Annotated in this window: 111 protein-coding genes and 1 pseudogene (1 of these 112 cut by a window edge); 62 read left to right on the forward strand and 50 right to left on the reverse strand. The window is 61.0% G+C overall.

Features of this window, described 5'->3' with window-relative positions:
* A pseudogene (locus F759_RS44110) lies at positions 1-296 on the reverse strand (hypothetical protein); the annotation flags it as partial.
* Between F759_RS44110 and F759_RS0117035 the strand changes: the two are divergent.
* The 3 genes from F759_RS0117035 to F759_RS45160 all read left to right on the forward strand — a co-directional run bounded on the left by F759_RS0117035 (position 208) and on the right by F759_RS45160 (position 3,442).
* Positions 208-1,335 carry a collagen-like triple helix repeat-containing protein gene (locus tag F759_RS0117035; RefSeq protein WP_244438852.1) on the forward strand — a complete coding sequence of 376 codons (1,128 nt, stop codon included), beginning with the start codon at positions 208-210 and terminating at the stop codon, positions 1,333-1,335. The pseudogene F759_RS44110 and the gene F759_RS0117035 overlap by 89 nt on opposite strands.
* A gap of 75 nt (positions 1,336-1,410) precedes the next feature.
* On the forward strand, positions 1,411-2,697 hold the full coding sequence (locus tag F759_RS0117040) for an isoprenylcysteine carboxylmethyltransferase family protein (protein ID WP_027800936.1): 1,287 nt from the start codon (positions 1,411-1,413) through the stop codon (positions 2,695-2,697).
* Between the two features lie 457 nt (positions 2,698-3,154).
* On the forward strand, positions 3,155-3,442 hold the full coding sequence (locus F759_RS45160) for a transposase (protein WP_152530662.1): 288 nt from the start codon (positions 3,155-3,157) through the stop codon (positions 3,440-3,442).
* A gap of 7 nt (positions 3,443-3,449) precedes the next feature.
* Here F759_RS45160 and F759_RS0117050 read toward each other — a convergent pair whose 3' ends face one another.
* Together F759_RS0117050 and F759_RS0117055 are read right to left on the reverse strand one after the other, a co-directional pair.
* Positions 3,450-4,844, reverse strand: a complete 1,395-nt coding sequence (locus F759_RS0117050) for a sensor histidine kinase (protein ID WP_027800937.1) — start codon at positions 4,842-4,844, stop codon at positions 3,450-3,452.
* Entirely contained in the window at positions 4,834-5,511 is a 678-nt protein-coding gene (locus tag F759_RS0117055) for a response regulator (RefSeq protein ID WP_027800938.1), read from the reverse strand. Before F759_RS0117055 ends, F759_RS0117050 begins: the two co-directional genes overlap by 11 nt.
* 286 nt (positions 5,512-5,797) lie before the next feature.
* On the opposite strand from F759_RS0117055, the gene F759_RS0117060 reads away from it, so the two are divergent.
* From F759_RS0117060 to F759_RS0117075, 4 genes are all read left to right on the forward strand, one after another.
* Positions 5,798-6,817, forward strand: coding sequence for an ABC transporter substrate-binding protein (locus F759_RS0117060; protein ID WP_027800939.1), 1,020 nt, complete (start codon positions 5,798-5,800; stop codon positions 6,815-6,817).
* A gap of 38 nt (positions 6,818-6,855) precedes the next feature.
* Positions 6,856-7,650 carry an ABC transporter ATP-binding protein gene (locus tag F759_RS0117065; protein ID WP_027800940.1) on the forward strand — a complete coding sequence of 265 codons (795 nt, stop codon included), beginning with the start codon at positions 6,856-6,858 and terminating at the stop codon, positions 7,648-7,650.
* Positions 7,651-7,666: 16 nt separating this feature from the next.
* Complete coding sequence (locus F759_RS0117070) at positions 7,667-8,530, forward strand: ABC transporter permease (RefSeq protein WP_027800941.1); 864 nt, start codon at positions 7,667-7,669, stop codon at positions 8,528-8,530.
* A gap of 241 nt (positions 8,531-8,771) precedes the next feature.
* Positions 8,772-9,089, forward strand: coding sequence for a DUF4148 domain-containing protein (locus F759_RS0117075; protein ID WP_027800942.1), 318 nt, complete (start codon positions 8,772-8,774; stop codon positions 9,087-9,089).
* A 351-nt stretch (positions 9,090-9,440) separates the two neighbouring features.
* Here F759_RS0117075 and F759_RS0117080 read toward each other — a convergent pair whose 3' ends face one another.
* Positions 9,441-9,689: a hypothetical protein gene (locus F759_RS0117080; protein WP_027800943.1), complete on the reverse strand. Its 249-nt coding sequence runs from the start codon at positions 9,687-9,689 to the stop codon at positions 9,441-9,443.
* Positions 9,690-9,984: 295 nt separating this feature from the next.
* Positions 9,985-11,031 (reverse strand): squalene/phytoene synthase family protein, encoded by a 1,047-nt coding sequence (locus tag F759_RS0117085; RefSeq protein WP_027800944.1) that lies wholly within the window; start codon positions 11,029-11,031, stop codon positions 9,985-9,987.
* Positions 11,032-11,126: 95 nt separating this feature from the next.
* Here F759_RS0117085 and F759_RS0117090 point away from each other — a divergent pair, with 95 nt between their 5' ends.
* The 3 genes from F759_RS0117090 (at position 11,127) to F759_RS0117100 (ending at position 13,869) form a co-directional block, all read left to right on the forward strand.
* Entirely contained in the window at positions 11,127-11,597 is a 471-nt protein-coding gene (locus tag F759_RS0117090; RefSeq protein ID WP_244438853.1) for a MarR family winged helix-turn-helix transcriptional regulator, read from the forward strand.
* A 443-nt stretch (positions 11,598-12,040) separates the two neighbouring features.
* Positions 12,041-13,513: an ATPase domain-containing protein gene (locus tag F759_RS0117095; RefSeq protein WP_027800946.1), complete on the forward strand. Its 1,473-nt coding sequence runs from the start codon at positions 12,041-12,043 to the stop codon at positions 13,511-13,513.
* Positions 13,514-13,518: 5 nt separating this feature from the next.
* Entirely contained in the window at positions 13,519-13,869 is a 351-nt protein-coding gene (locus tag F759_RS0117100) for a response regulator (RefSeq protein ID WP_027800947.1), read from the forward strand.
* Positions 13,870-13,887: 18 nt separating this feature from the next.
* On the opposite strand, the gene bla is transcribed toward F759_RS0117100, so the two are convergent.
* Positions 13,888-14,862: a class A beta-lactamase gene (gene bla, locus F759_RS0117105; RefSeq protein WP_027800948.1), complete on the reverse strand. Its 975-nt coding sequence runs from the start codon at positions 14,860-14,862 to the stop codon at positions 13,888-13,890.
* A gap of 99 nt (positions 14,863-14,961) precedes the next feature.
* Here bla and F759_RS0117110 point away from each other — a divergent pair, with 99 nt between their 5' ends.
* Complete coding sequence (locus F759_RS0117110) at positions 14,962-15,840, forward strand: LysR family transcriptional regulator (RefSeq protein ID WP_027800949.1); 879 nt, start codon at positions 14,962-14,964, stop codon at positions 15,838-15,840.
* Here the strand turns inward: F759_RS0117110 and F759_RS0117115 are convergent.
* On the reverse strand, positions 15,837-16,088 hold the full coding sequence (locus F759_RS0117115) for a hypothetical protein (protein WP_027800950.1): 252 nt from the start codon (positions 16,086-16,088) through the stop codon (positions 15,837-15,839). The genes F759_RS0117110 and F759_RS0117115 overlap by 4 nt on opposite strands.
* Positions 16,089-16,141: 53 nt before the next feature.
* Entirely contained in the window at positions 16,142-16,636 is a 495-nt protein-coding gene (locus tag F759_RS0117120) for a lecithin retinol acyltransferase family protein (protein WP_027800951.1), read from the reverse strand.
* Between the two features lie 462 nt (positions 16,637-17,098).
* Between F759_RS0117120 and F759_RS0117125 the strand changes: the two genes are divergently transcribed.
* Together F759_RS0117125 and F759_RS0117130 are read left to right on the forward strand one after the other, a co-directional pair.
* Positions 17,099-17,386, forward strand: coding sequence for a hypothetical protein (locus F759_RS0117125; RefSeq protein ID WP_013342362.1), 288 nt, complete (start codon positions 17,099-17,101; stop codon positions 17,384-17,386).
* A 5-nt stretch (positions 17,387-17,391) separates the two neighbouring features.
* Positions 17,392-18,162, forward strand: coding sequence for a PP2C family protein-serine/threonine phosphatase (locus F759_RS0117130; RefSeq protein ID WP_027800952.1), 771 nt, complete (start codon positions 17,392-17,394; stop codon positions 18,160-18,162).
* A gap of 25 nt (positions 18,163-18,187) precedes the next feature.
* Here F759_RS0117130 and F759_RS0117135 read toward each other — a convergent pair whose 3' ends face one another.
* The 9 genes from F759_RS0117135 to F759_RS0117180 form a co-directional block, all read right to left on the reverse strand.
* Positions 18,188-19,543, reverse strand: a complete 1,356-nt coding sequence (locus F759_RS0117135) for a sigma-54 interaction domain-containing protein (protein ID WP_027800953.1) — start codon at positions 19,541-19,543, stop codon at positions 18,188-18,190.
* Complete coding sequence (locus tag F759_RS0117140) at positions 19,543-22,599, reverse strand: peptidase domain-containing ABC transporter (protein WP_027800954.1); 3,057 nt, start codon at positions 22,597-22,599, stop codon at positions 19,543-19,545. The genes F759_RS0117135 and F759_RS0117140 overlap by 1 nt, the downstream gene beginning before the upstream one ends.
* 43 nt (positions 22,600-22,642) lie before the next feature.
* Positions 22,643-23,395: a peptidylprolyl isomerase gene (locus F759_RS0117145; protein ID WP_027800955.1), complete on the reverse strand. Its 753-nt coding sequence runs from the start codon at positions 23,393-23,395 to the stop codon at positions 22,643-22,645.
* A gap of 36 nt (positions 23,396-23,431) precedes the next feature.
* A complete protein-coding gene (locus tag F759_RS0117150) occupies positions 23,432-24,805 on the reverse strand; it encodes an HlyD family efflux transporter periplasmic adaptor subunit (RefSeq protein ID WP_027800956.1) in 1,374 nt (457 codons plus the stop codon).
* Positions 24,783-27,392: an FHA domain-containing protein gene (locus F759_RS0117155; RefSeq protein WP_027800957.1), complete on the reverse strand. Its 2,610-nt coding sequence runs from the start codon at positions 27,390-27,392 to the stop codon at positions 24,783-24,785. The genes F759_RS0117150 and F759_RS0117155 overlap by 23 nt, the downstream gene beginning before the upstream one ends.
* 264 nt (positions 27,393-27,656) lie before the next feature.
* Entirely contained in the window at positions 27,657-29,120 is a 1,464-nt protein-coding gene (locus F759_RS0117165; RefSeq protein ID WP_209440494.1) for an efflux transporter outer membrane subunit, read from the reverse strand.
* Between the two features lie 221 nt (positions 29,121-29,341).
* Complete coding sequence (locus tag F759_RS0117170; RefSeq protein ID WP_027800960.1) at positions 29,342-29,626, reverse strand: hypothetical protein; 285 nt, start codon at positions 29,624-29,626, stop codon at positions 29,342-29,344.
* 294 nt (positions 29,627-29,920) lie between these two features.
* Positions 29,921-30,355, reverse strand: a complete 435-nt coding sequence (locus F759_RS0117175; RefSeq protein WP_027800961.1) for a DUF4399 domain-containing protein — start codon at positions 30,353-30,355, stop codon at positions 29,921-29,923.
* Between the two features lie 47 nt (positions 30,356-30,402).
* Positions 30,403-30,906: a DUF4399 domain-containing protein gene (locus F759_RS0117180; RefSeq protein WP_027800962.1), complete on the reverse strand. Its 504-nt coding sequence runs from the start codon at positions 30,904-30,906 to the stop codon at positions 30,403-30,405.
* 381 nt (positions 30,907-31,287) lie between these two features.
* Here F759_RS0117180 and F759_RS0117190 point away from each other — a divergent pair, with 381 nt between their 5' ends.
* Positions 31,288-33,234, forward strand: coding sequence for an SUMF1/EgtB/PvdO family nonheme iron enzyme (locus tag F759_RS0117190; RefSeq protein ID WP_027800963.1), 1,947 nt, complete (start codon positions 31,288-31,290; stop codon positions 33,232-33,234).
* Between the two features lie 49 nt (positions 33,235-33,283).
* Here the strand turns inward: F759_RS0117190 and F759_RS0117195 are convergent, their stop codons facing one another.
* The gene (locus F759_RS0117195) at positions 33,284-35,500 is read right to left on the reverse strand and encodes a serine/threonine protein kinase (RefSeq protein ID WP_027800964.1); all 2,217 of its coding nucleotides are present in this window, start codon (positions 35,498-35,500) and stop codon (positions 33,284-33,286) included.
* A 415-nt stretch (positions 35,501-35,915) separates the two neighbouring features.
* On the opposite strand from F759_RS0117195, the gene F759_RS0117200 reads away from it, so the two are divergent.
* From F759_RS0117200 to F759_RS0117240, 8 genes are all read left to right on the forward strand, one after another.
* Entirely contained in the window at positions 35,916-36,188 is a 273-nt protein-coding gene (locus F759_RS0117200; protein ID WP_027800965.1) for a hypothetical protein, read from the forward strand.
* 88 nt (positions 36,189-36,276) lie between these two features.
* Entirely contained in the window at positions 36,277-36,561 is a 285-nt protein-coding gene (locus F759_RS0117205) for a hypothetical protein (protein WP_027800966.1), read from the forward strand.
* A gap of 181 nt (positions 36,562-36,742) precedes the next feature.
* A complete protein-coding gene (locus F759_RS0117210; RefSeq protein ID WP_027800967.1) occupies positions 36,743-36,961 on the forward strand; it encodes a hypothetical protein in 219 nt (72 codons plus the stop codon).
* 376 nt (positions 36,962-37,337) lie between these two features.
* Positions 37,338-37,544 carry a hypothetical protein gene (locus tag F759_RS0117220; protein WP_027800968.1) on the forward strand — a complete coding sequence of 69 codons (207 nt, stop codon included), beginning with the start codon at positions 37,338-37,340 and terminating at the stop codon, positions 37,542-37,544.
* A gap of 176 nt (positions 37,545-37,720) precedes the next feature.
* Positions 37,721-38,335 carry a TetR/AcrR family transcriptional regulator gene (locus F759_RS0117225; RefSeq protein WP_027800969.1) on the forward strand — a complete coding sequence of 205 codons (615 nt, stop codon included), beginning with the start codon at positions 37,721-37,723 and terminating at the stop codon, positions 38,333-38,335.
* Positions 38,336-38,422: 87 nt separating this feature from the next.
* Positions 38,423-39,652, forward strand: a complete 1,230-nt coding sequence (locus F759_RS0117230) for a YbfB/YjiJ family MFS transporter (protein WP_027800970.1) — start codon at positions 38,423-38,425, stop codon at positions 39,650-39,652.
* A gap of 146 nt (positions 39,653-39,798) precedes the next feature.
* Complete coding sequence (locus tag F759_RS40920; protein ID WP_036024642.1) at positions 39,799-39,954, forward strand: DUF3309 family protein; 156 nt, start codon at positions 39,799-39,801, stop codon at positions 39,952-39,954.
* A 141-nt stretch (positions 39,955-40,095) separates the two neighbouring features.
* A complete protein-coding gene (locus tag F759_RS0117240; protein WP_027800971.1) occupies positions 40,096-40,896 on the forward strand; it encodes an SDR family oxidoreductase in 801 nt (266 codons plus the stop codon).
* Here the strand turns inward: F759_RS0117240 and F759_RS0117245 are convergent.
* From F759_RS0117245 to F759_RS0117265, 5 genes are all read right to left on the reverse strand, one after another.
* The gene (locus tag F759_RS0117245) at positions 40,893-42,260 is read right to left on the reverse strand and encodes a four-carbon acid sugar kinase family protein (RefSeq protein WP_051377325.1); all 1,368 of its coding nucleotides are present in this window, start codon (positions 42,258-42,260) and stop codon (positions 40,893-40,895) included. The genes F759_RS0117240 and F759_RS0117245 overlap by 4 nt on opposite strands.
* A 68-nt stretch (positions 42,261-42,328) precedes the next feature.
* A complete protein-coding gene (locus F759_RS0117250) occupies positions 42,329-43,627 on the reverse strand; it encodes a ribulose-bisphosphate carboxylase large subunit family protein (protein WP_027800973.1) in 1,299 nt (432 codons plus the stop codon).
* Entirely contained in the window at positions 43,624-44,163 is a 540-nt protein-coding gene (locus F759_RS0117255; RefSeq protein ID WP_027800974.1) for a VOC family protein, read from the reverse strand. Before F759_RS0117255 ends, F759_RS0117250 begins: the two co-directional genes overlap by 4 nt.
* Positions 44,164-44,256: 93 nt before the next feature.
* Complete coding sequence (locus F759_RS0117260) at positions 44,257-46,143, reverse strand: TRAP transporter large permease (protein ID WP_027800975.1); 1,887 nt, start codon at positions 46,141-46,143, stop codon at positions 44,257-44,259.
* A gap of 62 nt (positions 46,144-46,205) precedes the next feature.
* Positions 46,206-47,231 (reverse strand): TRAP transporter substrate-binding protein, encoded by a 1,026-nt coding sequence (locus F759_RS0117265; RefSeq protein ID WP_027800976.1) that lies wholly within the window; start codon positions 47,229-47,231, stop codon positions 46,206-46,208.
* Positions 47,232-47,429: 198 nt separating this feature from the next.
* On the opposite strand from F759_RS0117265, the gene F759_RS0117270 reads away from it, so the two are divergent.
* A complete protein-coding gene (locus F759_RS0117270) occupies positions 47,430-48,485 on the forward strand; it encodes a LacI family DNA-binding transcriptional regulator (protein WP_027800977.1) in 1,056 nt (351 codons plus the stop codon).
* 539 nt (positions 48,486-49,024) lie between these two features.
* Positions 49,025-49,498 carry an Lrp/AsnC family transcriptional regulator gene (locus tag F759_RS0117275; protein WP_027800978.1) on the forward strand — a complete coding sequence of 158 codons (474 nt, stop codon included), beginning with the start codon at positions 49,025-49,027 and terminating at the stop codon, positions 49,496-49,498.
* A gap of 17 nt (positions 49,499-49,515) precedes the next feature.
* Here the strand turns inward: F759_RS0117275 and F759_RS0117280 are convergent, their stop codons facing one another.
* The 6 genes from F759_RS0117280 to F759_RS0117305 form a co-directional block, all read right to left on the reverse strand.
* On the reverse strand, positions 49,516-50,754 hold the full coding sequence (locus F759_RS0117280; protein ID WP_027800979.1) for a YbfB/YjiJ family MFS transporter: 1,239 nt from the start codon (positions 50,752-50,754) through the stop codon (positions 49,516-49,518).
* A 150-nt stretch (positions 50,755-50,904) separates the two neighbouring features.
* Entirely contained in the window at positions 50,905-51,627 is a 723-nt protein-coding gene (locus tag F759_RS0117285; protein WP_027800980.1) for a 4'-phosphopantetheinyl transferase family protein, read from the reverse strand.
* Between the two features lie 68 nt (positions 51,628-51,695).
* Positions 51,696-53,018, reverse strand: a complete 1,323-nt coding sequence (locus F759_RS0117290) for an MFS transporter (protein ID WP_027800981.1) — start codon at positions 53,016-53,018, stop codon at positions 51,696-51,698.
* A gap of 180 nt (positions 53,019-53,198) precedes the next feature.
* Positions 53,199-53,435: a DUF2783 domain-containing protein gene (locus F759_RS0117295; protein ID WP_027800982.1), complete on the reverse strand. Its 237-nt coding sequence runs from the start codon at positions 53,433-53,435 to the stop codon at positions 53,199-53,201.
* 47 nt (positions 53,436-53,482) lie between these two features.
* Positions 53,483-55,213: an FAD-dependent oxidoreductase gene (locus F759_RS0117300; protein WP_027800983.1), complete on the reverse strand. Its 1,731-nt coding sequence runs from the start codon at positions 55,211-55,213 to the stop codon at positions 53,483-53,485.
* Positions 55,214-55,276: 63 nt separating this feature from the next.
* On the reverse strand, positions 55,277-56,236 hold the full coding sequence (locus F759_RS0117305; RefSeq protein ID WP_027800984.1) for an MBL fold metallo-hydrolase: 960 nt from the start codon (positions 56,234-56,236) through the stop codon (positions 55,277-55,279).
* 275 nt (positions 56,237-56,511) lie between these two features.
* On the opposite strand from F759_RS0117305, the gene F759_RS0117310 reads away from it, so the two are divergent.
* Both F759_RS0117310 and F759_RS0117315 read left to right on the forward strand, forming a co-directional pair.
* On the forward strand, positions 56,512-57,369 hold the full coding sequence (locus tag F759_RS0117310) for an IclR family transcriptional regulator (protein WP_027800985.1): 858 nt from the start codon (positions 56,512-56,514) through the stop codon (positions 57,367-57,369).
* On the forward strand, positions 57,366-58,205 hold the full coding sequence (locus F759_RS0117315; protein ID WP_027800986.1) for an IclR family transcriptional regulator: 840 nt from the start codon (positions 57,366-57,368) through the stop codon (positions 58,203-58,205). Before F759_RS0117310 ends, F759_RS0117315 begins: the two co-directional genes overlap by 4 nt.
* Positions 58,206-58,216: 11 nt before the next feature.
* Here F759_RS0117315 and F759_RS0117320 read toward each other — a convergent pair whose 3' ends face one another.
* The 3 genes from F759_RS0117320 to F759_RS0117330 all read right to left on the reverse strand — a co-directional run bounded on the left by F759_RS0117320 (position 58,217) and on the right by F759_RS0117330 (position 61,024).
* The gene (locus tag F759_RS0117320; protein WP_027800987.1) at positions 58,217-59,077 is read right to left on the reverse strand and encodes a MurR/RpiR family transcriptional regulator; all 861 of its coding nucleotides are present in this window, start codon (positions 59,075-59,077) and stop codon (positions 58,217-58,219) included.
* Between the two features lie 63 nt (positions 59,078-59,140).
* Positions 59,141-60,223, reverse strand: coding sequence for an ABC transporter ATP-binding protein (locus F759_RS0117325; RefSeq protein ID WP_027800988.1), 1,083 nt, complete (start codon positions 60,221-60,223; stop codon positions 59,141-59,143).
* Positions 60,224-60,250: 27 nt separating this feature from the next.
* Positions 60,251-61,024 carry an SDR family oxidoreductase gene (locus tag F759_RS0117330; RefSeq protein WP_027800989.1) on the reverse strand — a complete coding sequence of 258 codons (774 nt, stop codon included), beginning with the start codon at positions 61,022-61,024 and terminating at the stop codon, positions 60,251-60,253.
* Between the two features lie 335 nt (positions 61,025-61,359).
* Here F759_RS0117330 and F759_RS0117335 point away from each other — a divergent pair, with 335 nt between their 5' ends.
* The 3 genes from F759_RS0117335 to F759_RS0117345 all read left to right on the forward strand — a co-directional run bounded on the left by F759_RS0117335 (position 61,360) and on the right by F759_RS0117345 (position 64,521).
* A complete protein-coding gene (locus tag F759_RS0117335; RefSeq protein WP_027800990.1) occupies positions 61,360-62,592 on the forward strand; it encodes an ABC transporter substrate-binding protein in 1,233 nt (410 codons plus the stop codon).
* Between the two features lie 190 nt (positions 62,593-62,782).
* Positions 62,783-63,673, forward strand: a complete 891-nt coding sequence (locus F759_RS0117340) for a carbohydrate ABC transporter permease (RefSeq protein ID WP_027800991.1) — start codon at positions 62,783-62,785, stop codon at positions 63,671-63,673.
* A complete protein-coding gene (locus tag F759_RS0117345) occupies positions 63,670-64,521 on the forward strand; it encodes a carbohydrate ABC transporter permease (protein WP_027800992.1) in 852 nt (283 codons plus the stop codon). Before F759_RS0117340 ends, F759_RS0117345 begins: the two co-directional genes overlap by 4 nt.
* A gap of 82 nt (positions 64,522-64,603) precedes the next feature.
* On the opposite strand, the gene F759_RS0117355 is transcribed toward F759_RS0117345, so the two are convergent.
* A complete protein-coding gene (locus tag F759_RS0117355) occupies positions 64,604-64,897 on the reverse strand; it encodes a DUF1330 domain-containing protein (protein ID WP_027800993.1) in 294 nt (97 codons plus the stop codon).
* 339 nt (positions 64,898-65,236) lie between these two features.
* On the opposite strand from F759_RS0117355, the gene F759_RS0117360 reads away from it, so the two are divergent.
* Positions 65,237-65,986, forward strand: coding sequence for a hypothetical protein (locus F759_RS0117360; RefSeq protein WP_027800994.1), 750 nt, complete (start codon positions 65,237-65,239; stop codon positions 65,984-65,986).
* 93 nt (positions 65,987-66,079) lie between these two features.
* On the opposite strand, the gene F759_RS0117365 is transcribed toward F759_RS0117360, so the two are convergent.
* Positions 66,080-67,393 carry an MFS transporter gene (locus tag F759_RS0117365; protein WP_027800995.1) on the reverse strand — a complete coding sequence of 438 codons (1,314 nt, stop codon included), beginning with the start codon at positions 67,391-67,393 and terminating at the stop codon, positions 66,080-66,082.
* Positions 67,394-67,750: 357 nt separating this feature from the next.
* Here F759_RS0117365 and F759_RS0117370 point away from each other — a divergent pair, with 357 nt between their 5' ends.
* The 3 genes from F759_RS0117370 to F759_RS0117380 all read left to right on the forward strand — a co-directional run bounded on the left by F759_RS0117370 (position 67,751) and on the right by F759_RS0117380 (position 70,697).
* Complete coding sequence (locus F759_RS0117370; protein ID WP_027800996.1) at positions 67,751-68,641, forward strand: LysR family transcriptional regulator; 891 nt, start codon at positions 67,751-67,753, stop codon at positions 68,639-68,641.
* A gap of 128 nt (positions 68,642-68,769) precedes the next feature.
* Positions 68,770-69,936 (forward strand): CaiB/BaiF CoA transferase family protein, encoded by a 1,167-nt coding sequence (locus tag F759_RS0117375; RefSeq protein WP_027800997.1) that lies wholly within the window; start codon positions 68,770-68,772, stop codon positions 69,934-69,936.
* Positions 69,933-70,697, forward strand: a complete 765-nt coding sequence (locus F759_RS0117380; RefSeq protein WP_027800998.1) for an enoyl-CoA hydratase — start codon at positions 69,933-69,935, stop codon at positions 70,695-70,697. Before F759_RS0117375 ends, F759_RS0117380 begins: the two co-directional genes overlap by 4 nt.
* 56 nt (positions 70,698-70,753) lie before the next feature.
* Here the strand turns inward: F759_RS0117380 and F759_RS0117385 are convergent, their stop codons facing one another.
* The 4 genes from F759_RS0117385 to F759_RS0117400 form a co-directional block, all read right to left on the reverse strand.
* Positions 70,754-71,194, reverse strand: coding sequence for a hypothetical protein (locus F759_RS0117385; protein WP_027800999.1), 441 nt, complete (start codon positions 71,192-71,194; stop codon positions 70,754-70,756).
* Positions 71,195-71,334: 140 nt separating this feature from the next.
* On the reverse strand, positions 71,335-73,023 hold the full coding sequence (locus F759_RS0117390) for a purple acid phosphatase family protein (RefSeq protein ID WP_027801000.1): 1,689 nt from the start codon (positions 73,021-73,023) through the stop codon (positions 71,335-71,337).
* Positions 73,024-73,112: 89 nt separating this feature from the next.
* The gene (locus F759_RS0117395) at positions 73,113-73,544 is read right to left on the reverse strand and encodes a hypothetical protein (protein ID WP_027801001.1); all 432 of its coding nucleotides are present in this window, start codon (positions 73,542-73,544) and stop codon (positions 73,113-73,115) included.
* Between the two features lie 126 nt (positions 73,545-73,670).
* Positions 73,671-75,605: a putative bifunctional diguanylate cyclase/phosphodiesterase gene (locus F759_RS0117400; RefSeq protein WP_027801002.1), complete on the reverse strand. Its 1,935-nt coding sequence runs from the start codon at positions 75,603-75,605 to the stop codon at positions 73,671-73,673.
* A 350-nt stretch (positions 75,606-75,955) separates the two neighbouring features.
* Between F759_RS0117400 and F759_RS0117405 the strand changes: the two genes are divergently transcribed.
* The 6 genes from F759_RS0117405 (at position 75,956) to F759_RS0117430 (ending at position 82,021) form a co-directional block, all read left to right on the forward strand.
* Entirely contained in the window at positions 75,956-77,050 is a 1,095-nt protein-coding gene (locus F759_RS0117405; RefSeq protein ID WP_027801003.1) for an ABC transporter ATP-binding protein, read from the forward strand.
* Positions 77,037-78,161 carry an ABC transporter ATP-binding protein gene (locus F759_RS0117410; RefSeq protein WP_027801004.1) on the forward strand — a complete coding sequence of 375 codons (1,125 nt, stop codon included), beginning with the start codon at positions 77,037-77,039 and terminating at the stop codon, positions 78,159-78,161. Before F759_RS0117405 ends, F759_RS0117410 begins: the two co-directional genes overlap by 14 nt.
* Positions 78,158-79,054, forward strand: a complete 897-nt coding sequence (locus F759_RS0117415) for a carbohydrate ABC transporter permease (protein ID WP_027801005.1) — start codon at positions 78,158-78,160, stop codon at positions 79,052-79,054. The genes F759_RS0117410 and F759_RS0117415 overlap by 4 nt, the downstream gene beginning before the upstream one ends.
* The gene (locus F759_RS0117420) at positions 79,044-79,856 is read left to right on the forward strand and encodes a carbohydrate ABC transporter permease (RefSeq protein ID WP_027801006.1); all 813 of its coding nucleotides are present in this window, start codon (positions 79,044-79,046) and stop codon (positions 79,854-79,856) included. The genes F759_RS0117415 and F759_RS0117420 overlap by 11 nt, the downstream gene beginning before the upstream one ends.
* Positions 79,856-80,137 (forward strand): DUF2160 domain-containing protein, encoded by a 282-nt coding sequence (locus F759_RS0117425; protein WP_027801007.1) that lies wholly within the window; start codon positions 79,856-79,858, stop codon positions 80,135-80,137. Before F759_RS0117420 ends, F759_RS0117425 begins: the two co-directional genes overlap by 1 nt.
* Positions 80,138-80,281: 144 nt before the next feature.
* Positions 80,282-82,021 carry an ABC transporter substrate-binding protein gene (locus F759_RS0117430; RefSeq protein WP_027801008.1) on the forward strand — a complete coding sequence of 580 codons (1,740 nt, stop codon included), beginning with the start codon at positions 80,282-80,284 and terminating at the stop codon, positions 82,019-82,021.
* 88 nt (positions 82,022-82,109) lie between these two features.
* Here F759_RS0117430 and F759_RS0117435 read toward each other — a convergent pair whose 3' ends face one another.
* Entirely contained in the window at positions 82,110-82,619 is a 510-nt protein-coding gene (locus F759_RS0117435; RefSeq protein ID WP_027801009.1) for a DUF1697 domain-containing protein, read from the reverse strand.
* A 34-nt stretch (positions 82,620-82,653) separates the two neighbouring features.
* Positions 82,654-83,244 carry a DUF2182 domain-containing protein gene (locus F759_RS0117440; RefSeq protein WP_322787092.1) on the reverse strand — a complete coding sequence of 197 codons (591 nt, stop codon included), beginning with the start codon at positions 83,242-83,244 and terminating at the stop codon, positions 82,654-82,656.
* Here F759_RS0117440 and F759_RS44995 point away from each other — a divergent pair.
* Positions 83,138-83,416, forward strand: coding sequence for a hypothetical protein (locus tag F759_RS44995; RefSeq protein ID WP_322787093.1), 279 nt, complete (start codon positions 83,138-83,140; stop codon positions 83,414-83,416). The two genes, F759_RS0117440 and F759_RS44995, sit on opposite strands and share 107 nt — an antisense overlap.
* Before the next feature lie 91 nt (positions 83,417-83,507).
* Here F759_RS44995 and F759_RS0117445 read toward each other — a convergent pair whose 3' ends face one another.
* Complete coding sequence (locus F759_RS0117445; RefSeq protein WP_027801011.1) at positions 83,508-84,275, reverse strand: DUF899 domain-containing protein; 768 nt, start codon at positions 84,273-84,275, stop codon at positions 83,508-83,510.
* Positions 84,276-84,405: 130 nt separating this feature from the next.
* Between F759_RS0117445 and F759_RS0117450 the strand changes: the two genes are divergently transcribed.
* Both F759_RS0117450 and F759_RS0117455 read left to right on the forward strand, forming a co-directional pair.
* Complete coding sequence (locus F759_RS0117450) at positions 84,406-85,626, forward strand: hypothetical protein (protein ID WP_027801012.1); 1,221 nt, start codon at positions 84,406-84,408, stop codon at positions 85,624-85,626.
* A 9-nt stretch (positions 85,627-85,635) separates the two neighbouring features.
* Positions 85,636-86,289, forward strand: a complete 654-nt coding sequence (locus F759_RS0117455) for a Vgb family protein (protein ID WP_027801013.1) — start codon at positions 85,636-85,638, stop codon at positions 86,287-86,289.
* A gap of 69 nt (positions 86,290-86,358) precedes the next feature.
* On the opposite strand, the gene F759_RS0117460 is transcribed toward F759_RS0117455, so the two are convergent.
* The 4 genes from F759_RS0117460 to F759_RS44115 all read right to left on the reverse strand — a co-directional run bounded on the left by F759_RS0117460 (position 86,359) and on the right by F759_RS44115 (position 90,076).
* Positions 86,359-87,261, reverse strand: a complete 903-nt coding sequence (locus F759_RS0117460; protein ID WP_027801014.1) for a DMT family transporter — start codon at positions 87,259-87,261, stop codon at positions 86,359-86,361.
* A 175-nt stretch (positions 87,262-87,436) separates the two neighbouring features.
* On the reverse strand, positions 87,437-88,807 hold the full coding sequence (locus tag F759_RS0117465; protein ID WP_027801015.1) for an MFS transporter: 1,371 nt from the start codon (positions 88,805-88,807) through the stop codon (positions 87,437-87,439).
* A gap of 110 nt (positions 88,808-88,917) precedes the next feature.
* Positions 88,918-89,682 (reverse strand): bestrophin-like domain, encoded by a 765-nt coding sequence (locus F759_RS0117470; protein ID WP_027801016.1) that lies wholly within the window; start codon positions 89,680-89,682, stop codon positions 88,918-88,920.
* 16 nt (positions 89,683-89,698) lie between these two features.
* Positions 89,699-90,076 (reverse strand): SPASM domain-containing protein, encoded by a 378-nt coding sequence (locus F759_RS44115; RefSeq protein ID WP_244438855.1) that lies wholly within the window; start codon positions 90,074-90,076, stop codon positions 89,699-89,701.
* A 609-nt stretch (positions 90,077-90,685) separates the two neighbouring features.
* Here F759_RS44115 and F759_RS0117480 point away from each other — a divergent pair.
* The 18 genes from F759_RS0117480 (at position 90,686) to F759_RS0117550 (ending at position 108,331) form a co-directional block, all read left to right on the forward strand.
* Positions 90,686-93,058 carry a bifunctional salicylyl-CoA 5-hydroxylase/oxidoreductase gene (locus tag F759_RS0117480; protein ID WP_027801018.1) on the forward strand — a complete coding sequence of 791 codons (2,373 nt, stop codon included), beginning with the start codon at positions 90,686-90,688 and terminating at the stop codon, positions 93,056-93,058.
* Positions 93,055-93,828 carry an SDR family NAD(P)-dependent oxidoreductase gene (locus F759_RS0117485; protein ID WP_027801019.1) on the forward strand — a complete coding sequence of 258 codons (774 nt, stop codon included), beginning with the start codon at positions 93,055-93,057 and terminating at the stop codon, positions 93,826-93,828. Before F759_RS0117480 ends, F759_RS0117485 begins: the two co-directional genes overlap by 4 nt.
* The gene (locus F759_RS0117490) at positions 93,825-94,397 is read left to right on the forward strand and encodes a MarR family winged helix-turn-helix transcriptional regulator (RefSeq protein ID WP_027801020.1); all 573 of its coding nucleotides are present in this window, start codon (positions 93,825-93,827) and stop codon (positions 94,395-94,397) included. The genes F759_RS0117485 and F759_RS0117490 overlap by 4 nt, the downstream gene beginning before the upstream one ends.
* 22 nt (positions 94,398-94,419) lie before the next feature.
* The gene (locus F759_RS0117495; protein WP_027801021.1) at positions 94,420-95,271 is read left to right on the forward strand and encodes an enoyl-CoA hydratase family protein; all 852 of its coding nucleotides are present in this window, start codon (positions 94,420-94,422) and stop codon (positions 95,269-95,271) included.
* 1 nt (position 95,272) lies between these two features.
* The gene (locus F759_RS0117500) at positions 95,273-96,481 is read left to right on the forward strand and encodes an acyl-CoA dehydrogenase family protein (protein WP_027801022.1); all 1,209 of its coding nucleotides are present in this window, start codon (positions 95,273-95,275) and stop codon (positions 96,479-96,481) included.
* A complete protein-coding gene (locus tag F759_RS0117505; protein WP_027801023.1) occupies positions 96,478-96,921 on the forward strand; it encodes an acyl-CoA thioesterase in 444 nt (147 codons plus the stop codon). Before F759_RS0117500 ends, F759_RS0117505 begins: the two co-directional genes overlap by 4 nt.
* Entirely contained in the window at positions 96,918-97,313 is a 396-nt protein-coding gene (locus F759_RS0117510; protein WP_027801024.1) for a RidA family protein, read from the forward strand. Before F759_RS0117505 ends, F759_RS0117510 begins: the two co-directional genes overlap by 4 nt.
* 61 nt (positions 97,314-97,374) lie before the next feature.
* On the forward strand, positions 97,375-99,015 hold the full coding sequence (locus F759_RS0117515; RefSeq protein ID WP_027801025.1) for an AMP-binding protein: 1,641 nt from the start codon (positions 97,375-97,377) through the stop codon (positions 99,013-99,015).
* A gap of 42 nt (positions 99,016-99,057) precedes the next feature.
* Positions 99,058-100,281: a dienelactone hydrolase family protein gene (locus tag F759_RS0117520; RefSeq protein ID WP_027801026.1), complete on the forward strand. Its 1,224-nt coding sequence runs from the start codon at positions 99,058-99,060 to the stop codon at positions 100,279-100,281.
* Between the two features lie 83 nt (positions 100,282-100,364).
* Positions 100,365-101,036, forward strand: a complete 672-nt coding sequence (locus F759_RS0117525; RefSeq protein WP_027801027.1) for a glutathione S-transferase family protein — start codon at positions 100,365-100,367, stop codon at positions 101,034-101,036.
* Positions 101,037-101,260: 224 nt separating this feature from the next.
* Positions 101,261-102,775 carry a DHA2 family efflux MFS transporter permease subunit gene (locus tag F759_RS0117530; RefSeq protein WP_027801028.1) on the forward strand — a complete coding sequence of 505 codons (1,515 nt, stop codon included), beginning with the start codon at positions 101,261-101,263 and terminating at the stop codon, positions 102,773-102,775.
* A 138-nt stretch (positions 102,776-102,913) separates the two neighbouring features.
* Positions 102,914-103,747 (forward strand): AraC family transcriptional regulator, encoded by an 834-nt coding sequence (locus F759_RS0117535; RefSeq protein WP_027801029.1) that lies wholly within the window; start codon positions 102,914-102,916, stop codon positions 103,745-103,747.
* Positions 103,748-104,381: 634 nt separating this feature from the next.
* Positions 104,382-105,536, forward strand: coding sequence for a hypothetical protein (locus F759_RS0117540; RefSeq protein WP_027801030.1), 1,155 nt, complete (start codon positions 104,382-104,384; stop codon positions 105,534-105,536).
* A gap of 605 nt (positions 105,537-106,141) precedes the next feature.
* A complete protein-coding gene (locus F759_RS44840) occupies positions 106,142-106,270 on the forward strand; it encodes a hypothetical protein (RefSeq protein WP_274533482.1) in 129 nt (42 codons plus the stop codon).
* A gap of 15 nt (positions 106,271-106,285) precedes the next feature.
* Entirely contained in the window at positions 106,286-106,786 is a 501-nt protein-coding gene (locus tag F759_RS43660) for a PAAR domain-containing protein (protein ID WP_209440495.1), read from the forward strand.
* 223 nt (positions 106,787-107,009) lie between these two features.
* Positions 107,010-107,285 (forward strand): lipoprotein N-acyltransferase Lnb domain-containing protein, encoded by a 276-nt coding sequence (locus F759_RS45165; protein ID WP_407668540.1) that lies wholly within the window; start codon positions 107,010-107,012, stop codon positions 107,283-107,285.
* Positions 107,266-107,541 carry a hypothetical protein gene (locus F759_RS40930; RefSeq protein WP_084534281.1) on the forward strand — a complete coding sequence of 92 codons (276 nt, stop codon included), beginning with the start codon at positions 107,266-107,268 and terminating at the stop codon, positions 107,539-107,541. Before F759_RS45165 ends, F759_RS40930 begins: the two co-directional genes overlap by 20 nt.
* A 262-nt stretch (positions 107,542-107,803) precedes the next feature.
* Positions 107,804-108,331 (forward strand): GNAT family N-acetyltransferase, encoded by a 528-nt coding sequence (locus F759_RS0117550; RefSeq protein ID WP_027801031.1) that lies wholly within the window; start codon positions 107,804-107,806, stop codon positions 108,329-108,331.
* Here F759_RS0117550 and F759_RS0117555 read toward each other — a convergent pair.
* The 3 genes from F759_RS0117555 to pdxR form a co-directional block, all read right to left on the reverse strand.
* Entirely contained in the window at positions 108,238-108,837 is a 600-nt protein-coding gene (locus F759_RS0117555; protein WP_027801032.1) for a flavin reductase family protein, read from the reverse strand. The genes F759_RS0117550 and F759_RS0117555 overlap by 94 nt on opposite strands.
* A 68-nt stretch (positions 108,838-108,905) precedes the next feature.
* A complete protein-coding gene (locus F759_RS0117560) occupies positions 108,906-109,295 on the reverse strand; it encodes a hypothetical protein (protein ID WP_027801033.1) in 390 nt (129 codons plus the stop codon).
* 201 nt (positions 109,296-109,496) lie between these two features.
* Positions 109,497-111,008 (reverse strand): MocR-like pyridoxine biosynthesis transcription factor PdxR, encoded by a 1,512-nt coding sequence (gene pdxR, locus F759_RS0117565; protein WP_027801034.1) that lies wholly within the window; start codon positions 111,006-111,008, stop codon positions 109,497-109,499.
* A gap of 116 nt (positions 111,009-111,124) precedes the next feature.
* Here pdxR and F759_RS0117570 point away from each other — a divergent pair, with 116 nt between their 5' ends.
* Positions 111,125-111,862 (forward strand): GNAT family N-acetyltransferase, encoded by a 738-nt coding sequence (locus F759_RS0117570; RefSeq protein ID WP_027801035.1) that lies wholly within the window; start codon positions 111,125-111,127, stop codon positions 111,860-111,862.
* A 42-nt stretch (positions 111,863-111,904) separates the two neighbouring features.
* Here the strand turns inward: F759_RS0117570 and F759_RS0117575 are convergent, their stop codons facing one another.
* Both F759_RS0117575 and F759_RS0117580 read right to left on the reverse strand, forming a co-directional pair.
* Positions 111,905-112,444, reverse strand: coding sequence for a GNAT family N-acetyltransferase (locus F759_RS0117575; RefSeq protein WP_027801036.1), 540 nt, complete (start codon positions 112,442-112,444; stop codon positions 111,905-111,907).
* A 95-nt stretch (positions 112,445-112,539) separates the two neighbouring features.
* Entirely contained in the window at positions 112,540-113,406 is an 867-nt protein-coding gene (locus F759_RS0117580; RefSeq protein WP_027801037.1) for a LysR family transcriptional regulator, read from the reverse strand.
* A 137-nt stretch (positions 113,407-113,543) separates the two neighbouring features.
* Between F759_RS0117580 and F759_RS0117585 the strand changes: the two genes are divergently transcribed.
* Positions 113,544-114,433, forward strand: partial view of an AEC family transporter gene (locus F759_RS0117585; protein ID WP_027801038.1) — the 5' portion only. Its footprint extends 55 nt past the window's final position; 890 of the gene's 945 nt are visible here — the first part of the coding sequence; it begins with the start codon at positions 113,544-113,546; its stop codon lies beyond the right edge, outside the window.

Below are 114,433 nucleotides of genomic sequence, written 5' to 3' on the forward strand. Positions count from 1 at the left end.
TCAGGCACTTCAGGCACTTCAGGCACTTCAGGCACTTCAGGCACTTCAGGCACTTCAGGCACTTCAGGCACTTCAGGCACTTCGGGCACTTCGGGTACTTCGGGTACTTCGGGTACTTCGGGTACTTCAGGCACTTCAGGCACTTCGAGCACTTCGTCCACACCAATCGGCAATGTGGTCGCCAACGCCAGCAACCTCATTACCGCCGTGGGTACGACCGTCGCCGATACCGGCAGTAAAGTCACGGGCACATCCGTCCCGGGAGTCAACAGCGCGACCACCACGAATCTGGGCAATGCCGTTGCCGATCTGAGCAACGCCGTGAAGGCTCTCGGCGGCGGCACCGCGGCTGGCCTGGGTGCATTGGGCAGTTCGGCGAATTCACTTGATCCCACACTGACCTCGACATCAGGCGTCGTGTCGAATACCGCTGCGGCTGTCACGTCGGTCGGCGGCGTGGTCAAGAGCCTCGGCAGTGGACCGCTTGCCCCGCTCTCGCCGCTAACGTCGACGCTTGGCAGTGTCGTCGGCGGCGTTGGGACTGGTTTGGACGCTGTCGGCGCGGGACTGAACAGGCCGCTCTCCAGTGCGCCGGTTCAGCAGGTCGAAACTCAACTTAGCTCCGCAATCAGTCCAATCACGCTCTTCGTTTCAAACACGACGCAGACGATCGGCAATGCAACAGGACTCGGCTCGCCTCTCAACACGCTGCTGAGCACGCTCGGTAACGGCCTCGACGCGGCGGGCGTGAAAGTGTCGGGCGCAACCGGCGACCAGGTCGGCAAAGACATCGGCGGAGTGGTGAGTCAGTTGGGCAAGACAGTCACGACCACCGGCGGACTGTTCACCGGCACAACGACAAATCCCCTCGCGCCGCTCACCGGCATTCTCGGCCCGCTCCGCGGCACGAGCGGAATCGGCGGCGTATCGATTCCGCCATTGACGGGCCTGATCGGCAATCTCGGCTCATTGGGCGGCAACGCGGGCTCGGGCAGTTCCAGCGGCAGCGGCATTGCGAGCCTGCTTACACCGGTCACTGCACTTCTCGGCAAGGCTGGCTCGTTAGGCGGCGCAGGAGGCACTGGCGGCACGAGTGGAACAAGCAGCCCGCTGGCGCCGGTCGCGACCCTTGCCGGATCGCTGACGTCCGCGCTCGGCGGTGTCGGAGGCTCGCAAAGCGGCACGCCTGGCAATCCGGTCACCGGTCTCATCACCGGCTTGACAGGCGGATCCGCCAGTGGCCCGAGCGGCGGCACATCGACCAGCAACAACCCGCTCGCACCGGTGACGAACCTTGTCGGCGGATTGCTCGGCGGGGTCACCGCTTCCAGATAAGTAGGATACCGAAGCGGCCGGGCTTCAAAAAACAAAGCGCCCGGCCGCTGTCTATGTCATGACCACGAGGATGACATGAACTCCAGCACCGATACGATAACGCGCGCCGACGATCCGGCTCCGCGTTCGGCGACGCCGTTCCCGGTCGGCTTGTTCGGCATGGTCGTTGGCCTGTTGACGTTATGGCTCGTGCGCGATAGCACCGCCCTGGATGGCGCAGCGCGCAGCAGTGCCGCCTGCCTTGCGATCATTGCGACCGTGGGCGCCTATGAACTGTTCGTCGCACGCGTCTATTTGCGCCCGAGCGCCGGTCTTGCGAGGCGCGCAGTGCGCTCGCCTGGCATTGTCCGCGTCGCCATGCGTCTCGCGGCACTTGCCGCCATCTACGCCGGCATCGGTGCGCTGTACTGGCTATTGCCTGAATATCACGGCGCGTTCTACAACCCGTTCTGGTCGCTTATCGCGACACTCGCGCCTTACGTTGCCATCGCGGCGCCGCCGTACTTCGTCTGGATGGACACGCATCAGCGCGAAATCGACGATGCCTATTTGCTGCTCGCACGCTTTCTGTTACGCGGCGAACGCCCGTCGAACTGGCGTCCCGTACGCGAAATGCTGGCCGGCTGGATGGTCAAGGCGTTCTTCCTGCCGCTGATGATCGTGTATCTCTCCACCAATGCGACTCATCTCGACGCCTCGCTTAACGCGGCACTGAACGCGCCATCCTTCCTTGCAACGTTTCGCTTCATGTATGACCTGTCGTTTGCGATGGATCTGATGTTCGGCACCGTGGGCTATCTGTGCACACTTCGCATTCTGGACAGCCATGTGCGCAGCGCGGAGCCGACCACGCTCGGCTGGCTGGTCGCACTCATCTGCTATCAGCCTTTCTGGTCACTGATTTCAAGTCAGTACATTCGCTACGAAGGTTCGATCTTCTGGGACACCTGGCTTATTTCGATGCCGCTCCTGCGTCTAATATGGGGCGCGGCGATTGTCGCGTTACTGCTGTGCTACGCGTTCGCCACCATTTCTTTCGGTTTGCGGTTTTCGAATCTGACCAATCGCGGCATCATCACATCGGGACCTTACCGCTTGACGAAACATCCGGCCTACCTCGCCAAGAACCTGTCGTACTGGATGGTGACGGTCCCGTTCATCGAACCTCTCGGTTGGCGAATCGCGCTCACGCATTGCACAGCGCTCATCGCGGTAAACCTGCTGTATTTCATTCGCGCGGGAACTGAAGAGAAGCACCTAATGAACGATCCGGACTACCGCGCATACGCCGAGTGGATCGCCCGGAACGGCATGTTCGCAAAGCTCGCTCGCGCGCTGGGATATGAACGTCATGTGGCCTGAGCCGACGCCGCCGATATCGCCTCGATATGCGTCAGTAAGACTACGCCGAAAAGTACTGCAGATATCGTCTACAACAGACGTCACTAGCAATGACCTAACAGCGTAACAACGTAACGGAAACGACGACGAGCGTGGCGATTAACATGGCTTCGATCAACGACACGGGTCTGTCCCGTATCGTCAACCAGGCGATGCTATGCACAGTTTTGGCAGGTTATGGAATCGGGCCCGGCAACACGTCAAGCAAACTGTAAAGCCGCGGGCCATAACGCGTTGCGGCCACGAAGGCACGTTGGCGGGAACGCCATCTCGTGAGTCAGGACGAACCGCCCTGCCGCTCACATCCACGAAGCGCTATCGATCCAGGATCGATTTGACCGAATAAAAAACTTTCACTAGCATCGACGGGAAGCAGTTGAAACGACTGCGCCTCCCACACAGTCATTCAAGCCGGCCGATGCTACAGATTCCCCTCTCCGATGCCGACTGGGCTCGAGTCCAGAGTTTATTTCCGGAGCCCGTTTCGACTCGCGGACGACCCCGCCGCAGCGATCGCGAGATTCTCAACGCGATACTCTGGTTGCAACAAAAGAATGAGAAGTGGCACAGACTTCCGGCAACGTTTCCGCCACAGCAGACCTGTTATCTTCGGTATATGGCATGGAAGAAGTCGGGCGTGCTCGATCAGGTGAACGAGCGCTTACCGGTGCGCAAGCCTGGGTGCGCCACCTGCTGCGATACCTAGCAAGCTGTTAGTCCGCGTTTGAATGCGCCGACGCGGCACGCGGAAAAGATACGCTGATATGCACGCCTTTGCCGCCCTCGCCTGGTTCAAGCGCGATATTGCCTTGATGCGCGTCCGCGATTTCGCGCACGATCGCGAGTCCGAGACCGGTGCCTTCAGTATCCGTCGACGCGCGAAAGAACGGCTCGAATATGCGGCTGCGAGATTCGGCTGGAATACCGGGACCGTCGTCGATCACGCTGACGGTGACCGTATGTGCATCGGCGGTCACGGCTGCTGTGACGTGCCCGCCGCAGCCGGTATAGCGAACCGCGTTCTCCACGAGATTGGCGATCAGTGCCTGGAGCAGCCCGCGGTGTCCCGCCACCGGCGCAATATCGCAAAGCTCGGCGCCGAGATCGATTTGCCGCCCTTGTGCAAGCAACGCGAGGTCTTCCACCACTTCCATCGCTAACGGCACGAGGTCCACCCTCTCGGCGATCACCTGCCGGTTGTCTGCTGCCTCGGCCTGAGCGAGCAATAACAGCTTGTTGGTGAGCCCGACCATCGAGCGGTTGCTGCGATGCATGGCGGCAAGCGCTTCATCGAGCGCGGGATTCACGCCGCCCTGCTGCCGCGCGAACTGCAATTGCGTGCCGAGCAGAGTGAGGGGCGTGCGCAGCTGATGAGCGGCATCCGCGATAAAACGGCGTTGCGCGGCGACCTGCACGCCGAGGCGTGCAATGCACTGATTGATCGCTTCGACAATCGGGCGCAATTCCGTATGCAGACGGTCCACACGAATCGGCTCCAGTTGCATCGGATCGCGATCGGCAACTTCGTCTTTCACCTTCATCAGTGGACGCAGTTCGAACGTTAAACCAATGCACACGAGCGCTACCGCGAGCGCGATCATTTCTATCTGCCGTATAAGTTGCGGTTGCCACAGTTGCTCGGCCATCGCGTCGCGCGACCGCACGGTTTTGCCGACGGTGACACGCACGCGGCGCGTTGCGCCGTTGTCGTACATGAGCCGTACCAGCCCCACGGCGCGCACGTCCTGGCCGTACAGTGCGGTGTCGTAGTGCTCGGGTGTATCGGCTGCTTGCAGCGGATGCGGCGCAAAGTCCGGGGTGCCAGCAAGCAGTTGCCGGTCATCAACATTCACGCTGTAGAAAACCTGATCGCGATAGGGCGATGCGAAGATTTCGAGCGCCGCAGGCGGTACATCCACGCGCAGAAAACCGTCTACCCATTCCACTTCGCCCGCAATCATTCGAGCAGACGAAATAAGCTGATTGTCCTGCACGAGATCGGCCGTTCGCCGCGCATTGTCGTATTCGGCTTTGCCGGTCACGAATACATACAACGCGAGCGGCACCAGCAACCACCATAACAATCGGACGCGCAAACTATTGGTCATCTTCTTTCTTACGCAACAGATAACCGAGTCCGCGCAGTGTGACGATAGCCGCCGAACTGCCGTCAAGCTTCTTGCGCAAGCGGGAGATATAGATCTCGACCGCGTCTTCGCTCGGTTCATCGGCGAGCGTGAAGATAGCGTCGACGAGCGCGGGCTTGGTCACCGTTTTGCCCAATCTCAGGATCAGCGTTTCGAGCACCGAGCGCTCGCGCGGCGTGACGTTCAGCGGCGCGCCTTTCAATGTGAACTGGCGCGTGTCGATGTCGAATGAAAGGTCGCCGCACACGACTTCGCTCGCCTTTGACGGTGACTGACGACGGATCGCCACCTTGATTCGCGCGATCAGCTCGCGCACTTCGAATGGCTTCACCAGGTAGTCGTCCGCGCCGGCGCCGAGCAATTCCACTTTCTCGTCAATCGAGCCGCTCGCCGTCAGAATCAGCACCGGCGTTGCGTCGCCGCGCTGACGCAGCCGGCGCAGCACGTTTTTCCCGGACAGCTTCGGCAAATTGAGGTCGAGCAGAATCACGTCATAGTGATTCGTGCGCAGCAAGCGGTCCGCCGCATCGCCGTCCTGCACGGCGTCGAGCGCGAACGCCTCCTGTTCCAGCATCTTCGCGAGCCAGTGAGCGAGCGTGGGATTGTCTTCTATGAGCAGCAGCTTCATGGCGCAAACGGCGAAAGTCAGGGCGTCGATTGTGCCGCAAAAAAAGGGCGTTGCGCGTATCACGTGGGGTTTGTGGCATACAGTCCCGTGTTTTTACCTAGGGCCTGCGGTGCATGCACCGCTCACGGTTTTCGGCACGATTTCGCGCGCTTCGGGGTTAACACTCATTATTTGCCGGCACCGCCGAAAGCTGCCAGAAGGTTTCCGATTTCTATAATCGCCATCATTCACTCAAAAAGCGTCGCATGCTCCATAGGGCGGCGGCCAAACTTCAGGAGACTGCCTCATGCGTACCTTGCGCCAGATTGCCGCTGTGTCCGGTGTTGCGTTTGCCCTTGCCGCAGCTTCGTCCGCCGCTCACGCGGAAAAGCTCACGATCATGGTCGGCGGCGCCACCAAGATCATCTACTTGCCGGCCAAGCTAACTGAACAGCTCGGCTACTTCAAGGACGAGGGCCTCGACGTCGAAATTCTTTCGCAACCGGCGGGCGTCGACGCCGAAAACGAACTGCTCGCGGGTGCGGTGCAAGGTGTAGTCGGTTTCTACGATCACACCATCGATTTGCAAAGCAAGGGTAAGGAAGTGCAGGCGCTGGTGATCTTCGGTCAGGTGCCGGGCGAAGTCGAAATGGTCTCGACGAAAGCGGCGGACACCTTCAAGAGCATGGCCGACGCAAAAGGCAAGACGCTCGGCGTGACCGGCTTGGGTTCCTCGACAAGCTTCCTCACGCAATACCTCGCGCAACGTGCGGGTGTGCCGTCCACGCAATACACGCTGCTGCCCGTAGGCGCCGACAACAGCTTTATCGCGGCCATCAAGCAAAGCCGCATCGACGCCGGCATGACGACCGAGCCGACCGTCTCGCAACTGCTGAAAACCGGCGACGCCAAAGTGCTGGTCGACATGCGCACGCTCGAAGGCACGCGCGCCGCGCTCGGCGGCACCTATCCGGCTTCGAGCTTCTATGTGCAACGCGCGTGGGCCGATTCGCACAAGAGCGACGCCGCGAAGCTCTCGCACGCTTTTGCAAAGACGCTGAACTTCATCGCGACGCATAGCGCTGAAGAAATCGCCGCGAAGATGCCGAAGGACTACTACGGCAATAACAAGGATCTGTACGTAGGCGCATTGAAGGCTTCGCTGCCGATGTTCACGAAGGACGGCAAGATGCCCGCCGACGGCCCGGAAACCGTGTTGAAAGTGCTGTCCGCATTCAATCCTTCGGTGAAGGGCAAGCACATCGACCTTGCCAAGACCTACACGAACGACTTCGTGGCGGCACCGGTCAAGACCGCGGCGAAGTAACGCCATTCACCATCACGAGAACTGCGAGGCACCAGCCGATGAACCAACCTATGTCACGCGAGACGCCTGCGATCGAAATGCGCAACGTATCGTGCCGTTTCATTTCTCCGGACGGCAAGGCAACGATCGCGCTGCGCGACTTCAGCATGTCGGTGGCGCGCGGCGAGTTCGTCGCGATTGTCGGGCCTACCGGCTGCGGCAAATCCACCACGCTCAGCATGATTACGGGCTTGCTGAAGCCCACCACCGGCGAAGTGCGCGTGATGGGGGCGCCGGTCGACGGTATCGATCCGCGCATCGGCTTCGTGTTTCAGGCAGACGCCGTGTTTCCGTGGCGCTCCGTAATCGATAACGTCGCGGCCGGTCCGCTGTATCGCGGCCGCTCGAAATCCGCGGCATATGACGAAGCGAACGAATGGTTGCGCCGCGTGGGTCTCGACAAGTTCGGCAAGCACTATCCGCATCAGCTGTCCGGCGGTATGCGCAAGCGCGTGGCGCTCGCGCAGACTTTCATCAACCGGCCGGAGATCCTGTTGATGGACGAACCGTTCTCCGCGCTCGACATGCAAACGCGCACGTTGATGCAAGACGAGTTGCTGCAATTGTGGGGCGGCGCCGGCTCGGTGGTGTTTGTCACGCACGATCTCGAGGAAGCGATTGCACTCGCCGACCGCGTATTCGTGCTGACCGCGCGCCCCGCTACGCTTAAGAAGGTCTACGAGATCGATCTGCCGCGTCCGCGTGTGACGTCGGAAGTTCGCTACGACCCGCGTTTCATCGAAATCTCGCGCGACATCTGGCACGACCTGCGCGAAGAAGTGCAGATCGGTTAATCAAGGAAAGCGAAACATGTCTACTACCCCTCAACACATGATGCCCTCCGGCCTCGACGCCGCGTCGCTCGCGCAAGTCGAACGGGTCGCGCAGAAACGTATCCGGCAGCGCCAGGTCCTCGTGATTGCACTGCGCATCGCGGTACTCGTGATCGTGCTCGGCGGCTGGGAACTCTCCGCGCGCCTGAAGTGGATCGACCCGTTCTTCTTCTCGATGCCGAGCGCGATTTTCGATCAGATCGTCGACTGGTTCGTGAACGGCACGTCTCAAGGCCCGCTTCTCACGCAGGTGTGGGTCACGCTGGAAGAAACCGCGCTCGGCTTCCTTATCGGCTCAATCGGGGGTGTGTTCTGCGGCATCCTGCTCGGCCGCAACAAGCTGCTGTCGGACGTGTTCAGCCTCTACATCAAGATCGCCAACTCGATTCCGCGTGTGGTGCTCGGCTCGGTGTTCGTGATTGCGCTGGGCCTCGGCATGGCTTCGAAGGTCGCACTCGCGGTGGTGATGGTGTTCTTCGTCGTGTTTGCCAATGCGTTTCAGGGCGTGCGTGAAGCCGATCGCTACATGATCGCGAACGCGCAGATTCTCGGCGCGTCGCGTCGTCAGGTGACCACGTCGGTCGTGATTCCGTCGGCATTGAGCTGGATTCTCGCGAGCTTGCATGTGAGCTTCGGCTTTGCACTCGTCGGCGCAGTGGTCGGCGAATTCCTCGGCTCAAAACAAGGTATCGGCTTGCTGATATCCACCGCACAAGGTGCGTTCAACGCCAGCGGCGTGTTTGCCGCGATGATCGTGCTGGCCGTGGTAGCACTCGCGGCAGACTATCTGTTGACCGCTGTGGAGCAGCGTCTGTTGAAATGGCGACCCGCCGCCGTTTAAGTACAAAGTTGCCGCGCCGTGGGAGACACGGCTTGAACAGAAATGCCGTTCGGTCTTCGACTGAACGGCATTTTTTCTTTTGAAGCTCAGTTCTTCACCCCGTTCTTTTATCTCAATTCCAGCAACGAAGTTTACCGAAAAGCCCCATTACTCTCTCCAGTTTGCAAACATAGAATGTAATCACTGGCTGCGAACAACGATGTTCGTAGCGCGATAAAGACCAAACTGGAGGTAGTTCATCATGAAATCACTTATTCAAGCTGTTGTTATCGCCACTGTGCTGGCCGCTCCTGTCGCTTCGTTTGCGCAGTCCAACCAGCCTGTGACTCGCGCCCAGGTGCGCGCCGAATTGATCCAACTGGAAAAGGCCGGCTATGAGCCGAGCCGCTCGGACCCTTACTACCCGGCCGACATTCAGGCTGCACAAGCTCGCGTCGCCGCGCAGAACGGCACTGCGCAGCCGGCGGCGTCGAGCTATGGCGGTGTGGCAAACGGTTCGTCGGACTCCGGCCGCACGGTGTCCACTACTGGTGCAAAGTCCATCTACTTCGGTAATTAAAGGTTGGCAGCCAGATCTGGCAGTAATGCCGTGATCTCGCAGAAAACCGGGCCGCAGGGCTCGCCGGCGTTCGCGGCAGTGCACCGCTCGCTGAGCCGATGAGGTGCAAACTGCTTCGTCCGTTGCAAATGAACTGGCCCGCGACCGGTTGTTCCGATCGCGGGCCAGTTCGCTATTCGTTACCTCCGTCATCGGCCACCGATGACTTCGCCTGGGCTCACCGGTCCAGGCGCTTTTTCTGCGCCGACCGTTGCGCGTGCAACTGGCCTGGTCGTTAGTTGCGTGGTGGCGTCGCGGGTCAGGTCATTTGGCAAGTCACTCGCCAGTTCAATCGCAAGCTAATTTGCGACCTCAATCGCGAGCGATAAGATCGCCCACCTGGCCGCGGCCAGTGACGAGACAGCTCGACAGGAAATTCTCACCCTGGCCGCTCGCGCCGGCATCTCCGAAGCCCTTCTTCAGCGCATTTGCCTTGACGAGTTCCGCGCCCTGGTGGCACGTGATCGTTCCCACTTCGCCGGCCTGCGCGCGCATCAGCGCACGATCCGCCATCAGATAGCCGAGCAGCAGCACCACCGCAATATTGAACGCCTGTCTCATGGATTGTCTCCTCTTTCGAAGAGACTAACGCGAACCATCGGCACACGGTCTTAGGGGTTTCCCGATTCGGGCCTGTCTGCTGATGCAGGTTAAATCAAGCGAATTCAGGGAATGGTGCCGACCTGGCGCAGCAGATGCAAACCGCTTGCGCCGCCAATGCCCGGATCGCGTGTAGCGTGTCGCAATGTAGTTTTCCGGGGGTCGCCATACGAGCCTGGATCGGACAAAGAGTTTGTCGACCGAACTACGGCTGCAGATGCTTTTAATCAGTACGCTCGTCCGCAAACAGTCTGGGTCAGAACCGCGCTTCGACGTCGCGGATGCGCTGCTCTACCGATCGACGCACCAGCGCATTCGAGGCCACCAGCAGCAGCGACGACGCAATGATCCGATAGACCGCGTTCCTGCGCACTTTCGAGACTTTTTGCGGGTCGAGCCACGCATCGTTGTCCACGAGCAGCAGCAGCGTTTCGAGCCCGATAAGAATCGGCCACAAACAGGCAAGCCTCAGCCGCACGGAAAACGCAGGAATGGCGAGTGTGTAATCGAGCGCCTCACGGAAATGATCGAGTGTTTTGCGCAACAACTCGATCATCAGCGGACGCGCACGCACCGAGTTAGCCGGCAACAAAAGGTCTTGCGGGCTTAAGCCATGCTGATCCAGCAACGTTTGCGGGAGATAGCAACGACCGATACGCAGATCCTTGCCGCAATCGCGCAATACGTTCGTCATTTGCAGCGCCTTGCCGAATCGCACGCCACGGTTCGCCATTATTTCGGGTCGCTCTTTCAGCGTGCTTGGCATATGCGCGTAGGTCATGGTGGTCCAGAATTCGCCGACACAGCCTGCGACCAGATACGTATAACGGTCGAGTTCCTCATATTCCAGCAGCGCCGCGATGCGGCCTGAACGTTCATCGGGAAAGGTGCGCAGGTCGAATTCCATCCCCTCGGTCAGCGTAGAAACGATCTCGCGCACGGCCTTGCGATCAGATTCGCTTAACTGGCCCAGCACGTCGAGCGCCGGGCCGAGCGATTCGAGCAACACCTTCTCGTCCGAATGGCTTTGCTGTCCAGCGACTTCAGCGGCCATGCGCTGAACCAGCGCAGCGTCGGTCGCGACACCGTTGACCTGGTCGCGCAACGAGAGAAGTAACTGAAGCCGCTGCTCCGGCGCGATCAGCGAGGTATCCGCAATCGTATCGGCGGCACGCGCGAGCAGATAGGCAAGGCCGATCGGGTCGCGCATTCCTGTCGGCAGCACGCGCAGCGTCAGGTAGAACGAGCGTGATACGCCTTTCAGGAGCGGGCCGAGAAGGAAGGCCCGGGTCGGATTCGGCATGGGTGCGATGTCAGTATTGGCGAAATTCAGGCGGTGCCGAATTGTATACGGCAAGCCGCGCTAAGATGCGGGATCGCCTGAATCTCATGCCGACAATGAGCAAAAACCAGAATTCGACTCTTGAAACCACCACTACGCGTGCCCGGCGACCCAGCCTGCGCCTGACCTATGTGATCGGCAGCCTCGACCGCATCTTGCGGCGCCGTATGAGCGAGGCGCTTGCGCCGCTCGGCTTGACGCTCGCGCAATTTACCGCGCTGTCGGTTCTCGAAGCGAAGGGGCAGGCGTCAAATGCGCAGCTTGCAGAGCGCTCGTTTATCACGCCGCAATCGGCCAATGAAGTGATGAACGTCATGGCGAGCCGCAATTGGGTGAGCCGCGAGCCGGATCCGACGCACGGCCGCATCGTGCTGCTGCAATTGACCGACGAGGGCCGGGCCGTGCTACGTCAATGCGAGCAGGCGGTGAGATCGATCGAAAAGCAGATGCTCGAAGGCATCGAGTTCGAAGCGGCCGGCACGGTGCAGCGTCACCTCGAAACTTTCGTCCGCAATCTGCGCGGATAGCGTCGGCATGCAGCCAACCGTTTGATAAGGATGGCTAACATATATGCTCACGAGTGAACGCGTGACCTGTCGAGGGTGCGCCGACCTCGCATGGCGAGCTATTGTCTCGCTCGCTGGCACAAAGCCGCGTGCGTTTGTAAGTAGCGCTGCGGGTACCTGTTTTGTACATTTGTGTACCTGCACGAACAACTTTTTCAATTTCCGGTGAACGTCGTTGCGTCGGCGTTCAAGCGCAGCCCCTTTCGCTCGAACCGTTCGCCCGCATCCCACCGCGCGATATGCCGGTATTCAAGCGGTTGCCGGCCACGTAGAATTGCGAGCGTCCAATGCTCCGTCTGCGTTATCGCCGGGCATACCCGGGAACAGGCTTTGCGCGGGAAGTTAGTTTGAGTAACGGCCGGACCTTCGAGCCGTTGCTCCTCGCACTTCAACCACACACCATAATGACTATTCACGAATCGCAGACCTCTCTTCGCGCCAACGTCGAAACGGGCGTTCCCGGTCTCGACGAGATTCTTGGCGGCGGTCTGGTACGGGGCGGCGTCTATCTTCTCGAGGGCATGGCCGGCGCGGGCAAGACGATTTTATCGAGCCAGATCGGCTTTCACCGCGTAAGCCGGGGCGAGAAGGTGCTGTACATGACCCTGATCGCCGAATCGCATGACAAGCTGCTCGCGCACCTGAAGCGCCTGACTTTCTTCGACGAAAAAGCTGTCGCACAGCAGATGCTTTTCGTCTCCGGCTATCACGAACTGATGCAGGACGGTCTGGACGGTTTCCTGAAACTGATTGCGTCGAGCATCTACGACTACCGGCCGAGCCTGATGATCATCGACGGCTTTCGCAGCGCGCGCGAGTTCAGCGAAACCGAACTGTCGTTATCCAAGTTCATTCATGAACTGAACGCCCTCGTCGCGGCAATGGACTGCACGACGCTGCTCCTCGCGCCGCTATCCGGCAACGAGCCGCATCCTGAACATACGCTCGTCGACGGTCTGATAGAACTGAACCGTTATAGCGACGGCATGCGCCGCTCGCGCGAAATCGAAGTGCACAAGATGCGCGCCCGCAATCATCTGATGGGCAAGCACTACTTTCGCATTGCCGAGAGCGGGCTTCTGATGTTCCCGCGTCTCGAATCGCAGTGCGCCCCACCGAGCGGACCGGTGGACCTTAGAACACGGATCAGTTTTGGTTTGCCGCATCTGGACATCATGTTCGGCGGCGGTCTGTCGCAAGGCTCGACCACGACGTTGATCGGACCTTCGGGCGTTGGCAAAACCATGCTTTGCCTGCAGTTTCTCGCGGCAGGCGTCGCGCGCGGCGAACGTTGCCTCTATCTTGGCTTTTACGAAGGACCGCAAAGACTGATCGGCAAAGCCGAGGCCGTCTCGATTCCGCTCAACGATGCATACGAGGACGGTCGTCTCGTGATTCAATGGCAGCCGGCCGTTGAACTTGCCGTCGACGAAATCGCCGCCAACGCGCTCGCCACGGCGAGGCAAATTGGAGCGACACGTATGGTGATCGACGGCGTCGAAGGCTTCCGCGACTCCGCGTTGCGCGTCGAGCGCTTCGGCCTGTTTCTGAACGCGTTGCTGCATCAGTTGCGCGAAGCCGGCATTACAACCCTGGTGACCGAGGAAGTGCCTCTCTATCCCGAGCACGGCAATTCAAGAAGCACGCGTGTTTCCGCACTCACCGAAAATCTCGTACTGCTGCGCTATGCCGAAACCGAAGCAGGTCTGCGGCGCGCGATCTCGATCGTCAAGCAGCGGGAAAGCGCTCATGACCCATCTGCACACGAACTCGTGATCTCCTCGCAAGGTCTCGATGTCATTGAAAGCCCGTTCAGCGCCGCAGCTTCATCGGCGTCTGGCTTGTCCGCGACGTTGCAGCCGCGGCGACCGGCGTAGCGCTCATGAAAACCATTCTGGTTGTGGATGACGAATTCGACATCCTCACGGTATGGCGGCTGCTGCTCGAACGTCACGGCTATACGGTGCTGACCGCTTCGAATGGCGCCGCCGCGCTCGAGCAGATACGCAGAACGAGGCCAGACATCATCGTGTCGGACTGCATGATGCCGGTCATGTCGGGGCTGCAACTGTGCGCGGCGCTTTACGCCGATCCGGATCTGCGCACCATTCCGGTCATTCTGTGCAGCGCGGCTGCCGACATTCCCTTGCAGCCCAATCCGTCGATTCAGTATGCGCGCAAGCCGATTTCATTCGACGCACTGCTCGTGATGCTCAAGCGGGTCTCGGTGTAGCGGCCGTTCGCGCAGCCGTCAAACGGATTCCGCTACCAGCGCGCCGACGTTCGCAATCGCCGCATTGCAGCGCGCGGCGTTGCCCGCAGTCCCGGTCAGATAGACCGCCACAAGAATAGGACCGCGTCCCGGCGGCCACAGAATCGCCACGTCGTTCGCAGTGCCGTGATCGCCTGTGCCGGTCTTATCGCCTACGCCCCAATCCTTCGGCAGTTTTGCGCGGATCCGCGCGCCGCCGGTCTCATTGGCCGCGAGCCAGGCGAGCAATTGCGCTCGCGACGACGAAGCCAAACGCTCGCCGAGCACGAGCTCACGTAGATTGCCGAGCATTGCGTTCGGCGTCGTGGTGTCGCGCGGATCGCCGGGCGTCGCCTCGTTAAGCGTGGGCTCGTTACGATCCAGACGCGTGATGCCGTCACCGAGACTGCGCGCGAATGCAGTCAATGCGGCGGGGCCGCCAAAGCTCGCCAGCAGCAGGTTGGCCGCCGTGTTGTCGCTGAGCGTGATCGCCGCCTTGCACAACTCAGCGACGCTCATTCCTGCATTGCCGGTGCGCTCGCGCGTATGCTTCGATGTCGCCGGCGAGTTCGACACAAGCTCGCTTTGCGAGTAGACGATGCGGCGCTGCAAGTCTTCCTCGCGGCGGTCCACCCGCGCCAATATCGCGGCTGCGGCGAGCACTTTGAACGTGCTGCACATCGGGAACCGTTCGTCCGCATGCAAGCCGGCGTGCAGGCCCGATGCAGTGTCGACGATCGACACGCCCAGCCGGCCGCCGCTTTCTGCTTCGATCTGCTTGAGCCGCGCGCGGATCGCATCGGCCTTTGCGAACTGTTCGCGCTGCACTGCCGCTCTCGTTCGCTTGACCGATTCGGCCTGCTTGCCCCATGCATCGCCGCTGCTGAAGGCAGCGCTAGCAACACCAGCAACACTAGCAACACCAGCTATCGAAACGCCCATCATCGCGCCCGCAAATTTTCTTCTCGTGATCATTGCCGCTCCTTGTATGAAGCCGCAACTATCGGGTTTCGAGCTTTCGCTGACAAACGATGATAAGTTAATGCGCTCACAAGAAAAACTTATGCCTCGGCTATGAGACCCTATCTTCCGCTTAATGCGCTGCGCGCCTTCGAATCGTCTGCGCGGCATCTGAGCTTCACCCGCGCTGCGCTCGAATTGAACGTCACGCAGGCCGCCGTCAGCCAGCAGGTCAGAACGCTCGAAGAACGTCTTGGCACCACGCTATTCAAGCGCTTGCCGCGCGGCCTCGCGATGACCGACGAAGGCCTTGCACTGCGCCCGGTGCTCACTGACGCATTTGATCGCATCGAGGCGGTGCTCAAACAATTCGAAGGCGGTCACTTTCATGAAGTGCTGACCGTCGGTGTGGTGGGCACGTTTGCGGTCGGCTGGCTCATGCCGCGGCTCAAGTCGTTCCGCGACGCCCATCCTTTTGTCGAATTGCGGCTGCTGACGAATAACAACCTCGTCGATCTGGCCACCGAAGGTCTCGATTTCGCGATCCGCTTCGGCGACGGCACGTGGCCCGGTTCACTCGCCACGCGCCTGCTCGACGCGCCGCTCGCGCTGCTCTGCACGCCCGAAATCGCCGCACGATTGTCGACGCCTGCAGACCTCGTCGGCGAAACGCTGTTGCGTTCCTATCGCTCCGACGACTGGATTAGCTGGTTCGCAGCTGCCGGCATTGCGCCGCGGCCGATTCGCGGCCCCGTGTTCGATTCGTCGCGGCTGATGGTAGAAGCGGCCATGCAAGGCGCGGGCATCGCGCTCGCGCCTGCGCTGATGTTCGATCATGAGATCAACACAGGCCGCCTCGTGCGACCGTTCGACGTCGAAGTGCAGGCAGGCAGTTACTGGCTGACATGGCTGAAGGGTAAAGCGATGATGCCCGCGATGCTGCTGTTCAGTCAGTGGCTCATCAAGGAAGCGGCTGGGCAGGCGCCGGACTAGCACAGACCCGTACGACGATAACCGTTCATTGCCGGCCGTTCAGCTTGCGGCGGAAACACGTTCCATGAGCCATCGTCGTGACGAAAGAAGAAGATGGACAACAAGCCGCCTGGACGCAGAGCTTCAACGCGCACGAAACGCTGATGTGAAGCGCGGTGGCAAAATTCCACCACTCGTGCGGGCATCGACGGAGTGGGCGCAAGCCATTTGTCGACGGCCCAGTGCAAGGTCTTTTCAGCGGCAGCCATGATGTTTCTCCTTGATCCCTTTAAGCTTGAATACCCGAGTTCGATTCGATAACTCACGCAAGCTGTGCGGCAAGCTGCCCGCCCTTCGCGCCGTTTTCGACGAATGCCTTCACGAGACACATCAGCACATGCATACCGGTGCGCGGATGGCGCAGGCTGCAATGCACCTGTTCGCTGCGGCTTTCGCCGAGCAGCACCCATGCACAGAAGTGTTCGCAGTTGTTCGTCAGCAGGCGATAACGGTTTTCGCCAAGACGTGAGCGCGCGCGACGCACCGCTTCATCGCCGATGTAACGTGCGCGGGGTGTCGCACGAATCGACAGCGGATGCCCCGCCGTGAAGCGGTCGAGCTCGATTTCTTCGATGGGGCCGCGATGCGCAGAACCTGCGAAGCCCGCGTAATGAACCACACGTCCGTTGCCCACGTAGATGCCGTGATGCTCATAGCCTCGGCGGGTTGAAACGAGATGCGAGCCGATCGGCAAATCGATGGTGGATGTCCGATCGCCCCCGGCATCTGTGCTCGTCTGAAGGTGGTTCGTGTTCATGGCTGGCCTCGTTTGTTTCCAACACTGTTGCGAGGTCTTTTGCATCATCTGGGCCATGCGCGGCGAGGCCTTTATTCATAGGGCTTTCAGCTAAACGCGGCGTTCCGAAGTACAGATGTGTGGGCCGGGAAGCGACAGAAAAAGCGTTGATGTGTTGGCACAGGGCGCTCTTTAATGCCGCTGCAAACGACGATTTAAAATCGCTGGCGCGAAAACTAACGTCACGCTAAAAATATGTTGGGCGCCACACCCGTTGGAGAGCGCGCATGTTGGTTGCCCGCCGACCTATCGTCTGGCGGTCCACTTCACGCGCAAAGCCCGAATGCGCGAAACTACAGGCCAGTCAACGCATTGCGGCGAAACACACCGGCGTCACGTACCAATTGGCATAGCACTTGCACCATCCTCGTCCAGATCCATTGAAACCGCGCGCATTGCGCACGCGGTCAACCGGAGAACGACATGGCTTCTATTTCTGTAAATGATCTTTCACTCAACCTCGCGCTCGACCGTAAAGCAATGGCGGCGATTCGCGGCGGCGGCGGAGCGCCCTGGGTGTATGGCTGGATTCAACCTTATGTGCGGGAAACGCCGAGCATTGGACCGGTCGTGAACCTGTACGAGGTCTCCAACAACTTCTATGCTAACCAGATGATCAACCAGTTCCAGTCGGTCGACGTGCGCAATACCGGCGCGAACTCGAACATCAGTGTCTCTCCCGACGCACGCAGCAGAAACGATATGGTGTAGCCGTTGTGACTTGTGCAAGCCAATTTCGATGGACGTCGTCCGCGCGTTCCGACGCGGGACGCGTGCGTGAAATCAACGAAGATGCCTGCCTCGACCAGTCCGAACTCGGACGCTGGGCCGTTGCCGATGGCATGGGCGGACACGCGGTCGGCGATCTCGCGAGCCGCCTTGTGATCGACGCGCTGAAGCGGCTTGCTTCGCCCGTCAGCATGAAGACGTTTATCGCCGATGCGCGTGCACATTTGCAGGTAGCGAATCGTCAGCTGAGAGAAGAGGCCGCGCGCCGCCAGGTGCAACGCATCGGCAGCACCGTCGTCGCGCTTCTCGCGTGCGATCGCTTTTGCGGCTATGTATGGGCCGGCGACAGCCGCCTCTACCTTCTTCGCGACGGACAGCTACGCCAACTCACGCGCGATCACAGTCAGGTGGAAGCGCTCAAGTCGCTCGGCGTGATTACCGACGAAGAAGCGCGGCATCATCCCGCGCAGCACATGATCACGCGCGCCGTGGGCGCGACAGATCTGCTCGAACTCGACGACGATGCGATCGAAGTCGCAGACGGCGACATCTTCCTGCTTTGTAGCGACGGCCTGAGCAACGAGATAGGCGAAGAGGACATGCTATCCGTGCTGACCACGGCCGCACACAGCAGCGCGCCCGATCAACTGGTGAGCCTCGCTTTGGAGCGCGGCGGCCGCGATAACATTACTGCGGTCGTGGTGCGCGCCGAAGACCCTTACGCCGCGGACAAAACGCTTCTAAACCCGGCGCCTTGAGTCGCATCCTTCTGACTTGCGGTTGTCATGCGTCACCGTCGTCGTCTTCGCGCTCGTCGGCGCCGTTCCTGTTCGACGGCGGAACGTTACGGTTGCGGAAGTCCTTCGAATGCAGGCCATGCTTCTTCAGAAGCATTTGCAGATGCGAGCGGTTCATGTCGATACGTCGCGCCAATTCGGCGACTGTGCCGTTCACTTCGCGCAGCCCGCGCTCGAGAAAGGCCTTTTCTGCGTCATCGCTCGCGGCGCGCTTTGCATCGCTTAGCGACATGAGATTCGCCACGCTGATCGGCTGCTGCCCTGTGCCGTTCGCGCCGCCTTGCAACGCCGCCGTTCCCGGCGCCGCGGGCCGCATGTCCGTCGGCAGGTGATCTATGTCGGCCATATCGCCGGCAAGACACGAGATGCGGTACATCACATTGCGCAACTCGCGGATGTTGCCTGGATATTCGTAATTGAGCAGAAAGTCCCGCAAACGCGGGGTTAATCTCACTGGCCTGCGTTTGAGCGTGCCCGCCGCCTCGTCACCGAACCATGCAATCAGCAGCGGAATCTCGTCGCGGCGTTCGCGCAGCGGCGGCAACGTCACGTGGATTACGCTAAGCCGGTAGAACAGATCCTCGCGAAACCTGCCCTCTTCACTGAGCTTGCGCAGATTGCGATTCGTGGCCGCGACGATGCGCGTATCGACCGCGATCGTTTCGTCTGAGCCCACCCGCTGAATCTCGTGCGCTTCCAGCACGCGCAGCAGCTTGACCTGGCCCGCGAGCGGCAATTCGCCGATCTCGTCGAGAAAGATGGTCCCTGTATGCGCGCTTTCGAATTTCCCTTTACGGTCGTTTGACGCGCCGGTAAAAGCACCCTTGCGGTGACCGAACAATTCCGATTCGAGAAGATTGTCGGGAATCGCGCCGCAGTTCACGGAAATAAACGGCTTGTCCGAACGCGAGCCGTTGGCGTGAATGACTTTTGCCATCAACTCCTTGCCGGTTCCGCTTTCACCGTCGATCAGAACGGGCAAGTCGGTCGGCGCGGCCTTCTCCGCGATTTCAAGCGATTCGAGCAGGCGCGGATTGTCGCCGAAGGTACCTTCGAAAATGAAACTGCGTTCGAGCAGCGCTTGCCTGCGTGCGCCACGCGACTGCTCGGCGCGCTGCGCGGGTTCCGCTGCCACTGCGGCTTGCACGAACCGCTCCTTGTGCGAAAGCTGCATAACCTCGTCACGCAGCGAGGTGGCCTGCCTGAGCAGTTTGTCGATATCCGTGCGTTCCAGCCGCGACGACCAGCGCAGCGTCGAGCGCAATATCTCGATTCGCTCGATCAAACCTGCATATGAAATCGACGGACTGATATCTTCAATCTGGTCGAGTATCTTCATCATCACGCACTCAGTTGTTTCTGAACCAGTTGGTAGTACATGCCACCGCGCTGGATCAGTTCCTCGTGACGGCCCTGTTCGACAATCGCCCCTTCATAAAGCACGAGGATCTTGTCGGCACGCATGATCGTACTCAGCCGATGCGCGATGATCACCGCGGTGCGGCCCTTCAGAATGTCGTGCATATTGCCGAGAATGTTGCTCTCCGACTGCGAATCGAGCGCGGACGTGGCTTCGTCGAATACGAGGAGGCGTGGATCGTGATACAGCGCCCGTGCAATGCACAGCCGCTGAATCTGGCCGCCAGACAAGCCGATTCCGCGCTCGCCGACAATCTGTTCGTAGCCGAGCGGCATCTTGCTGATGAACGCGTGTGCATCCGCCATCCTCGCGACTTCCTCGATGCGTCGGCGGTCCGGCGCGTCGTCGCCGCTTGCGATGTTCTCCGCAATCGTGCCGGAGAACAGCAAATTGCTTTGCATCACATAGCCGATCTGCGCGCGGAAGTAGGCTTTGTCGACCACGCCGAGGTCGTAACCGTCAATCGACATTTTGCCCTCGCTCGGCGCGTAAAAGCCGACCAGCAACTTCGCGAGCGTCGTTTTGCCGGAGCCGCTGCGTCCGACGATCGCCACCAGTTCGCCAGGCTTGATATCGAAACTGATGTTCTCCAGCACATAGGCGGAATCGTTGTCGCCGTAACGGAAATAGACACCGCTCAGGCTTATTTCGCCTTGCAGTTCCGGCAACATTACGCGTGACGGCAGATCCTGCGGTCTCTGTTCGGGCTCGATGTCGAGCACATCGCCAAGACGCTCCATCGCAACGCCTGCGTCATTGAGCATGCTCCACAAGCCGACGAGTCCCATCAAAGGGCCAAGCACGCTGCCCATGAATGCGTTAAACGCGATCAGTTGCCCGATTGTCATTTCGCGCGCGAGCACGAGATTTGCGCCGACCCATAGAATCGCAATGGTGGTTGCGGCGTTCAGCAATTGACTGCCGAGCCCGACGAGAATATTGAAAGCATGCGCACGATACTGCACTTCCAGTGCTTTTGCGTATTTCTTTTCCCAACGCAAACGCACGGGCCGCTCGATGCCCATGCCCTTCACCGTCTCGACGCCGGCCAGCGCTTCCATCAGGAAAGACTTCGATTCGGTCGACGCGGTGAAAACCTCGCGCGCGTAGTTCTTGATTCGCGGTGTGGCCAATGCGGTTAGCGCCATGATCGGAATGACAAAGCCGATCAGAACGAGCGTCATCTTCACGTTGTACACGAACATGATCGTGAAGTAGATGAACACCATCAGCAGATTCAGCGCGGTCGTGACGGTCGATTCGGTGAGGAACGCGCGAATGGTCTGGTTCTCCTGAAAGCGCGCGAAAATGTCGCCGGTCTTTCGCTTCGCAAAGAACGAGAACGGTAACGACAACGTGTGCTTGAAGAACTCCGACATCATTGAGAAGTCCATGTTACGCACCATGAAATTCGCGAGATACGCGCGAATTGAAGACATGAGCTGCGAGAACACATTGGCGATGATGAGCCCGCCTATCAGCAGATGCAGCAAACTCACATTCTGATGCACGATCACACCGTCAAGGATGTTCTGGATGATGAGCGGTGGGATGACGCCCAGCACCTGAATCACGAACGTGGCGAGAAACAGGTGCCCTAAAATTTTTCTGTACGGCTTCAGGTAGCCGACAAAACGTATCCACGGTGAACGCGCCGCCGACATTTGCAGCAAATGAGGACCACCCGTGAAAAGCAGACACGTACCGCTCCAGCCGCGTTCGAAATCCTCCACTGTCATTTTGCGAAAACCTAACGCCGGGTCCGCGACCCATACGTACTCACTGGAAAGCCCGTACACCACCACATAGTGATAGCCCTCCCAATGCACGATGAACGGCAGATCGAAGCCGCGCAGCGAATCGAACGTGCATTGCACCCCACGCGCTGTGAAGCCGAGCGATTCGCCGGCACGCGCGAGGCTGTCGAGCGTCGCACCCTGCGTCGTCACATTGGCGAGTTCGCGCAGTTTGCCGAGTGTCATTGGAATGCTGTAGTGACGGCAAATCATTGCGAGGCATGCCGCGCCGCAGTCCATCTCTTCTGCCTGTTCCACCAGCGCGAAGCGCTTGATTATCTTTTCGCCGTACTCCGGCTTCGTCTGCAAATCCAGCATCAGCGGCAACTTACGGCGCTGTTCGAGCCGCTTTTGCCGCTGCAATTCGCGGTCGCCGTAACGGATACGCTCGTCCAGTACCTCGCGCAGTTTTGGATTGCGTTCGAGAATGAAGTGAACCGTGCGCTCGGGAATCACCAACAGCCGCGCATCTGTCGATGCAACCGCAGACGCCATCTGTTCCTGGCGCATCAAACACGCTTTCTCGCCGAATATCTCGCCTTCGCCAAGCGTGGCGAGCGTATAGTCACGCCCCGCTTCATGCCGAACGATGCGCACTTCACCTTGACGCACGACGTACAAACGCCGGTCGTCGCGTGCTTCCTGCTTGAGAATCTCCTTGCCTGCCGCCACGCGTTTCACACCGACGCTGCGCACATATTCTTCCAACTCGGCCTTGTTCAGCTTTCCGCGCAGATCGAACAGCTGCGCGACGAAGCCGCCCGCCGAATTGATGGCCACATAGCTCGCGACAAAAGCGAGCGCAGCCTGATTGCCGGCGATTACCGGCTCGATGGCGGCACGGGGAATGAACAGCAACTCCGTTTTCGCCGATGCCCGAACCGACGCCTCATGCACATAGGTGCGCAGCATTGCGATGTCGGCGAAAATCTCTCCCGACTTACGCACGCCCATGCTTGTTTCCTTGCCGTGCTCCTCGACAAAGATGCGTACCGAGCCCGAGCGAATCACGTACAGACCGTCCGCTGTCTCGCCTGCCGAGCAGACGGTTTCGCCAAACGAATAAAAGCGCGCTTGCGCATATTCGGCTAGACGTTCGATCTCATCGCGGGAAAAAGGCGATAGGATTTCCACCGAGGCGAGAAATTCGGCGGCGGATGGCGCGGTCTGGGGTGCATCCATATGCTTGCGGTTCTCGTGTTCGGCTTCTGAGTGTCGCGCCCGGTTAGCGCGCTTCGATCACATGTTCTTGCGCGCGCGCGATCAACCAGCTTTCGCGCAGAAGGCGTCTGACTTCGGCGGCCACGTCGGCGTCGAGTGTGGCCGGATACTTCGCGGTCACCGCAAAGATTTCGAAGCACGAACGATCAGCTGACGGAAACGGCCCGAGCAGATCGCCCACCGCTGCATTGAAAATCTTCGCCTCGATGTCCGGCTTCAATGACCCGCGCAGCACCTTGCCTATTACGCCGCCCGCCTCGCGGGTATCGGCAATTGAATGCTCGCGAGCCATGTCGGCGAAACTGTCCGGATCATCGTGCAGATACGAGATCATTTCCTTCGCCTTTCCTTCGCTATCGAGCACGATGTGGCTTACTTCTATCGCGTCGAATTTCGGTGAATTCAGCGCGAAGTAATCCCTCACGGCGGCCTCGTTGCCGACCTCTTCCAGCATCTTTTCCTGATACAGACCATCGGTAATGAAGACTTCGAATTCGTCGAGGCTCACGTTGAGCACATCGAGATACTGGTTCATATCAGTTGCGCGGTGCAAGCCTCGCACCCGGCGAAACTGGTCGGCGCGCTGCTGAATTTCATCGGCGGTGACTACGATGCCCTGTTTCTTCGCAGCATGAACCGTGAGCTTGTCACGCACGATCTGCTCTATCAGGCTTTCGAACTGGCCAGTCAGTTTCAGAAGACGAATGAATTCGCCAACACCTACTACTTCATCGTCGATTCGCACTATCGCGGTCATGTTGTCCGCTCCCATGTTGATGTGTGATTCGCACAGTCAACCCGCCACCTGCCTGAACGGATCGAGACCGAGGTCGATCAGCCGCCGCTCGCGCACCACGATTTCCGCGCTCGCTGTCATGCCGTAGCGCAATGGATAACTTGTGCCGGCAATCTCGTAGTAGTTTTTATCGAGCGTGACACGGCCCTCGTAGACCGGCTGCTTGTCCTGCAACGACGGCTTGGTGGCCGGCGAGATGTAAGCGAGCGTGCCGCTGATCAATCCATAACGTTGATACGGAAACGCGTTGAATTTCAGTTTGACCGGCAAGCCCTCGTGCAAAAAAGCGCGGTCGTGTTCCGCAATCTCGATCTTCAGGACTGGCTTCGCGTCTTTCGGAGCAATGCCGCCGAGCGGCGAATTCGCCTGGATCTTGTCGCCACGCTGCGTCGACGTGACGTCGGTAATCACACCCGAAACCGGTGCGAGGATCAGCAGGAAATTGTCTTTGTCGATGTTCTCGAAACGGATTCGCGCGGCGGCCTCCGACACAAGCCGTGCGCTTTGCAGTTGCAGCCGCAACTTGTCTTCCGCATCCGTGACGTCGCGCACAGCCGCGTCGTATTGAAGCTGAAGGTCGGTGGTTTGCTGGCCGCTCGTTTCCAGTTCCGCATTCGCCTTTGCGTATTCATGACTCAAACGGAAGTCGAGTTCGGCGAGTTTCGATTGCGCGACACGGTAAGCATTGTCCGCTTCCATTGCAGCGGTTCGTTTCTGTTCCACCTGCAATTCGGCAATGCCGCCGCCGCCCGGCTGCGCGAACAACCGCGAGTAGCGGTCGAGTTCCTGGTGCGCCGCCTCGCGCACGCGGCGAGCGTTGTCGAGCCCGCTGCGGGCTTCGTCGAGCTCGGCCTTCTGCCCTTCCGCGAGCTTGGTCGTGCCTTCGGAAACGCGATTTTCATGCAGACGCGCTTCCACTTCCATTTGGGCCTTCAATGCGGCGGCTTTTCGTTCCAGAAGCGCTTTCTTCTGCGGAAACTGCTTCCAGTCGCGCTCGGCATCTTCGAGTTTCAATTGCGCTTGCAACGCATTGCTCGCAGCCTCGATAGCGCCGCGCGCGTTTAATCGGGCGAGCACGTCGCCCTTCGAAACCGGCTGTCCTTCGGCGATATAGAGGTCGGCCAGTTCGCCGTCGATCGGCGCATAAATGCGGCGCACGTCCGATTCGGGCGATAGCGTGCCCTGCGCGCTGACGATTACATCGGCGCGCCCCACGAACGACCACAAAAGTCCTGCCACCACCAACGCGACCATCGCCCAGATCAACGCACGCGCGAGCCGCACCGGTTCCGCGGTGAGTATCGCAATGCCTTCGACGCTATGATCTTCCAGCGCTTCCGAGAGCGGCCTAGGGTGACTGTCGCGTTTCACTCTGCTCGCCTCCAATCAACGCCAGCTTCGCTTTCAACAGTCCGGGGTCCAGCACCATACGTAGTTCAGTCAGTGAGCGGCGCTGCAAGCTTGTTTCGGCTTCTATGTCCGCGAGCAGACGGTCGAAGTCGGCGGGATGATCCGCTTGCAATTGCGAATAGATGCGCATGCCCTGCTGCGCTGCGGTCTGTGCATCGGAGAGCCAACGCGCCTCGTTGCGAAAGCCCGGCGAGATGCCGGCTTCGAGCCGCTGACTGCCGCCGATGGAGCCGCCCGCGCGATACTGCTTCCACAGGCTCTGCGCACGGAGCATCAGGTCTTGCGCACGCGCCAGCGCTTTATCGTGCAATGCGGCGACGTCCTTCTGGATCGACTGTGCGAACCACACGTCCGTTGACGGATCGACACTCGCATAGAAAGACAGCAGACGTTGTTCGTAATCTTTGCCGCCGCGCGTTTTTTGCAGATTGCTGTATTGGTCAAGCAGCGCTTTCTTGTGAGCCAGCGCGGCGGCCAGCACATCGGACCACGGACCGGCGGGCATCGACTGCAATCCGGTCAGCGCCTGCTGGGCGTCGCCCTTTTTCCATGCTTCAGCTACCGCGTCGAGCCGCTGGATCACATCGGACGATGGCAAACGCGTCGCGGCGAGTTGCCGATATTGCTCCTGAAACGGCGGTGTGCTGAAGCGCGCGGTTTTCATCAGCGCAACCAGCGAAGTCAATTCGCGTGTTAGCGCGGCTTCCAGCAAAGCGCTGTATTCGCGCAGATCGTCGCGCACACGGTCGAGACCCGCGAGGCGCGGATAGCGTTGCGCATAATCGTCCAGTACAGACGGCAACGCTGCTGGCTTGTCGCGCGCCAATTCGGTACGTATGGTGCCGTTCAATCGTTCGATTGCGGCGAGATAGACCGAGTCGTCGCTCTCGAGCTTGCGCAGATGGCTCATTGCCTGCGCGTACGGCTCCGCGAAAACGGGTACATATGACGCGATTCTGTCGAGCGCGCGCTGATGGCTCTTCGGGTCGTCGTCCCAGCGTTGCAGCAAGCCACCGATAGTCGCTTCATCCGCATAGATGCGGATCGGCGCTTCGACGCCGCCGCGCCCCGCGACGAAGCGCTCGAGATCGCCCACCCATTGCAATTCGCCGAGCAAGGACGCGGCATCCGCATTGTTCGTAGTCGACGACTTCATGTCGCCAAGCAGCGCATCGGCCTGCTCGAATTGCGCCTTTTGCACCGCATTGAGCCAGCCAGGAAGCTTCGCCTTGAGCAGCGCTTCGCTGGCAAGCGCGCTCACTTTCGTGTCGGCCGGATGACTCGCCAGATAGTTTTTCGCCGACAGCACCGCGCTCGTATAGTCGCCGCTCGCGAGCAGATTCTTCAGCTCGCGCTCGGACGAACCACGAAGATACAGCACCAATGCAACCGCTCCGAGCAACACGACGCCCACACCGCCCCACGCCGCAATGCGCCTCATGCTCGCACGATCGTCGCCCGCAAACGCGTTGCCGAGCTCGCTCGCGACGAGGCGCCAGCGGCGCGGCCTGCGCTTAGAAACGCTCGTACCCTGGCCGCTATTCGATCCATTCGCGCCGCTGTCCGCACCATGTACGGCGTTCGCTCCCTTCGCAACTCCCGCCGCCGCTCCGCCAACCGGCGATGCGCGTCTTGCCTGTGCGGACCCTGCGTGCGCAGCTTCGTTGACCTCGTCCTCGCGTTGCCGCGCCGGATCGACGCAGAAGATGTCGAGGAACGAATGTGCTGCACCCACGAACGTCGTTTTATCGTTGTCGGCGGCATCTTCGACGGAGGGGTTGAGGAGCAGTTGCGTCACGGTCGGCTCGACGTCAGGCGGTTTGTGCAGCGTCACCCTGTAGACGAAGTGGTCTCCGCCAAATGCAACTATGTCGCCGTCCGCCAGCGGCAACGCGGATTCGTCGAGACGTTTTCCGCCGACGAATGTGCCGTTCGTGCTACCGAGATCTTCGACGTAAAGCTGCGAGCCCTTCAGAAAGATGTGCGCGTGCCGGCGCGAGATGTAGTTGACCTGATGCGGGTAGCGGTTCTTGTAGCGCGAAAAGACTTCGTCCGCCTTGCTGACAAGAAATGGGAACGCTTGCACTTCGATTGGCTGAAGCTCGAGATCGTCGCGCTGCGGCACGAGCAGCAAGGCGGGGGCGCACGCCGTGTTGCTCGCAGCCACGATGCGGGCCCGCGGCTCGATGCTCACGCGATAACACAGTTCGCCGCCGAAACACAGTTCGTCCCCTGCCCGCACACGCGCCGGCATCTGGCGCACCGGGATGCCGTTGACCGTGGTGCCGTTCTTGCTACCGAGGTCTGCGACATACACGGCGCCGTTCTCGACGAACACACGCGCATGGCGGCGAGACAAGCGCGCGATCCGCTCAGCGGGGTAATCGGTGAACGGCGCTTCGCTGCGCCCAATCGCGAACAGGCTGTCGACAATGCGGATTGCGTCCAGCGCCGGACGCTGCCCGGACGCAAGCGGAGACAACAGCACGTCGAAAGCAGCTTCGATTGTCGCGCGCGTCTCAGCAATGGGAGTTTCGCCGTCGGCCATTTTATCCGGATCACTAATCGTTTACCCGCTGCTGCGGGAGCGCAGCGGAGTCAGCACGAAGAACGACGGCGACAAGACTTTTTTGTAGCAAGCCATTGGAAAACCGGCTCCTCAACGATTGTAAGTCACGCATCGCGAGTGTCAATTCCCAGTCGTCGGTCATGAAGCCGATGGGCGCCCCAATGCGAAGCTCTGTACGCTTCACATGCGCGGCATCGCGGCTTAGCTCAGTGCTCCTTTACTTCCACTCTTCCGCTCTTCCGCTTACTGCTGTTTTACCTGCGCCTGCACATCGACGCTCGGCCAGCCGCCGCCGAGCGCTTTATAAAGCAGTACGGTGTCGGACAGAATCAATTCATGATTGGCCAGCAACGATTGCTGCGCGTCGAGCAGCGTCCGTTCCGTTTCGAACACTTCCAGTTGCGATACGACGCCGAGCCTGAGTTGCGACTGGATCTGATCGGCCACGATTTGCAAACGATCCACCTGTTGCTGCAATTCAACGCGCTGCGCCTTATGCGCATTCAGATTGACCAATGCGTTCTCCACTTCCTCGAATGCGCCCATTACTGTTGCGCGGTATTGCTGCTCGGCAACCGTCGACTGCGCTTGCGTCACCTTCACGTGAGCCCGCACGCCGGGGTCGAGCAATGGGATGTTGATGCTTGGCATGAAGCCGTACGTGAACGACTTCAGCAAGTCAGTAAGCGCAAAGCTCGCCGTGCCGCCGTGCCCCGTCAGGCTGATGGTCGGCAATTGCGCAAGCTTGGCCTGGCCAACGAGGTCGTACGCCTCCAGTACCCTGAACTCCGCAGCCACCACATCGGGTCGCCGCGCCAGCAGTTGTGCGGGCAGGCCGTCGGGTACCCCCGGCAACTGCACGCGCTGCTGCAAATGGCCTTTGGGCAATCGGAACTCGCCCGCAGGCACGCCGATCAGCGTGCATAGCGCGTTATTCGCGAGATCCCGCGAGCGCCCCAATTCGAGTAACTGATTCGTCAGGCGATTGATTTCTGCCTGCTGGCGCAACACCTGCGTTTGCGGGATGAGACCGCTGCGGCGCTGGCCTTCGTAGATCGCGAGAATTTGCCGGTTGGTGACGAGCGTTCTCTGCTGCTGATCGATCTGGTCGTCGAACTGAAGGATCTGGAAATAGGCGCTGGATACATTCGACACCAGTTCCAGATAGCCGGCGCGCCAGTCGGCTTCGCTCGCATGAAATTCAGCTTTCTGGGCCTGCACGCCCTTTTCCACCTTGCCCCAGATATCAATGTCCCAGTTCACCTGCGACGCGACGTTGTACTGCTTTGCGAACGTCTGCCCCGTGGTCTTCTGAAAGCTGGCGCCGGCGCCCAGATCCATCGTCGGCAATGCGCCGGCTTTGGCTTCGCCAATTTGCGTGCGTGCGACGTCGATACGCGCGGCCAGTACCTTGATGTCGAAGTTGCCGCCGATGGCTTTCGCAATCAACGAATCGAGAGTCGAGTCGTGGAAGCCCTTCCACCAATCCGGTTCAATAGTGGCTGCGGCTGATACCGGCGCGCCTTTATGATCGGTCCACGATGTTTTGGCGGGCGTATCGGGCCGCTTGTAGTCAGGCATGCTGACGTCCACGCATGCGCACAGCGATGCAGCGCATACGGTTGCAGCGCACAGACCGCGCAACGCTGCCGCAGTGGAGTGATTGAACGAGCGCTGACGGATCAGTGAATCAAACAACGCTGACACGATTTTCTCCGATGACGCTGACTTCACTGCACAACGCAAGCGCACGATTCAAGTAAAGCATTTCCAACGCCGCTTCACCATCGAAGCAGTGCATGAACATGGGCTCGGGAAATATGCGGTGTGGAGGTGTCGCGTGAAAAGAACGATTGGACAAGCGAAGTTTTGAGCATCGGTGCTGGCGGACGCGAGGGCCGGCAGACCCTGGCGTCCGCTCGCGCCGCTTACGACACGAAGATGTTGTTGCTCGACGTCACATGCGGGTCGATGGTGGTCGTCACGCCGGCAACGAAGGCTGCGTTGTTGCCGTTGGCGTTCTGGATGTTCATCGTGGTGCTGATCAGTTGAGTCGCATCGACCTTCTTGCTGTTGTTCGGCGCATACACCGGCGCAAAGCTCACATACGACGACGACGGATACATGAAGCCGGTGCCGCCGCGCACGGCGCTCATCGCCTTGCTGTCGAGTTGTTCGGTGATGGACAGGTCTTTGATCATCAGCGTGTTCATGGCAAATCTCCTGAAAGGGAAGGTCACAGTCTTGCGGTGGGGTCGAGCAACTTGTCTGCTCGAGCATCACTAACGCATGGGCTGTGCCAGTTTTACTTTCCGATCCTAAGAAATTTTCCGGATGGCCGCGGGGAAAGGCTTCCGGCGAAACGCGGGGCATGTGATGCGGCGGGTGGCGAAGAGGCCCGTGCCGCGATGTGATGGATTGCACCCAACAAGCGGCTACGACTGGTTGGCTAATGCATGACACTGGGCAATTGGCAACCGGCCTCCGCACGGCACACTCGTCGAACCTCAACGCGCGATGACCGTGATCTTCTTCGAGTACACCGGCGGATTGTGCGGGATATGCATGTAGTCACCCATCAATAGCTGCAACGTATGCTTGCCCGGCGGCAACTGGATCATGGTCTCGGTCTCCCCGGCACCGAAATGCAGGTGATTGCGGTCCGAGGGTATTTCCTGGTCCGGCGGCGGCAGGTCGGTGTCGATCAGAAGATGATGGTGTCCCGTGTTCGGATACTTGACGCCCTTCGGCGCCACGCCCATGTACCGCAATCCGAACCACACGCGAAACGGCTTGTTGGCCGGAACCACCTGGCCGTCGTTTGGGTAGCCGATATACGCATATGCACCCGCAGGCGCCGCGGTTCCCGCCGCTACGGCGACATTCGCCGTGCCCCATGTCGCCGACGCCAGCAGCGCCGCGACTGCGATGAGCTTGTACATGAAGGTCTCTCCGTCCTGGGCAATCCGAAATGAACGCGCGGATCGCGCTAGTCTTTCTGCACGGTGATGGTGATCTTTTTCGAGTATACGGGCGGCGTGTGCGGCACGTGATTGTGATCGCCGAGAACCAGCTGCAACGTGTGCTTGCCTGGCGGCAGCTCGATACGCGCGTCGGTCTCGCCCGCACCGAAATGCAGGTGATTGCGGTCCGATGGGATTTCCTGATCGAGTGCGGGCAGATCCGTGTCGATCAGTAGATGGTGATGCCCTGTGTTGGGAAACGCGACGCCTTTCGGACATACGCCCATGTTGCGCAGCCCCATGCGCACCCACAGCTTGCCGCCATGAATGACTGCGCCGTCGGGTGGCCAGATGATGTACTCCTCGGCACCGGGCGGCGATGTAGCCGAGTCGGCGAATGCGGCGACCGGCAGCACTGCACCGCCGATCATCACGGCGAACACGGTCCGCGAAAACACACGCCTGGCGCGCAGCCGCGCCACGGCTTTGGCACTCCGGTCCGGAACAGCAAGGACGTTGGTTCTTCGCATAGCGCACTCCCGAATAGCGGTCGTGAACACCTCGACTGCGCAGGGCAGCGTGGGGCAATTCTGCTGCGTTCGCGGGCGCGCACCTGATGCGGCGGCCGCGTAGTTAAAACGACCATGCCGCGTTGCTTTGTGAATCAGCTTAGGACGTAACTTGCCAAAAAGATACGCCACGCTCGTTAACCGTATAGCGCACTCGGTACAAGTGTTGGTTGTGGCCCGCCAGGCGCGTGCTATGGTTGTTGATACGTTGCAATGCGGATGGTCGAAAGCGCGTCAATACATCTACATGTGCGCTGGCGGTGATACGAACGGCGACGAATAGCGGCGAACGGCGCGGTGCGCGAAGGCCTATGTTCTGTCCGGAACAAACAGGATGCGAAGATGTGGCGAATATTCCTGCTGATGTGGATGGCCGGGGCCGTTCTGGCGAATTGCGGCAGTGCATTTGCTGCGGCACCGCGTGACAGCACGAACGCGACAGACTCAGCGACTCCAGCAGACTGGGCGATCGCGCCGTTCGCACCGCAGCGCGATCATGCCGGCGTCCCGCGCATCGCACTCGTCATAGGCAACGGCGCATATGGCGGCGGTTCGCACGGCGTCATCGAGCAAAACGCGCCGCGTGACGCTCGAGCCGTGGGCAACAGCTTGCGTTCGCTCGGCTTCGACGTAATCGTGCTTTCCAACGCAACGCCGCAGATGATGCAGCGGGCAATTGCCGAATTGCGCGAGCGCTTGCACGCAGGCGGTGTGGGTCTTTTCTATTTCGCGGGTCACGGGGCGCGAGTTGGCGGACAAACGCTGCTGGTTCCCGCCGGCCTCGACATGCGCTCGCCAGCCACGCTGATTCGCGAGGCCATCGATTTGAATGACGTCTTGCAGGCAATGCCCTCGCGCGAGGGACAGCTCAACCTCGTCATTCTCGATATGTGCCTCGACGATCCGTTTAGCCCCAAGCTTGTGCGCGATGCGTCAGCGCTTCCGCCGAATACGGTCGTTGCATACGCAGCCGCGCCTGGCGGCTATGCGGCAGACGGCGTGCGCCAAGGCATCTACACGCATGCTTTGCTGCGGGCACTCGACGAAACACCCGCACGGCCGCTGATGAGCCTGCTTGCCGACGTTGCGTCCAGAGTCGCAGATACTACGGGCGGCGAGCAAAGACCGTGGACTGCGTCGTCGTTGACCGGTTCGGCGGATGCGCAACATGACGCAGCAGGCGCGCCTATCGCGTCTATCGCGAGCGACGATGCTGTCGTGACACTGCACAGCCGGGGCATTCTGCCGAAGGACAGCAGTGAACAATACGAGATCACATTCTGGAATTCGATCAAGGACAGCAACTACCCCGCTGACTACGAAGCGTATTTGAAGGCCTATCCGAATGGGCGCTTCGCCACGCTCGCGCATGCGCGCATCGATCGCCTGCGTGCCACGGCATCGACTGCGCCTGCCGCCTCTGCCGCGCAATCGCCCGCGCCATCGGTTGCACCGGCACCGCAAGCCGCGCGTCCGTCAACGCCTGCAACGCCCCCCGCCGCGCCGCAAGATCGCCAGCGCACCGGCCCCACGCAGCCGGCCGCGCAAAAGCCCGCAGCGCGCGCGCCGGCCGTGGGCGAAACGCGCGACTGCGCCGCGTGTCCGATGATGATCGCGTTGCCCGCGGGCTCCTTCTCGATGGGCAGCAGCAGCGACGATCCGTCCGAAAAGCCCGTTCATCACGTGACGATTGGTTCGCCGTTCGCTATCGGCAAATACGAGGTGACAGTCGAGCAGTGGAACGCATGCGTGGCCGCAAATGCATGCTCGAAACTCACGCCTGAAACGAATGCGAACAGGACGGCCCCCGCTCGCGACCTTAGTTGGGACGACGCACAGCAGTACGTGAAATGGCTCTCCAGAACAACAGGCAAAGCGTACCGTCTGCCCACAGAAGCCGAATGGGAATACGCCGATCGTGGCGGCACGACGACCGCTTACTGGTGGGGCGATCAGATGCGCAAGGGCAACGCCAACTGCAAGGATTGCGGCGAGCCCTGGCATAAAGAAGGCCCCGAAGCCGCAGGTTCTTTTGCACCGAACCCGTATGGCCTGCACGATATGAACGGCAGCGTCTGGGAATGGACCGCCGACTGCTGGCACAACTCGTACCAGTCGGCGCCCGCCGATGGCCGCGCATGGGAAAGCCCCAGTTGCGACATGCGCGTGATTCGCGGCGGCTCGTGGCGCGAAGGTAGCGGCTACATGCTCAGCGCGACGCGCTTCAAATACAGCGGGGGCGTGCGCCAGTCGCAAGACGGCTTCCGCGTAGTCAAAGAACTCAAGTGATGCGCGGCTCGAACCGCTTTGCGATGGTCATGCAGAAACCGCACGCGTCTCATGGCGCATGAGGCTTCGTGGTAATCATCGCGAAGTCCGCGACGATCCGCTCACGGCCGTATTTCGCGCCTATTTGCGCGAGTCGCGCGTCGAGCGCTCGCAGATAATCCGCGCGCGATTCGGCTTCGGGGCGCGGCTTGTCGAATAGCGGCGCGGGCGTGATCAGAAGCACGACCATCTCCGAACCGAACGGTTTCGAAATGACCCAGTCGCCCGCGCCGCCGACGGTCGCCGAATAGCGCGGCGGCGCCTGATTGTCCTTCGCGCGCGGGCTCGGAACCATGTGAACCACATTGCCGTCGAGCTGGTAGTAGTCGAGATTCACGTACGAGTCGTAGGCGGGCGTGCTCACGTCGACAACCAGCGGATCGCCCTCGCTCAATTGGCCGCTCGGCGGCCGCACTTTCAAGCCCGTGATGTGACCCGCTTGCCAGTTCTGCGTCCAGTAGGGCGCAAGCGCCTTGACGGCGTCGCATTTGTCATCGGCGAGCGGCTCGACGTCGAGCTTGAGTGCATCCACGCCCGGCAGCGTCGCCAGCCCGTCCTTCAGACGCGCGACACCGTAACGTTGCGAGACGTAGCCGCGTACCGTCAGCATGTGACCTTGCGCCGTGGCAGAAAACGCTGAACAGGGCACTTGCGCGAGCATTGGAGTGACGGCGGCCAGTGTCAGCGCGGGCCTGGATGCCGGGTCCGGCAACGGTCCTGCTGCTGGCGCCGATGTGTTGGCTGACGCGCCGGGCGATGTTTTCGTTGGTGTGCTCGCTGATGCATTCGCTGACGCGCTACCCGATGCATCGATTGACGGACTCGTTGATGCGACGCCCGGCATCGCCGCCGCTGCGCTTGCTTGCGACGGCATCGAAGCCCCGCGATCCACGCGCCCCTGTGACTCGCCCGCACCTAATTGCGCCTGGCTCTGACGGTTCGGCGCCGACTTCCACGCGAAGACGCCGACAGCCGCAGCGCAGATCACCGCAAAGCCCGCGAGCCCCGCCTTCGCCAATGTTCCCGACCTCTCCGCGCGCGCTTCGTTGTCGAACTCCGCGATGAAGCGCGTGACGCTCGGCATGCGCGTCGCGCGATCGAACGAAAGCGCGGCACGCAATGCACGCCACTGCCTTGCATCGAGGTTGGGCGGCCGTTGCGGCTTGAACTCGGCGTTGCGCGCCTGGGTTGCGGACAACCGGTCGAACGGATGATGTCCGGTCAACAGCTCATACGTAATGCAGCCGAGCGCATAGATATCGTCACGTGGATCCGGCTCGCGATGCTCGATCATCTCCGGGCTCGCATACGCGGGCGTCAACGCGCCAAGGCTGCCAGGATCGAAGACCGTTGCATCGCTCTCTTCCTCCGGACGCTGAAACACGCGGGCGATGCCGAAGTCGATCACCTTGACTTCCGCATTCGTCGTGAGGAAGACGTTGGCGGGTTTGAAGTCGCAGTGCACAAAGCCGCGTTCGTGCGCATATGCAAGCGCGCTGCACATGCCGCGCACGATGGGCAGCGCGGCCCGCACCGGCATGCCCTGATAGCCAGGTGTGCGCAACAACTGGCTGAGCGGCTTGCCCGACAGATACTCCATCGTCAGATAGACGATAGGGCCGTCGCGGTCGAAGTCGTACACGGTGATGATGTTGCGATGCGCGAGCACCTGCGCCTTGCGTGCCTCGCGCTGCAATGCGACGAGCGAATTCGGATTGCCGCGAAACTGGACGTTGAGAACTTTGATCGCAAGATACGGCTTTCTGTCCGATGCCTCGAGCTTGCGCAGATCGAGCGCCTTATAGACAGTGCCCATTCCGCCCACGCCGAGACACTCTTCGAGTACGAAGCGGTTGTTCAGCGTATCGCCGGTGCCTTTGATCTGGTCATGTCCCGGTGCGCCGGATGCGTGAGCGGCGCTCGACCCGTCGCTTGCAGGCATTGAGCCTGCGGAGCGCACCGACGGAACTTCGACCGTGGTCTGTATGCCGGTTTCCTCGCCGCCAGCCGCCACGTTCGACACTCGCAACTGCTCGATACGCCGCCGCACTTCGACGTAAACGTCCTCGGGCAGCGGCGCTTTACGATGCGCGGCGCCGAGCATATCCAGCAGCTGCGTCGGACCGAGCCCCTCAGTCACCAACGTGCTGTCGAGTTGAGCGACGAACTCGTCACGGGACAGCTCGCCGTTCTGGAAGTCGTGAATCACACGCGCAAGGCTAGCCATTTTGTGCGAGATGCCGCGCTGCCATAGACCCCGATCGCATACGACCGAGGGGCCTCTGGCCGATAGGAAAGCTGTCGTAACCCGTTACATGTGCCGCTTCGATACTAGCTCCCGGTCTGCGCTTTCGCAAACCAGGATTGCCCCGCGCCGAGCATGAGCAGTCCGTGTCGTGCGCGGCCCAACAGAACACCATGCGTTGTCGGGCGCATGCCGCCACTTGCCACGCGTGCCCCGCTCGCTGCGGATAGCTGCCAGTGCGGCTCGTCGGCCTGCGAGCCGTAGCCAGCAGGGCACAACGAACTTTATTAGGAACCTTGAATAAATCTGGCACAGGCTGTGCATTAGTGACACTCGAGCAGACAAGTTGCTCGAACCCAACCGCAAAACTGCACCCTTCCCTTTCAGGAGACTCACCATGAACACGCTGATGATCAAAGACCTGTCCGTCACCGAACAACTCGACAGCAAGGCGATGAGCGCCGTGCGCGGCGGCTTCGGCCCGTCCACGTCGTACTTCAACTTCAGCCCGGTCTATGCGCCGGACTACAGCAAGAAGGTCAGCGCGACGCAGTTGATCAGCAACGAGCTCAACATCCAGAACGCCAACGGCAACAACGTTGCATTCGCGGCCGGTATCACCTCGACGGTCAATCCTTCGGTCACGTCGAGCAACAACATCCACGTGTGATACGCGGCGAGGCGAAGCGGCCGCTTTTTCGGGCCGCTTCGCCTCGCGCCAATCGCTTTCATCTTCCGCGCAACTTTGGAGAAACACCATGTCATCCCTCATGATTCGCGATCTTTCCCGCGCCCGCGAGCTCGACCGCCGCACAATGTCGGCGGTATCCGGCGGCACGGGCAGCAGCGTGCCCGGCTTGCCGTCGGTAGGCGGCCTCAGCGGCATTGCCAACGTCAACGTCTCCGTGAACCAGAACCTCACGCAACTGCAATACGTGAACGTCGCCGCGCTCAACAACGTCGGCGTGATCGGCGCGGGCATGGTGCCGCTGCACCTGAACGTCAGCCCTTCGCTGTGGGCAGCCAACTACGCTGTCGTTTGACGGCGCGCAGTAGCGAAGAACCGGGGGCTTCCCTACTGCCGCCCGCCCATATCCGGCAGGCAGGCTGAAAACAGATTTCCTATACTCATAGTGCGACGAGACCTCAGCACATTTGACGACACCCGCGAGCGCAGACCGGACCATCGCACCGTCCCCGCGCAGCTTCTTCGGCGAACCCAGCATGGCCAAGCTCCTCATCAAAGACCTCACGGACAGCGTGGAACTCGACCGCGAGGCAATGGCCGCCATTGTCGGCGGCGCACGCATTGGCGCCCGGGCGACGAGCGCCACGCCGCTCGCCGCGGCTTCGGCGCGGATCGTCGAATATCCGCCTGGCTTTCCGGCAGCACACCAGACCATCGTCAAGGTGGCTGTGACGCACGACATACGGCGCGGCTAGGTTCGCGTCCACATCATCGGCAATGCGGCATGCGTCATCGACGCGTGCCGCTTTTTCTTGTGCCGCTTGTGCCGCTTGTGCCGCTTGTGCCGCTTGCGTCACTTGCGCCACACGAGGCGTAGCGAGCCGTGTATTGCGCCTGCTTGCTGGCCAACATCCTCGGCGCGATCTGTAGGCCGCGTCCGCACACTTTGCCTCGATCTTTCGTCCATCGCGATCCGCGGCTCGCCGCCGTGCCGTGCACATCGTTGCCTGGCTTCGTGTTCGCGCCGGGCTATCGCATTCGTCGTTCATCGCGCGCGGATTGGCATAGGCCTTGCAGAAATCGAAGCGAGCACCGTTCAATGCTCGCCCGCCCACTTCAAGGAGTATCGCCATGAAACCCACCGTCATCATCAACGACCTGCCCCACTGCGCCGACACCGCTCGCGACGAGGCCACGCTGAACCCGGACCAGATGAAACTCGTGCGCGGAGGCCGGTCCGTCGTCGTCACAGTCGACGGCGGCGCTTTGGGGCACGTCGACGACTTCGCAATCAACACCGCCATCTTCGAGGGGCGTATTAAAGGCTCCTATCTGTAGGACGCTCGAGATGGCTTCAATTGGAAACCGTCGCGCCGCGCCTTTGCTGTCGAGGCGCGACGGTCCGGATGCGCAGCCTTTCAACCGCCCTTGATTTCTGTATCGATCGATATATAATGCAGTTTTATATCGACCGATACAGAACCCGCCGAGGCAGGCGGTAAAGGACATTCCTCATGGCGCGACCCCGCGGATTCGACGAGCGAGAGGTGCTCGAAGCAGCAAGCGCGACTTTCTGGCTCAAGGGCTATGAGGCAACCTCCACGCGCGACCTGGTCAAATCGACCGGTCTGACTCAACCGAGCCTCTACAACGCATTCGGCGACAAGCGCGGTCTGTACCTGCGTGCGCTCGAACACTACCTCGACTGCACGCTGCGCGAGCGCATCACACGTTTCGAGAGCACGATGCCGCCCGCCCAGGCCATTACGGGCTTCTTCGATGAAACCATCGAGCGGTCCGTCTCCGATCCGCACAAACGTGGCTGCATGCTGGTTAATTCGGCGCTGGAGATTTCATCGGAAGACGAAGCATTTCGCAAACTCGTCGCGACTGAAATCGACGAGATTCGCGAGTTCTTTTATCGCTGCCTTGTCGCGGCGCAGAAGAGCGGTGCGATAGCCACTACCGTGAGCGCCGCCGACGCCGCCACTCATCTGCTCGCCACCGTGCTCGGCATGCGCGTGATAGCGCGGATCGACCCGCAGCGTACGGTGCTGACGAGCGCGGCAGCAACCGCGCTCACACTGCTCGGCCTGCCGCAACTGCCAGCGAAACACGGCGACGCCTAAACCCCGCGCCTGAACGAGGCGCACCCTCTCGCATTCTCATCGACATCCGGCACGACGTTAAGCACGTTGGCCGGTAAAGGAGCCGTCATGTCTACAGCGCCCTTGTTGACCTCTTCGGGCTCGACATCGCTTAACGCCCGAGCGCTCTATGCAACGCTTGCCGGATTGTGCGGCAGCCTGGTCGCGATCGGACTCGCGCGCTTTGCCTACACGCCGCTGATTCCGTCACTGATCCAGGCGCACTGGTTCACGTCCTCGCAAGCCGTGACACTCGGCGCCGCGAACTTCGCCGGCTATCTGATCGGCGCGTTGATCGGCCGTCCGCTTGCGTCCGCATTGTCGAACCGCACCGCGTTGCGCCTGCTGATGGCCGTGGTGACCGCAGCTTTCTTCGCCTGCGCGTATCCGCTCTCGATTAGCTGGTTTTTCGCGTGGCGCCTGCTGTCGGGCATTTCCGGCGGGGCGATCATGGTGCTCGTCGCCACTTCGATTCTTCCGCACATTCCCGCGCCGCGTCGCGGCTTTGTCAGCGGCATGATCTTTCTCGGACTCGGGCTCGGTATTGCGGCGTCCGGCACGCTTATTCCCGAACTGCTGCACTTCGGGCTGCGAACGACATGGCTCGGGCTCGGCGCAGTCGCACTCGTGTTGACCGTGGTGAGCTGGTTTGGCTGGCCGTCGACGAATCCGCCCGCAGCCGTTGCCGCAGTTGACAATCATCATGCTTCGCACCGTAGCGGTCTCGGATTGCGTGTGCTGTATGCGCAATACGCAGCAAACGCGCTCGGACTTGTGCCGGCGATGATCCTGCTCGTCGATTACGTGGCGCGCGGTCTCGGCCGAGGCGCCGCGATCGGCGCGGACTACTGGGTACTATACGGGCTCGCTGCGATCACGGGACCGGTGATCGCAGGCAACGTTGCTGATCGTATTGGCTACGGCAAGGCTTATCGGGTTGCATTGTTGCTGCAAGCAGCGGCCGTCGCCATGCTCGCGCTTTCGGGCAACGCATGGGTGCTCGCAGTGTCGACCGTGATTCTCGGCATCTTCACACCAGGTATCGTGCCGCTCGCGCTCGGCCGCATTCACGAACTCGTACCGCACGATCACGGCGAACAGCGCGCCTCATGGAGCCGCGCGACGACCGCATTTGCGCTCTTCCAGGCGCTCGGCGGTTACGGCTACTCATTTCTGTTCTCGCACTCGCATAACAACTACGCGCTGATCTTCGCTTGCGGGGCGGTCGCGCTCGCAATTGCGTTCATCGCGGACCTCGTTGTTACGCGCATCGGCAACGCGCGCATTGTCCCGATGTGAGCACCTCATCACACTTGAACGCCGGCTTCCCGCGCTAGGCACGCGCCTTGCTGCCATAAGGTCACGATGCTGCCAGCCCGTCACGCAGCGACTACGTGCGGGACGTTCGCCAAAACGCAGCTCCATCAACCAAGCGGAGGTCATACATGTTGGGAACTATTCTTCTGGTTGTGCTGATTCTTCTCCTTATTGGCGCGCTGCCGACGTGGCCGCATAGCCGTTCGTGGGGCTATGCACCAACGGGTGGTCTCGGCGTTGTGCTGATCGTCGTAATCGTGCTGCTTGTCGCCGGTGTGATATAGCCGTCGCCGTGACGCAGTCACATTGACAGGTCCTTGCTGACCAGGCCGCCGGATCGCAATGCAGCCAATTGCGCACAGATCCGGCGGCCTCGCTTTTTTTCGTGCGCAGACAAAACGCGTCGTTTAACGCCAAGGAATGCGATGGAAAAGTTACTCGCCAATCAATTCGCGCTGGTCACGGGCGCGAGTTCTGGCATCGGCTATGGCGTGGCGAAGGCGCTGGCCGATGCCGGCGCGTCCGTGGCGCTGAACTATCATTCGCATGCCGAATCGGCCGAGAAGCTTGCCGATGAAATCAACAAGTCAGGCGGCGCCGCATTCGCGGTTCGGGCGGATGTATCGAACCCCGCGGACATCGACGCGATGTTCGATGCCTGCCGCTCGCGCTTCGGCACGTTGGATATCGTCGTGGCGAATTCCGGTTTGCAGAAGGACAGCGCTTTTGCCGATATGACACTGGAAGATTGGCAAACGGTACTGGGCACCAATCTGACGGGGCAATTCCTCACCGCACAGGCAGCCGTGAAAGAGTTCCGACGACGCGGCCCGACATCGGTATCGAAAGCACTCGGCAAGATCATCTGCATGAGTTCGGTACACGAGGTGATTCCGTGGGCCGGGCACGTCAACTACGCCGCGTCGAAGGGCGGCGTTCAAATGTTTATGAAGTCACTCGCGCAGGAGGTCGCGCCGGAACGCATTCGCGTAAATTCGATTGCACCCGGCGCGATCCGTACGCGCATCAATCACGACGCGTGGGATACGAGCGCCGCGCGCGACAAGTTGCTGCAATTGATTCCATATGGCCGAGTGGGCGAAGTGGAGGACATCGGCAAGGCCGCCGTTTGGCTTGCATCCGATGAAAGCGACTATGTCGTGGGCACTACCTTGTTTGTCGACGGCGGCATGACGCTTTATCCGGGGTTCATCGACAATGGCTAAAGGTTGACGCGTTCGTCGTCGCCATAGCCTTCCAGCAGTTGTTCGAACAGATCGGCCTCCCCCATCTGGCCGCCTTTGAGCATCAACTCGATGTCATCGAGTTCCGGACTGTCGGCGTGAACACGGCATACGGTCACGCCAGCCGGCAACGGCGCAAGGTACGACAACCCCCATGCGCCGAGAGCCCGCACCGCGATACTCGACGTGTCGCCGCCCGCAATGCCGACGCGCTGCAACTTAACCTCGTCAAGCACTTGGCGCAGCAACGCCGCGCACGCGTGCGCGAGTTGTGGCAAAACGCCGTGCGATTGGCTTGCGTTCGATTCGCGCCGCGCCGTGAAGGCAAGTACATTGCGCCCGCCGCGCAGTGCGTTGGCGATTGTCGCCACTTGTGCCGTCAGATAGCTGCGTGCTGATTCGCCGGTCATTTGCAGCGGGTCCAGTTCGATCCGATGGTATGAATGTGCAGCGCGGATCTGCACCTCGGTCAACGGCGACAGGCTGCCAGCCAGCACGAAAACGGGGCCGCTCGCGCGCGCCAAACGCGGGGACAAGGGCGCTATTTCGCTTCGGGCCGACAGGTCGAGCGTGGAAGCATAGGCTTGCGCCACGCTGCTCGCGCCTACCGCGAGCAGCGGCGCTGCGCTTGACGCGTGATGCGCGAGCGCTCGTCCAATCGCGCGAAGATGCGAATCGTCGAGCACGTCGAACAATATGGCGTCGGGCCGCAAAGCGAGCCGGCGTTGCAACTCGGCTTGCAATGTGGTGTCACCTGCAGCGTAGCAACGCCAGTCGATGGACTGCACGTTATCCAGGCCCTGCCTCCGAAGATGCACGCACAGGTCCGCCTCGTTCATCGGCGTGACAGGGTGCCGGCTCATGGTCGGATGACGATCGATCCGGTAGACGGACGATTCGCCATCGTCCGCGCCGGCCGCTGCATATAGCTCGCCGAACACGCAATAGCGCCGCAGATTCGGCTGTCCGCCGATCACGGCGACGAGCGGGTTCGCGCAATACTCGCGCAACGTGCGGATCGCCACGCCGATGCTGCCCGTTTGCGGCGCGCTATCGAAAGTCGAGCACACCTTGTAGTGCATCACGCGCACGCCGAGTTTCGCGAACGCCTCGCCTACACGTGCGAGTTCAATCTGCTGCTGCTCAGGCGACATCGTGCGCGCGGCGCCGGCCACGCCAATTGCGTCGAGCGAGCCGAGCCTCGCCAGCCGCGTTGTATCCGGTGGCGCGAACAGCAGCATGGTACGCAAGCCCGCGCGTGCGAGATGCGCGAGAGTGTCGGTCGCGCCGGTGAAATCGTCGCCGTAGAAGGCGTATCGCGGGACGCCGCCAGCCTCGTCGCTCATTGCGTCGCTCATTGCGTCGCTCATTGCATCGCTTATCGCATCGCTCGTCGCATCGTTGCTGTGCGAGTTCACTTGCGGCCGCCGAAAAATTCGAGCGCGCGCCGCAGTTCCGGCATACGTTCCGCGTAAATCGGCACGGGCGTGCGCGCCTGCACCGCGGCCCATGCCTGCCGCACACTCATGACACCGGCTGCGGGACCATCGGGATGCGCGAGGATGCCGCCACCCGACATGAACAGCAAGTCGGTCGACTGCAATGCATCGAACGTCGCTTGCGCGGTGCCCGCCCACTGTCCTGAAGAAAACGCCGGCAATACGGTGTCATCGCAACCCGGCGCGAGCGGCGTCGCGCAATCGCGTGCGGACTCGATTACCTCATCATCGCTTTGCGCGAACTTGCCGGCCAGGCCGTGCACATGCATGTGATCGACGCCAGCGAGACGCCACAGCGTCTGATAAGCCTGAAACGAGATGCCGAGCGACGGATCGCGCGACATCATGCCGTAGCCGTTGCGATGCGCGTGCAGCACCAGCGGTGTTGCGCGACGCAGCGTCTGAATAGCTGAAAAGCCGCACCAGTTGATGCTCGCCATCACGCATGCGCCGCCCTCGCGCTCGACCAGTTCCGCGTGACGACGCATGGCGTCGAGATCGTCGGTGATATTGAAGGCGACCATTACAGCACGGCCGCTGCGTTCACGATAGCGGCGCACTTCCGACATGACCGCGCGCACGCGCTCGGCAAGCGGCGCATGCACGGGGTTCGCGCTTACTTCGTCATCCTTGATGAAATCGACGCCCGCTTCGCACAGCTCCCGCACCAATGCCGCGGTTTGCGCCGCGCACAGACCCACGTTCGGTTTGACGATGGTGCCGATCATCGGTCCGTCGGTTACTTGTGTCAGCGCACGCGTACCCTTCACGCCATGACGCGGAGTTTCAAAGCGCGCGCGATAAGACGCCGGCAAACGCAGCGACAACAGCCGCATGCCGGTGACTTCGCCCAGGTCGTACAAATTGCCCGCGACGGTTGCGGCAAGTGTCGGCAAGTTGGCGCCGATGTTGGCAAGCGGAAACGACAGCGTCACGCGCGCGCGCCGCCACGGTCCATACGCCCCTTGACGCGCCAGCCATGCGCTCTGAAGGCTGGGCTGGGCGGCGGGCTCGAGTTCGTCGATGCGCTCCACGCTTGCGCGGCTTCGCGCGCGTAACGCGTCGGTCTCGTTGGCCACGCGCACGAAAGTGCCGCTCGACTGCTCGCCCGCCATGATCTCGGCGACGCGCGCGGGATCGAGGGGCGTCTCGATCAGATAGTCGGCTTCGAGCGAATCGCGATCGCTGCCATGCGGCTGTTGTGCGTCGCTCATAGCGTGCCCAAATCCGGAAAGCGGCGCACCGGCTCACGACCGTCCCAATCGCGCGAGGCTGCGTAGATCATGTCGAAGAGCTTGCCCTTCGGTCCGGCGATCTCCGAGAGCTCGATCACCGTGCCCGGATGATCCTCCGTATCGAAGTACACGAAGCGGCCATTGCGGCCGACTTCGCCGCTCATCGCTACCTTAAAGCCCTGTTCCTGCAAGCGTGCGAGGTCGGCATCGAACGAAGTAGTCCAGTAAGCGTTGTGCTGGAGTCCTGTGTTGCCGGCCGCGAGAAAGTCGCGATACATCGACGGCGCTTCGTTGCGCGTCTGGATCAGTTCGACCTGCAACGGTCCGGAGTTCGCCAGCGCGACCGAGTTATGAACCTCGTACGATTGCCCGCGATACGTGTAGTTTTCAATGGGCACCCGTTCGTTGTAAAACCACGGACCGACGCCGAGCACGCGGCTCCAGTAATTCATGGCGGCCTCGATATCGCGCACCACATACCCCGCTTGACGAATCTCGCCAAAGAAACGACTCATGAAAATCTCCCCACGCAGCAGTTATTGAAAGACGAGCAAGTCCCCGGCGCGGCGAAAAACGCAGCGCCCGAAGATCGAACAGCGAGAAAGCAGTTAGAGAAACCCGGTTGAAATCCAGGGTATCGCGGCGACAAGAATCAGCCCGACGATCAGTGCCCCCATATAGCCGGCGATAGGACGAATGCCCGCATCGGGGTTGACCTTGCTGATCGCGCATGCCGAGTAGTAGCCGACGCCGAACGGCGGCGAGAAGAGGCCGACTCCCATAGACAGAATCACGACGATTGCGTAATGCACTTCGTGCACGCCCGCGAGCCGCGCGATTGGAAACAGCAACGGTCCGAACAATACAATCGCGGGAATTCCCTCGAGTACGCTGCCTAGCATCACGAACACGACAATCGACACCGCCAGAAAGCCGTAAGCGCCGCCGGGCATCGCGCTCATCCATTGCGCGAGATCCTGCGAGAAGCCGGACTGCGTGAGCGCCCACGCCATTGCAGTAGCACAGCCGATAATGAACAGGATCGCGCCCGACAAAGTCGCTGCATCGACCAGCATCCGCGGAAAGCGCTGCCACTCGAAACGGCGATAGATCAAGAGGCCGATCAGCATCGAGTAAGCAATGCCGATGGTCGACACCTCAGTTGCGGTCGCCACGCCCTCTACTACAGCAGCGCGTATCACGAACGGCAACGCGAGTGCCGGCAACGACACGATGAAAAGCCGGGCAATCTGCTGCTTGCTGGAGCGCTGCGCGCCGCTCAGGTCTTCCTTCCGATAGCGCCACCTCACGACGACGCACAGAATCAGCGCAAGCACGGCGCCTGGCAACATGCCCGCCGTGAAGAGCGCGGAGATGGAAAGCCCGGTGACGGAGCCAATCGTAATCAGCACGATGCTCGGCGGAATGGTTTCGCTTTGCGCGCCGGTGGTGGAAAGCAAGGCGACCAGGTCGCCTTCGGAAGCACCGCGCTTTTTCATCTCCGGAAACAGCACGGGCGCGATTGCCGCCATGTCCGCCACTTTCGAACCCGAAATGCCGGATACGAGGTACATCGCACCGATCAGCACGAACGACAGGCCGCCTCGCACATGCCCGACGAGGCTCGCGAGGAATTCGATCATCGCGCGCGCCATGCCTGTCATCTCGATCAGCAAGCCGAGAAAAACGAACAGCGGCACTGCGAGCAGCACGAGATGCGACATGCCTTCGTCCATGCGCCCCACGACCACCTCCAGCGGAGTAAAGGTCGAGAGGCCGAGATAGCCGAACGTGGCGAGCGCAAACGAAAAGCCGATCGGCACGCCCGAGAAGATGCCGATTGCGACCACGCCCACGAAAAAGATAATCAGGTTGGCCTTGCCGAGCGTCTCGAACCACGGCCCTGCCCACACCGCCGCTGCGCCGAGCAGCGCGGCAATCACGAGCGCGATTGCGACGTCCCGCGCGCGGCTCATTTGCGCGAGCCGGATCATGCCGACGAGCGACATCAGCGCGGCGCCAATCGGCAACGCAAGTGCGCGCCAGGCATTGCTGATTTGCAAAGCAGGCGTGACGATGGCCGCTTCGCCGGATGCGTAGTTGTACGCGGGCGCGATCAACAGCGCCAGCAATCCAATCGATGCGGCAGTCGCAAGCGTATCGACAAAGGCCCGGCGCTGCGGCGACAAGCGGCTGACGAGCGCGGTCATACGCATGTGTTCGCCGCGTCGCAATGCGAGAACGGCGCCCAACATGGCAAGCCAAAGAAACAGGATGCCGGCCAGTTCGTCCGACCACACCAGAGGCTGATGGAAAACGTAGCGCGACACTACGCCCGCCAGCATCACCACGATTTCGACAGCAAGCAGCGCAGCCGCACACACTTCGACCACCGCGATCACGCCACGATCTAGCGCGCTCAACCAGCGGCGCGGCGCGCTCGCCATCGGCAACGATACAGCCGCTTCTGCCGTGTTCAATACGTGATTCGACATGCTGCTGTCTCCTCGCGGCGGGACGCCGCGCGTCGTTTGATGCTTACCCGCATGCCGCGACATCAGGCCAGTTTGCCGACCGATTGCTCGAGCAGGTCCCACGCCTGATTACCGAACTTGTCTTTCCATTGCGCGTAGAAACCCGCTTGACGCAGCGCCGCGCGAAACGAATCAGGCGCGGGCCGGTTGATAGCGAGACCCTTGCTTTGCAGATCGGCGACAGCGGCGTCGTTCAGTTTGCGCACATCTTCGCGCTGCTTCAACGCGCACTGATTGAACGCGTCGCTCGCAATGCCTTGCAGGTCTTTCGGCAGGCGCTGCCATGCTCGCGGATTCAGCACGAACCAGTAGCCGTCCCACATGTGATTGGTCAGCGAGCAATACTTCTGCACTTCGTAGAGCTTTGCGACCTGCACGATCGGCAGCGGGTTTTCCTGTGCATCGACAATATGTGTTTGCAGCGACGAATACACTTCGCTGAATTGCAAGCTGGTCGGTGCGGCGCCGAGCCCCTTGAACATATCGATGCTGAGCGGACTTACCGGTACACGAATCTTCAGACCGCGCATGTTCTGCGCGCTCGTGATCGGCCCGTTGCTGGTGGTCGTCTGACGAAAGCCGTTGTCCCACATCTTTTCAAACGATTCGAGCCCGGCCTTCTGCATCGCCGCACGCACATAAGCGCCGAGCTTGCCGTCCATCGCAGCCCACACCTGGTTGTAGTCGTTGAACGCAAAGCCCACGGCGTTGATCGCGACCGACGGCGCGAGCGTCGATACGACGAGTGCCGAGGGCGTGAACATCTCGATGCCGCCGCTGCGCACCTGCGCGAGCATGTCTGTATCGCCGCCGAGCTGGTTGTTCGGGAATATGCGGATCTCCATGCGCCCCTTCGACGCCTCGCGAATCTGATTGGCCGCCTCCAGCGCGCGCACGTTCAGTGGATGCGTGAGCGGCAGGTTATTGCCGTACTTGAACACGAACTCCGGGCCGGACGCAGCGCGCACGATCGCCGGAAATCCCAGCGCGCCGGCCACCGGCGCGGCGGCTGCGGCGCGCAGCAATGCGCGTCTCGCGAGGTTGGTCATTTGAGCGTCTCCTTGCTTATAATTGATGTGACTGTCGAATCCATCAAAACACATCATCACTTGCTGGCAACGCGCTGACTTCCGATCAGGTGCGTTGAGTCGTCGTGTGATAGCTGCAAGACTAGGCGTGCGCGGCAATCGCTGTCAAACCGCGAACTTGATGGTTTTTGATGGACTTCTAATTTGCGAAGGACGGTTATGTCCGATCCGGTTAACCTCACCACCGCCGCGCGCGCCCGTATTCCCGACATCGCGCGCGCCGCCGGCGTTTCGACGGCCACGGTGGACCGTGTGCTGAACAGCCGCGAAGGCGTGCGCGCCGTCACCGCACAGCGAGTGTTGCAAGCGGCCGCGCAACTCGGCTATCTGCTCGCACAGGAAGCGCCTGTGGCGCCCGCCGCGAAACCCATGCGCATAGCGTTTCTTCTGCCTGCCGGCACGAATCGCTATCTGCACATGCTCGGCGACTACATCGACTTCGCGCACGATCAATGGAACGCGCTCGACATGAAGTGCCGCGTGCATTACGTCGAGAGTTTCAACCCGAAAGAACTGGCCGACCGTCTGCTGCATTATGGACAACGCGCGGATGGCGTCGTGTTCATGGCGCTCGAACATCCTGTCGTACGCGATGCAGTCAATGCGCTGGCCGATCGTGGCGTGCCGGCCATTACGCTGATCTCCGATCTGTCGAATGCGCGCCGGCTGGCTTACGTGGGCATCGACAATCGTTCAGCGGGACGCACCGCGGCGTTGTTGCTCGGACGTTTCATGGGCCCGCGGCCGAGCGGAAAGATCGCGATGCTCGCGGGCAGTCTTAACTATCGTGGACATGAAGAACGCGAGATCGGTTTTCTTCATCTGATCGAATCCACGTTTGCACAAGTGCGTGTGATCGGACTGCGCGAAGGACACGACGACAGCGAGCGCAACTATATGCAGACGCGCAAGCTGCTGGAGCAGCACCCGGACCTCGCGGGCATCTATAACAGCGGCGGCGGGTCGGACGGTGTGGCGCGCGCAATTGTCGAAGCACGCGCGGAACAGAAGATTCTGTTCGTGGGCCACGGCCTGACGCCGGACACGCGAGCGTTACTAATCGACGGAACAATGGATGCATTGATCACGNAAACGCCGCAGGCAATGGTGGGGAACTGTTTGCGCATTTTCCGCAACGTGCGCGACAAGCGCGATGCCATGAGCGATGTGAAGCCGGTACAGTTCAGCATCGTGCTGCGCGAGAATCTGCCTTGATTCAGGCGGCTTTCGCGTGTGCCGATGATCGACATACAGCGATCGCAAGCACCTCAGGCACGCAAGATGCTGAATCCCTTTCGTGTTCCAACTCCCTACGAAAGGAGATCCATCATGCCTTACCTACTTGGCTGGCTTCTCGGTGTTCCGGTAATCGTGCTGGTTATTCTGTACCTCATCTTCCACTGATCACTCGAAGCAACCTCGCTGGCGCGGCCCGTGTGCGGCCGCGCGTCTTTTCGCCCTTCTTTGCGATGCATGCGCTCGCGCCCGAGCGAGCGTTCACTGCGATACGGTAGCGTCGCAGCTTTCTCTCATGCTGCCTTCGGTAAAAGCAGCGCTACACCGGTAGCAGCTTGTGGCCGCACGTGGCCGCCGGCTTGTCGGCGAACCTGACGGTTGTCCCGGGCGCGAACGCACCCTGAAAATATACCAGGAGCCGCGCTGGATAGGCTTCCTAAAGCGACATACGACGCAACGACTCGCGGGACGTTCTTCCGATAGAATCGGATTTAAATGAACGATTTTCCGAGCTGACCATGACCACCAAAGCCCGCGCGCTGGACAATCAGGACCGCAGGATCATGCGCGCGTTGCAAAAGAACGCGCGTCTGAGCAATGCGGAATTGGCCGAACTCGTTGGCATGTCCACCACTGCATGCTGGAACCGCACACGTCAGCTGGAAAACGAGGGCTACATTCGCGGCTACGTCGCGCTGCTCGATCAGCAGAAGCTCGGCTTCGCGGATATCGTGCTGCTCGAAGTGACGCTCGATCGTCACGACGACGACGCGCTCGCGCGCTTCGGAGCGGAACTTGCAACGCTCACCGAGGTGCTCGAAGCCTATCTCGTGTCCGGCGATTACGATTATCTGGTCAAGGTGGCTGTGGACGGTACGGCGGGTTATGAGCGCTTCCTGCGCGAGAAGCTATACAAGATCGCGGGCATTCGTCATAGCCGCTCGATGTTCGCGCTACGCTGCATGAAGAGCATTCCCTCGGTGCAGGTATAACGCGCCGCCGTGCGCATTCAATTTTTGTGCAGCGGTTTCTGACACGCGGCGAGCACAGCGCCGCCCGCGAGCAGCAGCGCGGAATAGATGAGGCCGCGAGCAAGACCTGCTCCGTCGGAGACCCACCCTATCACCATCGGCCCAACGATCTGTCCGAACGCAAAAACGATGGTGAATGCACTGATGCCTTTGGCCCAGTGGTTCGTCGGCAGATTGTGGCGCACGAACGCGGTCGTCGACGCAACGGCGGACAGGAACGTTGCGCCGAATAGCGCGCCCGATACAAACGCGATCCACGGTTGCGTGAACAGCGCGGGCAACAGCGTCGCGAGCGCAAGCAGCGCATTGAGCACCGCGAGCGCCTGACCGCCGCGCATGCGGTCGAGCAACCCGGACCACAAGCGCGCGGAGAGCACCGTCGCGATGCCAAGCAGCAGATAAAAGCCGGTGACGACAGCGGCGCTCATCCCCGCGTTGCGCAACAGCGCGACGATGAACGTCATGTAGCCGATATAGCCGACGCCGAACAAACCATAGCCGCCGAGCGCGCGAGCGTAACTCGGCCAGCGCGGGGCGTCGTCCGGGTTTGCCGAATGTGCGGCTGCCGGCGCCGCAACCGCGTGCAGGCCTTCGATCCTGCGCGCCGCGCCGGCGGCGGCAACGCTGAATGCCGCGCATGCGGCCGCCAACGCAAACCACGCGAACTGCCAGCCATGCGCGCGGTTCAAAATGGTCAACGGCACCAGTACCGACGAAGCCACGATGCCCCATCCTGTGCCGCCGTAATACAAGCCGAGAACGAGGCCCGCATCGCGCGGTCTCGCCGACGCAAGCCGCGCCGCCAGCACGCCACCGCTAACGAAAATTGCCGCGCTGCTCGCGCCCGTGACCACGCGCAGCGCAAGCAGCGAATCGGTGTCGGCGAGCAGGCCGCTGCCCGCCATCAGAAACGCGGTAGCCGCGCAACCGGCCACGAACAGTGTGTCTGCCTGCCAGCGACGCGCGAGTCGCGGGAAAGCCAGCGCGCCGAGCAGATAACCGAGCGCATTCGCAGTATTCATCGCCCCGGCTTCAGCGAATGTCCAGCCGAGGTCGAGTTTCATCGACGGCAATAGCAGCGCATAGGCAAAGCGCGCGAGTCCTAACGCGATCGCGCTTCCCAATGACAACGCGGCGGCCAGCATCAACGTGGGAAAGCGTGGCACCGCGTGGTCGGTCATGGAGGAACGGGCGGCGTCGAATGGGTTAGTCGGCATGGGCTGATGTGGATGGACAAGCATCGCTGTAAAGCGGTTGTCGTCTCGGCTTTTGTCGCGCCTCGCCATCATATACGGAGGCGCGCCGCGGGGCTGACAGTTAGTTGCATCGCGGCATGAGGCAAGGCGTGCATCGCCATAGCCGGTCAGCTATCGCGCAGGCCGCGAAGACGACGATGACGACGGTGCCCACGACCACGCGACGCACGCAGCGTAGCGATGCGGCGCCGCTATCCACTGCGCGGCTATCTCACGCATGTCTTCCGGAATGGTGTTGCGCAGCGTCACGCGATTGTCTTCGCGCGGCAGCACGATGAGGTGCTGAAAGCCGCGTGTGATGCCAGCACCTGTTGTTTTGACGAGCGCTTCCTTGGCCGTCCAGGCATCGTAGAAGGCAGCCATTTGTGTGCAAGGATCGAGACGCTCGATCCACGCGGCCTCGCTGGGATCGAGTGTTAGCTTCATGATGGCGCGCCAGTCGAACCTGTCGCTGTGCTGTTCGATATCGACACCGACGCGCCGCACCGACGACATCGCGATCAAACCGTAGGCGCCCGCATGGGAAACGTTGAAGTCGGGCGCTGTCGAATCCGTGAGGCGCGGGCGCCGGTTTGCATCGAATGTGAAGCGCAACGCATGAGCTTCGACGCCCGTGCTGCGCGCGAGCAGCTTGCGCAACGCCACGCGGGTTGTGGCGAAGCGCAGCGCGTCTTCGAGGCGGCGAAAGTTGTGTGCTCTTTCGCGCTCGTCGTCGCTGAGAGGCGCGAACGCCTCAGCATCGAGCGATGTCTCGAAGCACAGATCGAGCCGCCACAACGAAACGTCGGGCGGGCCTTGATGCTGAAGAGGAACGGGTTCGACGGCGGCAGTCATGGGAAGAATCAAGGCGCGGTGGAATTACCGCGACTCTACACGATGGCTTCTGTGCGAAGGGCTGAGTCTTACACCCGCTTCTTTTCTCCCGGCACCCCGATCAACAGCGCGATACCGCTCGTGAACAGCAATGCGCTCAGCATATAAAGCGCGTTGTCCATGCTGCCGGTGTGGGTCTTGATCTGCCCGATTACCCACGGGCTGACGATGCCGCTGGTGATACCGATGCTGCTGATGAACGCAATGCCGCCCGCCGCCGCAGCGCCCGACAGATAACTAGACGGCACGGTCCAGAAAATCGGCAGCGCGGCAAAGATCAGCACGGCAGCGAGCGAGAGAATGGCGAGCATCGCCGGAAAACTGCTTAAATGCAGCGTCAAAAGTGAAAGCGCGATACCGCCGCCAATCGTGCATACCGCGAAATGCCGGCGACGCTCCGCCCGCCGGTCCGAATGACGAGCGATCAGCACGAGACCGACGGCGCCGATTGCATTCGGAACGACGCTGTAAAGACTGATCGCCAGAACATCGCGAATGCCGAAGTCGCGGATCATCAACGGCATCCAGAAACTGAGCGTCAACGACGCGCATGTCAGCGAAAAGTAGATGAAAGCAAACAGATAGATGCGCGGATTGCGCAAGGCCTGCACGAACGAGTGCGATGAATGCGAGGATGCCGCGCGGTCCTCATCGCGTTGCGCGATCAGTTGCGCTTTCTCGTCGGCGGTAAGCCATTTCGCGTGCTGCGGACCGTCGACGAGATAGAACGCGGCGACGAGCCCGAGCAGAACAGCGGGCGCGCCTTCAATGATGAACATCCACTGCCAGCCGAAGAGACCGAGCACGCCGCCCATATCGCGCATGATCCAGCCCGACACGAGACCGCCGAGCACGCCCGCGACCGCGACACCGGCGAAGAAAACCGACAGCACAGCCGCACGCCGCCGCGCCGGATACCAATAGGTCAGATACAGCACGATGCCTGGAAAGAACCCGGCTTCAAACACGCCGAGCATGAAGCGAAGCAGATAAAAATGCGTGGGCGTCGACACCATCATCATGCCGACCGACGCCATGCCCCACAGCAGCATGATCCGCGTGAATGTGCGGCGCGCGCCGAATCGCGAAAGCAGGAGGTTGCCAGGCACTTCGAACAGCACGTACCCGATGTAGAACACAGCCGCGCCAAGACCGTACATGGCGTCGCTGAAACCGAGGTCGTGCTTCATCTGCAATTGCGCGAAGCCGATGTTGATGCGGTCGAGAAACGACACGACGTAGCAGAGAAATAGAAACGGGATAATACGTAGCGATACTTTGCGATACAGCAGATCGTCATGCGCGGCAGCGATTGAAGCCGGGTCGAGCGCGGGGGCGAGGGATTGACTCATCGGTTTCTCCAAACATAAGGCGTGAAGGGTCCAACGGACCCGCGGGTCCGGCGTCTTGATGCACCGCGTTGTGGAATGCTGAAAGAACGGCGCGCGAATGCGCGGCCCCGCTCTACTGTCGTGATGATCTGCGCGCGGCCTGAGTAGCCGGGCACGCATTTGCGTTACATGTAGCGCAAATCAAGCCGCGAGCGGATGAGTCTCGCCGGCTTCCGCCGTTGCATCAGCCACGCCTTCGCGGGCGTGCCGGATCGCTTCGAGCAGCGTCGCGTGATCACCGATATGGTTGGCGAGCAACAGAATGAGTTGCGCGTTGGCCGACTGGCTGCGCGTATCGTCGAGGCCGCGATGCATGTCGATCAGCGCCTCGTAGAAATCGTCGGGACGTGCGAGATTCGGTTCGGTGTTCAATGCCATGATGTTGTGTCTCCGGGATTCTATTTATCGCTGCGCGTGCGGTCGTTTCAGGCCGTGCCTTCCACGCACAACGCGCGCTTTAACGCATGTTCCACCGCCAGCGGATCGAGTTGCCTCCAGCGCGCGCATACATGCTGGTCCGGCCGGATGAGATAGAACGTGCCGGGCTGCGCGTCGTAGCGCGCGCTTGCAAGGCCCTCTGTATCGTGCAAAAGAATCGCATCAGCGAGCGCTGCGGCCTGCGCCTGGCTTTGCGCTTCGCCGCGCGTGACTACAACGAGCTTCAACGGAATTGCGCTCGTGCCAAGCGCACTCAACGCAGTTTCGGTTTGCGCATCGACATTTTTTTCGCCGCAGAACAGCACGCCAGTGAATTGCTGGCCGATATGCTGAAGCAGCCACGCCGATTCGCGAGCCGCCTGCACCGGCGCGTCCACACAGGATGCCCCCGGAACCATTGCGCCTTCAAAGCTCTCGCTATCCGGCGTATTGAGCGGCGAGTCGCTCAATACAGCGGGCACGGACAGGCGGCCACTATTCGTCAGTTGCCGCGCAAACGGATGGCGCCGCGCGAGCTTCAGCACAGCGTCGCGGAACACGCGGCTCACGGGGCTTTTCGGCGTGATGAAATCGGTGGAACGCGTTGAGTTGCGGATGTTTTCGTCGGCGGCGAATTCGCGTTCGCTTGCATAGGTGTCGAGCAACCCGTCCGATGCCTTGCCTTGCAGCACCATCGCCAGCTTCCATGCGAGGTTTTCTGCGTCCTGCACGCCGCTATTCGCACCGCGCGCGCCAAACGGCGACACGCCATGCGCGGAATCGCCCGCGAACAGCACGTTGCCATGCCGGAAACGCTCCATGCGCAAACACGAAAACGTATAGACGCTAACCCATTCCAGTTCGAACTTTGCATCGGGTCCGAGCAACGCGCGCACACGGGGAATCACGCGCTCCGGCGATTTTTCCAGCACCGGGTCGGCGTCCCATCCAAGCTGAAAATCGATTCGCCACACGTTGTCCGGCTGGCGGTGCAGCAACACCGATTGATTCGGATGAAACGGCGGATCGAACCAGAACCAGCGCTCGGTCGGGAAATCGGCTTCCATTTTCACGTCTGCGATCAGGAAGCGATCTTTGAACGTGACGCCTTTGCTGTCGAGTCCCATCAGATTGCGAATCGGACTACGCGAGCCATCGGCGGCGACCACATAGCGGCCGCGCAACGCGTACTGACCGTCAGGCGTATCGACGGTCAAGGTCACGGCAGCGTCGCACGTACCCGGCGTTCCGTTTTGCTGCACACCGGCCACTTTGCTTTTCCAGCGGATCTCGATGTTCGGCATTTGCTGCGCGCGTTCGAGCAGAAAGCCTTCGACGTAATACTGCTGCAAGTTGATGAACGCGGGCCGATGATGGCCCGCCTCCGGCTGCAGATTGAACGTGTAGACGAGTTCATCCTTGAGGAACACCTTGCCGACATTCCAGCTGATGCCCTTGTCAACCATCCGCTGGCCGCATCCAAGCCGATCGAAAATATCCAGCGAGCGCTTCGAGAAGCAGATTGCGCGCGAACCCGTGGACAATGAACAATCGTCGTCCACAAGGACGACCGGCACGCCCTGCTGCGCAAGGTCGATCGCTGTGGCGAGGCCCACCGGGCCCGCGCCGACCACGATCACCGGATAGACCGCCTGCTCCGCGCCGCTTTGCATGCTCTGCGAGTTCTGCTCGCGGCACGGCTGGTATTCGAACGACAGCGTCTGGTAGTTGATGCTCATCTTGGTGTCTCCGTCCTTCTCCGCTTTGCTCTGCTGTGCCTCTATTCTTTTATGCCGGTCAGGCTAGGCTTGCAGCGCGTCCCACATGTCCTTGTCGCGCTGCGCGGTCCAGACGCGCGGATGCGTGATGCCGCTCGCTTCATCGAAAGCACGCGAAACGTCGAACGGCAAGCAATGTTCGTAGATGAACACATGGCCGAACTTCGGATCCATTGCCTTGCGCGTGTGGGCCATCGCGGCCTTCAGATCGAGCTTCTGCGCGACGGCTTCGCGGCCTTGCTGCAACAACGTGGTCACGAAATCCTTCGTGTAATCGAGGCCCTTGTTGACGTCTTCAGGCGTGGTCAACGCGGGGCCGCGGCCCGGCACGAGCTTGTCGGCATTCAGCGCGCGCAAGGCTTCGAGCGTGGCCGGCCATTGTTCGAGTTGGGCGTCGCCGCAATAACACGCTGCGTCATATTCGACGAGGTCGCCGGAAAACAGCACCTTCTGCGACGGCAGCCACACTACCGTGTCGCCCTTTGTATGCCCCGCGCCGAGATGCGCGATGCGCACTTCGAGCTTGCCGAGAAACAGCGTCATTTCCTTCTCGAAGACGAGCGTGGGCCAGGTCAGGCCCGGCACCGTTTCGACGCCGGCAAAGAGACGCGGGAAGCGCTCGATCTCCGACTTCATGTCCGCTTCGCCGCGCTCGACGATCATCTCGTACGTGCCGCGGCTCGCGATCACTTCCTGCGCGCCTTCCTTGAAATACGCCGACGCGCCCAGCACGCGCACTGCGTGATAGTGCGAGAGCACGACGTATTTGATCGGCTTGTCGGTGACGCTGCGAATCTTCGCGATCAGGTCCTGCGCCATTGCAGGCGTCGCGGTCGTGTCGACGATCAGCACGCCGTCGTCGCCGATGATCACGCCCGAGTTCGGATCGCCTTCCGCCGTGTACGCGTAGGCGTTCTCGGACAATTGCGTCCACGTGACTTTCTTGACTTCCAGGTCAGCCTGGGATGCGAATGCCTTTGCCATGCTTGTCTCCCTCAAAAGTTGGACGTGAGGCGAGACGGCCGGCTGCGCGCTGCGGCGCGGGCTGACGGTATTGGAGGTTGTCTCGCCCCGTTTTTGACTCTGTGACTGCGCCGGTGTGTCGGGGTGAATCCATCTTATGGCCGCGCCAGTTTATTTGTCAATAGCGAAATCTATCGCTATACACAAATTTAACGACGCCTAAGATGGAGGGAGGAACAGCAGGGTTTGCGGCTGGGCTTCGGTTAACATGGACGCTTTTTCGGACGAACACAGGCGTGGGCAAAGCAGCGAAACCAGCCACGAGCCGAGGCTCGGGCGCCACACAGACGACGGACGGCGGCAAGACGCAGCGCGGCATTCAGAGCGTGGAAGTCGGCGGACGGGTGTTGCTAGCGCTGGCGCACGCGCGCGCACCGCTCGCGCTGTCGGACCTTTCCACCGCTGCCGATCTTGCGCCGGGTCAGGCGCATGCGTATCTGGTCAGCTTGAGCCGCCTTGGCCTTATCAAGCGCGATGAGGTGTCGGGCCGGTACGAGCCGGGCCCGTTGTCATTGCGCCTGGGTCTGCTGCATCTGCAGAATCAGCCGGCGTTTCGCGCCGCCGTTCCGCGCGCGGCCGCGCTGGCCGAAGCGATCGGCTTTAGCGTCGCGGTCTGTATTGCGGGGCCGCAGGGCCCCACCATCGTCCGCTACGAACATGCGGGCTTTCCGTTGCATGTGAATCTGCATGTGGGCACGGTGATGTCGCTGCCGGCCACGTCGACGGGACGCGTGTTTTGCGCTTATCTGCCGGGCGACACGCTCGACGCGATGTGGGCCAATCAGTCGGGCGCTGCGCAAAGCAAGTTGACCACAGCGCGCGAAGACGCCGCGTTTCAGGCGGTGTTGGACAAGATTCGCGCGCGCGGCCTCGAATGCAGTGTCGATGCGCCGAGTCCGGGCATCAGCAGCCTGAGCGCGCCAGTGTTCGACCAGAACGGCCGTTTCGCGCTGGCGTTGACGGTAATCGGCTCGACTGGCGCGATCGACGTGGCCGCCGATGGTCCCATCGCGCGCGCGTTGCTCGCAGCGGCTCGCGACATCGGCGGTGAGCTCGCCGCCAGATCTTCCGTGCTTGCATCGACCGCATCGTGACCGCTTCTACCGATACCTCTGCTTCTACGCCCGCTTCCGCCGATACGAAGCCGCAGCGTGGCATCCAGTCGCTCGATAGCACCGGCGATCTGCTGGCGGCGCTCGTCGCGGCCGCCCGGCCGTTGACGCTGCGCGACCTCGCGGCCGCAGCCGGAATGCCGCCGGCGAAAGCGTTTCCGCATCTGGTGAGTCTGCTGAAGATCGGCTTGCTGAGCCGCGATGCGTCCGGCTGCTTCGAAGCCGGCCCGCTTGCGCTGGAACTCGGTTTGATCGGCCTGCAGCGTCTTTCGCCGACGCGCGAGGCCGAGCCCGAGGTGGTGGAGCTGGCGGCATCGACGGTAATGAGCGTCGCGATGGCGGTGCTCGGTCCGCTCGGGCCGACCGTCGTGCGGCTAGAGGAGTCGGCGCGGCCGTTGCATGTGAGCTTGCGGGTCGGCACTGTGATGTCGCTGGTGAATACGGCGATTGGCCGCGTGTTTGCCGCCTATGTCGCCGACGACGTGCGTGCCGGTCTGCTCGCGCAGGATCATTTGCGGCTGGCGGGCGCGAACGCGACCGAGGTTCTCGCGCAGAAGAATGCGTCGACGCTAAAGGAAGCGTACGCGCAGCGCCTCGCGCAAATTCGCGCGGGCGGCATGGACAGTGCACTGAGCCGGCCGGTGCCCGGCATCGACACGTTGGCCGCGCCGGTGTTCGACCACACCGGCAGCATTTGCCTCGTGCTCGCGTTGATGGGACCGAGCGGTAGCTTCGATAGCGCCGCGACGGGCGAGCCCGCACAGATTCTGCGCGCGGCGGCGTTGAGGTTGTCGCGGAGGTTTGGGTGGATGGGGTGAGGTAAGCGGCCCTAATCTCCCGCCCGCGGCTCATTCGACGACAGGCGCGCCTTCGCATGCCGCATCTTCTCCAGCGTCTTCGGACCCGCTTTGAGCGCGACGCCGATTGCAAGCGCGTCCATGATGCAAAGATGCACGAGCCTGGATACGCCCGGCGTATTCGGATCGATGGGACTGGGCACGCGCAATAACAGCGGAATATCGACGAGCCACGCGAGGCGCGAGCCGACATTGGTGAGCGCGATCGTCGTCGCGCCGCGTTCCTTCGCGATCTGAATGCTTTCGTTCACCTCGATGCTGCGTCCGGAATGCGAAATGGCAAAGGCGACGTCGCCCGGTTCCATCATCCCGGCGTAGAGGCGCTGCAAGTGACCGTCTGTGAACGCAGTGGATGCGATGTCCAGGCGCAAGAACCGCAACGCCGCGTCTTGCGCGACCAGTCCCGACCCCGAGCCGACGCCGAAAAAAAACACGCGCCGCGCGCTCGACAACGCTGCAATAGCACTCTCGACCACCGCCGGATCCAGCGCGCCGCGCGCGTGCGTGATGCCATCGACGGCCGCTTCGCCCACTTTGTCCATCAAGGTCTGCACGTCGTCGTCGCGAGCAATCGCCGCCGACGAATATGGCAACCCGCCCGCCACGCTCTGGGCCAGTTGCATCTTGAAGTCGCGCAGACCATGCGCACCGATTGCGCGGCAAAAGCGCGTAACCGAAGGCTCGGAGACGTCCGCGCGCTGTGCAAGTTCGGTGATGCTCGCGCGCATCGCGAAGTCGACGTCGTTCAGCACCATGTCCGCGACCTTGCGCTCGGCGGGCCGCAAATTGGCGAGTGCGCTGCGGATGTGGGGAATCAAGTTCGGTGCGGACACCCGATGTTCCTTAAGGGTTAAATGAATCCGCGTCGCTCGCAGCTTCGATTGGCAACACGCGGGTCAGCCCAGTCTGCGTCCACTCACCGTATCGAACAGATGAATGTGAGCGGCCGGCAAGCGCAGCGTGATCCGCTCACCAGGCTCGACCTTCGAGCGTTGACGCGTCGTCACGCACCACGTATTGCCGCCTATTTTCCCGTACAAATGCGTTTCGGCGCCGGTCGGCTCCACCACTTCGACTTGCATTGCGGCATCAGGCGTCTGCGTGACCGTCTCGATGTGCTCGGGCCGCACGCCTAACGTGACCTTTGCGCCGACCGTCGCCGAAGCAGGCGCGGCTTCGAGCACGATCTCGCCACCGTCCGCGAGTTTCAATGCGAGTCCCGAGCCTTGCGAGCGGTTTATCACGACGCCCTCGGCGAAATTCATCGAAGGCGAGCCGAGAAAACTCGCCACGAACAGATTCGCGGGATGATCGTAGAGCTCTAGTGGACGCCCAATCTGCTCGATCCGCCCGGCGTTCATCACGACGATGCGGTCGGCCATCGTCATCGCCTCGATCTGATCGTGCGTCACGTAAATCACCGTGTTTTTCAGGCGCTGATGCAGTGCCTTGATCTCCGTGCGCATTTGCACGCGCAGCTTTGCGTCGAGATTGGACAGTGGTTCGTCGAACAGAAACAGTGAAGGCTCGCGCACCACCGCGCGACCCATCGCGACACGCTGGCGTTGACCGCCCGACAACGCGCGCGGCAAACGGTCGAGATAACCGCCGAGATTGAGCATCTTCGCGGCGGCCTCGATTCGCGGCTTGAAATTCGCTGGCGACTCTTTGCGAATGCGCGGACCGAACGCGATATTTTCATAGACCGACAGATGCGGATACAGCGCGTAGCTTTGGAACACCATCGAGATATTGCGCTGCTGCGGCGCGAGATGATTCGCGCGTGTGCCGCCGATCATCAGATCGCCGCCGCTGATTTCCTCGAGCCCCGCGACCATCCGCATCAACGTGCTTTTGCCGCAGCCCGACGGGCCGACGAGCACGACGAATTCGCCGTCGTCGATATGAAGGTCGATGCCGTGCACGACTTGCGTGTCGCCATAGCGTTTGAAGATGCCGCTTAGTTGCACTGCTGCCATGCTGTCCTCATCGTCTTGCGGTTTCTATCAAAGCGATTCGAGCGTCAACTCTTGCGCCATCAGACGGTTGCCCGCCATCAAGCCGCCGTCGACAGGTAACGCGACGCCGGTAATCACGCGCGCCATTGGCGAAGCGAGAAACAGCACGGCGTCGGCGATATCGTCAGGCGTTGCGAAATCGCGCAATGGATACCATTTCTTCAGATCCTCGAAGACTTGCGGGTTCTTGTCGACGCGCGCCTGCCACGCCTGCGTCTTCACCGTACCCGGACAGACGATGTTCGCGCGAATGCCGTACCGGCCCAATTCCACAGCGAGCGCCCGTGTGTAACTGATCAGCCCGGCCTTCGCGGCGCTATACGCGGGATGCCCGAGTGCGGCCAAGCCGTTCACGGAGCCGATCAGCACGAGCGCTCCGCTCTCACGCTCGATCATCGACGCCCGCACGGCCTCGACCGTGTGATAAGTGCCGTTCAGATTCAGATGAATGTCGCGCTGCCAACTGGCGGCATCGGTCGTGGCCAGCGTCAAACCTTCTGCCGCGCCCGCATTGGCGACCAGCACATCCACCGGCCCGCGTTTCTCCACCGCGGAGGCGACCGCTTGCTGCACTGCGGCGGCGTCGCCGAGGTCGACCGCAATGGGGCTGACTTGCGTTTCGCCCAGTTGCCTCTGCAAGCGCTCAAGCGCCGCTGCGTCGATGTCGAGCGCCAGCACGGTATCGCCCTGTTCGACAAAACGCTTGCACAACACGCTGCCGATGCCGCCACAAGCGCCCGTCACCAACACCACACGATTCATGTTCGCCTCGCTTTTTTCTGTCGCCTGCGCTTACCGAGCGCGCTGTAAATTTATTACAGCAGGACCTCGCACTTCGGCTTCGTCGTCCCGAAGATTGGGTTATCGCAATTCGCGCGATGCGCGGAATGTCCCTGCTTTATAGGCATCTTATGCATAAAGCGATGCCGGAAGAAATATCGCAGACCCTACGTGACAACGCATTTTTAGCCGTGTAGGATTTTTTCAAACAATTCAACCCGCAGCGGCCGGCGACGGCAGCGCACCATCCCACCAATCGTTGATGGGACCTTAGTAGGCGCTAAGCGCTACCTAAGATCGACAAAGGAGAGAGAGAAATGTCGTTGCATGCCCGTGCTTCCCTCGCGCTCGGCAAAGTTGCCGTGGCGCTCGCGTTTGCAGGTATTGCCGTGGCGGCTCAGGCCGACACGGTTCGCGTCACCGTCGCGCATTACAGCGACGCCACCGCGCCGTACTTCGAAAAGATGGCTCGCAACTTCGAGAAAGCCAATCCCGGCACGACCATCAAGATCGAGGATGTGAACTGGGACACGCTGCAACAGAAACTCCAGACGGATATTTCCGGCAATGCGAACGCCGATCTCGCGATTGTGGGCACGCGCTGGCTGCTCGACTTCGTGAAGGACGACGTGGCCGAACCGCTCGACGGCTACATGGATGCGAGCTTCAAGGGCCGCTTCATTGGTCCGTTTCTCGCGCCGGGCGAGATCAACGGCAAGGTCTACGGTCTGCCGATTGCGGCTTCAGCACGAGCGCTGTACTACAACAAGGATCTGCTCGCGAAAGCCGGCTATCCCAATGGCCCCAAAACATGGAACGACGTAATCGAAGCGTCAAAGAAGCTGAAAGCGCAAGGCATTGCCGGCTTCGGCTTGCAGGGCAAGGAGATTGAAACGGACGTCTATTTTTACTATGCACTGTGGACGAACGGCGGCGAAGTAATCGGCAAAGACAATAAGGCCGCGTTCAATTCGCCGGCGGGCATCAAGGCGGCCACGCTGTACAAGTCGCTGATCGATCAGGGTCTGACGCAGCCTGGCGTGACCGGCTACAGCCGTGAAGACGTGCAGAATCTGTTCAAGCAAGGCCGCGTTGCAATGATGATCTCCGCACCGTTCCTCGCCAAACAGATCAAGAAGGAAGCGCCCAACCTGAAATACGGCATCGATCCGATTCCGATGGGAACCACGCACGCCACCTACGCGGTCACGGACTCGATCGTGATGTTCAAGAACTCGAAGGTGAAGAAGTCCGCCTGGAAGTTCCTCGACTATCTGTTCACGAAGGAACCACGTGTGGAGTTCACGACCACCGAAGGCTTCCTGCCGACCACCAAGGCGGAATCGTCCGATCCGGCATTCAACGATCCAGATACCAAAGCATTCGTCGCATTGCTGCCGACCGCTCGCTTCGCGCCGACCGTCACGGGCTGGGAAGACACCGCGAAGGCCGTGACCGATGCAATGCAGTCCATTTATCTGGGCAAAGCCAAGCCGGCCGATGCATTGAACGCGGCGGCCGCGCAAGCCAACAAGTCGCTCGGTCATTGATCGGCGCCACGCTGTGACTGTGCGGTAGTTCACTGCATAGGGGACGCGCGCCGCCGTGGTTGCGAGAGTAGCCGGGTATAAGCGCGGCGCGCATTCCGGCCGTCATGCTGGCCGTTATCGACCGTTATCGACTATCCGGCCCATTCCGTCGCGCCCGCCCTTTGCGGGCGCGTCTCACGATCGAGCACGTATGAGCCGTTCCGCTTCTTCACGCCTGCAAGCGCCCTGGTTGCTGATTGCGCCGAGTCTTGTGCTGGCGCTTTTTATCATCAGCTATCCGATTTTCAACATTGTCTGGCAATCGCTGCATGAGGTGTCGCGTTTTGGCGCGATTCGCGATTTCACCGGCTTGCAGAATTTCTACACGATCTTCGACGACCCCACGTTTCTCGCGGCGGCACGGCGCACGATAGTCTGGACCGTGTTCGTCGTAGGCGGCACAGTGCTGATTTCGGTGCCCGTTGCGCTCGTGTTGAATCAGGATTTTTATGGACGCGGCGTCGCGCGAACGATTGTCATGCTGCCGTGGTCAGTGTCGTTGACCATGACCGCGGTTGTGTGGCGCTGGGCCTTCAACGACGACTACGGCATGGTCAACGTCACACTTCAGCGCCTCGGCTTGATCGGCGGACCGATTCATTGGCTCGCGACTCCGGAACTCGCGTTTCCGGTAGAGATCGCGGTGGGCATTCTCGTATCGATTCCATTTACCGTGACGATTCTGCTCGGCGGGTTGTCGTCGGTGCCGGGCGATATTTACGAAGCGGCGCGCATTGACGGCGCCAGCGCATGGCAGCAGTTTCGCAAGCTCACGCTGCCGCTGCTGCGGCCCTTCATCAATATGACCATTCTGTTGAACGTCATTTATGTGTTCAACTCGTTTCCGATTATCTGGGTAATGACGCAAGGCGGCCCCGACAACAGCACGCATATTCTCGTCACGTATCTGTATGAACTCGGCTTCAGGCTCGGACGTCCGGGCGAGGCCGCTGCGGTGTCGCTCATCATGCTCGTCATGCTGTTCGTTTTCTCGATGGCGTATCTGCGGTTGCAGCCCGCGAAAGAAGGAGAACCGTCATGACGCTCAGCACGAAAACGAAGCGCTCGCTATGGTGCTGGCTCGCATTGTCGCCGCTGGTGGTGGTCGTGCTGTTCCCGTTTGCCGTGATGCTCTTCACCGCGCTAAAGCCTGCTTCGGAGATCTTCGTGTATCCGGCGCGCTGGCTGCCGGTGCATTGGCAATGGAGCAATTTCGTCGATATGTGGCAGGCCGCCAATTTCGGTGTCGCGCTGCGCAACAGCACGGTAATCAGTTTGCTGTCGACGCTGCTCGCACTCGCGGTGAGCTTGCCGGCGGCTTATGCATTGGCGCGCTTTCCGTTTCGTGGACGCGGAACGTATCGCCAGTTCCTGCTGGTCACGCAGATGCTATCGCCTATTCTGCTGGTCGTCGGGCTCTTCCGGCTCGCGGCCATGATCCCTTATGGCGACGGCAATCTCGTCGACTCGAAAATCGGCGTGATCGTCTCCTATGCGGCGTTTAACATCGCGTTTGCCGTATGGATGTTGTCTTCGTATTTTCAAACGGTGCCGCGCGACCTCGAGGAATCAGCGTGGCTCGAAGGATGCGGCCGCACGAAGGCCGTTTTCAAGGTCTTCCTGCCGCTTGCCGTGCCCGCGATCGTCGTCACCGCCATCTTCACGTTTATCAACGCGTGGAATGAGTTCGCCGTTGTTTACACGTTGATCCGCTCGCCGGAGAACAAGACGCTCACCGTGCAGGTGACCGATATGGTCGCCGGCAAGTATGTGGTGCAGTGGCATCTGGTGATGGCCGCCACGCTTTGCGCGACGTTGCCGGTCTCGATCGTGTTCGCGTGGTTACAGCGGTATCTCGTGAAGGGCCTGGCGTTGGGCGCCGTGAAATAGATCTCAGCGGACCGCGCTCACGTTCACCGCCTTCAGCGCGGTCACGGCGGCCGACGCGCGGCGCATCGGCCGGCCTGAATAGTTATTCAGCGCCGCGAACAATCCGCAGATCGCGCTCCACTGCATCGCCCAAAGCTGCGAGCGCTTTCTTATAGTCTTCGCGTTCATACGCGGCGACTGCATCTTCATAGGACGGGAACTCGATCACGACCGTCCGTTCCTTCAGGCCTTGCTCGTGAACTTCGTCCGCGACGCCGCGCACGAGAAACTTGCCGCCGGCAGCCGCCACTGCCGGACCCGCCAACTGACCGTACGCCGCCAGCTTTGACGGGTCGTTAATCTTGCGATACGTGGTTACCCAATACCCCTTGCTCATTTAACGCTCCTTGTTGGTTGGCCATAAGTCGAGGAGCGTAACAGAGAAATCCGGCGCACAGTCATGGCCCTATTGGCACAGGGCTCATCAGGACCACTGCCCGGTACCGACATTCGCCCCGCGATTCGCGCCACTTGTCCGAAAAAGATGGCCCAAAAAGTTGAATAGAGGCGGGTGACAAACAGCGGACTTCTATAGAAACTCTTTCGTACGATCCACGTAATCTGTCGACGCCTGGCCGCTCGCGCATGAATCGCCGCGAACGCCGTTCACGGTAAGGCAACGAGTCGTCGTTTATCATGGACCTCACTCTGCCTTGAATGAAGCTTCAGTTTAGATATGACGAATACCGGCAAGACGTTGATCATCGGCCTTGTGCTGGCGGACCTGGTGATCTGCGCTTATTTACTGTATCCGCGCGAGGACAAGAAGTCGGCGCCCCCCGCCGAGGCGGTACTGACCGCGCCCGACATGACCGATTCCCGCTCGTCCGGCGAAAGCCATGTGATTGCGGGCAGCATCGTTCGTCCGGGGTCGCCGGAAGCGGCGGCGAACGCGAAAGGTAACGCCAATAGCGGCACGAAAGTGAGCCGCGTCGACGTGCGGCCGTCGCCATCGACGGCCCCGACCGTTGCGCCGCGTCCGGCACTTCCGGCAGCACCGGCCGCACCCGCGATGCCGGCCACTGCTTTGGCGAATGTCCCCACGGTGGACATGCAACCGCAAGCGCAACTCCCGCAGCAGGTTCAGCCGCAACAACCGCAGACGCAGACGCCGGTACAACCGCAACCGCAATCCCAACGCTACAGCAGCAAGCCAAAAGCGACCCAGCGTGCAGAGGAGTCGCGCGCCCATGACGATCTGCGCCGCCGCGGTTCGAGCGACGTTGGGGCCTTGATGACGGAGTTGCTGGTCCGCGAGTCGGCGAAGCTCGACCCATCGTTGCCACCGCCGCCTCCGGCTGATCACGAGCAGATCGATCGCCGCAGTTCGAACCCTGTTGCGGCTGCGATGACCGATCAACTGGTCAAGGAGTCCGCGCGAGTGGCGCCGACGTCCGGTGCTCAGAAGCAGCCAGGCACGCAATAGACGCGGCGCTCATCTCGCCGCTCGCGAGTCGCGCACCTGTGTGAATGGCGGGCCGTTCGCCCGGTTGGCCCGCTAATTCCCGCACAATGTTGTTCAGGCAGATGCGTCGTCCCTGATCGGTTCGCGAGCCATGAACCAGTAGAACAGTGCCGCGCATCCGGCAATGGCGCCGCCCGAGATGAAGGCAAGCGCGTAAGAGCCGGTACGATCCACGATGAACCCCGCAACGACCGGCGAGAACGCACCGCCGAAATAGCCGCCGAAGTTCTGGATCGAACTAACGGAGGCAATCATCGACGATGGAGCAATGTCTGCCGCGAGCGCCCACGCCGAACCGACCACGGCCGCAATGAACGCGAGGCCGACGGTAAACAACACGAGCGTGACATTCAACGCATGCGTGAACGGCAGCGCAATCGCACACACCGCGGCGCCCGCCGCGCAGCATGCAATCAATAGCCGCTTCGCGCCAATCGGCGACGCAAGTTCACGGTCGACCATCTTCTTCGCAAGATAGCCAACCGCGATCTCGCCGAGAGCGCCGCCCGCCCACGGAATGCCCGCATACAGGCCAAGCTGCGCGAACGAGATGTGGAACCGGTCGAGCAGATAAAGCGGCAAGAACACAAGAAAGATATTCCACAGCCAGATCGTGCAGAAGTAGCCGAGAATCATGCCCCACACGCTGCGCCGCGCGAATAACGAGCGCCACCGCATGGTCGAATTGACGAGCGAGCGTTCATGACCGCCGCCACCGGCTTCGATGTACTCGCGTTCGTCCTTCGAAAGACGCTTACTGTCCACCGGATTGCGATACAGCATCAGAAACAGCAGCGCGAACGCAATGCCGAATGCGCCCGTCACATGAAAGAGCGAGCGCCAGCCGAACGCAACCATCAGCGCGACGAGCAGGGCCGGCGCGATCGCCGGCCCCCACTTTGAAGACGAGTCCCATACACCCGTCGCGAATCCGCGCTCCTTCGCGGGAAACCACGCGGCAGTGATCTTCGCCGAAGTGGGCCAGCACGGCGCCTCGCCGACCGCGAGCAACGCGCGCATCACAAGCAACCCGGAGATCGAACCGACCACACCGGTGAGCCACGTGGCGACGCTCCACCAGATCATCGCGAGCGCGTAAGCGCGTTTTGCGCCGAAGCGGTCGATTATCCAGCCCGCCGGTAATTGCATGACCGCATACGTCCACGCAAAGACGCTGCCCAGCAAGCCAATTTGCGTGCGCGTCAGGCCGAGTTCCTGAATCATGCCCGGCGCGGCAATCGAAAGACTCGCGCGATCCATATAGTTGATGATCCCGCCGATCAACAGCCAGATAAGCACATGCCAACGGAAATTGAGCCGGGCGGGCCGCACTTCGGCGGCCGTAAACGAACTGGTGGGCTTGTCCAAAACGTGTCTCCGTCAAGATGGCCGTGAATAGCCATTCGTCGTTGTCGATACGCGCCGTGCTGTGCAGCGCGGCTGCTGTACTTGTATGCACGTACTGAACGACAAGTGTACGGATGCAAACGCGAGAGCTCCAATGTCGAAACCGTATGTGCCGATAGCGTTTTTGTTATCGTTAGCGCGCCATGGTCAATACGGCGACCGTCGAGACGGCCCGCGTATTAAGAGGCGCCGCGCGTTGTCGCTGCCCATCACATTCTTCATCCGCTCGAACGCGCGTTCCGGATGCCGCCTGTCGTCGCGCACTAAACTATTGGGCAACGCACGCGCCCATCATTGCTCGATACAAGTGGAGACAAAGTGAAATTCGACACGACAACCGTCCGGTTGATCCTTGCCATTGCGGAAGAAGGCAGCATCTCGCGCGCCGCCGACAAGCTGAGCCTGGCAGTCGCGGCAGCGTCGCGGCGCGTGTCGGACCTCGAGGACCAACTTGGCACGAAACTGTTCAGGCGTGTGCCGCACGGTGCGGAGATCACCGAGTCCGGCGCCAGGTTGCTGGAGTACATCCGGCAGATCGACAACCTGATAGACCGCATGGAGGGCGACGCAGAGGCGCTCAATCATGGCCTCGACGGACGAATCATCATCGGCGCGCCGAAGGCGGTGGTCATCCAGTTCCTCGCTCGCGAGATCGCCGCGATCCAGAGGAAGTTTCCGCGCATCGCGCTGAAAATCGTCGAGGAAAACAGCAAGATCGTGCAGCAACTCCTGCGCGATAAGGTGATCGATGTGGGCATCTACGAGAAGAAGAGCGGCTTTCTCGATCTGGAGAAGTCCGCGTACAAGGAGGACCGGCTCGTGCTGGTCTATAGCCGCACGCATTTCGAATTTGGCCACGGGCCAGTGGGCGTCGACGATATTCTCGACCTTCCCATTGTGAGTCTCGGCAAAGGGTCGGCCGTGCTGTCCGCCGTCGAGCGCGCGTATCGCAGCCGCGGTCGTCTCTTCCCGAACAATTTCACGGTGAACGGCTTCGACACGATGCTCGCGATGGTGCGCCACGGTCTCGGCGTTGGCTTGATGCCGCCCGATGTCTTACAGAGCTTTCATCCCGAGGAATCGCTCGCATCGGTCGAACTCGACGCCGACTGGTCCCAGCGCAGTTACGTGTTGTCCTGCGTCGAAGGGCACGCTCAGGAGCAAACGCTGCGCAACGTCGTCGCGCAATTGCTCGCCGGTGGCGCATAGGCGAACGCGCACACGCGACGGTTTCGCGAACCGCGAAACCAGCCATGACGCAGCGATTCTTGCGGCGGCCTTCCCGCTCGGCGACAGTGGAGTCAAACACAGCCCACATATCCAGGAGGAAGCCCGACATGACCGGATCAAAGCATCTACCGCTGCAAGGCATTCGCGTACTCGACGTGAGTCAGGTCATGGCGGGCCCGTTCGCCTGCATGATGCTGGCCGACCTCGGCGCGGACGTCATCAAGGTCGAGCCGCCAGAAGGCGACCAGACGCGAAGCTCGATGGGCTTCAAGATGAAAGGCCCGGACAGCATGGGCTTTCTGAATCTGAATCGCAACAAGCGCTCGATCACGCTCGACCTGAAGAGCGACGAGGGGCGCGAGTTCTTCTACAAGCTCGCCAAAACGGCTGATGTCATCGTCGAGAATTATCGCCCCGGTGTCGTGCAGCGTTTGAAGATCGACTACGAGTCGATCAAGGCGATTAATCCAAAGATCGTCTATGCGAGCATTTCAGGCTTTGGGCAAAGCGGGCCGTGGGCGTCGCGGCCCGGCTTCGATCTGATGGCGCAAGCCATGTCCGGCGTGATGAGCGTGACGGGCTATAAGGGCGGCAAGCCTGTGAAGGCCGGCGTACCGGTGGCCGATATCGGCTGCGCGCTGTTCGCGGTGTACGGTCTGCTGTCGGCCTATATCGGCGCGCAGAAAACCGGAGAAGGCCAGCATATCGACGCGTCGCTGTTCGACTCAATCATGGCCTTCTCGATCTGGGACATGTCCGACTACTGGGGCACGGGCGTGCCGCCCACGCCGCTCGGCACGAGCAACAAGATGAGCGCGCCCTATCAGGCCGTGAAGGCACGCGACGGCTACTTCGTGATGGGCGCAACGAATCAGAAACTATGGACCAGACTGTGTGAAGTACTGGGCCGCCGCGATCTGATCGCTCACGCGGATTACGCAACCGTGCCGCTACGCCTGAAAAATCGCGAGGCGATGATCGAGGTGCTGGAACAGGAATTCGGCAAGCGCGACAGCAGCGAATGGGTCGACGTGTTGCTCGCTGCGGGCATACCAGCGGGTCCGATTCTTTCGTATCCCGAAGCATTCGAAAGCGAGCACGCGCGGCATCGCAACATGTGCATGGAAATCGATCACCCGAATGAAGGCAAGGTGAAGAACATCGGCTTTCCCGTCAAGCTGCTCGGCACACCGCCAACGGTACGCCGCCACCCACCCTTGCTTGGCGAACATAACGAAGAGATCTTCGCGGAGATCAACGGAGCCGCGTCATGAGCGAACTGGTTAGCCTCACCGTTCACCCGTCGGGCGCAGCGGAAATAGTGATAGACAGACCCGAGCGTCACAACGCGATGACGCTCGACATGTACGAGTCGCTGCTCGCATTCATCGCGCGGTGTGAAGCGAATAGCGACGTGCGCTGCATTCTGCTGCGCGGCGCCGGCGGCAAGTCTTTTATCTCGGGCACCGACATCGGCTATTTCAAGGACTTCAACGATGGGCGCGATGGCGTCGCGTATGAAGCGTTCGTCGAGCGCGTGATCGGCACCGTTGAGCGAATCGCAAAGCCGACCATCGCCGTGATAGACGGCTGGGCCGTGGGCGGCGGTCTTGCGCTCGCCACGGCCTGCGATTTCCGCGTATGCAGCGACGCTTCGCGCTTCGGTGCGCCGATTGCGAAGACGCTGTCGAATACGCTCTCGTCACGCAACATCGCGCGGCTTCAGGCGGCGTTGGGCACGCCGCGTGTGAAAAAAATGCTGCTGCTCGCCGACTACCTGACGGCCGACGAAGCGCTGGCCTGCGGATACGTCTATCAGGTGTGTTCAGCGGGCATGCTGCAAGAGGCAGCGCACACGCTCGCGCAACGGTTGATGGTGCTCTCGCCCGTCACGCAGAAAGCGGTAAAGGAGAGCTTGCGCCGCATCGTCGTCGAACAACGACTCGACGACGAAGACCTGATCGAGGAAGTGTATGGCAGCGGCCGTTTCAAGGAAGCGGTGCGCGCGTTTACATCGGGCTCTTCGAAGACATGACTGCCTGAACCGCATCTGTGTTGCCGGCGCGGCCCCGAACGATCCACGCGTGCCGCTTAATCGTAATGGCGGTGCTTATGATGCTTCTTGCCCGAACGATAACCGCGCGAGTAGTCGTCGGAATATGAGTTAGAGCGCGAAATGTTGCCGCCTAGCGCCGAGCCCGCACCGCCGCCTACCGCCGCGCCGATCAGGCCACCGCCGCGTCCGCCCATCGCATTACCGGCCGCCGTGCCCGCACCGCCGCCCAGCGCACCGCCAACGATGGCGCCTGTGCGTTCGCGGCGGTTCGACGTCACCGCCCCGCCCGCGCCGCCGCCGACCGCGCCGCCGATCACCGCACCCGTGCTGCCGCCGACCGCGCCGCCCAGTGCCGCACCCGCTACGCCGCCGAGTGCGCCGCCAAGCGCGTTATTCATATCGCCAGCCACCGCCGACAACGACGCCGCGCTCACGAGCGCTGCAACAGCCACAATCTTCAGGATTCGCTTGGACATTAGAGGTCTTTGTTTTTATGAGACGGGCGCGAGTATAACCGGCCACGTGAAAGGGTTCTGTAACCGCCACACCGCGTACCGGTAAGACGTGTAACAAATCCTGGCGCGCCGTCTCCTGCCTCCTTGAAGCCGCTTGCGCGTCAGCGCCCGCGCTTCTTTTTCAGCTCGATGGTTTCGAACAGTTCGTAGTTCGCCGTGGGCGTCTGATCCGCGCCAGGCGCGTGGTAGTAGTTCATCGTGATGGTCGTTTCACCGCCCGGATGGCCCGGGTCATGATCGAACACGGCGATGCCGTAACCCGTGCCGGTATCGCGTTGCGCGGACCAGATCGCGTCTTCAACGGCATCGGCGCCCGCTCGCACGAACGTGCCCGCCGCGGTGCCCGGCACCGGACGATTAGGCCGCGTGAAAATGCGCGCTTGCGGCAGGCCAGTGCCCGCATCGACGCCATAGACGTCGAGCGGCGCGCTCGTGCCGCCGCCACCGAGAATCAGGTGGATCGTGCCGTGGCTCGTGTCGAATGTCGACGCGCCCGCGGAAATCGCCGACATCACCGGCTTGGGCTGCAATGTATCGACGGGACGGCCCGTTGCAATATCGGTACCCTTGTTGTGATTGCAGCCGCGCACGGGATAGCTTCGCTCGTAGTCGTGATCGTGGCCGCACAGCACGAGGTCCACGCCGTAGCGGTCGAAGAGCGGCAGCCAGGCCTCGCGGATGCCCTTATCGGAACCGTTGCCCGTCTTCGACGAACTCAGCGCATCCTGATGCATCTGCACGACGATCCAGTCGATGTCATCGTCTTCGGCCGCGTGACGCAGCGTCTTTTCGAGCCAGTGCGTTTGGTCGCCGTTGCTGTAGCCGCGCACGTAGAAGGACGTGCCTGGCTCGATCGGCGGATTACCGGTGCTCGCTGCCGGCACAAGTGGTGCCGGGCCACCTACGAAAGCCGCTGCATCCTGATAGACGACGTCGTCCGCATCGAGCGAAACGAACAGCACCGAGCTCACTCGGAAGCTATACCAGCGCCCCTGAAAACGCGTGTGATTGTCAGGCAGCGTGTAGCGTGCGAGATATGACGCAAACCCTTGCTCGCCGTTATGGAACTCGATCTCGTGATTGCCGGGGCATGGCATCCACGGACGATTCGCAGTTGAGCTCTGGCAGTTGTTGCCGAAGTCGCGCCACACTTCGGGCTGCTGCGTCGGATTCAGATTCGCATAGCAGAGGTCGCCGTTGAGCAGATGGAACAACGGTTGAAAGCGCTCGACCGCCTGCACCGCGAAGCGGCTTTGCGGCGACGACAGCACCCAGCCGGTATTCGGTGTCGCGAGGTCGCCGTAGCTCGTCCAGCGAAACGGCGCGCGCCCACGCGGCGCGGTGCGGAAGCTGCCGCTGAACGGCTGCGCCGCATGGCTGTCGTTGTCGGCAGTGACCTCGTATTCGTAGCTCGTGTCGGGCTTGAGGTCGCGCAGACGCGCGTGATAGTTGAACACGACCTCGCCGTTCAGGCCGTCGGTGTAGGTGGTCTGCACGCCATGCACGATCCGTTTGCCCTCGCCTATGCGGCCAATGCGCAAATGCGGCTTCACGGCAGCCGCGAGCGACGCCCACGACACCGTGACTTCACTCGTTGGATCATTGCCCCAGGTCAGGTGAACCTGCTCGGGTGTGCCATCGAGCGTGCTGCTCGCGGCGCGCGCCGTTGACAGCGCACTGGCGGCGCTGGCGAGGCCCGATGCGCCGGCGAACTTCAGGAACCCGCGACGCGAAACGATGGAAGCGCCCTGATCGGCTGGCGAAGAGTTAGCGTTTTTTGTATTCGACATGTCTGTGTTTTGTGGGTAGGAAGAACCGGCGGCTTTGACCAGTGATCCTAGTCGCGAAACAGTGACAGTTGAATGAAAACGGCTAAACGCTAATGCCCTGGCGGCTGTGGGCTGTTGGCAGGATTCGTGTCGAACTTCGAAACGCGTTCAATGCCGCTTTGAGTGCCGTTCGCGTCGGCAAGCTCCAATAGTTCGGTCTCCATTGCATCGGCCACCTGCTTGTCATAGATCTGTTCCCCATTCACGTAGATCGTGAACGATCGCAAGTACTTCGCCTTCTTCTCCGGATTTTCGATCGTCTCGCGCGTCCACTGATAGAGCGGATACTTCTCGATGCCAAGCCGCTCGGCCTCGCTCACGTAGTCCGCGAACGCGTCGTACTGGCAATTCACGGTCGCGTTATGCCGATGCAAAATCTGTCGAAGCCCGGCGTGCGCCGCGCCCGAAGAATCGGCGCGCAATGCATCGGCGAATTCTGGCGAGACGGTGAGCCGTAGCTGGAATTTCAGAGTCGAGTCCACATGTCCCTCTCTGTCGGATGTAGACGGCGGTTATACAGCGCGGCATACGCTTACCGTTGCGGGTCACTCGCGGCCTGGCGACAGCACGCCTGAAACCGGCGCCGCAGTGGAGTCTTTGGCGCCCGCTTATGCCGGGTCCACGGATTGCGCCGGCAGCTTTTCGTCGATGCGTGCAATTTTGCAGCCCCGCACAGGTCTGCCGAGCAAAAAACCTTGCGCGTGCGTGCAGCCGGAGCGCCGCACGAAGTCGAGCTGCTCCTCTGTTTCGATGCCTTCGGCTGTGGTCGGCATGCCGATTTCACGCGCCAACGCGACGATCCCTCGCACCACTGCGGCGGATTCGCGTCGATGCACGGACTCCTTGACGAACGAGCTGTCGATCTTCAGCTTGTCGAATGTGAAACGCACGAGCGTCGACATCGTCGAGAAGCCGGTGCCGAAGTCGTCGAGCGCAAGGCCGATACCCAATGCACGCAACCGCGAGATATTGCGCCGGGTCACGACGTCGTCGTTCAGCAGCACCGTCTCTGTCACCTCGATGTTAAGACGCGCAGGCGGAAGCCGCGTCTTGCGAAGCACGCCCGCAACGATCGACGCGAACGTCTCCTCGCGCAATTGCACCGGCGATACATTGACCGCAACCGGCACCTTGTCGCGCCACATCACCGCTTCCTTGCACGACTGAAGGAGCGCCCATTCGCCGAGCGCGAGAATGAGACCGGTACGCTCGGCAGTTGGAATGAAAGCGGAGGGCGAGAGCTCGCCGCGCGTCGGGTGCGTCCAGCGAATCAGCGCTTCGCGGCCCGTCACAACGTCGCTGACCAGATCGATAATCGGCTGATACTCCATGCGCAATCCGCTGAACGAGCGCAGCGCTCCTTCGAGGTCGCTGCGCAGCAGGCTCAGGCTTTCGTCGGATACATGCTGTTCGGCGTCGAAAATCGCGTACGCGCTTTTTCCGCTGCGCTTGACCGCGTATAACGCACGGTCCGCGCAAATCAGCAATTGCGGCCCAGTCGACGCGTGCTCCGGATAAAGCCCGACGCCCACACTCGCGCCGATATGAACCAGCGCCTCGCTCAACGCAAATGGCCGCGCCAGCGTCTTGACGATGCTGTCCGCCAGCAGGCGTACATCGCGAGACGGCTCGGGCGCTTCTGAAATGACCACGAATTCATCGCCCGCAAGGCGTCCGACAATGTCGGTTGCAGGCAGCGCCTCACGCAAGCGGACCGCGGCCTCCTGAAGAATCTGGTCGCCCGCGGCGTGACCGAGGCTATCGTTGATCGCCTTGAAGCCGTCGAGGTCGATCAATAAAACAGCGAACAACGACTCGCGATGCGATGCGCCCCCCAACGTGCGCTCGAGCAGCAGTTCGTTGATGCGCGCCCGATTCGGCAAGCCCGTGAGGCTATCGTGATGTGCAAGGCGCTGACTGCTTTCGCGCGCGAGCAGCAGCGCGACCGTATCGCGATTGCTGCGCAGCGCAACGGTGAGAAAGCCGGCGGCGCAGAAGGGCGCCTGAAACAGCAACACGAGTTTTCCCGAGCCGGGCGACAACGCCGCGCCAACGGCCAGCAAACCGAGAATGAAGAGAATCTGCAGCATGACGAGCCGCGGTGTGGCCGCATTGCGTCCCGCGAGGCCGCCGACAACACCGACCGCGCAAACATTGCCGACCAGAAAGAGCGTCGCGTCTCCGCTGATATTGCACAGCAGGCTGCCAAATCCAAACAACGCGCTCCAAAGAATGCTCGCCAGCAAAAAGGCCGAGGTCGGCGTGGGCACGCCGCGCGCACTGAGGCGGCGGCAGAGCCAGATGAGCCCGAGACGCACCATCAATAGCGCAATGACGGCGCTCGTCCAGCTCGCATACAACGGGTTCGGATAGAGATAGTACGCAGTCACGCAGACGCTGATTTCGCAGATCGACGCGAAAACGATCGATGCGGTACGCGTGAAAAGATTGGCGAGAAGTATCTGCCTGTTCTCCCCGCTCAGGTTTTGAGCGGAAGAGACGACCCACCGGAAAAATGGAGACCTTGGTTCGCTAAAAGCCATGACCTACGCATTTTTAATGGTTAGTGAATCGAAACGGGCAGCGTGTGTCCTGATTATTACGTAAACAGTAGTCGAAAGGTCAATTCGGCCAAGCCGTGGCCCGAATGGCGTTTCCCAATTGCTGGGTATGCGAAGGAAAGCGAAACGCTGCTGCCTGAGCCTTACGGAAACCTGTGTCGACAAGGTTCTCTATTTCCGCCTTTCGTAAGGTTAACCCCGATTTAAACGCAAACCAACAAAAGGGACATTCTGTTTGCTGTGTGTAATCCAAGTGCAACCTGATTGATACCGCCGCGAAGCTCCGGCTTTGCGACGGCGCACGTATCTCGCGCGCCTAAAAGGAGAGCAATTTGGTCTTGGAACTGGAGCGAGTCAGTGTCGTTTCTGGCGGGCAACCGTATCTGTACGGCGTGGATTTGCGTCTCGTCCCCGGCGCCATTAACGTGTTGCTCGGCCCCACCCAGGCGGGCAAGACCACGCTGATGCGGGTCATGGCGGGATTGGACAGACCAGGCGCGGGCCGTGTGCTCGTCGACGGCCAGGACGTGACGGGCGTCAGCGTGCGCCGGCGCAACCTTGCAATGGTCTATCAGCAGTTCATCAACTACCCGGCGATGACGGTGCTCCAGAACATCGCCTCGCCGCTCCAGTTGCAGAAGACGGACCCCGCCGAAATCCGCCGACGCGTGCAGGAAGTCGCGGCAAAACTGCATATCGAACATCTGTTGGAGAGGCGGCCGAGCGAACTGTCGGGCGGCCAGCAGCAACGCTGCGCGCTCGCGCGTGCGCTCGTGAAGCGCACGTCGCTGGTGCTGCTAGACGAGCCGCTCGTCAATCTCGACTACAAGCTGCGCGAGGAATTGCGCATGGAGTTGGCCACGCTTTTCGCGGACGGCAAGACGACCGTCGTGTATGCAACTACCGAGCCGCTTGAAGCGCTACTGCTCGGCGGCTATACCGCGATTGTCGATAAAGGCCGCGTGCTCCAGTTCGGTCCGACGCTGGACGTCTATAACGCACCGGTCAGCGTGGACGCCGCAGCGGTCTTCAACGACCCGCCGATGAACATGTTGACGAGCGAACTGAACGGCAACGGCAGCGCGCGACTGCCGATCGGTATCGACGTGCCGATCCGCCGCGGCACCGCTTTCAACGGCACCTGCCGCATCGGCATCCGGCCCGGGCACTTGCGTCTTGCAGCGAAGACACCGCGGGCGATCGCCGTTGCGTGCCGGCTCGAACTCGCCGAACTCAGCGGCTCGGAAACCTATCTGCACCTGCATACGCTGAATGGCGGCATCGACCTCGTCGCGCAATTGCAGGGCGTGCATCAGATCGAACTCGGCACGCAACTCGACGTATTCATCGACCCTGACGAACTATTTGTGTTCGGCGCGGATACCAAACTCGTATCCAGCCCGGAGGCGGCTTATGGCGCGCATTGAGTTCGAGAATCTCGCGCACGCGTATCGTCCCAACCCGGCGACGCTCGACGACTACGCGCTGCAACCCATGAGCATGGCCTGGGAAGACGGCGGCGCTTATGCGTTGCTCGGTCCGTCCGGATGCGGCAAGACCACGTTGTTGAACATCGTGTCAGGTCTCGTCAAGCCGTCAGAAGGCAAGGTGCTGTTCGACGGCCGCGACGTGACCGCGCTTGGCGCACGCGAGCGCAACATTGCGCAGGTGTTCCAGTTCCCGGTGATCTACGACACGATGAGCGTGTTCGACAACCTCGCGTTTCCGCTGCGCAACCGCAAAATGCCCGCGGCCGACGTTAAAAAACGCGTGCACGAAGTAGCCGAAATTCTCGACATGACGCGCGATCTGCCGCATAAGGCGAGCAACCTGGCAGCGGACGCCAAGCAGAAAATTTCGCTGGGACGCGGCCTCGTGCGCCAGGACGTCGCGGCGATTCTGTTCGACGAGCCGCTGACCGTGATCGATCCGGCCATGAAGTGGATGCTGCGCCGGCAATTGAAGAAGATCCATCAGCAACTCAAGCTCACGCTCATTTACGTCACGCACGATCAGGTCGAGGCACTGACCTTCGCCGATGAAGTGGTGGTCATGACGAACGGGCGCATCGTGCAAAAGGGCGGCGCCGATGCACTCTTTCTGCGGCCAGACCACGCGTTTGTCGGCTACTTCATCGGCAGCCCCGGCATGAATCTCTGTCCGATCGACCTTGATGCTGACGGCGTGCGAATCGGCTCGCAGCGCCTCGCTCTGAATGCCGGCACGCTCGCGGCGCTAAGGGATGCGCACCAGCGCGCAAACGGCACGCTCACGTTGGGCATTCGCCCAGAGTTCGTGCGGCTCGCTGAGGAAGGCGAAGCGGGCGCGGTCAAGGCGCAGGTGTTGCGCGCGCAACAGCTCGGCAACTATCAACTCGTCACAGCCCAATGCGACGGCCATCTGTTCAACGCGAAGCTGGAGCCGCATGTGCGCGTGGCCGACGGACCGGCCTGGCTGCGCCTCGCCGCATCCGAAACGGTGTTCTTCTGCAACGACGAAAGAATCGACGCACGCCTCGCCGAAGGAGTCGCGCGATGAACAAGCCCGTCAATCAGAAAGCGTGGCTGCTGGTCGTGCCCGTGTTCATCTGCGTCGCGTTCTCGGCGATTCTGCCGCTGATGACAGTGGTCAACTATTCGGTGCAGGACATCATTAGTCCGACGCAGCATGTGTTCGTCGGCACGGAATGGTTTCGCAACATCATGACCGACCCCGACCTGCGCGATGCGCTCGGCAGGCAAATCATCTTTTCCGCTTGCGTGCTGCTGTTCGAGATTCCGCTCGGCGTGGGCCTTGCGCTTGCAATGCCGGCTTCGGGATGGCGTGCATCAGCGGCGCTCGTGGTGCTCGCCATGCCGCTGCTGATTCCGTGGAATGTGGTCGGCACGATCTGGCAGATCTTTGGACGCCCCGATATCGGTCTGCTCGGCTACTGGCTCAATAGCCTCGGCTTCGATTACAACTACACCGCAAGCCCCACGGCCGCATGGCTCACTGTGCTCGTGATGGACATCTGGCACTGGACGCCGCTCGTCGCGCTGCTGTGCTACGCGGGCCTGCGCGCGATTCCCGATGCGTTCTATCAGGCCGCCGAGATAGACGGCGCGAGCCGCTTTGCGGTGTTCCGCTACATCGAATTACCGAAGATGCGCGGCGTGCTGATGATCGCCGTGCTGCTGCGCTTCATGGACAGCTTCATGATCTACACGGAGCCCTTCGTGCTGACGGGCGGCGGTCCCGGCGATTCGACGACCTTCCTCAGCCAGTACCTGACGCAGAAAGCGGTCGGCCAATTCGACCTCGGCCCGGCCGCCGCGTTTTCGCTGATCTATTTCCTGATCATCCTGCTGCTGTGCTTCATTCTCTATAACTGGATGAGCCGTGTAGGCAAAGGCGGCCCCGCTGCGGAAGGAGACGAACATGCAGGATAAGCGCCGCTGGATGCGCACGTTGGTGCTCGTCGTCTACATGTTGTTCGCGTTGATTCCGCTGTACTGGATGCTGTCCATTTCGCTGCGCACGAACGAAGAAACCATGTCGACGTTCGCGACCCTGCCGCAGCATGTGACGTTCGAAAACTACAAGATCATCTTCACCGATCCGTCCTGGTACTGGGGCTACATCAATTCGATCATCTATGTGCTGATGAATACGGTGATGTCGGTGCTCGTCGCGTTGCCTGCCGCTTACGCGTTCTCGCGTTACCGCTTTCTCGGTGACAAGCACATGTTCTTCTGGCTGCTCACCAACCGGATGACGCCGCCCGCCGTGTTTCTGCTGCCGTTTTTCCAGCTCTATTCGAGCGTCGGTTTAACAGACACCTACATTGCCGTTGCGCTCGCACACATGCTGTTCAATGTGCCGCTCGCCGTGTGGATTCTCGAAGGCTTCATGTCGGGCGTGTCGCGCGAAATCGACGAAACCGCGTATATCGACGGCTATACGTTCCCCGCTTTCTTCGTGAAAATTTTCCTGCCGCTGATCAAGTCGGGCGTCGGCGTGACGGCGTTCTTCTGCTTCATGTTCAGCTGGGTCGAACTGCTGCTCGCCCGCACGCTGACTTCTGTGAACGCAAAGCCGATTGCCGCGGTGATGACACGCACGGTGTCGGCGGCGGGCATGGACTGGGGCGTGCTGTCAGCGGCGGGCGTGCTGACCATCGTCCCGGGCGCGCTGGTGATTTACTTCGTGCGCAACTACATCGCGAAGGGCTTTGCGATGGGGAGAGTCTGATGTTCACGTGGATGTACTGGACGCCCGAGGTGGCCATCTTCTTCGGCTGCATTGTCGTGATGCTGGCCGGCATGACGATGTGGGAATTGCGCTCGCCGACGACTGAACGCAAAGGCTTTCTGCCTATCTCTACGACGCGCGGCGACCGCCTGTTCATCGGCCTGCTCGCCGCCGCGTATGTGAATCTCGCGTGGATCGGCATCAACGCGGAAGGCTCGAGTTCCTGGCCAGGGTTCATGGCCTCCGTGCTCGTTCTTCTCGTGATCATGTGGAAGGGCTAACGAAACGACACAGAGGCAGACGCAGACACACGCACGCACGCACAGATAGATGCACGCAATGAAGGCTGGCAACTCCCGGTTCCGCTGATGCCCCGAGCGGGCGCCGGCCAGATTCAAGGGGCACGAGAGACACAGGAGAAGACCATGCAACAGAGGAGACGGATCGTCGCGCTCGCAGTCGCAGGCATCGTGTCAGGTGCCTTTGCGAATCAGGCAATGGCGGGTATGCCGGAAGCGCAGAAATGGGTAGACAGCGAATTTCAACCGAGCACGCTCTCGAAACAGCAGCAGATGGACGAAATGAAATGGTTCATCGACACCGCTGCAAAACTGAAGTCGCGAGGCGTAAAGGAAATACACGTGGTGTCTGAAACAATCGACACGCACACGTACGAATCGAAAACACTCGCGAAGGCATTCACCGAAATCACCGGCATTCAGGTGAAGCACGACATCATTCAGGAAGGCGACGTCGTCGAAAAATTGCAGACGTCGATGCAATCCGGACAAAGCATCTACGACGGCTGGATTTCCGACTCCGACCTGATCGGCACGCACTACCGCTACGGCGTGATCGTCCCGCTTTCCGATTACATGACGGGCGAGGGCAAGGAATATACGAACCCCGGCCTCGACATCAAGGACTTCATCGGCACGAGTTTTACGACCGCGCCGGACAAAAAGCTCTATCAACTGCCCGACCAGCAGTTCGCAAATCTTTACTGGTTCCGTGCCGACTGGTTCGCGCGTAAGGACTTGCAGGACAAGTTCAAGGCGAAGTACGGCTACGATCTCGGCGTGCCGGTGAACTGGTCCGCGTATGAGGACATCGCCGAGTTCTTTACCAACGACGTGAAGAACATCGACGGCGAAAAGGTCTACGGCCATATGGACTACGGCAAAAAAGATCCGTCGCTCGGCTGGCGCTTCACGGACGCGTGGCTCTCTATGGCGGGCGAAGCCGACAAGGGTATTCCGAACGGCATGCCGGTCGACGAATGGGGCATTCGCGTGACACCGGACGGCTGTCATCCGGTGGGCGCGTCGGTGTCGCGCGGCGGCGGCACCAACAGCCCGGCTGCGGTCTACGCGACGACCAAATACATCGACTGGCTCAAGAAATACGCGCCGCCCGAAGCGTCGGGCATGACCTTCAGCGAAGCGGGGCCAGTGCCCGCGCAAGGCAGGATCGCGCAGCAGGTCTTCTGGTACACGGCGTTTACGGCGTCGATGCTCAAGCCCGGCAACGTGACGAATGCGGATGGCACGCCGAAGTGGCGCATGGCGCCGTCGCCGCACGGCGCATACTGGAAGGACGGCATGCAGAACGGCTATCAGGACGTCGGTTCATGGACCTTCTTCAAGTCGACGCCGGCCAATCAGCGCGCCGCCGCGTGGCTCTATGCGCAGTTCGTGACGTCGAAGAGCGTGTCGCTGAAGAAGTCGATTGTGGGCCTCACGTTTATTCGCGACTCCGATATTCATAGCGACTACTTCACGAAAAACGCGGACAAGTACGGCGGTTTGATCGAGTTCTATCGCAGCCCGGCGCGCGTCGCATGGACGCCGACCGGCAACAACGTACCCGACTATCCGAAGATGGCGCAGCTGTGGTGGAAGAACGTCGGCACGGCCGTGGCCGGCGAAAAGACGCCGCAGGCCGCAATGGATAACCTCGCGAAGGAAATGGACCAGGTTTTGTCCCGTTTGCAGCGCGCCGGCATGAAGGTCTGTGCGCCGGAGCTGAATGCGCAAAGCGATCCGTCGAAGTGGTTATCCGATCAACACGCGCCGTGGAAGAAGCTCGCCAACGAGAAGCCGAAGGGCGAGACGGTCAAGTACGAGCAGTTGCTGTCGGCGTGGAAGGCAGGCAAGGTCCGCTAAGCGGCTGATGTCGCAGTCGGTGGCTTATGAACGGGCGGCACCTCGCGTGCCGCCTTTCTGTTTTCGCCGATGCCGCGAGCCGTATGCGCTACTCGTTCGCCATCTCCACGAGCTTGGCGACCGTGTTCATGTTGCGTGCGGTTCCCGTTTTTGCGGCGGGGATTTTTAGCTTCGTGTCCGCCATTCCGTCGCTGTAGTGCACGTAGATTTCGCGTGTGCCGAGCGTCATTTCTTCTTCCCGCTGGCCGCTCGCGTGCCCGAGCGCATCGGCAGGCGGCGCGGCGTCGAGAAAGATCGCGACCGTCCGGTTCGGCGCCGCCGACTTGAACGGATTCGCTGCGAGCACCTGCGCGAGTTCCGCGCTCGTCCGCACCGCGACACCCACTGGCTTGCCCGCGTACGCTTCGAGGCAACGCTCGAGCCGGCTCTTCACCGATGCTTCGGCAAGCTTGCTGTCGAACACCACATTACCGCTGGCAATGTACGTTCGTACGTGAGTAAAGCCAACGGATTCGCACATCGCCCGCAATTCGGTCATAGGAAGCTTGCCTGTTCCGCCGACATTCACGGCGCGCAGAAGAGCAACGTATCGGGTCATCGGGTGAGCTTTATCGAGTATTGAGCGGAAGCCTTTACATTAGCCAGGCGGCTCGCGCCATCATAAACAATCCAGCGCCGATCATGACAAACCCTATGCCCCGCGCGACGTATTCACTGCGCGGCGCGATGCGCTCGAGGGTAATCGCGGTCGTGACCGCAACCATTGCTGGCAGATCCATCATGCCGGTAACGACAAGCACCGCGGTCAAACTCGCACAGCAGTAGCAGCAATGCAGGCCCAGGCGCAAACCGTACTGCATCGCGGCAACGCCGCGCGACGGCAATGCACGATGGCCGCATCGCGGCGTCTGACGGCAACAGCGAAGATAATGCGCTTTCCACGCGGTGAATTGCAACGCGCCGGCACTCAGCGCGATCACGCTGGCTGCGACCGGAGCCGCGCGGGAAAGCGCGGGCATCTGCGTCTGAAGCGCCGCCAACGTCGCGCCGAGCGCAAACAGCGCCAGACCCAGCGCGGCCCACGTAGCGAAATAGCCGACGCCGGCAAGCAGTGTCATGAGCGCTGCCCGCCCGTGCCCTGCCCCGCGTAGCGCCTCGCCGTATCGCCACAACACAGGCGCGACGGACGGCAGCATCATTGCAATCATCATGACGATCCACATGCCGACGAACGATGCCGCGACGGCCGGCCACGTCTGCCCGCACATGGGCATCCACATCATCGACAAGGTCCAGCCACCGGGCATCGGCATCTCGCCCATCGTCGACATCGATAAGCAGGCGGCGATGGTTGCGGCTGCGCTGAGCGCAAACAGCAACGCACAGACGCCGTAGAAAATCACGCGCGAGCGAGAAGTGCGCGCGCCGGTCGCGCGCCTCGCGAACTCGCGGCATTCGCTTATGCGCATCGGGTGCATCGCGCGCCTCAGCGCCTCTCGTACTCGTCGTGACGGCGCCACCAGATGCCGGTCTCGTTGCGCCCCTTCGGTGCGCGGTCAAGCCACTGGTACATGCCCCACAGGCCGTCCAGTCCGCGCGCATACGTGGAGTAGGTGTGATAGACCACGCCGTCTTCGAGCACGAAGGCGCTCAGTCCTGGCCGGTCGCGGGCGTAGGTGGACGCGTCGGTGCCGCACGTCGCCGCGAACTGTTCGACGGGCTCCGGAGCCGGCACCGCGTCCATTGCGTGACGGCCGCGCTGATAGTTGTATTCGACGCTGCCCTCGCGCTGCTGCTCTTCGGTGAACGAGATGTTGAAATCGAAATTGAAGTCGCTGCCTGCGGATGAGGCCCACGGAAACGTCCACCCCATGCGTCGCTTGTACGCCTCGAGCTTGGCGAGCGGCGCGCGCGATATTGCCGTCAGCGCCACGTCGTGATTGGCCAGATGAACCGCGATACCGTCGAAGCCATCCGCAATCGACGAGCACGACGGGCACCCCGCCTTGTAGTCCGGACCGAACATGAAGTGATAGACGAGAAGCTGCGAGCGTCCGCCGAACAGGTCGGCCAGCGATGCGCTGCCCTGCTGGGTCTCGAACCGGTAGGTCTTGTCGACGCGAACCCACGGCAATTCCTGGCGTCGCCGCGCGACGTCGTCGCTGCGCCGCGTCAGCTCTTTTTCCGCGTCAAGAAGATCGAGGCGCGCTGCCAGCCATTGCTCGCGTGTCCCGATCGTATGTGTCGTCGTCATGGTTCTCTCCGTTCCGATTTGCGTCGCCGTTCGAGTGCTTTCGATACGACGTACTGGTTGGCGGTCATGCTAGATTAGTATCGGGATTCCGAACGGTGGGAGTGACAAGTGTGGCGCGATTTCAATCAACATGGACCCGCTGATCAAGGCTGCGGCGCAGGCGCTCGCGGCGGGTGATCCGCTCGGCGCATTAAAGCGCATCGCATTGCGCGACGATGCGCCGGCGCTCGCGCTTCGCGGCATCGCTATGGCGCAACTGGGCGACTTCATCCGCGCGAAGGCGCTCGTGCGAAGCGCGGCGCGCGCGTTCGGTTCGAAGCAAGCCGTGGCCCGCGCAAGATGTGTCGTTGCAGAGGCAGAGATCGCGCTCGCGTCACGCGATCTGACGTGGCCCGCGAAAGCACTTGGCGCGGCTCGCGCGACGCTCGAAGCACACGGCGACCGCGCCAATGCCGCGCATGCGGGCTATCTGGAAGTCCGGAGGCTTGTTCTAATCGGCCATATCGACGAAGCCGAGCGCATGCTCGGCGCGCTCGATCCCGCGCCTTTGCCGCCCGTGCTGAGAGCCGCGCATGAGTTGTTGGTGGCGGGCGTTGGGCTGCGGCGTTTGCGGACTAATGCCGCTCGCGCCGCATTCGCACGAGCGAGGCACGCGGCGCAAGCAGCGGATATTCCCGCGCTGATTGCGGAAGTCGAAAGCGCGTCGCATATGTTGAACCTGCCTGCCGCGCGTCTGATCGGGCGCGGTGAAGAGCGGCTTTTGCTGCTCGACGAAGTGGAAGCACTGCTGATGTCGAACGCGTTGGTGGTCGACGCCTGTCGCAATGTCGTACAGCAGTCCGGCACGGCTGTCCCGCTGGCGAGACGCCCGGTGCTGTTCAATCTCGCGTACCAGCTCGCCGAAGCATGGCCCGCGGATGTGCCGCGCGACACGCTGATCGCGCGCGCATTCAAGACGAGGCATGCCGATGGCTCACATCGCGCGCGTTTGCGGGTCGAGATTGGGCGGCTTCGCGCAATGCTTGGCGCGTTGGCCGATATAAGCGCGACGCCGCGCGGCTTTGCGTTGGCGCCGCGCGACGCGCAGGAGGTGCTGGTACTCGCGCGGCCTGTCGAAGAAACTCATGCGGCGATGCTCGCGCTGCTCGCCGATGGCGAGTCGTGGTCGAGCTCTGCGCTGGCGCTCGCGCTAGGAGCGAGCCAGCGCACCGTGCAGCGCACACTCGATTCGCTGGCGGCCGCAGGCAAGGCGCAGTCGTTTGGTCAAGGACGGGCGCGCCGCTGGATGGCGCCGGCCGCGTCCGGATTCGCGACAACGTTGTTACTCCCCTCGCCCGTCACGCTCAATTAGGATGACAGCATGAATCGATCAAACGCCACTATCGTCCGCGAATACGGTCCTTTTCCGGGCGTCCATCAAGTGGCTGGCGTCAGCTACGACGGCCAGCAGGTCTGGATCGCGACCGGCAAGACGCTCAGCGCATTCGATCCCGCGAGCGGCCAGACGCTGCACGCAATCGAGGTCGCCGCCGATGCGGGCACGGCCTTCGACGGCCAGCATCTCTTTCAGATCGCCGAGGGCCGCATCCACAAGATCGATCCCGCGAGCGGCCGCGTGCTCTCGAGCATCCCTGCGCCGGGAGGCAATGGCGCGTCGGGACTCGCGTGGGCCGAGGGATCGCTGTGGGTCGGCGAGTATCGCGAGCGCAAAATCCATCAGGTCGATCCCGAGACGGGCGCGGTGCTTTCCAGCATCGAATCGAACCGTTTTGTGACGGGCGTCACATGGGTCGACGGCGAGCTTTGGCACGGCACCTGGGAAGACGACGCAAGTGAATTGAGGCACGTCGACCCACGTACCGGAGCGGTCCTGCAAAGCCTTGAGATGCCGGAGGGCATGAGCGTGTCAGGTCTTGAGTCCGACGGCAGCGGGCAGTTTTTTTGCGGCGGCGGCAATAGCGGGAAGGTGCGTGCCGTGCGTCGTCCTGAACGCGAGACTGACGGCGTCAGCTAAGCGGTACTGCCTTTGTGCAACCGGCCCGCCGCAGGTGGTATCGCATGCGGCGAACGAGGTGCGATCTCGTCAGGCGAGTGGCCCTTCTTGCGCTTTGCGGCGCACCGCGACTGCGATCGCGCTGCCCACGATCATCAATATGCCGACCACCGACAGAATCTCCAGCGTTTCCCCCCAAAGCAGATAGCCGAACAGCGCGGCCCACACGATGCTCGTGTAGTTGTAGGGAGCGAGCGTGCCAGCATCCGCGCGACGAAAGGCTACGGTCATCAGCATCTGGCCAGCTGTCGCGAAGAGGCCGAGCGCGGCCATCACGAGCAGTGCCTCCACCGACGGCGTGCGCCATTTGAAGAACAACGTGAACGCCATGACCACCGTACCCAGCGTCGTGAAGAAGAGAACGGTGGTCGCGGAGTCGTCGGTCGGATGTATGCGTTTGATCTGGACGATCGAGAGCGCGCCGCAGAATGCGCTCGCAAGCAGGATCACCGGTCCGAGCCAGGAGGATTGCGCGCCGCCCGGCCGCACCACCAGCAGCACGCCAAGAAAGCCGACAATCGCCGCTGCGGCGCCGCGCGGCGTCAGCCGCTCGTTGAGCATCAACGGGGCGAGCACAATGACGATCAGCGTCTCGGAATAAGCAAGCGCCACGGCTTCGCTAAGCGGCACATAAGGCAAGCCGGCGAAAAAGAGAGCCGATGCGCCGAGAAGCGCGATTGCACGCGCGGTCTGTCCTTTCACATCGATATTGCGCAAGCGCTCGGACAGCGACCGGCTTCCTCGGCAACACAGCAAAACTGCCGGGAACAGGCCAAACAGCATACGGAAAAACGTGACCTCGTTCGCGGGGTATTGCAGCGTGACGGACTTCGCCAGTGCATCGACTACGGCAAAGCAGAACATCGAGGCAAGGATGGTGCCGACGCTGCCAGGCGAAAGTGAACCGGAGTTGGTGGTCGCGGAAGTCGGCATGTGAGAGCGCAATCCGTATGGGGATTTGCATGATCTCACAGACGCGCAGGGTGCAGCGTCGGGTGGGTTCTCCCATGTTGGCCGGTTCAACGGCATCCTCGCCGCTGAACCGGCGCAAGATCCGCAACGCCGCGGCTATGCGGTGCGGCATACCATGCTGCGCCGCACCGTACGGTCAGGCATGCCGATGACCATGCCTGCTGTCGCTCATCGAGCCGGGCTCGTCATACTCCTGCGAAATGTCCTTGTTCGTGTAGTCGCCGAGTCGCGAAGCGGCGATCAGGCTCAGCACTCCGCAAACGAAAACATAGGACGCGATCGCATAGCCCGAATGAAAGTACGCGAAGAGCGCAGTCGCGATCAGCGGCGCAGGACCGCCCGCGATCACCGACGCCAACTGATAGCCGAGAGATGCACCGCTGTATCGCAGCCGCCCCGTAAACGACTCGGCGATCAACGCGGCTTGCGGGCCGTACATCATCGAGTGCGGCACCAGCGAGAGCACGATGGCCACGAAAATCCATGTCGGATTACGCGTGTCCACCATGCCGAAATAGATGAAGCCGAACACGCCCGCTGCAGCGGCGCCGATCATATACATGCGGCGCCGCCCGATCACATCCGATAAATGGCCGAACAGCGGAATGGTGCCGAATTCCAGCACCGATGCCGCCAGTACCGCCGTCAGCAGCAGATTGCGCGACGCGCCCAGTGTCGTCACGCCATAGGTGAAGACGAAAGCCGTGAAGATGTAGAACGGCGCCTGTTCTGCCATGCGCGCAACGGCGGAAAGGAGAATGTCTTTCGGCTGACGGCGCAAGACTTCGAGCATCGGCGTCTTTTCGATCTTGCGCTCAGCGAGAAGCTTCGCAAAGATCGGCGTTTCCAGAATGTTCAGGCGAATATAAAGGCCGATGCCAACCAGCACGATGCTCAGGAAGAACGGCACGCGCCAACCCCACGAGAGAAAGGCGTCGCCGGAGATCGCGCTGATCGCCAGCACTGCCAGGTTCGCGAGGAACAGTCCAGCGGGCACGCCGAACTGCGGCCACGACGCGACGAAGCCGCGGTGCGCGTTGGTGCGCGCCCATTCCATCGACATCAGCACCGAGCCGCCCCACTCGCCGCCCACGCCCACGCCTTGGATAAAGCGCAGCACGGTAAGGATGACGGCGCCCCAGATGCCGATCGACGCATACGTCGGAACAAACGCGACAGCGAAGGTGGCGAGCCCCATCAGCAGCAGTGTCACGATCAACGTCGCCTTGCGGCCGATGCGATCGCCGTAGTGTCCGAAAATGGCCGCGCCCACTGGCCTCGCTATGAAGCCGACCGCGTAGATGAGGAAAGCTTGAAGTGTGCCGACCAACGGGTCGGATTGCGGAAAGTACAGCTTCGCAAATACCAGACCGGTTACCGTGCTGTAGAGAAAGAAGTCATACCATTCGATCGTTGTGCCGATCGTGCTGGCGATAACGGCGCGGCGCAACTGGCGCCCCGCGTCCGCTTCGGACAGGGGCGCCGCCCCAGGTTGAGTGACAGTCATTTTGGCATCCCCAATAAAAAGGGCGACATGTGTTATTGACCGTCAGCACTGCGGGAGGTTCCAGTGACATGCACCTTGATCAGCGATGCTTACTAAACACGATGAAACTGCTATTTATCGAGTGCGAGAAGCAGTCGCGACAGGTTTTGCGGTTGGACGCGGATGATCCCGCCGCGCGGGCTATCAATGTCCGCGATGAGCGCGAGCGATAACGAAACGGTCGCCGGCAGAATGACGAGCAACAAGCTTCTCTGAAGTCGTCCCGTTGCGCCATATCCCTGCACGCCGCAGCCCAGCAACGCAATGACGAACATCAGGAACCAGGCACCCAGGGGGATATGGTTGATGCGGGCAGCCTCCGAATAGTCCTGCGAATTCAGCACATCGTTCATGCCGGTGACGACCGTGGCGCCTATTGGCGTTGGCTGGTCCTTCGCCACCTGCGTCGCGAGCCGCCACAGTTCCGACTGGACAACAGTCGTATCCTGGCTGATCCTTGCAATTTCTCCGGGATCGCGTGTCCGATAGTTGTCCAGCCGCAAATGCAGATAGCGCACGAGCGCCGTCTTCATCGGCCCACCGGCGGAAGGGTCGACCAGGTCCGCCCGAGCATATTCAGTGCCGATTGCGTTGGCTTCCGCCTCTTCGAGATTCTTTCGCTGATCGTACCGGCCCACCGCCATTGACAGACTGAAGCCGATAATCAGCGCCAGCAACGTAAGCGTGGCCGTCTGGACCACCTTGAAATCTTCTCTCTCGTCTTCGGGAAGCGCGGCAAAGCGCCTCGCGACGGCCTCCCCGCCGATCACCGCGGCAATCAGAATAACGAGCAGTGCGACAAATAGAACGGCAGGGTGATCGACAAACGCGGCCATGGTGTCCTCCATTGCGCTATGCACATTGCCGCGCCAGTTGCCTGAGCGCCGGACCCACATGATCGTGGAACCTGCGGATTCCGGAGCACAGGTAATTCAATCCCGGCTCGCCATCCGGAGTCCGTACGAAGCGGTTTTTTGGGCATTCTACCCAACAAAGCTTGAGATGCCTGCACTGACGGCAATACGCCGGAAGAGAATCCCGCTTCGCATAGCCGAAGCTTTGTTGCCGCGCCGAGAACGCCATTTCGCCGAGGTGTGTGCGACTTATGTTGCCAAGCGACCACGACGGATACACGTAGTGATCGCAAGAATACGCTTCGCCGTCCTGCTCGATAGCGAGGGCCTTGCCGCAGAATTCCGCGGTCACGCAGGTTTGCGCCGGCTGGCCCATCGTCTGAACCACGGCAGTTTCGAAAAGGTTGACGAGCACGCGGCCAACGTCTTTTTTTGTACCATTCGTCGAATATGCGGGACAGAAAGTAGCCCCAGTCGTCAGGATCGACCGACCAGTCCGTCACCACCGAAAGCGCATTGCCCGGCTTCGCGGCGCTAGTGCCAAGTGTCGGCATCGAGTCGTTCGGCCAGTACTGCGGTGCGACGGTATGGAAATCTTTTGGTTCTACGCATGGAATGAATTGCACGTAAGTCGAACCCAGTTCATCGCGTAAGAAACGGTACACGTCCAGCGGGCGTTTTGATCAGAAACGATTGTTCGCCGCCTTAACTCTGGCGAGACCCAAGACCTGGCATAAAGGCAAGCATTTTGCTTTCTGGGTTATTTATGCTGGAAGTCTTTATTAGCAGCTAGCGGCCCTTTTGGGGTGATTAACCGGGCGTGCTGCTAGTCGTCGTCTCGTGTGCGTTGCAACAAGCACGTCACCCACCTTTCCGACGGGTGCGATGCGACGCTGCACAACCGCTCCGCATTGCCAATTTACTTGACACCTAAATTATCTAGGCCTAAATTAACTCACCAGCAAAGCTCACAGTGGGGACAAGCATGCGCATCGTCTGTATCGGCGGCGGCCCGGCCGGGCTGTACTTCGGCCTGTTGATGAAAAGCCGCAACCCGGCGCACGAGGTCACCGTCGTGGAGCGCAATCGCCCCTATGACACATTCGGCTGGGGCGTGGTGTTCTCGGATCAAACGCTCGGCAACCTGCGCGCCGCCGACGCCCCGAGCGCCGACGCAATACTCGGCGCGTTCAATCATTGGGACGACATCGAGATCCATTTCCGCGGCTGCCAGGTGCGTTCGTCCGGTCACGGCTTTTGCGGCATTGGTCGCAAGCGTCTGCTGAATATCCTGCAAGCGCGTTGCGAGGAACTGGGCGTGAAGCTCGTCTTCGAAACGCAGGTCACCGACGACACCGAATACGAGGCTGATCTCATCGTCGCGTGCGACGGGGCCAACAGCGCGATTCGCCAAAAATACGCGTCGACTTATAAACCGAACGTGGACATGCGCGATTGCCGTTTCGTCTGGCTCGGCACGCGAAAGCTATTCGACGCCTTCACGTTCGCGTTCGAAGAAACGGAATTCGGCTGGTTTCAGGCACACGCCTATCGCTTCGACGATCAGACCTCCACGTTCATTGTCGAAACGCCGGAGCGCGTGTGGCGCGCCGCGGGACTCGACGAAATGAGCAAGGAAGAGAGCATCGCATTCTGCGAGAAACTCTTCGCCAAGTATCTGGACGGCAACGCGTTGCTGTCCAACGCCGCGCATCTGCGCGGCTCGTCGCAGTGGATTCGTTTCCCGCGCGTCGTCAACGAAGAATGGGTGCATTGGCGCAGCAACGCTGACAGCTCGCAAACGCCGGTCGTGCTGATGGGCGACGCCGCGCATACCGCGCATTTTTCCATCGGTTCGGGCACCAAGCTCGCGCTCGAAGATTCGATCGAACTCGCCAACAGCATCGGCTCGCACCCTGGCGAGTTGCACACTGCGTTGAAGCATTACACCGACGTGCGCAGCGTCGACGTACTGCGCATTCAGAACGCCGCGCGCAATTCGACGGAATGGTTCGAGCACGTGGACCGCTATACATCGTTCGAGCCGGAACAGTTTGCTTACTCGCTGCTCACGCGCTCGCAGCGAATTTCGCACGAGAATCTGCGCGAGCGCGACGCGCGCTATGTATCCAGCTTCGAAGACTGGCTCGCACGACGCTCAGGCGCGGAGCGCACGCCCCAAAAGCATTCGATCCCGCCGATGTTCACGCCGTTCACATTGCGCGGCGTTACGCTGAAGAACCGCGTTGTCGTCTCGCCGATGGCGCAGTACTCGGCCGTCGACGGAATTGCGGGCGACTATCACCTGATGCATCTCGGCGCGCGCGCGATGGGCGGCGCCGCGCTCGTCATGACCGAGATGACATGCGTGTCGCCGCAAGCGCGCATCACACCCGCCTGCCCCGGCATGTATGCGCCCGAGCACGTCACCGCGTGGAAGCGCATTGTCGACCTTGTGCATCGCCGGTCCGACGCGAAGATCGGCATCCAGCTCGGACACTCCGGCGCAAAAGGGTCGACGCGCGTTGCATGGGAAGGCATCGATCAGCCGCTTGCCGAAGGCAACTGGCCGCTCGTCTCTGCATCTCCGCAGCAGTACTTGCCGGGCATCAGCCAGCATTCGCGCGAAGCCACGCGCGACGATCTCCGCGAAATAGAAGCGCAATTCGTGCGTGCCACGCAGATGTCGGTCGAAGCCGGATTCGACTGGCTCGAATTGCACTGCGCGCACGGCTATTTTCTATCGAGCTTCCTATCGCCGCTGACGAACCGTCGCACGGACGAATACGGCGGCTCGCTCGAGAACCGCTTGCGTTATCCGTTGCAGGTCTTCAAAGCAATCCGCGCAGTGTGGCCGCAAGACAAGCCGATTTCGGTGCGCATTTCCGCGAACGATTGGGTCGAAGGGGGCACCACGCCCGACGATGCCGTGCGGATCGCGCGCGCATTCAAGGCGGCCGGCGCTGACATGATCGACGTGTCGTCGGGTCAGGTCAGCAAGGACGAAAAGCCCGTGTATGGCCGCATGTTCCAGACGCCGTTCGCCGATCGCGTGCGCAATGAAGCGGGAATCGCGACCATCGCTGTGGGCGCGATCTCGGAGGCGGATCACGTGAACAGCATCATCGCTGCGGGCCGGGCAGATTTGTGCGCCATTGCGCGTCCGCATCTCGCGAATCCTTCATGGACCTTGAACGAGGCCGCAAAAATAGGCTATTTCGACGTGACGTGGCCGAATCAGTACGCCGCAGCGAAGTCGCAACTCGAACGCAATCTCGAACGAGAACGCGCGCAGGTCGCGGCGAATGCCGGACTTTCGGCGCAAGAGCGCGCACAGCGCGCGGAAGGAACCACGTGAACCCGATTCAATCCTCCCTCGCGGGACAACATGCCGTGGTCACCGGCGGCGGCAGCGGCATTGGCGCGGCCATCGCGGAAACGCTGCTGCGCGCCGGAGCGCGCGTTACGTTGATGGGCCGCAATGCAGAGCGGCTCAATGCGCAGCGCGAAAAAAGCCGCGCAATCGGCAACGTCGCGTGTATCCCCGTCGATGTCACGCAAGAAGAGTCCGTTGCCAACGCATTTGAAAAAGCGGGCGCCGTCGACATACTCGTTAGCAATGCGGGCCAGGCGCAAGCCGCGCCGTTCATGCATACCGACATGAGCCTGTGGCAGCGCATGCTCGACGTGAATCTCACCGGCGTTTTCCTCTGCACGCGCGCCGTATTGCCGGGCATGCTCGAACGCGGACACGGGCGCATCGTCAACGTAGCGAGCACAGCGGGCCAGATCGGCTATGCGTATGTCGCAGCATATTGCGCAGCCAAGCACGGCGTGATCGGTCTCACGCGCTCGCTGGCGCTCGAGGTCGCGACTAAAGGCATTACGGTCAACGCGGTGTGCCCTGGTTACACCGAGACCGAACTGCTGCACGCGTCGCTCCAGCAAATCACCAGCAAGACGTCGCGCACCGAAAATGAGGCGCGCGAAAGCCTGCTTCGCTCGAATCCGCAACATCGCTTTGTGAGTCCGGAACAGGTTGCCAATGCCGTGCTGTGGCTGTGTCAACCGGGTTCGGATGCAATCACGGGGCAATCCGTTTCCATCTCCGGTGGAGAAGTAATGTGACCAGATCAGCCAACGTCAAGAAGATCGCAGCAAGCGAAGCGAAGACAGCAGAAACCAGGTTGCAACGCAAAGGCGTTGCGAAACCTGCGGAGAACGTCGTGGATCTGGAAATGAGCACCGGCGCGGACAGTCATATGGGCCTGCGCCTGTGGTTGCGCATGCTGACCACGACGAACCTCGTGCAAGCGGAATTGCGCAAGCGTCTGCGTAACGAATTCGACACTACGTTGCCGCGTTTCGACCTGATGGCGCAACTGGAGCGTCATCCCGAAGGACTCAAGATGACCGAATTGTCGCGCCGCCTGATGGTAACAGGCGGCAACGTGACCGGCATTACGGATCAGCTTGAAAAGGAAGGCTTGGTCTCGCGAGATACCGATCCTAACGATCGCCGCTCGATCAGCGTGTGCCTCACGCCCGCAGGCCGCAAAGCGTTCGACAGGATGGCGGTTGCGCACGAGCAATGGGTCGTCGAGCTATTCGGCGGGCTCAGTCTGGAGGAAAAGTCGCGGACTCATCAGCGGCTCGGCAAATTGAAAAAACATCTGCTGGACAGTTTGAAAGACTGAGACAGAGCGACTGGAGACAAACATGCCACATTCAAATGCCGACGCGTTGTTGGCCGGTAATCGGCTGACGCTCGCGGGTTACGAAGCGAAGCACTTCGGCTGGTCGGTCGCGGACAAGGTCGCGACCATCACGTTGAACCGACCCGAGCGCAAGAATCCGCTGACCTTCGAATCGTATGCGGAGTTGCGCGATCTATTCCGCCAGCTCTCGTATGCGATTGACGTCAAGGCCGTCGTAATTCACGGCGCGGGCGAAAACTTCTGCTCGGGCGGCGACGTGCACGACATCATTGCACCGCTGATCGATTTGCCGATGCCTGAACTGCTGCTCTTCACACGCATGACGGGCGACCTCGTCAAAGCCATGCGCCATTGTCCGCAGCCGGTGATTGCGGCCGTCGACGGCGTGTGCGCCGGCGCTGGCGCAATTCTCGCGATGGCCTCCGACATGCGTCTCGGCACGGCACGCAGCAAGCTCGCGTTTCTGTTTTCGCGCGTCGGCCTTGCGGGTTGCGATATGGGTGCCTGCTCGATCCTGCCGCGCATCATCGGCCAGGGGCGCGCCGCCGAATTGCTCTTTACAGGACGCTCCGCTAGCGGCGACGAAGTTTACGCATGGGGCTTCTATAACCGGCTCTGCGAGCCGGCTGTGCTAATTGAAGACGCGCAAAAGCTCGCCGCCGATCTCGTAGCCGGTCCCACGTTCGCGCACGGCATCACGAAGAAGATGCTGCATCAGGAATGGAGCATGAGCATCGACGAAGCGATCGAATCAGAAGCACAGGCCCAAGCCCTCTGCATGAGCACTCGCGATTTCGAGCGTGCTTATAAGGCGTTCGCTGCGAAATCGCGCCCGGTATTCGAGGGAGACTGAGTTGAACGCAGAAAAGAACATCGATCTGCACAGTGCGCTCGCGTGGCCTTTTTTCGAGCCGCGTCATCGCGAACTGGCTGCGGGTATCGAAGCATGGTGTCGCGATAATTTATCGCACGTCGCACATGGCGATGTGGATTCCACCTGTCGCCAACTGGTGCGCGAACTCGGTGCAGCCGGCTGGCTGAAATATGGCGTGGGCGGCGTGACCTACGGCGGCCACGGCGACACGATCGATACGCGCGCCGTCTGTCTGCTGCGCGAAACCCTAGCCAAATATTCGGGCCTCGCAGACTTTGCGCTCGCGATGCAGGGGCTCGGCTCGGGCGCGATTTCGCTCGGCGGCACGCATGAACAGAAAACGCGCTACTTGCCGCGCGTTGCGAACGGCACCGCAATTGCGGCGTTCGCGCTGTCAGAACCGGAAGCCGGATCAGACGTCGCCGCAATGTCGCTTGCTGCACGCGAAGACGGGGACGCCTATGTGCTCGACGGCGACAAGACGTGGATATCGAATGGCGGCATCGCCGATTTCTATGTGGTCTTTGCACGCACCGGCGAAGCGCCTGGCGCACGCGGCATCAGCGCGTTCATTGTGGATGCGGATACACCGGGACTCGAAATCGCCGAACGCATCGACGTGATCGCGCCGCATCCACTTGCGCGCCTGCACTTCGCAGGCGCGCGCGTGCCGCGCAGTCAGATGCTCGGCGCGCCCGGCGAAGGCTTCAGGCTCGCCATGCGCACGCTCGACATTTTCCGCACTTCCGTGGCGGCTGCGTCGCTCGGTTTCGCGCGGCATGCGATGGCCGAGGGACTCGCGCGCGCGGCATCGCGCAAGATGTTCGGTCAGACACTCGGCGATTTTCAACTGACGCAGGCGAAGCTCGCACAAATGGCGTTGACCATCGACAGTAGTGCGCTGCTCGTCTATCGCGCGGCATGGCTGCGCGACCAGGGAGAAAACGTCACACGCGAGGCAGCAATGGCGAAGTGGCACGCGAGCGAAGGTGCGCAGCAGGTAATCGACGCCGCCGTGCAGCTTTACGGCGGCATGGGCGTGCAAAGCGGCACCGCAGTCGAAATGCTGTATCGCGAGATTCGTGCGCTGCGCATTTACGAAGGCGCGACGGAAGTGCAGCAATTGATAGTGGGCCGCGATCTGTTGAAAGCGCACGCGGCCGCAAGCGCTGGAGAAAATGCGAAATGACCGCGCACTTCGAAAGGCCAGTACGTATCCGCTTTTCGCACTGCGATCCGGCGGGCATCGTGTTCTTTCCGCAATATCTGGTGATGACCAACGCGCTCGTCGAAGACTGGTTCAACGAGGGCCTGCACATCGACTACGCGCAGATGATCGGGCAGCGCCGTATCGGCCTGCCAATCGTCAAACTCGATTGCGAGTTTTCGCGGCCGAGCCAGATGGGCGAAACGATCATGCTGACGCTAACGGTATCCGCAATCGGCCGGCGCTCGATCACCATCGACATTCTCGGTCACTGCAACGGCGAAGCGCGTTTTCGCGCAAAGCAGGTGCTCGTGACGATGTCGCTGGAAAGCGGCCGTTCCATCGACATTCCCACCGACATCGCCAACGCACTGGCGACATTCGCTCCACAGCCTGAATTCAGCGAGGCGCAACGCTCATGAAAAAAGCTCTTCTTCCCGCGGGCTGGATCAAGCCGCGCGGTTATGCAAACGGCGTCGCGGCAATCGGCACGCAAGTATTCATCGCGGGGCAGATCGGCTGGGATGAAGGGGCGCGCTTTCAGACCACGGACTTCGCCGGCCAGGCTATTCAGGCGCTCAGGAATGTACTGGCCGTGCTGCACGAAGCGGGCGGCACGCCCGAGCATCTCGTGCGCATGACGTGGTACGTCACCGATAAGCGCGAGTATCTCGCGTCGTTGAAAGAAATAGGCCGTGCGTTTCGCGAGTTGATCGGCGACTATGACATCGCAATGAGCGCGGTGCAGGTCGTCGCGCTGATCGAAGACGAAGCCAAGGTCGAGATCGAAGCAACCGCCGTCATTCCGCACTAAGGACACGCAAGCCCTCGTCAACAGAAGCGCATACAGCCGGCTCAACGCCCGGGAGACCACGATGGAACCGTCAGCACACGTCGATACTTTCGCGCGCGACAATCTTCCGCCGCAGGATCAATGGCCTGTTTTTCTGCTGGACAATCCCGATGTCGCGTATCCGCCGCGTTTCAACTGCGCGACGGAACTGCTGGATAGAACAATTGAAGCGGGCCACGGCGAGAAACCGGCCGTCTGGTCGCTGGTGGACGGCGCACCGCGTGCCACGACTTATAACGAACTGCTTGCGATGGTGAACCGCAGCGCGCATGTGCTCGTCGATGAAATGCGTTTGCAGCCGGGCAACCGCATTCTGTTGCGCGGGCCTAATACGTTGCAAATGGCGGTCGCGGCACTCGCTGCATTAAAAGTTGGTCTCGTCGCCGTTCCGACCATGCCGCTGCTGCGCGCGAAGGAGTTGAAGCAGATCATCGTAAAAGCACAGGTACGCGCGGCCCTGTGCGATGCGCGTCTCACCGAAGAACTCGCGCGTTGCAGCGATCCACATGACGAGTTTTACTGCGCGGAGTTGAAGCAAACGCTGCTGTTTCACGACGACGCAACAGGTTCACTGGAAACGCTCGCGATCAACAAGCCCGCCGACTTTACCGCGTGCGATACCGCCGCCGACGACGTCTGTCTGATCGCGTTCACGAGCGGCACGACGGGCGCGCCGAAAGGCTGCATGCATTTTCATCGCGACGTGCTGGCTATGTGCGATCTGTTCCCGCGCCATGTGCTGAAGCCTTCGGCGAGCGATATTTTCTGCGGCACGCCGCCGCTCGCTTTCACGTTCGGGCTAGGCGGGCTGTTGTGTTTTCCGCTGCGCGTGGGTGCGTCGACGGTGTTGATCGAGAAGCTCACTCCCGAGACTTTATTGCAGACGGTCGAGCGCTTTCACGCGACCGTCATGTTCACGGCGCCGACTTTCTACCGGCAGATGGCACCGCTCGTCGCCCATCACGATGTGTCGAGCTTGCAGAAGACCGTGTCCGCTGGCGAGGCGCTGCCTGATTCGACGAGACGTCTATGGCACGACGCAACCGGCATCGACATGATCGACGGAATTGGCGGCACCGAGTTGATCCACATTTTTATTTCGTCGCAGGGCAGCGAGATACGTCCGCATGCAATTGGCCGCGCGGTGCCGGGCTATGTCGTGCAAGCCGTGGACGACGCAATGCAACCCGTTGCGCCCGGCACCATTGGCAAGCTCGCCGTGCGCGGGCCTACAGGTTGCCGTTATCTCGCCGATGAACGTCAGATGAAGTTCGTGCGCGACGGCTGGAATCTGCCGGGCGATTCCGTTTATATCGACGAAGACGGCTACGTGTTCTACCAGGCGCGCGCCGACGACATGATCGTTTCAGCCGGCTACAACATCTCCGGCCCCGAAGTGGAAAGCGTGTTGCTCCAACACGAGGCGGTGGCGGAATGCGGCGTGGTCGGCGTGGCCGACGACACGCGCGGGCAAATCGTGAAGGCGTTCGTCGTACTGAATTCGGGCTACGCACCGGATGACAATCTCGTCGCGCAATTGCAGGATTTCGTGAAGAATACGGTGGCGCCGTACAAGTATCCGCGCGTCGTCGCTTTTGTCGATTCACTGCCGCGCACCGAAACAGGCAAGCTCAAGCGCTTCGAATTGCGTACGATGGCGTAGCCTCTTCCTCGCTGTTCCTTGCACATTTCAGGAGACACACGCATGGCCGGCTCTTTCACCGAAGTCGTCGCCCAGGACGGCGGCCGCTTCAAAGCCTACGTTGCGCGTCCGGCGCAAGGCTCGGGCCCCGGGCTCGTTGTGTTGCAGGAAATCTTCGGCATCAACGACACGATGAAGGCAACGGCCGACCGTTTCGCCGAAGAAGGCTACGTGGTGCTGGTGCCCGACCTGTTCTGGCGAATCAAGCCGGGCATCGAACTCGGCTATGGCGAGGCCGACATGAAGCAGGCGCTCGACTACCTCGCCCAGTTCGACACCGATCTCGCCGTCGACGATATCGCGGCCACCATCGCCGCATTGCGCACAATGCCGGAGCACGCCGGCAAGGTGGGTGCGGTGGGCTACTGCCTCGGCGGCAAGCTGGCCTTCCTGAGCGCGGCGCGTACCGACGTGGATTGCGCGGTGAGCTACTACGGCGTGGGCCTCGATGCGTATCTGGACGAAGTACCGGCCGTGCGCTGCCCGATGGTGTTTCACTTCCCCGAGAAGGATGCGCTGTGTCCGCCGGAAGCACGCGAGAGGATCAGCGCCGCATTGCGCACACGTCCGCACATCGAGCAGTATGTGTACCCTGGTTGCGATCATGCGTTCGCGGCGCCCGAGCGTCCGCAATCCGACAAGCCCGCCACGATGATGGCGTATTCGCGCACGCTTGCGCTGCTGCGCAAAGTGCTCGGCCCGGTCTACGATCTGAACGCGCTGTGGGAAGCGCATTGCTATCATGAGTTTGCCACGCGCGACGTCGAAGCCGTGATGCCGACAATGGTCGCGCAGCCTTACGTCAATCACGTGCCGACGATGACAGGCGGTGTCGACCGTGACAACCTCAAGCGTTTTTATACGCATCACTTCGTCAACTCGAATCCGCCTGATACGAAGCTGATTCCGATTTCGCGGACCATCGGTGCAGACCGTATCGTCGACGAATTCATTTTTAGCTGCACGCATAGCTGCGAGATCGACTGGCTGTTGCCGGGCGTTGCGCCGACGGGACAATACTTCGAGGTGCCGATGCTGGCGGTGGTGTGCTTTCGCGGCGACAAGCTTTATAACGAGCATATCTATTGGGACCAGGCTAGCGTGCTGGTGCAAGTGGGGCTGCTTGATCCAAAGGGACTGCCGGTGGCCGGCATTGAAAGCGCGCGCAAGTTGCTGGACGAGACATTGCCGTCGAACGAACTGATGGGAAGCAAGTCGCGCGTGTGACCGCGTTTGTGATGCGGCTAGAGGCCCGCCTCTCAACAATATCCCTATGATGTAACGTTCCATTGGCCACAATCTATCGACCCATGCTGACCGTCCATCATTTGAATAACTCGCGCTCGCAACGTGTGTTGTGGCTGCTCGAAGAACTCGGTGTGCCGTATGAGATCGAGCGTTACGAGCGCGATCCGCAGACGCTGCTCGCGCCGCCCGAGTTGCGTGCCGTTCATCCGCTCGGCAAGTCCCCTGTCATTACCGACGATGGGCTGACCGTTGCGGAGTCAGGCGCCATCATCGAGTATCTGGTGGAGAAGTATGGGCACGGGCGTTTCGCGCCGAAGCACGGCACGCCTGAGCGGTTGCGCTACACCTATTGGCTGCATTACGCGGAAGGCTCGGCGATGCCGCCGTTGCTGCTGAAGCTCATTGCGCGGCGCATCGCGAGTGCGCCGATGCCTTTCTTTGCGAAGCCGATTGCTCGCAAGATTGCGGCTACGCTGCAATCGAGTTTTATCGATCCACAATTGAAGCTGCATCTTGGGTACATCGAGAAGCAATTGGAGACGACCGGCTGGTTTGCCGGCGATGAGTTCACCGCAGCGGATGTGCAGATGAGTTTTCCGCTCGAAGCGGCCACTGCGCGAGGTGGGATCGACCTGCCTGCGGTGAGCGCTTTTTTGCAGCGGATTCATGCGCGGCCGGGTTATCAGCGGGCACTGGAACGCGGCGGGGAGTACGGGATTCTGGGCGGCGCGTGATTCGTGCTCCGCCCAGGAATTCGTAGTTGTGACGCAAAACTCGCGGGTGCTAGACTGAAAAACCTCTTGCCCTCGACGAGTTGCCGAAAGGGTTGTCAACATCGGGTTGTCAACATCGCGCCGGGCGGCGGGCCCGTCCGGCATCGCGTTGATACAGCCCACCATGCTCGAAGCCGCCGGCAATCCCAATCGACCCCAATCGACCGCGGCACAGGAGCTTGCGCATGACCCATTCCATCCACGCCAACAAACGCTGGCTCGCGCTGATGGTGCTGTGCCTCGGTGTGCTCATGATCGTACTCGATACGACAATCGTGAACGTCGCCTTGCCGTCGATCGCTGCAGATCTCGGCTTCACGGAAACGTCGCTCGTATGGGTCGTCAACGCGTATATGCTGACCTTCGGCGGCTGTCTGCTGCTGGGCGGAAGACTCGGCGATCTGTACGGTCATCGCAAGCTGTTCCTCGGTGGCATCACCCTGTTCACCGTGGCATCGCTCGCGTGCGGGCTCGCTAACTCGCAGATGCTGCTTGTATGTGCGCGCGCCATCCAGGGTGTGGGCGGCGCTATCGTGTCCGCGGTGTCGCTGTCTCTGATCATGAATCTGTTCACCGAACCCGGTGAACGGGCGAAAGCGATGGGCGTCTATGGCTTCGTCTGCGCGGGCGGCGGCAGCATCGGCGTGCTGCTCGGCGGTCTGCTGACCAACCTGCTGAGCTGGCACTGGATCTTTCTCGTCAATCTGCCGATCGGCATTGCCGTGTATGCGCTGTGCGTCGCACTGTTGCCTTCCGCGCGCGGTCATGCGCACGGCGAACGGCTCGACGTTGCCGGCGCAGTGACAGTCACCGTTTCGCTGATGCTCGCCGTGTATGCCGTGGTCAACGGCAATGAGGCCGGCTGGACTTCGGCGCAAACGCTCGGCTTGTTGCTCGTCGCGCTTGCGTTGCTCGCCGCGTTCCTGATCATCGAGTCGCGCGTTCAGCATCCGTTGATGCCGCTGGGCCTTTTTCGCCTGCGTAACGTTGCAACGGCGAATGTCGTCGGCGTGCTATGGGCGGCTGCAATGTTCGCGTGGTTCTTTATCTCCGCACTGTATTTGCAGCGCGTGCTTGGCTATCGACCGCTGCAAGTCGGGCTCGCGTTTTTGCCCGCCAACCTCATCATGGCGTTCTTCTCGCTGGGACTGTCGGCGCGCGTTGTGATGCGCTTCGGTTTGCGTATTCCGCTCGCCGCGGGGCTGCTGGTTGCAGCGTGCGGTCTCGCGTTGTTCGCGCGTGCGCCGGTCGACGGGAGCTTCGTGCTCGATGTGCTGCCCGGCATGATGCTGCTCGGCTTCGGCGCGGGGATTGCGTTCAATCCGGTGCTGCTCGCCGCGATGAGCGACGTCGATCCCACCGATTCTGGGCTCGCGTCGGGCATCGTCAATACGTCGTTCATGATGGGCGGTGCGCTTGGGCTCGCAGTGCTCGCGAGTCTCGCCGCCGCGCGCAGCGGTGAATTGCTGGCCACGCAAAGCGCGCTTGCCGCGCTGAACAGCGGTTACCACGTAGCGTTTGCGGTCGGCGCGATTTTCGCGGCGGCGGCGGGCGTGATCGGAGGATTGCTGTTGCGTGCAGGACGGCCGGGCGGTGCGGATGCCGCTGCGCATGTCGATGGCGGCGATGGGCACGGTGTATCGGCGGGTGAGCGTCCTCGCTCTACGGGTAGCAGTGCGACTGCGGCGGAAAACGTTTGAGCGCGGGTTGAGCGCTTCAGTCGGTGCGTTGTTTTTTGTTGCATCGCTTGACTTGCGTCGATTGCAAAACCGCAAGCGCGATCAAATGTGCCGGTGCGCGGCTGGCTATGCTGGTTTCATGCTGACATGAGAGCCGCTATGAACCCGGTTGGAAAAGCGCTGTGGTTTATCGAAAGCCACTTTGCCGAGGAACTGACGCTCGACGACATCGCCAACTGTGGATGCGTATCTCGCTTCCATCTCGCGCGTGCTTTCGAAGCGGCGACCGGTGTGCCAGTCATGCGCTATGTGCGGGCGCGCCGCTTGAGCGAGGCCGCGCGGCGGCTCGCGGACGGTGCGCCCGACATACTGACGGTGGCTATCGACGCCGGTTACGGCTCTCACGAAGCATTCACGCGCGCCTTTCGCGAGCAATTCGGAGTCACGCCCGAAGCGCTGCGTGCGCGCGGCGATCTCGACAACCTCGTCATCGTGGAGCCGATCAGAATGGATGAAACTCTTCTCGCGAATCTGGAGCCGCCGCGCTTTGAGGACGGCAAGCCGTTTTTCGTCGCCGGTCTGAGCGAGCGCTATACGTGCGAAAGCTCCGCAGCAATTCCATCGCAGTGGCAGCGCTTTAACGAGTACTTCGGCAAAGTGCCGGGCCAGGTGGGCAATGTGGCGTATGGCGTCTGCTACAACGCCGACGACGCCGGCAACATGGACTACCTGTGCGGCGTTGAGGTCAGCGACTTTTCAGCGTTGCCAGATGAGTTCAGTCGCTTGCGCATTGCCGCGCAACGGTACGCGGTGTTCAGCCATCGCGAGCATGTGTCGACCGTACGGCGCACCTGGAACACGATCTGGAACAAGTGGCTGCCTGCGTCGGGACACGTTCCCGCCGATGCACCCAACTTCGAGCGCTACGACGAGAAGTTCGATCCGGTCAATGGGATGGGTGGGTTGGAGATATGGTTGCCTTTGAGGGGGTGATTGCGGTTGCCTCATGAGTGAGCGAGATATCGGTTTTGCAAGCATGGAGTTTCAACGCAACCTCTCTTCAAACGTTAGCTTTCAATCAAATTACTCACAAGTTTAACATCAGTTTAATATGACAATACGCGTAGCGTCGATATTCTCCATACTAAATAAATCAACATACAAAATCGACGGCATGGATATCCATGAAAATATGGATGGTCGGGAAATTTGAACCGTGTTTGCTAAGTGCGTACATATTGTAACAAGTACGACGTATAAATGACTTAGATAATCTGATATGATTGTTAAAAGTCGGTAACAATTTACCGCTTAGTCAATGCTTTGCCTTCATCGGCGTTCCCGCGCCATCGAAACGCAAGTCTGGCGAAACCTCCGGAAGACCCTGCTTTATTAATCCTGAAGTTCTCTTTGTTTCAAGCGGAGATTTCTTCGGGAATTCGCTCGCACCTTGCACGTTCGTGTATTCGAATCGCCGAATACGCGGCGCAGGGCGCATATAAGCGTTCGGGCTTTTTGCGCCCGTTATCTCGCTTAATTTCCCTTTAAACGCCTATGCGGTCGAGGTCGTCTGCTTGGTTTTTTTGCTTTTGGCTTTTCGATCGCCGGCATAGTTGGAAAGACTTGAATGACTAACAATACACCAGCTGCAAGACTCTTGGTTACTGACACTCAACTTTCGGTCCGTCGTAAATTCCTGACATCGTTATTGGCCGGCAGCGGGGCGCTAGTGCTCGCCGCATGCGGCGGCAGCAGCGATCCTGCCAAAATCGACGCGGTAGCAAACAGGGGCCAACGCGGCCGAGGTGCCTCCAGTCCGAGCGGCGCCAGTTCCCCGACCGGTGCGAGTGCGCCGGCTGCGGCGAGCACCCCGTCGAACAACGACGGTGTTCTTCTCGACACTTCTTTCGGCGTGAAGGGCGATGGCACCACTAACGATCGCGTCGCGCTTCAGCGCGCGATCGACGGCTCCATCGGCCAGATTTTGCTGATTACCGGAAAGAGCCGGATCGATGCGGCCGGCTTGGATCTGCGCACCAATAGTCACGTTCGGTTTGCGAGCGGCGCTTCGATCAAACTACTGCCTCATAATACCGACACTTATGAAATCCTGCGTTTGGCGGACGTGAACAATGTCACGCTCGAAAGCCCCTATCTCGACGGCAGCAAGGAATTGAATTCAGCGAAGTCGGGTGAATGGGGAATGGGGATTTCAATCAATGGCGCAACCAATTGCACCATTACGTCTCCGACCACGATTAATTGCTGGGGCGACGGCATTTACATCAATAATAGCGATAGACAGAGTAATGTCTACAGCACGAACATTACGGTGAATTCGCACCACGCGAACGGATGCCGCCGTCAGGGCGTATCGATTATCAGTGGCAGCGGAATTACATTCAATACCCCGCTTTGGGAAAATATCGGCGGAACCCAACCCGGGTGCGGTCTCGATATTGAGCCGAACGACAATACCGCCGTCTTTGAAAACATCCGCATCGTCAGTCCGACGACGAATAACTGTGCCGGTGGCGGGATTCTCGTTTATTTTGGCTTCCTCCCAGGTCCGGTCAACAAGACGGTCAGCATCAGCATTACCGGCCATACCGATACGGGAAGTCCCGGCGGCTCATTCAACGTCCAGGGACTTCATTTGAACGGCTACGTGGTGGGCGGATCAATTACCAGCGCCAATCCAGTCTGGAAGCGCGCGATGAGTCTGGAAGACTGGGACAAGGGCGGCCCTACCGTGACCGTCACCAGCGCGCGCATCGGGTGATGCAAGCGCTCTGCGCGGTGGCGCGATGCTGCAATGGATCGCGCTCCAGCCGTTTCGTCGTCTTCGAGAATATTCTCCAGTTGAGAATAACGATGAACAGTGTGAAAACCAGTCGATGCTCCAGTTCGCCGGAATCGTAGATGACACTTCCCTCCCTTCGGAGGGAAGTTTCTTTGAGTGAGCGCGGCATCGTCCGGCGATTTTCGTCGGCTGGCGAGCTTACTAGTCTAGGGATAAATAGTTTCGCCGCGATTCAGCATACCGGATCATTCAGTTCAGTAGCCTAGGCTTTGTTGCGAATCCTTACTACGATGCTCGCGGACGATTGCGCGGCTGTGTCCATCAGCAATTCGAGAAGCCTCTGGCGACACTCACGCTCGTCGCTCATGATGGCAGGATTCTACGTATCGAGAGCGCGAGTGTGATCAGTGTATCAAGTTGATTCAGACTCCCGTCGCAGAGGTCGGAGGCTGAAGGGATGCGTGTTCCGTCAAAGCTTCTTGCTCTTTGCGCCGAGTACCGGTTCAACATGTGACACATTTTGACGAAGTATCGAATGAAACGTGATATGCCTATACGCCTTTTTCAGTCGAAGGAGGCCTAGCATGGCCGTATTCAAAAGCTACCCCGTTGCAACTGAACGGACACTCACGGAACATACAAGCCGCGTTTCCAAAGTTTCAAGCGATATCGTGATCAGCGAACTGGCGTTAAAAGGTATCGCTCAATGCTGAAAAAGATAGCTCGCCTTGGAGATCTCACAACAACAGGCGGCAAAAATTATTCATACGCTCGGAACCTGTTTGGACAACGGGCGAAAATGGGCCGTGACTGGTAGCCTCGCTACCTGTGGCGAATGCAAAGGTTCATTTCTGATTTTCGGGTCTGCCCATGACACTACGGACGAAGGCAGAACCGCCGTGGTTGACGGAGACCTTGTCTTGTGCCCGTGTAGAACAAACCATGTTGTCGCGGGATCGGACGCCGGTTGTTTTACTGAAGTTGATGATGATTCCGATTCGGCCTCGTATAAGCAGGAAAGGTCAGAGCAGCCGGACAACGAGTTGGCTCATTACTATGACGATCGCTTTCAATTGTTGGATGCGCAAACTGGTGAACCGTTGGCAAATCTTGAGTACGCAATTGTCCGCGCGACGGGCGAAATCGAATACGGCGTAACCGATTTAAGCGGGCATACCCACTTGCTATCATCAACGGCAGATTCGGAATCCGTTAATATCTATATGTGAGGCGCGGCCGTGGACACCATACAATCACCTAGCGGTAACAAGCTAACGAAAATCGCCTCAAAGACGACCACGCCAACGTCGAACGCGGATTCGAAGCAGGTTCGCGTTCAGTTGGAAACTGTTGAGGTCATTATTAGCGACTCTAGAGCGGTTTCGATGGGATCGCAGTTCGGGTTGGGACCGAGACACAAAAGAACGCTACTTGGATCGGCAACAAGTATTTATGCACAGAGACTCGTGGGGTTATGTCTTAAGGGTTACTGCTACTGAGAAGCAAATCATGTTATCGGAAATCAAGAAACGAATGACCGATAATAGACTATACTCGGTTACCGATAATAGTTGCTCATCAAATCTTGCAGAAATACTGCTGGCCGCTGGCATCCAAGCTTATGACCCGAGATTTGAGATAATGGATGTTATTTCGCCTGCCGACCTCATGGTTGGGTTAAAACACTCAAGGCGACTTGTGAGAGAAAATGTCTATCCGAAAAAATAGTGGCGTGCTGTTTTTATTAACCTCACTCGTCGCCTGCTCCGACCATCCAAATGAAACCTGGGTAGCGGAAGTAAAAACCCCCGTTTATGACGGCGTTGAAGGAAAATTGGTGTTCTATTTGCAGCCAGCGGACCGCTGTGAACCGGGAATGGATATGGCCGGCAAAGCCGACATGTACACTAAAGTAAAATGCAACTCTGGTGACGGCTGGGTAATGGATGGCAGCTTCAAAAAAATCGCCCGAAGCACCAGATGAAGGTTTTTAATCAGTGAAGTCCGACGTCATACGGGAGGGGCATCACACGGTGCCTTTTGCTTTTTGACTCGGTGCCTTTTTACTCGCCAATTACCTAACGCCTGCCTCTGTGGCAAATCTTCACAATCCAGCCGCGAAGAACGCCAGACCCGTCCCTGCTATGCTTACTGTGCAAGCTAAAAGGAGCGTCAGCCAACCCGAAGCGCTACCCGCTCGCCAAGCCCAACGCCCGAAGAATTCAACGCATCCATTAAACCCACCCTTGACCACCCAAATCCGCCCCGCCGTCTCAGCTGACGCCCCACTCATCCTCCACTTCATCACCGAACTCGCGGTATACGAAAAAGCCGAACACGAAGTCGTCGCCAGCGTGCAAGACATCGAAGCAAGCCTTTTCTCCCCCGCATCCACCGCGACGGCGCTAATCTGCGAAATAAACGGCGAGCCCATCGGCTTTTGCGTCTACTTCTTCTCCTACTCGACGTGGCTCGGCAAAAAAGGCTTGTATCTGGAAGACCTTTACGTATCGCCGAAATCGCGCGGCAGCGGCGCGGGCAAACAGATGCTGCGCCACCTCGCGGGCATCGCATGCGAAACCGGCTGCGGCCGCTTCGAATGGAGCGTGCTCGACTGGAATGCGCCCGCCATCGGCTTCTATGAATCGATCGGCGCAATCGCGCAAAGCGAATGGGTTCGTTACCGGCTCGCTGGCGACGCGCTCAAGGCATTTGCAGCAGCCGAAACTTCGAACGCATCGCCCGTGGCGAAAAACGTCCCGCCAGCGACGTAATGGCAGGTGCGAAGATCGGGGTCGTCGCCGAAATGCCAACGGTTGTTCGAGTACACGCGACTGTCCGCGTACGCCGCCACCACTTCGCCGATGATCAGATCGTGCCGCTGACTGTCGTCGGGAATCACCTTGCATTCCATCCACGTGATGCAGCCGGCCAGCATCGGCACGTCGATTTTTTCGGCGGCGAAGGTTTCGAGCTCGAAGGCCGAGAACTTGTCGAGTTCCAGCCCCGCGTTGGTGCCCACGGCCAGTGTCTGCGCGGCGAACTTGCGGCTCGGCAATTGCAGTCCCAACACACCGCTTGCTTCGATCAATTGCCGCGTGAGCGTGCGGCTGTCCACCACCACAACCACCTTCGGCGGGTCGAAGTCGAGCGGCATGGCCCATGAAGCCGCCATCACGTTCGAGCGCCCGCCGTGCGCGCTGGTGATGATCGTGACGGGCCCATGATTGAGTAGCTGCGTCGCCCGCGGCAATGCCACGGGTTCCCGGGTAACTTTCATACTTGGTTCTTGCCCGAAGGTCCGGTCAGGTCCAGGCGGCAGCCAGGAAGCCGCCGCCCTTCCATGCGTCAATGCGGCGCTTTTCCGTTGGGAACCGCGTCCACCGGTTTATGTTGCTCTTCGCCGAGTCCCGGAAAAAACGCGTTCCAGGCAGCGCGGACGCCGTTAGCCGCAGTGGCCTCGGCATCGAGGGGCTCGTCCGCACGTTTGGCTTCAGCGGCGGCACCGTCGCCGGCCGCTTCGACCTCACCTTCCGCCTCGCCGTCGCCGGCCTGCGATGGATCAGCGGACAGCCCGCGCCAGTGCGTGAACGCATCCTCCGGCTTTTCGGTCCACTCGCCCTCGCCGAATTTCGCAAAGGCCGTGTCCCCGCTCGTCAATTGCACCTCGTACCAGCCGTCGCGCGCGGGCGAGTCAGCGGCCAGTTCAAACCACGGGGTCGGTTCGATTGCCTTCATGTCATCTCCAATCGGATAAATTCGTCATAGAAAACCACACCAAAGGGATGCTTCATGCCCGGATTGCACTGCCATCCGGCGACGCGCACCGAACGGCGCACGGAACATGATGCGGGCGATCCGCCGACGTTACGTGTTCGCAATCGCCGCGCATAAACGACACGATAGCGCGACATGGGCCGCGCGGACAAACGCTAAAACTTACGCGCGGCGCCGGCGCGGTTTTTCGATGCCGGCAGCCAGTTCAGCGAGCACGCGAACAGCCGGTACCAGCTCCTCTGCGGAGGTATTGCCATAGCCGATCACAAGGCCGTTCGTTGCCGCGTGCGGCTTGAGCGCGAAGCTGGACAGCGCGCGCGGACTGAGGCCTTTCGCAAACGCGCGTTCAGTCAGCACCTGATCGTCGATGCCCGGCGGCAAACGAAGCGTCAAATGCATACCGCAATCGCCGCCGAGTATTTCCGACGACGCGAAATGTTCGGTAAGCGCTTCGCGCAGCGCCTGCTGCCGCTCGCGATACAGCCGCCGCATGCGGCCAAGGTGTCGGCCGAACTCGCCGCTTTGCATGAAATGCGCGAGCGTAAGCTGCTCCAGCCGATGCCCGCCGCGCAGCATTTCATACAACGCCACCTCGGCGTGCGCAGCGATCGCGGGCGGCAGCACCACGAAGCCGATGCGCAGCGCCGGAAACATCGTCTTGCTGAATGAGCCGACGTAGAGCACAGGCGCGTCGTCCACGAGCCCCTGCATGCTCGCAATCGGTTCGCCGGAGTAGCGGAATTCGCCGTCGTAATCGTCTTCGATCAGCCACGCACCGCAGCGGCGCGCCTCGGCGATCAGCTCCAGCCGACGCGCCACCGACAACACCGCGCCCGTCGGATACTGGTGCGCGGGCGACGTATAAATCAGCTTCGGCGGATGCGCGCGCCATGCGCCGGACGGCACGGATATGCCTTCGGCGTCGACGGGCATCGGCACCGTTGCCAGATCGCCCTGATTGAAGGCCGCCTTCGCGCCGCGATAACCGGGATCCTCGATCCACGCGACGTCGCCGGGATTCGTGAAGAGGCGCACGCAGAGGTTGAGCGCCTCCTGCGCGCCCTCGGTGATCACCACCTGGGAGCCTTCGCAGCGCACGCCGCGGGCCATCCGCAAGTGCGCGGCAATGGCGTCGCGCAACGCCGGTTCGCCGGCCGGCGTGCCGTAGCCGAGCGCGAGCGGCAACGCCCGTTCCATCGACCGCTCCAGCGCGCGCCGCCACGCGGCCAAAGGGAAGCGGTCAAGCGCCGGTGTGCCGGGCGTGAGCGGCAAGGCGGCATCCGCATGTGTGCGTGTCGCCGTGAACTGGCCGACGCGGGCCGCGTAAGCCACTTGCGGCGCGGCGGATCGTGCGGGCGGCTCGCCACGCGCCCCGCGGCTCGACAGCGGGCTCACGCGCGTGCCCTTCTTGTCCGCCACCACATAACCGACCGCCGCCAGGTGCTCATACGCGATAACCACGGTGTTGCGCGACACGCCCATTTCGGCCGAGAGCAGTCGCGACGACGGCAGCAGCGATCCCGCCGGCAAGCGCCCGCCGAGAATGGCCTGCTGCAAGCGCTCGATCAACTGCTTCTGCAACGGCGCTGGCTTCTGCGCGCCGCCGACACCGACGCTAGCGCCAGCGCGGCCGTTAGCAGCTGTATGAGCAAGCGGGCCAATAATCTCGATCATGACGGCTGGACCTATGGGATGCGGTTGCGGTGGATCTTTTTAACATACCACGATTGCCGTATTGTTCTTCATGTCCTTCATGACCAACGATGACCCAAGACACCAGGAGTGCAGACATGGAACCCCGACGTAACACGTTCGAACAGCCGATCGGAGCGCCGCTGCCCGACTGGAGCGGCGCGAAGCCGCCCGCGCGCACGCCGCTAGCCGGCCGCTATTGCCGCATAGAACCGGTGAGCGTCGAAGCCCACGCGGCGGATCTGTTCGACGCGTACCACTCGGCAACCGATGCGCGTGACTGGACGTATCTCGCAACGGGTCCGTTCGAAACCGTCGACGCCTATCGCGAGCATCTAACCCGCATCGCTGCATCGGCCGACCCGCTGCACTACGCGGTGATCGACGCCGCGAGCGGGAAGGCGGTCGGCACACTGGCGCTGATGCGCATCGACCCCGCTAACGGTGTGATCGAAGTGGGGCACGTCACTTATTCGCCGCGTCTGAAGCGAACGCGCGTGGCGACCGAAGCCATGTTCCTGCTGATGCAATACGTGTTCGACGAGCTCGGCTACCGGCGCTTCGAATGGAAATGCGATTCGCTGAACGAGCCGTCGCGCGTTGCGGCGTTGCGCTATGGCTTTACGTTCGAGGGCATCTTTCGCCAGGCGATTGTTTATCGTCAGCGCAATCGCGATACCGCGTGGTTTTCCGTTATCGACAGCGAATGGCCGGCGCTGCGTTCGAGTTATAAACGTTGGCTCGATGACGCGAACTTCGACGTCGAAGGCCGGCAGGCGGAACGGTTAGCGGACCTGATCGCGCGACAAAGGGCAGCTTCTAACGAAGCTCAGTGATACGCATGGACCATGAGTTGAATAAGCCGGCCTCGCGCCGGCTTATGTCGTCGCACGAGGCGCGCGCCGCAGCATGATGGTCGGCTGTCCCTTGTACGTCGTGCGAAGCTGCTCCCGATAGCCGACCTTGCGGGCGAGCCGCAGCGAAGCTTCATTTTCCGGCGCAACGATGCACGCCGTTTCCGCGTCCGGCCATTTTTCGTCAGCCCAATCCAACGCGGCGCGCACGGCTTCGGTCGCGTAGCTGCGGTCATGCATTGCGGGGCTCAAAGCCCAGCCGGTTTCCGGCGTGCCCGCCAGGGAAGGCTCGATATCGCGCTGATAGTCGGCGAAACCGACTTCGCCGACGAAACGCCCGCTCTCCTTCTCGCGCACGACCCAATACCCGTAGCCGAGCATCGCCCAATGACCGGCGTAGCGCAGCAGACGCGCCCACGCTTCTTCAGCCGTAAAAGGCTTGCCGCCGATATAGCGGATCACCTCGGGATCGGACCACATCGCATGGCTATCGAGGAAGTCGTCGCGCGTGTGAGCACGGAGAATCAGGCGGGCGGTGGCGAGCATGGGCGGCTGTGCAGGCATTTGAAAGAGCCGAAGCGTCGAGTTAGCTCGAAGGCGAGTGCGCTCGATGATCGCAGATTCCTCGCGGAAAGTTATTGCGTTTGCACGTGCCGCCCTCACGCCAACTCCAGAAACCGCGCCAAACAAGGGTTCCGATTCGCCGGCGACCAGGCCAGCACCTGCTCGATCAAAGGCGCGTCGACCAGCGGTTTGAACACCACGCCGGCAAGCTGCGCCTTGCGCATCGAAGCGGGCACGAGCGCAACGCCCACGCCCTCATCGACGAGGCTCAGCACCGTCTGCTGCAATTGCACTTCAAAGCGAATATCCGGTTCGAAGCCGCCTGAGCGGCAATGGTCGAGAATCGTCGCGCGCAAAGTGGGCGCCACTTCCTCGGATGCCAGGACGAACGGCTCGCCGGCCAGTTGCGCGATCTCGAGCCGCCGCGCGCGGGCCCGCGGATGGCCTCGCGATAACGCGACGCACAGCGGCTCGCGCAAAATCGTGCGCGTGGCGAGTCCCTTGTCGGGCACGTGCGGAAACATGATGGCCGCGTCGATGTGCCCCGCCATCACCTGCGCGGCCAGGTCGTTAGACACCACTTCGCGCAGATTGAGCGCGACCTCGGGGTAGGCTGCGCCAAACGCTCGCGCATAGCCGGGCACCACGTTATAGGCGGCGCACATGGTGAAGCCAATCGCGAGCTTGCCCGCGTCGCCGGACGCTGCGGCCTGCGCATTGCTCACCGCCTGTTCGACGGAAGCGAGAATCGCCCTGGCATCCGCGTAAAAGCGCTCGCCCGCGGCAGTCAGTGTGACGTTGCGTGGGCTGCGCTCGATCAACGTCACGCCGAGACTCGCTTCCAGCGCCGCGAGTTGGCGGCTCAACGGAGGCTGCGACAAGTTCAGGCGCGCCGCCGCACGCCCGAAATGGCGCGTCTCGGCGAGCATCACGAAATAGCGCAGCGGCTTGATGTCGATCACGTTCACACCTGGCTTGAATGACGATGCATAAAAGGTATCGTCGAGGGCAAAAAACAGTATTTGATTGTATCAACGCAAATCACTACGCTGACGGGTCGCCTTTTTTTCCGCGCCATCTCACCCGCGCGTTCGTACCGATGTTAGCCACTCTCGAGATCCTGCTGCCCGTCTTCGGCCTGATATTCGCGGGCTTTGCCTGCCGACGACGCGGCGTGCTCGGGCCGAACTCAGCCTCGGAACTGAATCGCTTCGTGGTCTGGCTTGCGCTGCCCGCGCTGCTGTTCGACACGATGGCGCGCGCGACGTGGGAGCAGTTGTATCAGCCGGCGTTTGTCGTCACGTTTTCAATTGCATGCGCTGGCATCTTTGCTGTGATCCTCGTCATGCGTCTGGTGAGCGGCCGGCATCTCGCCGATGCGAGCGTCGATGCGATCGCTGCGTCGTATCCGAACACCGGCTACATCGGTTTCCCGCTCGGCATGATCGCGTTCGGCCACGCGAGCCTGACACCCACCACCATCGCGACGATACTGGTCGCGTGTGTGCTGTTTGCGGGCGCCATCGTGTTGATCGAAGTCGGCTTGCAGACCGAACGCGCGCCGCACAAGCTCGGCTTGAAAGTGCTGCGCTCGTTGGCGCGCAATCCGCTGATCGTGTCGCCGATCGCCGGCGCACTGTTTGCCGGTCTGCACGTGGCGATGCCGCCAAGCGTGGAGACGTTCCTCAAACTGCTGAGCGGCGCGGCCAGCCCGTGCGCACTCGTGAGCCTCGGCTTGTTCCTCGCCGAAAAGCGTCCGTCCGAATCAAACACGCGCGGCATTGCGTTATTGCTGACGCTCGTCAAGCTGGTCGTGCAGCCGGCACTGACATGGTGGCTCGCGGCACGCGTCTTCAGGCTCTCGCCCGCGCTGGTCGAAATGGCAGTCGTGCTTGCGGCGCTCCCCACCGGCACCGGCCCATTCATGCTGGCCGAGTTCTATGAACGCGAAGCGCACATCACATCGCGCACAATTCTCTTATCGACGAT

Source organism: Paraburkholderia dilworthii, assembly GCF_000472525.1.
GTDB lineage: Bacteria > Pseudomonadota > Gammaproteobacteria > Burkholderiales > Burkholderiaceae > Paraburkholderia > Paraburkholderia dilworthii.

Excerpts from the sequence above, each read along its gene's own strand:
- F759_RS0117520 (WP_027801026.1), top strand. The coding sequence starts at position 99,058 with ATGGCCGGCTCTTTCACCGAAGTCGTCGCCCAGGACGGCGGCCGCTTC.
- F759_RS0117345 (WP_027800992.1), top strand. The coding sequence starts at position 63,670 with ATGACGCTCAGCACGAAAACGAAGCGCTCGCTATGGTGCTGGCTCGCA.
- F759_RS44995 (WP_322787093.1), top strand. The coding sequence starts at position 83,138 with ATGAGCGCTGCCCGCCCGTGCCCTGCCCCGCGTAGCGCCTCGCCGTAT.
- F759_RS0117480 (WP_027801018.1), top strand. The coding sequence starts at position 90,686 with ATGCGCATCGTCTGTATCGGCGGCGGCCCGGCCGGGCTGTACTTCGGC.
- F759_RS0117115 (WP_027800950.1), bottom strand. The coding sequence starts at position 16,088 with ATGGCTGCCGCTGAAAAGACCTTGCACTGGGCCGTCGACAAATGGCTT.
- F759_RS0117240 (WP_027800971.1), top strand. The coding sequence starts at position 40,096 with ATGGAAAAGTTACTCGCCAATCAATTCGCGCTGGTCACGGGCGCGAGT.
- F759_RS0117300 (WP_027800983.1), bottom strand. The coding sequence starts at position 55,213 with ATGAGCATCAACTACCAGACGCTGTCGTTCGAATACCAGCCGTGCCGC.
- F759_RS0117175 (WP_027800961.1), bottom strand. The coding sequence starts at position 30,355 with ATGTACAAGCTCATCGCAGTCGCGGCGCTGCTGGCGTCGGCGACATGG.
- F759_RS0117050 (WP_027800937.1), bottom strand. The coding sequence starts at position 4,844 with ATGACCAATAGTTTGCGCGTCCGATTGTTATGGTGGTTGCTGGTGCCG.
- F759_RS0117100 (WP_027800947.1), top strand. The coding sequence starts at position 13,519 with ATGAAAACCATTCTGGTTGTGGATGACGAATTCGACATCCTCACGGTA.
- F759_RS45165 (WP_407668540.1), top strand. The coding sequence starts at position 107,010 with ATGCACAGAGACTCGTGGGGTTATGTCTTAAGGGTTACTGCTACTGAG.
- F759_RS0117090 (WP_244438853.1), top strand. The coding sequence starts at position 11,127 with ATGAGCAAAAACCAGAATTCGACTCTTGAAACCACCACTACGCGTGCC.
- F759_RS0117415 (WP_027801005.1), top strand. The coding sequence starts at position 78,158 with ATGAACAAGCCCGTCAATCAGAAAGCGTGGCTGCTGGTCGTGCCCGTG.
- bla (WP_027800948.1), bottom strand. The coding sequence starts at position 14,862 with ATGATCACGAGAAGAAAATTTGCGGGCGCGATGATGGGCGTTTCGATA.
- F759_RS0117190 (WP_027800963.1), top strand. The coding sequence starts at position 31,288 with ATGTGGCGAATATTCCTGCTGATGTGGATGGCCGGGGCCGTTCTGGCG.
- F759_RS0117305 (WP_027800984.1), bottom strand. The coding sequence starts at position 56,236 with ATGGCAAAGGCATTCGCATCCCAGGCTGACCTGGAAGTCAAGAAAGTC.
- F759_RS0117375 (WP_027800997.1), top strand. The coding sequence starts at position 68,770 with ATGACCGGATCAAAGCATCTACCGCTGCAAGGCATTCGCGTACTCGAC.
- F759_RS0117210 (WP_027800967.1), top strand. The coding sequence starts at position 36,743 with ATGGCCAAGCTCCTCATCAAAGACCTCACGGACAGCGTGGAACTCGAC.
- F759_RS0117120 (WP_027800951.1), bottom strand. The coding sequence starts at position 16,636 with ATGAACACGAACCACCTTCAGACGAGCACAGATGCCGGGGGCGATCGG.
- F759_RS0117515 (WP_027801025.1), top strand. The coding sequence starts at position 97,375 with ATGGAACCGTCAGCACACGTCGATACTTTCGCGCGCGACAATCTTCCG.
- F759_RS0117455 (WP_027801013.1), top strand. The coding sequence starts at position 85,636 with ATGAATCGATCAAACGCCACTATCGTCCGCGAATACGGTCCTTTTCCG.
- F759_RS0117230 (WP_027800970.1), top strand. The coding sequence starts at position 38,423 with ATGTCTACAGCGCCCTTGTTGACCTCTTCGGGCTCGACATCGCTTAAC.
- F759_RS0117355 (WP_027800993.1), bottom strand. The coding sequence starts at position 64,897 with ATGAGCAAGGGGTATTGGGTAACCACGTATCGCAAGATTAACGACCCG.
- F759_RS0117430 (WP_027801008.1), top strand. The coding sequence starts at position 80,282 with ATGCAACAGAGGAGACGGATCGTCGCGCTCGCAGTCGCAGGCATCGTG.
- F759_RS0117260 (WP_027800975.1), bottom strand. The coding sequence starts at position 46,143 with ATGTCGAATCACGTATTGAACACGGCAGAAGCGGCTGTATCGTTGCCG.
- F759_RS0117095 (WP_027800946.1), top strand. The coding sequence starts at position 12,041 with ATGACTATTCACGAATCGCAGACCTCTCTTCGCGCCAACGTCGAAACG.
- pdxR (WP_027801034.1), bottom strand. The coding sequence starts at position 111,008 with ATGATCGAGATTATTGGCCCGCTTGCTCATACAGCTGCTAACGGCCGC.
- F759_RS0117525 (WP_027801027.1), top strand. The coding sequence starts at position 100,365 with ATGCTGACCGTCCATCATTTGAATAACTCGCGCTCGCAACGTGTGTTG.
- F759_RS0117250 (WP_027800973.1), bottom strand. The coding sequence starts at position 43,627 with ATGAGCGACGCACAACAGCCGCATGGCAGCGATCGCGATTCGCTCGAA.
- F759_RS0117570 (WP_027801035.1), top strand. The coding sequence starts at position 111,125 with ATGGAACCCCGACGTAACACGTTCGAACAGCCGATCGGAGCGCCGCTG.
- F759_RS0117335 (WP_027800990.1), top strand. The coding sequence starts at position 61,360 with ATGTCGTTGCATGCCCGTGCTTCCCTCGCGCTCGGCAAAGTTGCCGTG.
- F759_RS0117265 (WP_027800976.1), bottom strand. The coding sequence starts at position 47,231 with ATGACCAACCTCGCGAGACGCGCATTGCTGCGCGCCGCAGCCGCCGCG.
- F759_RS0117140 (WP_027800954.1), bottom strand. The coding sequence starts at position 22,599 with ATGGATGCACCCCAGACCGCGCCATCCGCCGCCGAATTTCTCGCCTCG.
- F759_RS0117445 (WP_027801011.1), bottom strand. The coding sequence starts at position 84,275 with ATGACGACGACACATACGATCGGGACACGCGAGCAATGGCTGGCAGCG.
- F759_RS0117060 (WP_027800939.1), top strand. The coding sequence starts at position 5,798 with ATGCGTACCTTGCGCCAGATTGCCGCTGTGTCCGGTGTTGCGTTTGCC.
- F759_RS0117170 (WP_027800960.1), bottom strand. The coding sequence starts at position 29,626 with ATGAACACGCTGATGATCAAAGACCTGTCCATCACCGAACAACTCGAC.
- F759_RS0117135 (WP_027800953.1), bottom strand. The coding sequence starts at position 19,543 with ATGATGAAGATACTCGACCAGATTGAAGATATCAGTCCGTCGATTTCA.
- F759_RS0117385 (WP_027800999.1), bottom strand. The coding sequence starts at position 71,194 with ATGTCCAAGCGAATCCTGAAGATTGTGGCTGTTGCAGCGCTCGTGAGC.
- F759_RS0117450 (WP_027801012.1), top strand. The coding sequence starts at position 84,406 with ATGGACCCGCTGATCAAGGCTGCGGCGCAGGCGCTCGCGGCGGGTGAT.
- F759_RS0117470 (WP_027801016.1), bottom strand. The coding sequence starts at position 89,682 with ATGGCCGCGTTTGTCGATCACCCTGCCGTTCTATTTGTCGCACTGCTC.
- F759_RS0117575 (WP_027801036.1), bottom strand. The coding sequence starts at position 112,444 with ATGCCTGCACAGCCGCCCATGCTCGCCACCGCCCGCCTGATTCTCCGT.
- F759_RS44115 (WP_244438855.1), bottom strand. The coding sequence starts at position 90,076 with ATGGGCCAGCCGGCGCAAACCTGCGTGACCGCGGAATTCTGCGGCAAG.
- F759_RS0117340 (WP_027800991.1), top strand. The coding sequence starts at position 62,783 with ATGAGCCGTTCCGCTTCTTCACGCCTGCAAGCGCCCTGGTTGCTGATT.
- F759_RS0117055 (WP_027800938.1), bottom strand. The coding sequence starts at position 5,511 with ATGAAGCTGCTGCTCATAGAAGACAATCCCACGCTCGCTCACTGGCTC.
- F759_RS0117330 (WP_027800989.1), bottom strand. The coding sequence starts at position 61,024 with ATGAATCGTGTGGTGTTGGTGACGGGCGCTTGTGGCGGCATCGGCAGC.
- F759_RS0117080 (WP_027800943.1), bottom strand. The coding sequence starts at position 9,689 with ATGAGACAGGCGTTCAATATTGCGGTGGTGCTGCTGCTCGGCTATCTG.
- F759_RS0117510 (WP_027801024.1), top strand. The coding sequence starts at position 96,918 with ATGAAAAAAGCTCTTCTTCCCGCGGGCTGGATCAAGCCGCGCGGTTAT.
- F759_RS0117360 (WP_027800994.1), top strand. The coding sequence starts at position 65,237 with ATGACGAATACCGGCAAGACGTTGATCATCGGCCTTGTGCTGGCGGAC.
- F759_RS0117555 (WP_027801032.1), bottom strand. The coding sequence starts at position 108,837 with ATGAAAGTTACCCGGGAACCCGTGGCATTGCCGCGGGCGACGCAGCTA.
- F759_RS0117390 (WP_027801000.1), bottom strand. The coding sequence starts at position 73,023 with ATGTCGAATACAAAAAACGCTAACTCTTCGCCAGCCGATCAGGGCGCT.
- F759_RS0117245 (WP_051377325.1), bottom strand. The coding sequence starts at position 42,260 with ATGAGCGACGAGGCTGGCGGCGTCCCGCGATACGCCTTCTACGGCGAC.
- F759_RS45160 (WP_152530662.1), top strand. The coding sequence starts at position 3,155 with ATGCTACAGATTCCCCTCTCCGATGCCGACTGGGCTCGAGTCCAGAGT.
- F759_RS0117435 (WP_027801009.1), bottom strand. The coding sequence starts at position 82,619 with ATGACCCGATACGTTGCTCTTCTGCGCGCCGTGAATGTCGGCGGAACA.
- F759_RS0117425 (WP_027801007.1), top strand. The coding sequence starts at position 79,856 with ATGTTCACGTGGATGTACTGGACGCCCGAGGTGGCCATCTTCTTCGGC.
- F759_RS40930 (WP_084534281.1), top strand. The coding sequence starts at position 107,266 with ATGTCTATCCGAAAAAATAGTGGCGTGCTGTTTTTATTAACCTCACTC.
- F759_RS0117420 (WP_027801006.1), top strand. The coding sequence starts at position 79,044 with ATGCAGGATAAGCGCCGCTGGATGCGCACGTTGGTGCTCGTCGTCTAC.
- F759_RS0117155 (WP_027800957.1), bottom strand. The coding sequence starts at position 27,392 with ATGGCCGACGGCGAAACTCCCATTGCTGAGACGCGCGCGACAATCGAA.
- F759_RS0117400 (WP_027801002.1), bottom strand. The coding sequence starts at position 75,605 with ATGGCTTTTAGCGAACCAAGGTCTCCATTTTTCCGGTGGGTCGTCTCT.
- F759_RS0117085 (WP_027800944.1), bottom strand. The coding sequence starts at position 11,031 with ATGCCGAATCCGACCCGGGCCTTCCTTCTCGGCCCGCTCCTGAAAGGC.
- F759_RS0117225 (WP_027800969.1), top strand. The coding sequence starts at position 37,721 with ATGGCGCGACCCCGCGGATTCGACGAGCGAGAGGTGCTCGAAGCAGCA.
- F759_RS0117325 (WP_027800988.1), bottom strand. The coding sequence starts at position 60,223 with ATGGCAGCAGTGCAACTAAGCGGCATCTTCAAACGCTATGGCGACACG.
- F759_RS0117255 (WP_027800974.1), bottom strand. The coding sequence starts at position 44,163 with ATGAGTCGTTTCTTTGGCGAGATTCGTCAAGCGGGGTATGTGGTGCGC.
- F759_RS0117145 (WP_027800955.1), bottom strand. The coding sequence starts at position 23,395 with ATGACCGCGATAGTGCGAATCGACGATGAAGTAGTAGGTGTTGGCGAA.
- F759_RS0117285 (WP_027800980.1), bottom strand. The coding sequence starts at position 51,627 with ATGACTGCCGCCGTCGAACCCGTTCCTCTTCAGCATCAAGGCCCGCCC.
- F759_RS0117440 (WP_322787092.1), bottom strand. The coding sequence starts at position 83,244 with ATGTGGATCGTCATGATGATTGCAATGATGCTGCCGTCCGTCGCGCCT.
- F759_RS40920 (WP_036024642.1), top strand. The coding sequence starts at position 39,799 with ATGTTGGGAACTATTCTTCTGGTTGTGCTGATTCTTCTCCTTATTGGC.
- F759_RS0117560 (WP_027801033.1), bottom strand. The coding sequence starts at position 109,295 with ATGAAGGCAATCGAACCGACCCCGTGGTTTGAACTGGCCGCTGACTCG.
- F759_RS0117200 (WP_027800965.1), top strand. The coding sequence starts at position 35,916 with ATGAACACGCTGATGATCAAAGACCTGTCCGTCACCGAACAACTCGAC.
- F759_RS0117220 (WP_027800968.1), top strand. The coding sequence starts at position 37,338 with ATGAAACCCACCGTCATCATCAACGACCTGCCCCACTGCGCCGACACC.
- F759_RS0117505 (WP_027801023.1), top strand. The coding sequence starts at position 96,478 with ATGACCGCGCACTTCGAAAGGCCAGTACGTATCCGCTTTTCGCACTGC.
- F759_RS0117110 (WP_027800949.1), top strand. The coding sequence starts at position 14,962 with ATGAGACCCTATCTTCCGCTTAATGCGCTGCGCGCCTTCGAATCGTCT.
- F759_RS0117195 (WP_027800964.1), bottom strand. The coding sequence starts at position 35,500 with ATGGCTAGCCTTGCGCGTGTGATTCACGACTTCCAGAACGGCGAGCTG.
- F759_RS0117205 (WP_027800966.1), top strand. The coding sequence starts at position 36,277 with ATGTCATCCCTCATGATTCGCGATCTTTCCCGCGCCCGCGAGCTCGAC.
- F759_RS0117465 (WP_027801015.1), bottom strand. The coding sequence starts at position 88,807 with ATGACTGTCACTCAACCTGGGGCGGCGCCCCTGTCCGAAGCGGACGCG.
- F759_RS0117125 (WP_013342362.1), top strand. The coding sequence starts at position 17,099 with ATGGCTTCTATTTCTGTAAATGATCTTTCACTCAACCTCGCGCTCGAC.
- F759_RS0117070 (WP_027800941.1), top strand. The coding sequence starts at position 7,667 with ATGTCTACTACCCCTCAACACATGATGCCCTCCGGCCTCGACGCCGCG.
- F759_RS0117495 (WP_027801021.1), top strand. The coding sequence starts at position 94,420 with ATGCCACATTCAAATGCCGACGCGTTGTTGGCCGGTAATCGGCTGACG.
- F759_RS0117540 (WP_027801030.1), top strand. The coding sequence starts at position 104,382 with ATGACTAACAATACACCAGCTGCAAGACTCTTGGTTACTGACACTCAA.
- F759_RS0117040 (WP_027800936.1), top strand. The coding sequence starts at position 1,411 with ATGAACTCCAGCACCGATACGATAACGCGCGCCGACGATCCGGCTCCG.
- F759_RS0117280 (WP_027800979.1), bottom strand. The coding sequence starts at position 50,754 with ATGCCGACTAACCCATTCGACGCCGCCCGTTCCTCCATGACCGACCAC.
- F759_RS0117380 (WP_027800998.1), top strand. The coding sequence starts at position 69,933 with ATGAGCGAACTGGTTAGCCTCACCGTTCACCCGTCGGGCGCAGCGGAA.
- F759_RS0117530 (WP_027801028.1), top strand. The coding sequence starts at position 101,261 with ATGACCCATTCCATCCACGCCAACAAACGCTGGCTCGCGCTGATGGTG.
- F759_RS0117290 (WP_027800981.1), bottom strand. The coding sequence starts at position 53,018 with ATGAGTCAATCCCTCGCCCCCGCGCTCGACCCGGCTTCAATCGCTGCC.
- F759_RS0117075 (WP_027800942.1), top strand. The coding sequence starts at position 8,772 with ATGAAATCACTTATTCAAGCTGTTGTTATCGCCACTGTGCTGGCCGCT.
- F759_RS0117410 (WP_027801004.1), top strand. The coding sequence starts at position 77,037 with ATGGCGCGCATTGAGTTCGAGAATCTCGCGCACGCGTATCGTCCCAAC.
- F759_RS44840 (WP_274533482.1), top strand. The coding sequence starts at position 106,142 with ATGGCCGTATTCAAAAGCTACCCCGTTGCAACTGAACGGACACTCACG.
- F759_RS0117535 (WP_027801029.1), top strand. The coding sequence starts at position 102,914 with ATGAACCCGGTTGGAAAAGCGCTGTGGTTTATCGAAAGCCACTTTGCC.
- F759_RS0117275 (WP_027800978.1), top strand. The coding sequence starts at position 49,025 with ATGACCACCAAAGCCCGCGCGCTGGACAATCAGGACCGCAGGATCATG.
- F759_RS0117460 (WP_027801014.1), bottom strand. The coding sequence starts at position 87,261 with ATGCCGACTTCCGCGACCACCAACTCCGGTTCACTTTCGCCTGGCAGC.
- F759_RS0117295 (WP_027800982.1), bottom strand. The coding sequence starts at position 53,435 with ATGGCATTGAACACCGAACCGAATCTCGCACGTCCCGACGATTTCTAC.
- F759_RS0117065 (WP_027800940.1), top strand. The coding sequence starts at position 6,856 with ATGAACCAACCTATGTCACGCGAGACGCCTGCGATCGAAATGCGCAAC.
- F759_RS0117180 (WP_027800962.1), bottom strand. The coding sequence starts at position 30,906 with ATGCGAAGAACCAACGTCCTTGCTGTTCCGGACCGGAGTGCCAAAGCC.